This window comes from Rhodococcus sp. T9N (genome assembly GCF_024436645.1).
Taxonomy (GTDB): Bacteria; Actinomycetota; Actinomycetes; order Mycobacteriales; family Mycobacteriaceae; genus Rhodococcus_F; species Rhodococcus_F qingshengii.
On sequence record NZ_JAMSKS010000024.1, the window covers coordinates 1 to 86,429 of the forward strand.

Consider the following 86,429-nt stretch of genomic DNA (forward strand, 5'->3'; position numbering starts at 1 on the left):
TTCAACGATCCGAGGAGTCGACCCATCGGGGTACGAGCTCCCGCAACAATCACAGTGGTCGTGTCGGTCATGCCAGTTCAACTTTCAGTTCGGTGCCGGTTGCGGCGACTACGTCTTCGACGCTGACATCGGGGGCGAGTTCACGCAGGACGAGTGGACCTTCTTCGCTCACGTCGATGACGGCGAGGTTGGTGATGATCCGATTCACCACGCCCTGGCCGGTCAGGGGCAGGGTGCACGCGTCGACGATCTTGGGGTTGCCGTCGCGGTCGTTGTGCTCCATGACGACGATGACACGCCGGGCACCGTGGACGAGGTCCATTGCGCCGCCCATGCCCTTGACCATCTTGCCGGGGACCATCCAGTTTGCGAGGTCACCCGTCTTCGACACCTGCATACCGCCGAGGACTGCGGTGTCGATGTGGCCGCCGCGGATCATCCCGAACGAGAGGGCCGAATCAAAATATGCCGCACCGGGGTTGACGGTCACGGTCTCTTTGCCGGCGTTGATGAGGTCAGGATCGACGTTGTCCTCGGTGGGATACGGTCCGGTGCCGAGAATTCCGTTCTCCGAGTGCAGGACCACACGAACGTCCGAGCCCAGGTATCCGGGAATCAGTGTGGGAAGGCCGATTCCGAGATTGACGTACTCCCCGTCGATCATCTCTGCAGCCGCCCGCGCTGCCATCTGCTGGCGCGTCCAACCCGTCACTGTCACTGGTGCGGTCATCGTGAGGTTCCTTCCGAAGCGCTGACGGTTCGCTTTTCGATTCGCTTGTTCTGAGGGCCGGTGTGGACTACGCGCTGGACGAAGACCCCAGGTAGATGCACCGATGCCGGGTCGATTTCACCGGGCTCGACCAGACGTTCCACCTGCGCGATGGTGACCCGTCCCGCCATCGCGGCGAGCGGGTTGAAGTTCATCGCGGTCTTGTCGAACACGAGGTTGCCGTCGGTGTCTCCGAGAACAGCGTGCACGAGTGCGTAGTCGGCGTTGATCGCCTCTTCCATTACGTAACGCTTGGTTCCGAAGACGCGAGTCTCCTTCGGAGGCGATGCAATAGCGATCGAGCCGTCGGCGTCGTAGCGCCATGGCATTCCGCCGTCGGAGATGGGGCTACCCACTCCGGCCGGTGTGAAGAATGCGGGGATTCCGGTTCCGCCGGCGCGCAGACGCTCGGCGAGCGTTCCCTGCGGCGTCAGTTCCACTTCGAGTTCGCCGGCCAGGTACTGCCGGGCGAACTCCTTGTTCTCGCCGACGTACGACGCGGTCACTCGTCGGATACGGCCGGCGCTCAGCAAGATTCCGAGACCGTGATCGTCGACGCCGCAGTTGTTGGAGAACACCTCGAGGTGGGTTGCACTCGTAGCTGCGATCGCGTCGATCAACACGTCGGGGATGCCGCACAAGCCGAATCCGCCGACGGCCAGCGTTGCGCCGTCGACGATGTCGGCGACCGCCTCCGCTGCGGACTCGTACACCTTTGCTGTCATGTTCTCTCCCTGCCAAGCGTTCATTGAGTAGACACTCACTCACTTCGATATCCAGTGAACTATCTCCAGTTCACAGGTTCAAGGAATCTCGAACATCAACCGAGAACTGATCGACTACTGATCGTCTGAAGGAATTTCGTTCATTGAATGGACGCTAGGATGGCTGCATGCCAACTCACGGGCAATCGCCGGCCGTGGTCGCGCGGGTGGCTGCACTTCTGCGAGCCCTCGGCGCGTCCGAACCAACGGGCACTTCCACCACGGAATTGGGCAAGGTCACCGGCCTCGCTCGGCCCACTGCGCACCGACTGCTCACGTCCCTGGCTGCCGAAGGACTGGTCGACCGTGACGCACGAACCGGTCGGTGGTCTCTCGGCCCGGAGTTGTACCTCCTGGGGGCGGCGGCCGGAAATCGGTACGACATCACCGACCGGGCTCGCGACGTCGTCGACGAACTTGCCCGGGTCACGGGGGAGAGCGCCTTCCTGTCGGCACGCCGAGGTGACGAGACCGTCTGCATCCTGAGTCAGGAAGGCAGTTTTCCACTGCGATCTCACGTGCTGCACGAGGGGAAGCGATTCCCGTTGGGGGTCGCGTCGGCGGGGCTTGCCATCTTGAGCCATCTACCGACGCGGGACGTCGACGACTATTTCGCCCGAGTGAATCTGGAATCGGAATGGGGTGAGATCCACAGTGAGGCATCACTCCGTGAGCGAATCGAGTCGACGCGTGTCACCGGGTACGCGGTCAATCCAGCCCTCATCGTCGAGGGAAGCTGGGGGATGGGTGCCGCGGTGTTCGATCGCAACGGTCGCCCGGCCTGGGCGCTGAGCCTGACCGGAGTGGAAACACGCTTCCGGCCCGCGCGTCATGCCGAGTTGGGAACGCTACTCCTCGAGTATGCTCATACGTTGTCGAACCGACTGAAAACACATGCAGTGAACTAGCTTTCGATAAACACGCTTTAGGCAGGAGCGTTCTTTACCTTCGTGCGCACGTGTGCCTTCTCGCCTTGCGGGCCGAACAGGTGCAAGATCTCCACCACCTGTTCATCGGCAGGCCCGAACCAATGGGGCTCGGCAGTGTCGAACTCCGCGACTTCCCCGGGGTGCAGGACAACCTCGTTCGCCCCCAGGATGAGACGCAGATCCCCGGCGAGGACGTAGAGCCATTCGTAGCCGGCGTGGGTGACGAGCTTCGGTGGACGCGGCCCGATCACCTGCTTGAAGACCTGCACTCGGCCGGGATAGCGCGTCAACGGAACGACGGCACTGCCGTTCTTGCGTCGGCTCGGGGTGAGATGGACCCGAGGATCGCCCGTAGCGGGGGCGCCGACGAGTTGGTCCAGCGCGACCCGGTGCGCTCGGGCAAGCGGCAACAGCAGATCGAGGGTGGGACGACGCTTACCCGATTCGAGGCGTGAGAGTGCGCTGACGGAGATGCCGGTGGCTTCGGACAGGCCCTCGAGGGTCAATCCGCGATCGCGTCGGAGCGTGCGCAGTCTCGGTCCGATATCGGTGATCAACTGCTCGAATTCAGCATCCATGCCGTCCATCTTTGCAGTTTCCGCAAAATTTCTACCGGCTTCGGACGCTGGAGAGCAACGATCCTTTCGACAGTCGAGTACGGCAGAGCACTTCGAGAGATGGAGTCCGACCATGAAACCTTCGAGCGGGATCGAACCGCAAGTGATCGGACTCGATGCAGGGCGGCGATGGGGCATCCTGGCGATCTGCTGCACGAGCCTGTTCGTCGTCGGGTTGGACACCACCATCGTCAACGTGGCCCTGCCGACGATCGGTGAGGGATTTCGCGTCGGAACCCGTGGTCTGGAATGGGTCGTCAACGCATACACACTCGTCCTGGCGAGCTTGCTGATCTCGTCCGGAGCAGTGGCCGATCGTTTCGGCAGGAGACGAGTCTTTCAGATCGGGCTCGTCGTCTTCGGGGTGGCGTCGATTGCCTGCGCGCTCGCTCCGTCCGTCGAGATGTTGATCGCGGCGCGGATCGTCCAAGGCGTCGGCGGGTCGATGCTCAGTCCGGTTGCCTTGGCGATCGTCGTCAACGTGATGACCGACCCGAAGGAGCGGGCCAAGGCAATCGGGGTGTGGGCCGCGGTCTTCGGCCTGAGTATGGCGGCAGGGCCGATCGTCGGCGGCGTGCTCATCGAAAGTTTCGGCTGGCGATCGGTTTTCTGGATCAACGTGCCGGTGATCTTGGCCGTGCTCGTCTTGACTGCTGTGTTTGTTCCGGAGTCCCGAGCGCAGCAGTCGCGACGACTCGATCTTCCCGGTCAGTTGCTACTGGTGATTCTTGTCGGCGGGGCGGTTGCCCTTCTGATCGAGGGTCCGCGAATCGGATGGTTCTCTGCCGCGGCGACGGCAGGGTATGTCGTTGTTGCTGCAGCGTTGGCCGCATTCATCCGCGTCGAATCACGCAAGCGCGAGCCACTGATGGATCTCGCACTCTTCCGCCGCAGACCGTTCTCGTCGGCTGTGGTCGGCGCTGTCGTGGTGTTCGTGGCGTTGAACGCGACGCTACTGCTCGGCACGTTCTACTTGCAGCACTCCCGCGGTATGAGTCCGGCCCTGGCCGGCGCGATCACCCTCCCGATGGCTGTTGCGGCAACGGTCTGCGCGCCGTTGTCCGGAATACTCGTCGGACGCTTCGGCCCGCGGCGACCGCTGCTGATCGCCGGTAGTTTCACGACGCTCGGTGGACTGTGCCTGGTCTCGCTCGACAACAACACGGCGATTCCGATGCTCTTGGCCGCTTACCTGTTCCTCGGTATCGGATTCGGGTTCTCGAATGCCCCGATCACCAACACCGCCGTCAACGGGTTGCCGAGATCGCAGGCGGGGCTTGCTGGTGGAATAACCTCCAGTGCACGCCAATTCGGTGCTGCTCTCGGTGTTGCGCTGGCCGGTGGCATTATCGGCGGCAGTGCACCGGTAGATGTCGCACAGGCATCGAGGCTGGGATGGATCCTGGTTGCCGGATGTGGGATCGCGGTCCTGGTGATTGCACTCGCATCCCGGAATTCCGAGGAACTCCCCGGCTGATCACCTCGCGTGTTCGTGGGAGCTTCACCCTGCGCGGGTGATTCCAAGCGCGTGCCCAACCGATACAGATGATGGGGTATCAGATCGTCGTATCCGAGCGGGGAGTGCCATGTGCCAGACACCTAAGGACGCAACACCGGCCACAGTCACGGCGAATCGCGAGGCAGTCGCACGGTATGCCATGGACGACCGGCAGGATTTTGCCGACGCGGATCGAGGGTTGATCGCTCCGTTGCCGGGCAAGGTTGTCGCCGATGACGGGCATACGGTCTTCGATCCTGATGCGATGGCATACCTCGGTGACGATGTTGCCGCGCCGGAGACAGTCAATCCGAGCCTGTGGCGTCAAGGACAACTGATGCGCCGAGGTGGTCTGTATCAGGTGACGGATCGCCTTTACCAGGTACGGAACAACGACCTGGCAAATTTGACGGTTGTCGAAGGTGGCGAGGGACTGATCGTCATCGACTGTATGGCGGGGGTCGAATCGGCGCGCCAGGGTATGAAGATGATTCGTGAGCACGTCAGCGACAAGCCAGTTTCGGCGATCATCTACACGCACACCCACATCGACCACTACGGCGGAGTCAAAGGGATCGTCGATCTGGACGACGTGACGTCCGGGCGAGTTCCGATCATCGCACCGGGCACGATCGCGTCGTTCGACAAGTTCGCGATCGGGGAAAACGTCGTCGCCGGAAATGCCATGGCGAGACGGTCCTTCTACGCCTTCGGTGGATTGCTCGATCTCGATGCCAAAGGGATGGTTACCTGCGGCATCGGCACGATCAGCACGAAAGGTCCACTTGTCTCGTATATTTCCCCCACTGACAGCATCACGGAGACCGGAACGAAGCGTGAGATAGCCGGTCTGGAATTCGAGTTCCTCTACGCGCCGGATACCGAGGCCCCGGAGGAAATGCACATCTGGATCCCCGAACTCGCCGCGCTGACCTGTGCGGAGAACGCCAATCATTCGCTCCACAACATCCAGACCTTAAGAGGTGCGCGCACTCGCGACGCTCGGAACTTCGCGCGGTATCTGGACGAGACTCTCGAACGGTGGGGAGACGACGCGGCTGTTCACTACGGACCGCACACGTGGCCGGTGTGGGGTAACGAGAACCTGGTGCCGTTCATCGAATCGCAAAGGGACACTTACAAGTACATTCACGACCAGGCACTCCGTCTCGCGAACAAGGGGTACACGCCGCTCGAAGCTGCCGAGGTGATCGAACTACCGGACGAACTCGGGCGCAAGTGGTACAACCGCGGATATCACGGCACTCTGCACCACGACGTTCGCGCCGTGTACACCAAGGAACTGGGAATGTGGGACGGCGATCCGGTGTCGCTTCATCCTCATCCGCCGGTCGAATCGGCGAAGAGGTTCGTCGATCTCCTTGGCGCGCAGAAGATCCTGGACGAGGGTAAGCGGGCATTCGACGCCGCGGACTACCGATGGGCGGCAGAGATCCTGCACAAGTTGGTGTTCGCGCAACCGGAGAACGCCGAAGCGAGGAACCTGCAAGCCGACGTCTACGAGCAGATGGGCTATCAAGCCGAAGGGCCGCAGTGGCGTGGGATCTATCTCTCGGCCGCGTTGGAACTACGCGAGGGCGCCCAGCCTGCCCCGTACGTCACGGCAAGTCAGGACAGTGTCCTCGCGATGCCCATCGACATCCTCTTCGACTTCGTTGCAATACATCTCATCGGCGACAAGGCCACCGACGCGGAACTGCGGATCGATTTCGTGTTCACCGATCGCGGCGACGAGGCATGGACTGCGTGGGTCAAGCGCGGTGTCCTCAATGCACGTAAGGGTGCGTCACCGAACACGCAACTGACGGTCTCGGGCCCGAAGGTGGCGCTCGTGGGAGCGCTTCTGCAACCGGGCGCGGCCGCCGAACTGGCCAAGGCCGGGCAGATTTCGCTCGACGGAGACGAATCAGCGCTCGAGACGCTGGGAGGGTTGCTCGATACCTTCGATCCCAGTTTCAATATCGTCACGCCGTAACGAAGGGATAGCTTTCGATGTGTACACGCTTGGTCTACTTGGGGCCCAACGACACTGTGATCACTGCTCGATCGATGGATTGGAAGGTCGACCTCGGAACAAACCTCTGGGCATTCCCGCGCGGCATGACCAGAGAGGGCTGTGCAGGTCCGAACTCGATACAGTGGACGTCGAAATACGGAAGTGTTGTCGCGACGGCCTACGACATGTGCACGACCGACGGGGTCAACGAGGCTGGGCTGTCTGCCAATCTCTTGTGGTTGGTCGAGTCCGAGTACCCGACGTATGACGGTTCGACCCCGGGATTGTCGATCGCGGCGTGGGCGCAATACGTCCTGGATCGCTTTGCGACAGTTCAGGAAGCGGTCGAAGTACTCGCGTCGGAACCGTTCACGGTAGTGACCGCTGCCGTTCCCGGCGAAGACCGCCTCGCAACGCTGCACATGTCGCTCTCGGACGCCGGGGGAGACAGCGCGATCATCGAGTACGTCGGTGGACGCCCGACGATTCATCACAGCCGTGAGTACCAGGTGATGACCAATTCGCCGATCTTCGATCAGCAACTCGCCGTCAACGAGTACTGGAAGCAGATCAACGGGACCGTCATGCTGCCCGGAACAAACCGTGCCGCTGACAGATTCGCTCGGGCGTCGTTCTATGTCGATGCGATACCGCAGACGGACGATCCGCGGGCGGCGTTGGCATCCACCTTCAGTGTTATTCGGAATGTGTCGGTGCCCCTGGGTATTTCGACTCCCGATGAGCCCAACATTTCATCGACCCGTTGGCGCACCGTCGTCGATCACAAACGCACGCTCTATTTCTTCGAGTCGGCGATGACGCCCAATACCTTCTGGGTGGACGTGGCGTCGATGGATCTCGCGGAAGGGACACCCGTCCGAAGGCTCGGACTCGGACCGAACGAGAGCACCGTCTATTCCGGTGACTCCACTGACCAGTTCGAACGGGCGGAGGCATTCACGTTCGCGGGAGCATAAGGCTTCGGGGCGTAGTAAAAATCCAATCGTGAAACTTCTTGACATTTCTACTCCGTTCAGATGAAACTTTGTTGCATATTCGGGTTTCGTCAACGGAGGACGGCATGGGCATCACAGTGCAGACACGGAACGATGGTGCGCAGCTCAAACGGCGCAGGGCGCTCGTCGCCGGCTCCGTCGGAAATTTCATCGAGTGGTACGAGTTCGGTGTGTACGGGTTCTTCGCGACAATCATCGCGTCGAACTTCTTCAGCGCCGACGGTTCCGGCGACCTCGAAAGCCTGATCAAGACGTATGCGTCGTTTGCGTTGGCGTTTTTCTTCCGCCCAGTGGGGGCCGCGCTGTTCGGTCGACTCGGTGACCGCATCGGCCGACGTCCCACCCTGGTGATCGTTCTTCTGCTGATGTCGGCTGCGACGACCCTGATCGGTGTGCTCCCCACCTACGAGAGCGTCGGAATTCTGGCACCGCTTCTCTTGACGGTCCTTCGAATTCTGCAGGGATTGTCGGCCGGTGGTGAGTTCGGCGGTGCGGTGTCGGTGATGACCGAGTTCGCTCCGCCCGGACGACGTGGGCTGTACGGCTCGTGGCAGTCGTTCACCGTCGCACTCGGACTGCTCGCCGGTGCGGGTATCGCAGCACTCCTCGCCACTGTCCTCGACCCGTCACAGCTCGGTGACTGGGGCTGGCGTATCCCGTTCCTCCTTGCACTGCCGATGGGGCTGGTTGCCCTGTGGCTCAGGCTCCGGCTCGAAGAAACGCCGTCGTTCGAGCGTGCTCGATCAGTCCAGTCCGAACCGACAGCTGATGCGCCGGCGCCGGTAGTGCAGCCGACTGTCGGAGAGACGGCCAGGGCGATTCTGCTCGGAATCGGGCGGTTGATGGGGTGGTCTGCTGCCGGTTACACGTTCCTCGTCGTGATGCCGACTTATCTTCAGAGTTCGCTCAACGCGACTTTTCATCAGGCACTTGTTGCTTCCGTGCTCGCCAATGCGGGCTTCGCAGTGACGATTCCGCTTGCGGGTGGACTCAGCGATCGCATCGGACGACGCGCGGTCATGCTCACCGGCACCGTGATAATTCTGGTCTTGGCTCTGCCGCTGCTCAACGTCCTGCAGAACGAGCAGACGTCTTTGACAGCCAAGGGATTTGCAGTGTTTGCCGCCGGCGCCGCAGTGGGACTTGTTGCCGGACCCGGACCCGCCATGCTCTCCGAGATGTTCCCCACCTCGGTTCGGTACACCGGATTGGGACTCGCATACTCCCTGTCCAACGCGGTCTTTTCGGGCTGCGCCGGTTTGATCATCACGTGGCTGATCAAGGAAACTTCCAATCTCGATATTCCGGCCTACTTCGTGATGGCAACGTGCGCCGTCAGCGCGATCGCCTTGAGTACCTTGCGAGGGAATGCCCACAAGCGGGCACTCGTCGACTGACCGCAGTTCTTCCGAATGCCGAAACGATGCGAGTAAGGGATATTTCATGAGAGTCATCGGTCTGATGTCCGGTACTTCGTACGACGCTATCGATGCTGCCGCAGCAGACATCCGGATCGACGGGGACACTCTTGTGCTCACCCCACTGGGCATGGTCAGCGAACCGTATTCCGGTGAGTTGCGGGCTGCGGTGGCGGCTGCGGTACCGCCGGCGTCCACCACTGTCGGTCAGATCTGCCAACTCGACACCGAGATCGGACAGGCATTTGCGGCCGTGGCTGCGCGGGCGAACGAGGAACTGTGCGGTGGCAGTGCGGAATTGATCTCCTCACATGGTCAGACGATGTTCCACTGGGTCGAAGGAGCGCAAGTAAAGGGCACTCTTCAGCTCGGGCAGCCGGCCTGGATAGCCGAGAAGACCGGATGCACGGTCGTGTCGGACCTGCGCTCTCGCGACGTGGCGACGGGTGGTCAGGGTGCACCACTGGTCAGTGCGTTCGACGTATTGTGGCTCAACGGAAGAACTTCGGGTTCCGTCGCGCTCAATCTCGGTGGCATCGCGAACGTCACTGCTCCGGGAGGCGCTCCGACATCGACGGCAGATGGTGCCGCAGTACCGATTGCCTTCGACACCGGCCCCGCAAATGCGTTGATCGACGCTGCGGTAAGCGAATTCACCGCGGGGGAGCAGTGGTTCGATCTCGGAGGTGCTCTGGGCGCAGCCGGCACACCGAACGTCGATCTGCTCGCACAACTACTGAGCGAACCGTATTACGCGCAGCCCGCTCCCAAGAGCACAGGCAAGGAATTGTTCCATCGGGACTACCTACTCGCCGCACTGCGGGGCTACGAATCCTTGTCTCTGGCCGACATCGTCGCGACACTGACTGCACTGACCGCCCGGACCGTCGCCGATTCCGTCAAAGCGCTGGCGGCTACCGAAGTGGTGGTGTCAGGCGGTGGCACCAAGAACCCGACGTTGATGGCGATGCTCCGTGACGAACTGGGCGACATCGCGCTTGTCTCTTCGGACGAGCTCGGCGTCACTTCCGACATCAAGGAAGCATTGGCTTTCGCGGTTCTCGGCTATCTCACCGCACACGGATTGCCTGGAAGCATTGCTTCGTGCACCGGTGCGCGTCACGCCAGTGTGCTCGGATCTCTGACGCCAGGAAGCCGTGGGCTGCCTAGAATCACATCGGTGCCGTCAGCTCCGAAAACGATGCGAATCGAGGCGTTATGACTTTGGACCGGAGTGCTCCGGCGTCCGTCGACCTGCTTGCTCGTATTCGTGCATCACTGAGTAGCCTCTCGCCTGCCGAGCTGCGGATCGCCGAAATCATCGAAGCCGACCCCAGTCTGGCCTCCACCCTGACGGTCAACGACCTCGCCGAACGAGCGTCGACAAGCACGGCGACAGTGGTCCGCACAGCCAAACGACTCGGTTTCGAGGGTTATCCACAGCTTCGTCTCGCGCTGGCGGCGATCAGCGGGTCCGGTACAGAGAACACGATTCCGCTCGGTGTGGACATCGTTGCTGCCGACTCGGCCGGTGAGGTGATGGCCAAGCTCGCCGAGTTCGAATCCGAACAACTCAAGGGCACGGCGCAATTGACAGATCCTGCTGCGCTCGAAGAAGTTGTGTCCCGGATTCGATCCGCCCGCCGCGTCGAGGTCTACGGCATCGGCGCCTCTGGCATCGTCGCGCAAGACCTCACGTTGAAGCTCTCTCGCATCGACGTCAACTGCCGGGTTCATCTCGACCGAGACGCGGCCATGGTCAGCGCCAGCTTGCTCGGACCGGACGACATCGCAGTGGGGATCTCACATTCGGGTGAGACTTCGGATGTCGTGGAACCACTTGCCCTTGCGCGTCGAACCGGGGCGTCGACGGCTGCGATCACCGGAGGGGTACGATCGACGCTCGCCGTGCAGTCACATCACGTTCTGCTCACTGCCGGTAGAGAATTCGGTTTCCGATCGGCTGCGATGGCAAGCCGCACCGGTCAGCTGTTGGTAGTCGACACAATTTTTGCGATGGTGGCGCACTCGCTGCCCAGCGCACTCTCTGCTCTGCAACGAAGCCATGATGCCATTGCTTCGAAGCGGCACTGACGAGGAGTCGTCGCTGTGAGTACTGACGAGGAGTCGTCGCTGTGAGTACTGACGAGGAGTCGTCGCTGTGAGTACTGACGAGGAGTCGTCGTAATGAATATCGATCGAGGAGGACTCGCCACAATGCAATTGGAAATGCTCTCCACCGAGAGACCCAACCCTCTGACCCGCGATCTCGATGTCATGTCGGTGTCGGGTCTGCTGACGGTGATGAATCAACAGGACGCAATCGTGGCCGGCGCGGTGGCAGCGGTACTACCCGCCATCGAAGCCGCAGTCGACTTGATCGTCGCGGCCCGAGCACAAGGTGGTCGACTGATCTACCTGGGAGCGGGGACAAGTGGGCGTCTGGGAGTTCTCGACGCAGTGGAATGCCCTCCGACGTTCGGGACCGATCCGGGCGAGGTGATCGGCATCATCGCCGGTGGCCCAGGAGCGTTTCTGAACGCCGTCGAGGGGGCAGAGGACGATCCGCGAGCGGCTGGGGTCGATCTCGACGCAATCTCGTTGAACGCCAACGACGTCGTGGTGGGTCTGGCTGCCAGCGGTCGTACCCCCTACGTCATCGGGGGACTCGATCACGCCCGCGAACTCGGCGCTGCAACAGTGGCAGTCTCGTGCAACCGGAACGCGGCAATGAGTTCTCACGCCGGCGTGGCCATCGAAGTGGAGACCGGCCCCGAGATCCTCACCGGATCGACGAGGCTCAAGGCCGGAACTGCGCAGAAGATGGTGTGCAACATGCTCTCCACGGCGAGTATGGTTCGCTCCGGGAAGGCATTCCACAATCTGATGGTCGATCTTCGGCCGACCAATGCCAAGCTTGTCGATCGTGCGAACCGGATCGTCGCGGCAGCCACCGGAGTCGATACCGAGATCGCTGCGGAGACCATCGACGATGCCGATGGTCATGTGAAGGCAGCGGTCGTCATGTTGTTGGCCGAATGCGACTTCGCCGAAGCAACCGAACTGTTGGACCGCGCTTCGGGTTCGGTACGTGAGGCCATCGTCGGAGCCGGCAAGAGCAGTGAGGAAGTCTGAATGGAAATCGTCATAGTTCCCAGTCCTGAGGACGGCGGGCGAATCGCTGCCGATATCGTGTGCGGCGCAATCGAAAACGGAGCGCGGACGCTCGGCCTCGCGACCGGATCGTCACCGCTGCACACGTATCGAGAGCTGATCAAGAGGCATCGAGAATCGGGAGTGTCGTTCGCGGCGATGAGCGCGTATCTTCTCGACGAGTATGTAGGTCTCACGTCCGATCAGCCGCAGTCCTACGCGCACACCATCCGCACGGAACTCGTGGATCACCTCGACATCGACAATGCGCGAGTGTTCAGCCCCGACGGCGGGGCCGCGGATCCCAGTGACGCTGCCCGGCGTTACGACGCTGCCATCGCCGAAAACGGTCCCATCGACGTGCAGATCCTCGGCATCGGCCTGAACGGACACATCGGTTTCAACGAGCCCTCCTCCTCGCTTGCATCGCGCACCCGAGTGAAGACCTTGACCGAGAGGACCCGCGCCGACAATGCACGGTTCTTCGCAGACCCAGCCGACGTACCGCATCATGTGATCACGCAAGGGCTCGGAACCATCAGTGATGCAAGGCATCTCGTCCTGATCGCGGACGGCGCCCGCAAAGCGCCCGCCGTCCGGGCCGCGGTCGAAGGTCCGGTCTCGGCATTCTGCCCGGCGTCGGTGCTGCAGCTGCATCCACACGTGACCGTCATAGTCGACGAGGCAGCTGCCGGCGAACTCCAACTAGCGGACTTCTACCGCTACACAACCGAGCACAAGCCTGCAGAGCAAGGTTACTGAAAAGCGGGCTGCTGAAAGCGGACTTGATCTCCAGCGCAGTTGAGGTCCTAGCCTCGGGGGATGATCAACGCCAGAGGTCCAGCGGTATCCCCGCCTGCGGCGCCCCGATTCTTCTCACCACCGCTCAGTGTCGCGATCGTCGGAGCGGGGCCGGCGGGAATCCACGCCGCCGGCGCTCTCGCCGAACTTGCGCCCGGCACCAAGACAGACGTGTTCGAGCGTCTACCGACGCCGTACGGACTGGTGCGCTACGGTCTCGCACCAGGGCACCCCGAGTCCGAAAAGTTCGCCCATTCTCTGCACACCACGCTGGTCGCCAGTGAGTTCCGGCTGTTCTGCAACGTGGAGATCGGAAAGGACCTTTCCGTCGATGACCTACGTTCGTCCTACGATGCCGTGATCATTGCAACCGGTGCGCCGCGGGATGCACCTCTCGACATTCTCGGCGTCGAGCTTCCAGGTTCTTTCGGTGGCGCCGAGTTTGTCGGTTGGTACAACGATCACCCGGACAGCTCGCCGCAGTGGCCGCTGAACGCGGAATCGGTCGCAGTGATCGGAGGTGGCAACGTCGCACTCGACGTCACCCGTGTGCTCCTCGCCGAGGCGCAATCGCTGCAGGCCACGGACGTCTCCGACCAAGTTCGGGAAGGGATCGCCGGCAGTCGAGTTCGCGAAGTACACATCTTTGTCCGGCGCGGACCAGCCGACGCTCGCTTCTCCCCGAACGAGTTGCGCGCTCTCGGTGAACTACCCGGCGTAGATGTTGTCGTCGATTCTGTCGATGTCGTACCGGACCAGCATGTCGAGCGGATGACCAAACAGTTGGCGCACACCCGACTGACAGTCGAGACACTCCGTGGTTTCGCGGACGCTGCTTCTGCCGATCGGACTTCCCGGCGCCGAGTTCACCTGCACTTCTACCGACAGCCGGCGCAGATTCTCGGCAGCGGGAAAGTCGAAGCACTCCGCGTCGAGCGGACAGACCCGGACGGATATGGTCACGTCACCGCTTCGGGTATCTGTACCGACTATCCGGTTCAAGCTGTGTACCGGGCAATCGGATTTCTCGGGACGCCACTTGCCGGGGTGCCTTTCGATCACCGACGCGGCAGTGTTGCGCACCAGGGCGGCGCAGCGGTCGACGAGAGCGGCTCGCCGATCGCAGGTTTGTTCGTGACGGGCTGGATGAAGCGAGGTGCCGCCGGGCTGATCGGTGCGGCTCGGCCTGATGCACGCCAAACCGTCGAAACCTTGCTGCGACAGTTGGATTCGGCATACGAGCGTCGAGCCGGCCACGGCCGGATCGCGGAGGTCCTCGGGGCCGGCAGAGTGGTGCCCGTCGATTGGGATGGATGGCTTCGCATCGATGCCGCCGAACGTGCCCTCGGTGTGCAGCATGGGCGTGATCGGATCAAAATCAAAGAGCGCGACGAACTCGTTCGCATCGGCACGGAGTCGGCAGCCACGCCGAATAGATTCGCTGGGGTCTGGAGTACCACCGGGGTTACGCTGAAGTGAGTCACTCCGATTCATTGTGATCGAGGTGCGGAACAGAAGTGTCATGAATGAACGTGGTGCGCAGGCCAGTGACGCGACAATCGCGAGCGGGCCCCTGACCGAACGGGGCACCGTCACCGAGTTGCGCCCCTCAACGCTGCCGGTGATGCGTGACGGCCAGAACGGTGCAGACGGCCTCGGCCGCCTTGTGGCGGATTGGGAGGAGGGACGAACCCCGTCCGACCTGAGCGACTATCTGCCTGATCCAGCCAAGATTCGTCGGGCGGCGCTGATCGAACTGGTCGGAATCGACATGGAGTACCGCTGGCTGAAAAATGATTGCCCGAAACGGCTCACGGATTACTGTGCCGAGTATCCCGAATTACTCGAAGAACCATTACCGGCCGAGCTCCTGTACGAGGAGTTCCGGCTGCGCAAGCAGGGTGGGGAGGACGTCGCAGCAGCCGAGTACCTCAGCGAGTTTCCCTTGCAGGCAGAGAGTTTCGAGCAGATGTTCGACCGTGATTCGATGGCCGGTCGCGAAGACGTGATGATGTTGGGACTGTCGGGTTTCGACGAGTTCGAAATCGGGCAGCACCTGGACGATTTCGAGCTGGTGTTGGAACTCGGGCACGGCGCATTCGCCCGAGTGTTCCTCGCTCGGCAACTCTCGATGCAGCGGTGGGTTGCGTTGAAAATCTCGCGCAACGTCGGAGTCGAGCCTCAGACTCTCGCCCAGCTCGACCATCCCAACATCGTCCGGGTCTTCGATCAACGGTTGCTCGAGGAACGCGCACTGCGAGTCCTGTTCATGGAATACGTGCCGGGTGGGACCCTGCTCGACGTGGTCAAACTTGTCCGCGTGACACCGCAGGCGCAGCGGTCCGGACAACTACTTCTCGACGCCATCGACAAGACCCTGGCGAAGAAGGGAGAGATGAAGCCCAGCGAGACGAGCCTGAGGAGCGAGATCGCTGCGATGTCGTGGCCGGAGACCGTGGCCTGGATGGGGATGCGACTGGCCGATGCCCTCGAGTATGCGCGTGAGCACGGCGTATTACATCGGGACATCAAGCCGGCGAATGTCCTGCTCAGCGTCGAAGGCATCCCCAAGCTCGCCGACTTCAACGTCAGCTCGAGTGAGGAGGTCTCGACCGAGGACGCTGCATGTTTTGTCGGAGGCTCGCTTGCCTACATGTCTCCGGAGCAATTGGAGGCCTGTGCGGTGGGGGCGCCTGGCACACTCGACACCCGTAGCGACATCTATGCACTGGGCGTGATGTTGTGGGAACTCCTCACCGGGAGTAGGCCTTTCACGGACGACGGTACGGGGGAGAGCCCACCGTCGCCCAAGAAGGCGCTCGAGGCCCGCCGGCGCGGGGTGGATCCCGCAGCCGAGGCACGGCTACCGGACGACTGTCCGCCGGCGCTGCGCCGAGTTCTGGTCAAGTCTCTCTCGCCGGAGAGAGACGGAAGGTGGTCTGGCGGCCGAAAGTTGGCTCGTCAGTTCGCACTGTGTCTGGACCGGTCTGCTCGCAATCTTGTGGACCCACCGGAAGGGAGTCCACGTTCGACGTTGTGGAAGTGGGCGCTGCCGATAGTGCTTGCCGCGATCGGAATTCCGAATCTTCTTGCGGCGGGCTACAACTACTACTACAACAAGATGCTGATCATCTCGGGTCTCTCGCCGCAGGCTCAGCAGCATCTCGAGCAGGTTCATCTGGTCATCGGGGTGGCTGCGTTCTCTCTCGGTGCCGCAGCGATCCTGTATTGGTGTCGGCTTGCACTCACCGTGCCTCACGGACTGCGCAACGGTCAGACGTACAGCGCGGAGGTCTTGAACAAAGCGCGTACCGCGACGCTGAATGTCGGACATCGCGCGGTGGTGATCGCATTCGGGCTGTGGGTTCTGGCCGGTATCGCATATCCGGTCGCATTGCAGATTGCCGCCGGCGGAATTCCGCAGCGAGCCTACGTGCACCTGATGTCGTCGCTGGCGGTGTGCGGCGCCGTCGCAGTCGCGTATCCGTTCTTCATCCTGACGTACTACTCGGTTCGATGTCTGTATCCGATCTTGTTGTCGCACGGCGAGTTACGAAGCGACGACGGACGCGATATTCGCTCACTGGGTCGGAGCAGCACGCGTTACCTCGCAGTTGCGGCGTCGGTTCCCTTGGTGGGAATCGCGGGGCTCAGTTTTGTCGGTTCGGGTGCCGGTGAGGAACTCAACGCAACAGTCCGTGCGCTGTGTTTGGGCGGGATCGCCGGATTCATCGTTGTGTATCAACTGTTTCGACGGATCGAAAGTGACCTCCGAGCACTGCTGCGCGTCGTGTCTCTCGAGGTGTCGGCGTCTCCGTAAGTGCCGAACAACCGTATTCGAGTCGGCCTATGTGGAAGTGCTCTTGCGTGGTCGGCTGCGACGAACTGCTTTGGTGCGAGGCGGAGACTTCTCTTCCGATTCTTCCTGAGGGTCGTCGCGCCAGTGAATCTCGATTTCTATCTCGACTTCGTTGCCGTCGACTTCGATCTCGAGTTCCCACCGAACCTGTTCCGGAACACTGATTTCGATCGAGTCCCCACCCGACCCCAGCTCCACTTCCGATCCACTGGCGAGGGCTTGGCCGAGGGCGATGAGTCGGTCGGCGACTTCCTGCCGTGAGAGTTCTGACTTCCTCTTGATCTCCAGTTTGGGCACGAGCACTCCTGACCTCGGCGGATTCTCCCTTTCACGGTAGTTGGACGAAGGGGAGATTGTCGGAGTTTGTGGAACCACACAGCAGGACGCGTCGACGCACAACAAACCTGAAGGCGGTGTGGGGACGCCAGAAACAGCGAGGAATCCGGCTCACTTCCCGCACGGACGAATCGGTCGGGAGGGCCCTGTCAGCGATGATTTTCGCGAAAGTCTGGGTTCAGTCCAGAAGATTGCGCAATAGTGGAAAGGTGCCTTCGACGCCGGATTATGCAGCCCAACTGCGTAACGCTGAGCTTCGCGTGACTCGTCCCAGAGTCACGGTGCTCGAGGTTGTGCATGCACGCCCACACGCAGCCACCGAGACTGTCTTCGATGCTGTGCGGGCTGTTCTGCCGGGGGTGTCGCGGCAGGCGGTCTACGACGTGTTGCACGCTCTCACCGACGCCGGGCTGATCAGGCGGATCCAACCGTCCGGATCGGTGGCGCTGTACGAGTCACGCGTCGGCGACAACCATCATCACGTCGTCTGCCGGTCCTGTGGGGTCGTTGCAGATGTCGACTGCGCAGTCGGAGAGGCACCGTGTTTGACGCCGTCGGCGCACAACGGTTTCGTTCTCGACGAAGCCGAGGTCATTTACTGGGGCCTGTGTCCCGACTGCTCGACAACTCAGAGTTTGCGATCACAAACGTGATCGAAGTCCGTTCTACTCGCTCATGGAGGGATTACCGTGTCCGATAGTTGCCCGGTTGCTCACGACGGAAACACCGAGAGCACCAGCGAAAGTGAAAACCCCGCAATCCCGTCTCCGACGCCTACCGGGAATCGTCCGAGAACAAACAGCGACTGGTGGCCGAATCAGCCGGATCTCTCTGTCTTGCATTCACATTCGTCGAAGTCGAATCCGATGGGTGCCGACTTCGATTACGCCCAGGAATTCGCCAAGCTCGATGTCGAGGCGCTAAAGCGCGACGTCATCGCGTTGATGACGGCGTCGCAGGATTGGTGGCCGGCCGACTACGGGCACTACGGCGGACTCTTCGTGCGTATGAGCTGGCATGCTGCCGGCACCTATCGCATTGCAGACGGCCGCGGCGGTGGCGGCCAAGGTGCTCAGCGTTTCGCCCCGCTCAACAGTTGGCCGGACAACGCCAGCCTCGACAAGGCGCGGCGCCTGCTCTGGCCCGTGAAGCAGAAGTACGGAAAGCAGGTTTCCTGGGCCGACCTGCTGGTGTTTGCGGGCAACTGCGCCCTGGAGTCGATGGGGTTCAAGACCTTCGGCTTCGGATTCGGCCGAGAAGACATCTGGGAGCCCGAGGAGATCTACTGGGGTCCCGAGGACACCTGGCTCGGCGACGAGCGTTACAGCGGAGACCGTGAGCTGTCTGGACCGCTCGGAGCCGTGCAGATGGGCCTGATCTACGTCAATCCCGAAGGACCCAACGGGCAACCGGATCCGGTAGCGGCCGCCCGCGACATCCGAGAAACGTTCGCCCGCATGGCGATGAACGACGTGGAGACAGCTGCGCTGATCGCCGGCGGTCACACCTTCGGCAAGACGCACGGAGCCGGACCGGCCGACCTCGTCGGACCGGAACCGGAAGGTGCTCCCATCGAGCAGCAGGGACTGGGCTGGAAGAGTGCCTTCGGCACGGGGGTGGGTAAGGACGCGATCACCAGTGGTCTCGAAGTCGTGTGGACTCCCACTCCGACGAAGTGGGACAACACCTTCTTGGAGATTCTGTACGGCTACGACTGGGAGCTGACCAAGAGTCCGGCGGGTGCGTGGCAGTGGATTCCGAAGGACGGCGCGGGGGCGGGCACCATCCCGGATCCGTTCGATTCGTCGGCCGGACGCACCCCGACGATGCTGACGACCGACCTGTCCCTACGCCTGGATCCGACGTACGAGAAGATCACCCGGCGCTGGCTCGATCATCCGGAAGAATTCGCCGAAGAGTTCGCCAAGGCTTGGTACAAGCTCCTTCACCGTGACATGGGACCGGTCACGCGCTACCTGGGACCTTGGGTTCCCGAGCCGCAGCTGTGGCAGGACCCGGTTCCCTCGGCCGATGATCAACTGATCGGGGACGCAGACATCGCGATCCTCAAGAGTCGACTTCTCGACTCCGGGCTGTCCATTTCGCAGTTGGTATCGACGGCGTGGGCGTCTGCCGCGAGCTTCCGCAGCACGGACATGCGCGGCGGCGCCAACGGTGCGCGAATCCGACTGGAGCCGCAGAAGAATTGGGAAGTCAACGAGCCCGCAGCTCTCTCCGCGGTGCTTCAGACTCTCGAGCGGGTTCAGCAGGACTTCAACCAGGCTGGAGGAGCCAAGGTTTCTCTCGCCGACCTGATCGTTCTGGGTGGTACAGCGGCCGTCGAACAGGCTGCGAAGAACGCCGGACAGGACATCACGGTCTCGTTCACGCCGGGCCGAACGGATGCAACGCAGGAGCAGACAGACGTCGACTCGTTCGAGGTACTCGAACCCCGGGCCGACGGATTCCGGAACTACCTCAAGGGAGGCGAGAAGATTCCGGCAGAGATTCTGTTGGTCGACCGCGCGTACATGCTGTCGCTGACCCCGCCCGAGGTGACAGTGCTGGTCGGCGGACTTCGCGCGCTGAACGCGAACTTCGGCAATACCCGTCACGGGGTGTTCACCGATCGTCGCGAGACGTTGACCAACGATTTCTTCGTCAACCTTCTCGACATGGGTACCGAGTGGAAGCCGTCGAAGACGGACGAAAACGTCTACGACGGCGTTGATCGCGTGACGGGCGATCCGAAGTACACGGCAACTGCGGTCGATCTCGTTTTCGGATCGAATTCGCAACTGCGTGCACTCGCCGAGGTGTACGCCAGCGCAGACGCCAAGCAGAAGTTCGCCGAGGACTTCGCCGCAGCCTGGACCAAGGTGATGGACCTCGACCGGTTCGACGTGAACTGATCCAGCAGATCGTCGACGACGCCCCGCGAGCTTGTTCTCGCGGGGCGCCGTCATTTCACGCGCACGATAGCGTGGTCGTGTGGCCGATCAATTTGCGCTGGTACCAGCGGTGTACGTGATGTTCTGTCGAAGCAACCCTGTACAACGGCGCGAGGTGCTGCTGCAATTGCGCGAGGGCACGGGATTCATGGACGGATACTGGGCTCACGCTGCTGCGGGCCACGTCGAACTGGGGGAGTCGGCGATCGACGCTGCCGTTCGGGAGGCTGCGGAAGAACTTGGTGTCGAGTTGCTTTTCTCGGAACTGAAGCCGCTGACCGTCTTGCATCGCCGCCACGCGGACGGGAGCGAACCGGTGGATCATCGAGTGGACTTCTTCTACGAATGCCGCACGTGGTCGGGTGAACCACGCCGGATGGAGCCGTTGAAATCTGCAGATCTGCGGTGGTGGCCGGTTGACGAACTCCCGGAGAAGTTGGTCGACCACGAGCGTTTCGTAATCGAAGCCCATCACTCCGGTCAGCTCGCACCCATCCACAGCTACGGCTTCTGACCGGGTGAGGATCTGATTCAGGCTTCGCTGGCAACGATGACCGGGCAGTGTGCTTTTCGAATCATCGCACTGCTCGTGGTGCCGAGAGCGGTGTCGTCGAACGAGCCTCGCCCACGCCGACCCACGACGAGAAGGCGTGCCTCGGTGGAGAGTTGTTCAAGAATGGCAACCGAGGGGCCGTCGAACTCGATCTGACGGATCGCGACGCCAGGGTAGAGCGTGGCCCAACCCGACAGTTGCCACGTCAGCGGCGTCGAGTGCTGGGGCGAGTGCCCGGATGCGACGTCTCGACGCAGTTCGGCCTCTGGCGGCGCTGCGTGCACGACGACCAGTTCGGTGTTCGCTGCCTCTGCTTCCTTGAAGGCGATGGCCAGAGCGCTTTCGCTGTAGGCGCTTCCGTCCAAACCGACGACAACCGGCAAGGCTGCCGTAGCGCTGCTTTCACGCGGTGTTCCGACTCTTGCGAACGAACATGTCGGTCCAGGTGCGGCGGGATCGTCCTGTGTTGCGACGATCAAGGCGGCCTCAGCTGTCAGCGCGGTGAGAATTGCGGTGTTCTCCCCGGAGATCAGATCGGTCCGGATCCGAAGATCTGGCGACACCGACTCGGCGATCTGAATGGCCTCCATGAACAGGCCGGTCGGCGATGCCGAGGTGTTCAGATCGGCGCTCGGAGCTACGAAAACGATTCGCATCCAGAGACCGTGGCGATGTGCGAACTCAGCCGCCCACGTGATCACGTCGGGGCGCAGCGGGGATCCGTCGATGCACACGACCACCGCTCCGTCTGCGGACCACTCCGAGGTGATGAGGTCAGTCGATAGTTCGGGCTTCATCGTGAACTCCTCGAGCTGTGTCTGTTGAATGCGAACTAGCTTGCAGGACAGTGCCGAACAGCAATCCTGCGACGACTATCGAGCACGCGGCAGTCGTCAGGGGCAACCACACGAGCGTCGTGACAGCGAACATGAGCGCGAGCAACGGGGCGAGGAGATGGCCGGGTTTCGCTCGGCGTTCGTGTTGCTGCTTTTCTGCCCAGGCTCGGTGCTTCGTGCCGTCATTCATGTTGTTTCACCTCAGTTCTCACGTCGGAAACCGACTTGTGACCAAGCAGTCCGACATGCGCCTCGTCGCGCATTCTTTCGACCATGTGGGGGTAGTGCAGTTCGAATGCCGGCCGCTCACTGCGGATTCGGGGGAGTTCGGTGAAGTTGTGTCGCGGTGGTGGGCAGGACGTCGCCCATTCGAGCGAGTTTCCGAAGCCCCAAGGATCGTCGACGGTCACAATTCGGCCGTACCGGTAGCTCTTGAAAACGTTCCAGATGAACGGAATCGTCGAGGCTCCGAGCACAAACGCGCCGATGGTCGAGATCGTGTTGAGAAGAGTGAAATTGTCCGACGGGAGGTAGTCCGCGTACCGCCGAGGCATGCCCTGGGCGCCGAGCCAATGCTGGACGAGAAATGTCGCGTGAAAGCCGATCAGGGTCAACCAGAAATGGATCTTGGCGAGCTTCTCGTCCAACATCCGGCCGGTCATTTTCGGGAACCAGAAGTAGATTCCGGCGTATGTCGCGAACGCGATTGTTCCGAAGAGGACGTAATGGAAATGCGCGACAACAAAGTACGAGTCGGTGACATGAAAGTCCAAGGGCGGGCTGGCAAGGATGACGCCGGAGAGTCCGCCGAACAGGAATGTGACCAGGAAGCCGACGGAGAACAGCATGGGCGATTCGAAAGTCAACTGCCCCTTCCACATGGTGCCGATCCAGTTGAAGAACTTGACTCCGGTGGGAACTGCGATCAGGAAGGTCATGAACGAGAAGTAGGGGAGGAGAACGGCGCCGGTTGCGTACATGTGGTGCGCCCACACAGCGATCGACAGTGCAGCAATTCCCAATGTTGCGTAGACCAATCCGGTGTATCCGAAGATCGGCTTGCGGCTGAAGACGGGGAAGATCTCCGAGACTATGCCGAAGAACGGCAGCGCCAGAATGTAGACCTCGGGATGGCCGAAGAACCAGAACAGGTGCTGCCACAACATGACTCCACCGGTGGCGGGGTCGAACAGGTGCGCTCCCAGGTGCCGGTCCACCCACAGTCCGATCAAGGCAGCAGCGAGCAGCGGAAAAACGAGGAGGATCAGCATGCTGGCGACCAGCGCATTCCACGTGAAGATCGGCATGCGGAACATCGTCATACCCGGGGCGCGCAGGCAGACGATCGTCGAAACGATGTTGACTGCGCCGAGGATGGTGCCGACGCCGCCGAGAGCGAGACCGATGATCCACAGGTCGGCGCCCATGCCGGGGGAGTGGAGTTCGCTGGTGAGCGGTACGTAGGCGGTCCAGCCGAAATCTGCCGCACCACCAGGTGTTACGAATCCGGCGGACGCGATCAGGCCGCCGAAGAGATAGAGCCAGTAGCTGAAGGCGTTGAGTCGCGGGAAACACACGTCCGGCGACCCGATCTGCAGTGGCATGAGGTAGTTGGCGAATCCGAAGAACACCGGGGTCGCGTACAGCAGGAGCATGATCGTGCCGTGCATGGTGAACAACTGGTTGTACTGCTCGTTGGACAGGAATTGCATTCCCGGAACGGTCAATTCCATGCGCATGAGTAGTGCCATCAGTCCGCCGATCAAGAAGAAGGCAAACGATGTCACGATGTACATCAGACCGATCATCTTGTGATCGGTGGTCCTGAGGATCTCGACCAGTTTCGAACCCTTCGGAGCGGTTCGGGGAATTGCATCGGCGGGGGAATCGACCTCACCGACCGGCCGGGGCGCGAGATCAACCACGACGGCCGCCTACGCACATCGACGTGACGAAAGACCGAGAATGCCTGGGACTGTGGAACATAACGCAATGATCGTGGCGACCGGGAACTCGGACGAGGGGAAAAGGTCCCTAGGATCGGAACAGAGGCATGGCGTAGATCACGTGGTCCGGTACGGTCGAGAGAGTTGTCTTCACGAGCCGAAAGAAAGCGAGATGGTCATGGCATGTCGTATCAGTGAACTGGTGCTCGGTTGCCGGGAACCCGAGGTGCTGGGCCGGTTCTGGTGCGAGGTCCTGGACTTCGTCGTGCTCGATCGAATGGACGACGGTTCGTTGGAGATCGGCCCACGCGAAGGGTTCGGCGGTCCGCAGCCGACGATCATCCTCAGTCGCAGAGACGAACCGGAGAAGGGCAAGCCCCGCCTGCATATCGACGTCAACGCCACCGATCGCGATCAGGAGGCCGAACTGGAACGCCTGTTGAGTCTTGGTGCGCGGCCGGCCGACATCGGCCAGACAGGACACGAACAATGGCATGTCCTGGCCGATCCGGAAGGTAACGAGTTCTGCCTGCTCAAGGCCCAACTGGATCCGCTCTGACCCTCAACGATGCTGGATCGGCAACGGACTTCGCCTGGGGCTCAGCGGAACACGCCACACCAGTTCGGTGACACCGTTCTCGCTGGTGATGTTGCTCGAGCCTCCGCACTGACGAGCGCGGGTCGCCAGGTTGTCGAGACCGTGGATTCTGGTTGCCTGGTCGATTCCCACACCGTCGTCGACGATGCTGATGACAAGCTCCTCGGTGGCCCGGATGGTGACGTCGATGGCATCGGCATGTGCATGCCGCAGAGCGTTGCTCAAGCCCTCGCGCACAACGGCTTCGGCATGCGGGGCAAGTCGAGACGGGACGGAACTGTCGATGGTTCCCTCGAAAGTGACGCTGGGAGTGATCGACGAGTGGCCGGACAGACCGTTGACGGCATCGAGTAGTCGCCGCCGCAGGCTTGTGGGAGTAGACATCTCGCTCGTATGGAGGTCGAAGACTGCGGTGCGGATTTCACGGACTGTTCGATCGAGTTGATCGACAGAGGTGTCCAATACGGTTCGAACGGTGTCCTCGTCGCCTGGACGTTGCAGCACCCCCTGCAAACTCAACCCGGTGGCGAACAGCTGTTGGATGACGTGGTCATGGAGATCCCGCGCGATTCGGTCGCGATCTTCGAGGACGTCGACCAGTCTTTCTTTCCGTTGCTGTTCTGCGAATTCGACAGTGACAGAAGCGATGTCTGCCATCGCCGTCAGTTGCTCGATCTCGTCCACTCCCCACGGGCGGTTGCTGCGGCGTGACGCGAAGAGAACACCGCCGCCGAACGAGGTCCCGGAGAGGGGGAGTGCGACCACTGATTCGTCGCCGGAAACATTCAGTGCCGGAACGGAACTGCCATGTGGTGCAGAGATCGGCCGCCGGCTCCGCGCAGCGTCGTCGATCACGGTCCCGGACAGATCGACGGCTGATCCGGTCGCGGGGACAGGCTGGGAATCAGCAGCATCGGCGACGTGGACTACCGGCTCTCTGCCGAGGTCGTAGCGAACGACGCACACAAGATTTCCATCCGTGAGGTGCCGCGTCGTCCGAACCAGTTCCGCCAGCGTCTCGTCGCGGGATCCGCCGCTGAGCAGACGTGCATTGACGGCGGCGACGGCCTTGAGCCAGGCTTCTCGCGTCCGGGATTCCTCGAACAGACGCGCATTGTCGATGGCGATGCTCGCAGCATTTGCCAGAATCTGGAGTACAGCCTCGTCGCGGTCGTCGAATGCAGTCCGTTCCGAGCTGTCCGCGAGGTAGATGCTGCCGAACACCTCGCCCCTGACGAAGATCGGAACACCGAGAAACGTGTCCATCGGCGGGTGATTGGTCGGAAACCCTGCCGAGGACGGATGCGAGGAGATTCGGTCGGTTCGAACCGGGCACGGTTCTCGAACGACCAGGCCCAGCAGGCCGTGTCCTTCGGGAAGATGCCCGATCTTGGCAACCTGCCCCTGAGTCAAACCGGAGTGGATGAATCGGGACAAGCGTCCGTCGGGGGATTTCACGCCGAGCGCGCCGTAGTCCGCTTCGAGGAGATGTCGCGCGACGTCGACTATCTGTTGCAGGGTTTCGTCGAGCTGGAGTGTGGACCCGACGGTCAACACGGCACTGAGCAGTTTGGGAATTGCAGTCGGGTTGAGAGCAGTCAGCTCTGCGCTTCCGGCGATGTCGCCGAAAAGGCTGAGCATGAGCGCGTCGCGGCTACCTGGCATGGTGCGTGCCCGTGGTGGCGGAGAAGGGCGAGCCGGACGGCGTCAGCAGGTGAGTGGTCGCCTGGCCCGAAGGATCCGGGTGCGAAGTGCGCGCACGAAGCTTTGTCGCCAGAACTGCGGCCTGCGTTCGACGTTCGAGACCCAGTTTCTCGAGGATGCGTGAGACGTAGTTCTTGACCGTTTTCTCCGAGAGTTCTGCGTGCGAGCTGATCTCTCGATTGCTCAGTCCCTTGCCGATCAACTCGAAGATCAAGAGCTCCTGATCGGTCAACAGGGCTGCCGCAGTACCCGACTCCTGTTCGGACCGGATGCGCCGGACCAAACCGATCACCGCCTGGGTGTTCAACAGCGACTTGCCGGTAGCAACCGTGCGGATCGCCGACACCAGGTCGTGGCCGCGGATGTTCTTGAGGACGAATCCTCGTGCGCCGGCGATCAGGGCGTCGAGCAGTGCGTCGTCGTCGGAGTACGACGTGAGCATCAAAGTGGCGGCGCTCGGGTAGGTCGACGCCAGTTCTCGGCACAGTTCCACACCGTTGCCGTCGGGAAGTCTGACGTCCATGACAACCACGTCGGGTCGGCATTCGGGTATTCCGGCCGAGGCTTCGCGAACACACGACGCCTCGCCAACAACGTTGAATCCCGGTACCTGATTCAACAGGTCTGCCAATCCACGACGGACGATCTCGTGGTCGTCGACCAGATAGATGCCGATCGTCACGGTGGTCACCTCTTCCAGCTCACGCCTGCCGTCGATGTTACCGGACGGTAATGTCCCGACAGGATCGGGTTGTCCGACCGATGGTCGACAAAAAACCCGCGTCGAAGGGTGCGAGACCGAGTCTCGATTGCACAGAGTCAAAGGTCCCGACCGTCACGAGATCTGAATCACCCAGATCTCGTGAGGCGGTGGGTGTGAGCTGAATGTGATTGCACCGGTGACTGTTCGATCCGCTCAGTCGACGGGAGCGAGTTCGACGGAGACGTAGACACCCTTGCCTTTTCGGTGTGCGAGTGCCTCGCCGGGGCGATCGATACCGTCCAGTTGGAGAACGATCGGACCTTGTTCCGGGTAGAAATTGCGCCACCAACTCTTCTTGTCCGGCATGGCAACGCCGATCGTCACATGGTCGCCTTTTCGTTTGTAGGACACGGGCGCGCTGAAGGTGCGACCGGACTTGCGTCCGACGTAGGTGATGACGGTCATGGAACGGCCCAGTAGTTTGCCTACGATCGGAGCGCCGATCAGTGGTTGGACCACTACGTTCACGGCGGCGGATACACGTTGGAAAGTGTTCACGAGAAGCCCTTTCACGACGAATGCTGCACGAATTCGAATCCTGCACGGAAATGGTGCGTGCAGTAGTTCTATCCTGCTCGACCGGGATTGTCGCGTGGGCAGAAATTGGTACAAACCGGTGTGCCGAAGCGAGTAGCGTGGGGTACGTCGAGGGTCATTCGAATATGCGCGGTCAAGCCATGTCGTCCTCGACGCCAACCCGGTCTGTGGTCGAACGGCCGAGAACTGGAGCGCCTGTATGGCGTCGAACCCGTCCGATGTGTCGAATGCACGAGGGCAATCCGAGTCGACTGACGAGGATCAGAAAACACCGTCGATCTGCCCGGCGTGTCAGCACAGTATGGAATCCCACGATCCGCTCGGGGTTCGCTTCTGCGCAGTGACAGCCGACCGCGGTCTCGATCGAAAGTGCATCTGCGCTGCAGATCGCGAGGAGATGCAGCACTATTCGCGCTACTGAGGTGCATCCTGCATCCCAATCGGAGACGCACCGACCTGTAGTCGCCGACAGTGCTGGATGCCCCGAACCCGCCCTCGTCTATCGACGATCAGCACGTGGTGGTGATGTGTGCGTAGTGCACTTTTACCTGTACGACGTGCAGGGCTGCAATGTGTAGGTGCGCTGCCCGCCGCGCTCAGAGGTGACCGGATAGACCGCCGGTCGCGGTGTGTGCTCGCTTCGCCGAACGACTACCTGCTCCAACGCTGCCGTGCTTACTCGATCAGATCCACCTCCCAATTCGTTCGTTGAATCTGTGTATCGACCTCGCGAATCTCGCGGGCGAGGTCGTCCGCGATTGCCCGAAGTTCGGTGACGGGGACTGCCGCGACATAGACCAATTCTGATCGGAGTTGACGACCGTAACCTCGCTCTTCGCGCCCGGACGCGGCGTCCGCAGCGGCATTGACTGCAGAGTGTCTCAGACGCAGCACATCTCGATGGGCGAGTGCATCTGTGACAGTGCCGTTTCCGAGGATCGCCTGCGCATTGGTTCGATTGATCGCGCGCATCAACCGTTCGAGTTCGCTCAGAGTTGACGTCAGCACTTCGAGAAGGACGGCGGCGTCTTCGGCGGGAACTTCTCCCTCCTGGTGGCGTGCATTGTCGACGATCCGCTCGCGCAAGTGCGCAACCTTGCGAGTGGTGTCACTTCGTAGCGCCAGTGCCTCTGCCAGTTTCATGGATGAAGCTCCTGCTCTGACCTGAATCGGGAACTCCAAGCTAGCACTCGATTGACAACCTGGGTCGGATTCCATTGTCTTGCTGCGTTCTTCCCAGTTCAGCATTCGAATCATCTTGGAGACAGCTGGTGCTGCGTGTCCTTCGATGAAGCGATGCAGCCGGTGGAGCACGCTGCGCACGGTCTCGGGTCGACGGGGCGGGCGAGGCATACGATGGTCCGCCGTCGATCTCGCGGTTCAGACTGAAATAGTCGCCCCGCGACGAGTTAGAGTGCGCCTTTCCTATTTGTTCGTCTTCGGGAGGCCAGGGGGATTGACCAGCGACTTGTCGACTGCCTCGTTGGTGATCTTCCATCGCTCGAGAACTTGCTCGTATGTGCCGTTTTCGATGAGATGATCTATCGCCTCGCTGATCGGTTGTACCAAGCCGTTGTCTTTCTTGACCAGTACACCGATCTGGCCCAACGCGGCCTCACCGGCTCCGGAGAACTGACCGATCACTTCGTTCTCGCCAGTCTGTGCAGCGTGAAACTGCGATGACGGGTTGGGGCCGAAGTAAGCGTCGATTCGACCGGAAGACAGCGGCAGGTAGTAGTCAGTGGTCTTCTGGTACACGGTGATTTCAGCGGGAGCACGCCCAGCTGCGAGGTTGTCCTCATTCCACTTCACCAGCAACGCCTCCTGATTGGTGGCAGCGCCGACTCCGATCTTCAGTCCGGCGATGTCTTCCGGCTTCTCGAGTGAGAGATTCCTGTCCTTTCTGACCTCGAACGCGAGAGTGTCGAGGCGGTACGTCGCGAAGTCGTATTTCTCTTTGCGCTCTTCGGTGACCGTCACGTTGGAGATGAACGCATCTGCGTCTCCCGAATCGATCCGCACCGAATTCTGCGCCCAATCCGCGACCTGAAGGTCGATTTTCAGCCCGAGCACCTCTGCAATCAAATACGCGAAGTCGGTCTCGGAACCGATGACAGTCTTGTCGTCGTCGGCATAGAAGCGCAACGGTGGAGCGGTTCCAGCGTTGCCGGTGATTCGGATCGTGCCCCGGTCGCGGAACTCCTGAGGGACCTTCGCTGCGATCGAATCAACCTTGTCGGTGCTGATGCGGTTCTGCTCGGCCGACAAGTTGATACTGGATGTTGTTGCACCGGAGTGTTGCCCGGTCGATTCTTCATCTGGGCTTCCGCAAGCGGTACCCAGGAGAGTAACTGTGGCCAGGGTAGAGATCAGAAGCGTTGCGGTGCGAGGACGGGTGAACATCGGGTTCCTTCCGGGAAGAGGGTTTGTCGAAGCAGGTTGTCGAGATCACGAAGTGTGGGCTAGCTCTTCCACGCATCCACGAAGTCCACCGAGTAGAGATCGGCTTGGATGCGCAGGTCGTGAACCGCGGGAGTCGTCGCGTAGATCAGCGAAGAGGCGTGCAACGGGATCGCCAGTGCCTGATCGGCAATCAGTTCCTGAATCTCCTTCAACACTCCGTTTCTCGCATCGACGTCTACGGTCTGAGATTGTTTGACCAGCAATGCATTCAGCTCCGGAGTCGAGGCGATGCCTTTGGTCGAGCCGAGAGTGGGACTGAACACCAGCAGTACGTCACCGTCGGCGCGCAAGCTCTGGAAGTAGATCGATTCCCATGTGCCGTCGGTTCTCGCGGCGTTGTCCTCGGCAGTCGAGCGAGGTTGCAAGTTCACTGCAACTCCGATGTCGCGCAGCTGAGATTGGATCAGTTCGAACTGCGATTGGGGGAGGTGGTTGCGGTAGGCCAATTCGACGGTCAGTTTCTCACCGTCCTTGGTTCGGAATCCGTCACCGCCGACTGTCCATCCACTGGCGTCCAGCAGTGACTTCGCACCCGACGGGTCATAGGTGTACTCGGACGACAGATCGGTGTAACCGGGCGCTTTCACCGACAAGATGCTTCGCGCTTTCTCGTCACTCGGTGTGTAGGTGGTGTCGATGATCTGCTGGGTATCGATGCCCTTCACCAAAGCACGCCGCACGTTCAGGTCCGCAAGTACCGGCGCGAACGTGGGGTTGAGCAAGAGCGAGTCGTTGATGCCGGCAGCAAGGGACGGGATGACAGTGAGTCCGGCGCCTTCTGCCCGGTCGACGTCTGTGCTCGGAATGTCGATCGCGGCGTCCAGTTGTCCTGACGTCAAACCGCCGATTCGCACCGAGGATTCGGGGACCACCAAAAAGGTGATCGAATCCAGATAGGCCTCTCCCTTGTTCTTGTTGAGTGAGGATCCCCAGTGGTACCCGTCCCGACGAGCGAGTACGACCTTCGCGTTGGTCTCCAGTTCTTTCTGTACGAACGGGCCGGAAGCGATAACGCCCTGGGCGCAGCGTTCTTCGGGCGTCTTCTTCAACGATTCCGGTGCGATGATGGCGAGCGTGTCGGAGCGGGCGGCTTGAAGGAAGCCCGCTGACGGTTCCGAGAAATTGAGTGCGACAGTGGAAGCGTCGAGTACCTCCGCTCCAGTGAAGTTTGCGAGATGTGACTTCGCAGTGGTCGCGAAGCCACTGTCTCCCAGTCTCTTCTGGCTTTCGAAGTTGTCCGCGACAACCTGCGCATCCAGACGCTCGCCGTTGCTGAAGGTCACGCCGTCCCGCAGAGCGAAGACGAATCGTCGACCGTCGTTCTGGACCTCCCAGGACGTCGCCAACCAAGGCACTATCTCCCCGGTCTCGAGGTTCTGGTCGACGAGTTTGTCGTAGAGTGGATGGAATGCCGTAGCAGTTTGACCGTTCAGGGTCTTGTCGATGCACGGTGGAAACGTATTGATCGCAAAGGTCAGATCGCCCCCTGACACGGGCTCGGAGTCGGCGCTCGCAGCTGGCGTTGCAGTGCTGCAGCCGGTTGCAACTGCAAGCGTCGACGCCAGGATGGCGACTCGGATCGGTATGGATGAAAGCCGCGACGTCGTCATGGGCTGAGTTCCGTTCATCGTGGGGAAGTGCGAGTGGTGTCGAAGATGTGGGACCGCAGGGTCGTTCCGGTGTATTCGCGCCGGAACACGCCCCGATCTTGCAGAAGTGGCACGACGGAACTCGCGAAGTCGTCGAGCCCCCTGGGGAAGTGGGTAGCGGTCAGGATGAAACCGTCAGCTGCTCCCGATTCGAAGAGGTGCGTCAACTCGTCCGCCACTTCTTGCGGCGAGCCGACAATCTCGGGAGTGAGATCATTGCGCGCGAACAACTCTGCGGTTTCGGCGATGGTGAGATTTCGGGATTCGATCAGGCGTGCCAATCGACGCGAGGGGCCACTACCGCGGTTGAGAACTTCGGCGATCGGAGTGGACGGATCGAACTGCGACAAGTCTAGTCCTGCGGAGTGGGAGACCCACTCGATTGCCGCATCCGGATGGATCAAGGATCGCAGGTACTCCTGCCGTTCCTTCGCGATGCTCGTCGTCTCGCCGACTATCGGTTGCACAGCGGCGACGAGGCGCACCGAATCAGGGTCGCGTCCGGCCTCTTCCGCGTAGCCGCGAATTGCCTTGCGCTTCGCTCGAAGATCTTCCTCCAACGGGTCGATCGCAAAGACCAGATCTGCCCACCGCCCACCGAATTCGCGCCCTCTCACAGATTCACCTGCCTGGATGAAGACCGGGCGGCCCTGAGGTGATTGTGGCAAGGTGAGTGGACCCTGCACCGACAAGTATTTGCCCTTGTAGTCGGCCGCGTGAATCTTGCTTGTGTCTGCGTAGATTCCGCTGTCGCGATCGGCCGATACGGCGTCGCCGTCCCACGACGACCAGAGTGCGGTGGTTGCTTCGAGAACTTCGTCGCCGCGCTCGTACAGTTCTTCTCTCGGAAGCCGATCGACTTCGGGAAAGTTGTCGTTAGCCGGACCGGGTGCCGTCATCACGATGTTCCAGGCCGCGCGCCCACCGCTGAGTATGTCGAGGCTGCCCAGAGTTCTCGCCAGGTTGTACGGGCTGTTGAAGCTTGCCGAAAGGGTTACGCCGAGACCGATACGATTTGTTGCGCCGGCCACCACTGCAGCCAACTGCGTCGGATCATGTTGAAAGCCGGTCAGCAGACCGTATTTGGTGTGGCCGTCGACGTAGTGCACACGCTCAGGTATCAGTATCAGGTCGAATTTTGCTCGTTCCGCTGCTTGCGCGTATCGCTCGTAGAGCGCTCTGTCCTCGAAGGCATTCTCCGAGTACGAATGCCGCCACATTCCGGCACTGTGCATACTCGGAAAGACCATGTAGGCGCCGAGGATCATCTGTCGTGTCATCGCTGGTCCGGATTCCTTGGTGTGTGATGGATGTCAGTGGAGACGGGTCGTTCGGGGTCGGCGCTCCACCCCGACCACGACGCGACGTAGACCGCGGAGCTGATGCCGACCGCTGCAAGCGCCAGTGCGTTGTGCGACGCGGCAACTCCGCCGCCGCAATAGGACACGACGGTGGCACCACGCTCTATTCCGAACTGGTGGAAGTATTCTCGTAACTCGCGGTCGGGAAGTAGGAATCCGTTGTCGTCGAGTAGGTCAGTTGCCGGCGCTGAGATAGATCCGGGGATGTGGCCGGCGCGGAAAGCGCTCGATCCTCGGGCGTCGAGCAATCTGCCGGCCGATGCCGCGCGCAGGGCGTCTTCTGCGTCGGCGAGTGTCGTGCTAGTGGTGGAAGGTGGTACGGGAATCGAATCGTTTGTCGATATGCGTTTCCGGGCTGTAACCCATCCGGACGATCCGCCGTCCAAGTACCGCACTGAACGTCCTGCCCAGCGAAGCGTGAACCACGCGCGCGCCGCAAGCAGGGGGCTGTCCGAACTGTAGACCACGATGTGAGCATCGGCGGATACTTTCAGATCGTTCAGTGTTCTTCCGAATGCGTCGAGGTCTGGCAGCGGTCGATTCCCGTCAGTCCCGCCGCCACTGCTTTGAAAGTCGTTGATCGACAATGTGATGGACTGCGGTGCAGTAATGATTCCGGCTCCGCCCTCGCTGTTGTCTCGTACCACGTTGACGACGACGAGCGTCCGATCGGAACGAATGAGTTCGCGGAGTTCGGTTGCGGAAACAATGACTGCGCGACGCTCGATTCTCCCTGCTTCTGACATGAAAGATATTGTGTAACAATTGCTTCAGTCAAGAAAGAGATAAGATCGTGGCAATCTTTACTCATGGCGCCACGGCTGCCAGCACTTGTCCGGCATCGATGACATCTCCCACCGTTACTGTCACCGCCGAGACGATTCCGGGTGAGGAAGCACGAAGGGCAGTCTCCATCTTCATTGCTTCTACGACCGCGACGACATCACCTTCCGACACCCGCGTTCCAGTCTGCAGCACTGCCAGCACGGTTCCCGGCATCTTCGATGTGATCTCTCCGTCGCTGAGATCGGAATCCTTTGCTGTATAGACTTTCTCGTCCACCTTCACGGTCCAGCCACCAACGCACACCCATGTACCGGTGCCGACTCCGAGGCGCCCAGCGGTGGTTGTCAAACCATCGGCGACCAGGCTGAGTGTCACTTCGTCGGTTCCACCCCTGACGACCACCGAAATGTTCCGGCCGTCGGCGGCGACAATCCAGTGGTTGCTTCGTTGTGAGATGACGGTTGTCGGCACGACGCGGCCGTCGGCAATGAGTTCGCGTCCGATCGGGTCGGATCCCACCTTGCGCAATGTCTCTCGATGTAGTCCGTGGGGGCCGGTCCATGACGACCCGGTGACCGGCGTTTGTTCCTCGACGGAAGTCCACACCATCGCAACAGCAGCGGCGGTGGCCTGGAGCTCTGCAGAATCCGGGATCAACCGAGTGAGGTGCTCGTCGACGAAGGAAGTGTGAATGTCATCCGCGCGCACAGCCGGTGTCGCCAAGAGAAGTCGGAGGAAACCGATATTCGAGGTTCCACCGAAGTAACTCGAGTCGGCCAAAGCTCGGTCCAATGATTCCAGTGCGGTTGACCGCGTCGGACCGCTTGCTATGACCTTTGCGATCATCGGATCGTAGAACGGCGGAATGCTGCCGGCACCCTCGAAAGCACTGTCGATGCGAACCCTCGACGGCCAGGCTATGTCCACGGAATGTGAAGGTGCGGGCCGAAACCCGTTCGACGGATCCTCGGCGTAGATTCTGGCTTGCACCGCGAAACCCCGCAGCGCGATATGGCGCTGCTGTAACGGCAAACGGGCGCCGAGGGCGATGTCGAGTTGCAGTTCGACGAGATCGACGCCGGTCACTTCCTCGGTGACCGTGTGTTCGACTTGTAGGCGCGTGTTGACTTCGAGAAAGTAGTAGCGGTTTTCGGCGTCAACCAGAAATTCGACGGTTGCCGCATTCACGTAGCCGACGCCTCCGAGTAGTCGCAGAGCGTCGTGCTGCATGGCTCCCAGGACCGATTCGGGGACAGAACTTGCCGGTGCCTGCTCGATGATCTTCTGGTTCCGACGCTGTAGGGAGCATTCACGGGTGAAGAAGTGAACTCCTGTACCGAAGGAATCGAAGAGGACCTGAACTTCGATGTGACGCGGACGCTCCACCAGCGTTTCGATCATCAGGTCGCCGCGGCCGAAGTTCCTTTCGTTCAAACCGATTGCAGAGGTGATGACCTCTCGTGCGTCATCACCCGGATGTAGTCGAACCATCCCCTTGCCGCCGCCCCCGAACACCGGTTTCAGCAGCACCGGCACGTCGAGAGATCGAACGTGACCGAGGACGGTATCGGGATCGGCGCTTGCCTCGCCCCACGCGGTGAGAGTCGGGATGCCGGCGTCAGCGGCGGCCTTCTTCGCTCTTGCCTTGTCTCCGAGTAGAGCGATGGATTCAGCGGCCGGACCGACGAATGTCAGACCTGCAGCGACGACGGCTTCAGCGAAATCGGAGTCTTCGGAGAGGAATCCGTAACCCGGGTGCACGGCATCGCAATCCGCGGCCAGCGCGGCCGCAATGATTTGATCCGAATCGGTGTAGGACTCCGAGGGGATGTCTCCGTCCAGAAGCACGGTGTGATCGGCGAGGCGATGCCACTGTGCGTGTGAATCGACGGGGGAGGAGATCGTCACTACCGACATGCCGAGACGACGGGCCGTGCGCGCGATGCGCGTGACGATTTCACCCCGATTGGCGATGAGAAGTCGAGTCATGTTCTCACATCCTGAAGACGCCGAAGCGCGTTGTTCCGTGATTGCGGGGAAGCATGGACAGCGCGAGTGAAACCCAGGATCGCGTGTCGACCGGGTCGACGATCGCGTCAACCCATAGCCTGGATGCGACGTACACCGACTCGCCCTGCCGGTCGTAGCCTTCGCGTATCGGCCGTTTGATTTCCTCGATTTCCTCTTCCGTGAGCGGAGTTCCGCGTGTGCGCGCAGATTCGATCTTCATCAATGCCATCACCGACGCTGCTTGCTCGGAACCGACCACGGTGGTCTTCGCGTTCGGCCACACGGCCATGAAGTCAGGACCTATCGAGCGTCCGCACATCGCGAGGTTTCCCGCCCCGTAGCTTCCGCCGATGACGATGCTGAGCTTGGGAACCCTGGCGCAGGCGACGGCATTGACCAGTTTCGCGCCGTGTTTGGCGATACCTTCCGCCTCGTACTGCTTCCCGACCATGAATCCGTTGACGTTGTGCAGGAACAACAATGGGATGTCTCGTTGTGAGCACAGTTCGACGAAGTTCGCGGCCTTGAGGGAGTCCTCCGAAAAGAGCACACCGTCGTTCATGATGACCCCGACGGTGTACCCCTCGATGTGGCCGGTCCCGCAGACGATGGTTCGGCCGTAATTCGCTCGGTACTCGACTAATTCGCTGGCATCGAGCAGGTGGGCCAGAACGTCGCGCGCGACGATCGGGGTTTTCGAGGAAGCCGGGATCACCGTGTCGAGCTGCTCGGGGGAGTGAAGAGGTGGTCGCGGAGATCGTGACGGCGCCCGTACCTCCCGTCGATCACCGCGGGCGACGATGTCGGCGATCATGCTCAGAGCCTCGATGTCGTCGTTGGCGATGTGATCGACGACGCCGCTGATCACCCCGTGCACGTCGGCGCCGCCGAGCTCTTGCGGTTCGACGTCGACACCGGTTGCAGCCTTGACCAACTGAGGGCCGCCCAGATAGACGGTGCCGGTACCGCGGACGATGACGGTCTCGTCGCACATCGCTGGGATGTATGCACCTCCAGCCGTGCAGGAACCCATGACTGCTGCGATCTGAACGATGCCGTCTGCCGACATTTCGGCGATGTTCTTGAACATCTCGCCGAAATGGTGCTCGTCGGGGAAGATCTCGTCCTGCATCGGAAGGAAAACACCTCCGGAATCGACGAGATAGACACACGGCAGCCTCAGCCGACGAGCGACGGATTGCAATCGCAGTTGCTTCTTGACGGTCAGCGGGTAGTAGGTGCCGCCCTTGACGGTGGCGTCGTTCGCGAAGACGGCGCAGAGTGAGCCGCGGATGAGCCCTACGCCCGTGACCAGACCAGCCGACGGGAGTTGCTCGTCGTACACCTCGAATCCGGCCAGTTGTCCGATCTCGAAGAACGGGGACTGCACGTCGAGAAGAGCATCGATGCGTTCGCGAGCGGGCAATTTGCCGCGAGCCCGGTGCTTGGCGACCGACCGCTCGGGTGCCCCGTGAACGGACAAGTGTTGCGCGTCCGCAACTCGCTCGCGAATTTCCTTGTATGCCAGTAAGTTTTGCTCGCGGGTACCGGGGTCGAGTTGTGCGGTGCGTTCAATGACGGGCATGGGACGTACCTACTGTCGGTTCGGAGGAAGCTGTGCGGAGGGAGAATACGAGCGCAGTCGCTGCTGCAGTGATCAGTGCGACGATTGCCGACCACACGCGCTCATCGGATGCGAGAGGTCCGACTACAGAGGCGATGCCGGCAATTCCCTGCTGTACGAGTCCGCAGTACGCGACGGCGATGGCTCCGCCTTCAGCAAAATGCGTCACTGCTGATGCTGCCGAGTTCGGGAAGAGAAGCGATTGCCCAAATGTCAGTGCGATGTATCCGAGCAGGAAGACCGCGAGCAACGGCGTGGAACCGAGTGGGGGATACCAGCAGAGCATGAGGACGAGGCCGGCAAGCAGCATGCACAGCGCACCTCGACGCATCAACTTCTCTGAACCGACGGTTGTGGCCCTTCGATTGACGTAAAGCGCGCCGCTGAAGTAGGCGGTTCCGTAGAGGATTCCGAAGGCTCCGAATGCCCACGGTTGCAAGTCGAATCGATCGCTGAACAGGAAGGGGCTCGATTGCTGCACAAGGACTATCGCGCCGAAACCCAGGCCCCCCGCAATGGCTGGTTTGTAGAACTGGGGTGTCAGGACTATGGCATTCCACCGAACAACGCGTTCGTTGTTGTCGCGGACTGTGGTGTTCTCGGTCCTCAGTGCCACCGCAGCGAGTGCTGCTCCGAGTACTCCGAGCACGCCGAAGCCGGTTCGCCACGAGGTGAACGACGCAAGAGCGCCGCCGATCAGTTGGCCACCGCCCAGTGCCACCACAAATGCCATCGACAACAGCGACAAGCGGCTAGCCAACTCCGAACCGGTGAACTTGTCCTTCACCATCATTCGCACGATGATGGCCGCACCTCCTGCTCCGATGCCTTGAACGATCCGGCCGATCAGTAGTACGGCGGCGCTCTGGACCAAAGCCAATGCAATGCAGGCGATCACGAACAATACCAAGCTGGACAACAGTGCCGTCCTGCGTCCGAGTCGATCTGCCAACCGCCCCCACACGACCACCGGAAGTGCGGCACTGATCACGAAGAGTGTCACCGACCACTTCACCACGGAATCTTCGATGCCCAGATCCGTCGCGATCTTCGGCAGTGAAGGGAGGTAGATGGTCGTGGCCATTTGTGCTGTCAACACGACGGCACAAGCCAGCGGTGTCACTGCGACAGTGCGGTCGTCGCTCATTCCGTGACACTTCGTAGGACGTCGGCGAAGCGCTCGATCGTTGCATGTGGAAGGTCCGCCCGAAGCATCAGTCTCAGCCCGGCTTTGCCCCGGCCGATGACAGGGAAGAAGACCGCCGATGTGTAGAAACCGCTAGCCAGCAGTTTCTGTGCTGCGGTGATGGTTTGTTCTTCCTCGTGGAGCGTGACGAAGCGGATCGGGAGTCCATCGCCCGATGCCGGCGTGTCGACGAGCGAATCGAACAGTTCGACAACCGTGCGGAGTTGCCGCTGCCGCTTGTCGACCTCTCCGCTGCGGTGGAGCTCCACGGACGCCGCAATAGCACCCAGCCCGGCTACGTTCACACGCTGCGACCACGTCAGCGGGCCGCCGTAGCGAAGTGCGAGATCACGATTTCGACTGCCCCCGTTCCGACCGAGTGCGATCGCACCGCCGGAAGCACCGAATCCCTTGTTCAGTGATGTCAGCAAGAATGTTCGATCATTGAGGCTGCCGATGAGATCCAGGACCGCGCCACGCCCGTTGTGTCCGATGACCGAGGTGCTGTGCGCCTCGTCGAGAACGAGAATCAGTCCGTATTTGGCCTGTAATGCAAACAGTTCGTTCAGGGGCGCCTTCCCGCCTGTGCTGTAGACGGTGTCCGCCACGTATGCCACCTGAGAATTTGTTCGGCAAAGACTTTCGAGTTCATCGACGTCGTCGTGCCGAATGGTCACGATCGTCGTTTCGTCGGCGACGCTCGCCTTCATGGCATTGAGGCAGAAGTGTGCGTTCTTGTCGAACACCATGAGGGGAGGTTCACCGCCGGTGAGCAACCCGGACGCAACGAGGGGGAGCAAACTCCACGCAGCGTTTGCGGCGGATCCGAGGGTGAGCACATGTGCGTCAAGCAGTTCGCTCAACGCGGCCTCTGTGTCGTCGAGAAGGCTGGAGTGGACTCTCATCCGCGAGATGGAACTGTTCAACGTTCGTTCGCGCTCGAGAGCGGCGATCGCACCCGAACGAATTCGGTCGTCGGTGTCGAGCCCCAGATACGAGTACGTGGAGAAGTTCTCGAATTCGTATCCTTGGATCGTCCGGTGTTCGAAACCTGCGACGCGATCGGCGGTGATATCGGCCAGACCCTCACTGACTGCGCGATCCCAGAATGGGTTGCTCAAATCAGCAGCACGCCTGAGGTTGGAGTACAGATTCCTATCTTTCAAGCTCTCGGCAACCGTCATTTCGCGGCTGGTCCCTTCACTGGATTCGATAGCGGAATTACTGCGTTGATGCACTGAGATGCATCATCGTCAGTTGACATCGCTCATTGAGAACGAAAGACAATTCGATGTCAAGCATTACGGAATCGAGACGCCGAGAAAAAGGAAGAAACCCTATGGTTTGGAACTAGTTGAATCTGTAACTTAAGGCGTTGTTGCAGTTCAGAGACGGTGATGATTTATCACGATTTCCCGTGATAAATCGGATAATGCCGTGAGTCACAGACTTGTGTGCACTTCCGCGTGATGTTCGAAGAATATTATGATCCGCATGCGTCAAAGGGTTGGCACGGAAGCGATAAGGCTTCTGTCTCATATTTTTCGAGGATCTCGTGGAGGTTCGGCAATCAGGCGATCCTGTATCTGGAATCGATTTTCTTCTTAATGAATTTCAAAACGTGTTAGGTCCGCTTATCGAATTCTTTACTCGGAGTATGGATGATCCGGCAATGATTCATCCTCGTCGCGACCACTTGCCGCGCAGAAGCATCAGTGCGGTAAGGGTGAGGCCCCATCCGATCGTGGACAGTGCGACGCCCACGCCTGCCTGTCCGGTGACATCAGTACTGGCGTCGATACTGAATGCTGTGGTGAATCCCGCAGCCGTGCCGGCAGCTGCAGTCAGGCCGCCTGCCTTCATCCATCGCGAGCAATGTGCGGAAACGAAACACGCGAGGATCACCGTTAATCCGCAGGCAAACACCTGCCAGGGAGGAAACTGCGTCGGGGCAGGCAGGCCGGGGCCGCGGAATCCGCCTTTGTAGTCGGCTGACCAGCTGAGCCAGCCCACACAAGACAGAAGGCCCAGCGCAAAGGCCAACAGGCCGGTACGCCACAGTCCGAGTGGGCCCGATCCCGTGCGCCCGGCGTCGAGGGCGGTCGTGGAGTGCTCCACGCCAGTTCGTTCCGAACGCCAGATTGTCCAGATGATGCTTGCGCCGATAGTTGTGGGTACGCCGACGAAGATGAATGCAATCCAGAGAAACTGCGGCCAGGAAAACTCGAGATCGACAGTCATGATCGGAGTATGCGCGAACTTCGAATCCTGTGCGCCCATCTACCGATCTGGCGAGTTGCGGGTCAGCCTTCCTCGACCTTCTCCACATGTGTACTTGCCGGGTCCAGGTCGATATTCCGTGCGTTGATCAGTCGAAGCCTGGGCACCGGATCGCCCGTGGTGTCGTCGATCAAGATCGAGTGTGGCTCACCGTCATCGAAGGCGTGGCGCTCTCCCCATTGCCGCAGGCTCGTGATCACGATGAACAGATCCATACCGCGTCCGGTCAGGATGTACTCGTTGCGGGTCCCTTGTTCGTTCGGTCGGACTTCGAAAATTCCTTGCTCGACAAGGGTTTTCAGCCTGTCCGTCAAGATATTCTTTGCGATGCGCAGGTTTCGCTGAAACTGACTGAACCTCGACGACCCGTCGAAGGCGTCTCGCACGATCAACAGCGACCATCTGTCGCCGATGATGTCGGCCGCTCGGGCCGTCGGGCAGTGCGGGTCCGTCCATTGTGTGCGATCAGGCATCGGGTTCCTCATTGGTTGCGTTTTGAAACTGTATTGACATAGTCTTCAAATGGTATCAAAACGCAACCAAATTGAGGTGGAAGTGACTGCACGTCAATCTGTCGAGAACGCACGGGACAAGTTCAAAATGCCTCGTGGACTTCGCCTGTTGCTCGCGGTGCTCTGCGGTGTCTCGGTAGCCAATATCTACTACGCACAGCCGCTCCTCGGGCAAATCGGCTCGGATCTTTCCATTCCTCCGGCCGGCCTCGGTTTCGTAGTCGCACTCGCCCAACTCGGTTATGTGGTGGGGTTGATCGTGTTGGTGCCATTGAGCGATCTCGTGAATCGAAAGAAATTGATCGCAATCCAGATCGTCGCTGCTGCAACGGGAACGATGCTTGTTGCTCTGGCCACCACGAATCTGCAGCTGTTGATCGGGATGGCGGTCGCAGGCACGTTCTCGGTAGTTGTTCAAGTCATGGTTGCCTATGCTGCGGCAATCAGTGACCCGGACGAGCGGGGGGCAAACATCGGTGTCATCACCAGCGGCGTTGTCGTCGGCATCATCCTCGCTCGGACTGTCGCCGGCGCAGTTGCGGATCTGGCAGGCTGGCGGGCGGTCTACGCGGGATCCACTTTCATTTCGGTACTGGTCGCGGCCGTCGCGCTGACGATGCTGCCGAAAGATCTTCGTTCGCAACCCGATAGGCGTTCGTACGTGCGTGCAATGGGGTCTGTCGTGACGTTGACGCTTACGAACCGACTGTTTCGCACCCGGGCCCTGATCGCCTTGTTCCTTTTCGCGTCCTTTGGTGCTTTGTGGAGCGGAATGGCCCTGCCGTTGAGTGAGGAACCATGGCGGTTGTCGACCACACAGATCGGGCTCTTCGGAATCGCAGGATTGGTCGGAGCATTGGGCGCGGTCGGTGCCGGTCGGTGGGCCGATCAAGGCAAAGCGCAACGCGTCACCGGGGCGTCGTTGGTCGTTCTCTTGCTGTCGTGGGTATTCAACGCGCAGGCGACGCACTCGCTGGTGTTGCTCGTAGTCGGTGTTGTTGCGTTGGACTTTGCCGTGCAGGCTGTTCACGTCACGAGCCAGAATCTGATCGTCGCGAACACACCGGAATCGTCCGGGCAGATCATCGGTAGTTACATGGTGTTCTATTCGTTGGGCAGCGCGGCTGGGGCGGTTTCCACCACTATGGTTTTCGACGCGGCAGGGTGGGGCGCTGCAAGTATTCTCGGCGGCGCCTACGCGTTTGCAGCCTTGATCGCATGGACGATCGATCGATTGCGGACCCGCAACACTCTAGGGAGTTGGGAGCCACGTCCTGGCCGCGACGACCAAGGCGTTCACACCGATGGTCAGGGTCGGCTCGATCACGGGAGCGTAGTGCGGAGAGTGGTTCGACGGCACGGTTCGCAAAGCCGGATCGGTCATGTCACCTGTCGTGAACAGTGAAGGGTCGGTACCGCCCAACAACCAGTACGACAGTGGCGCACCGGCACTGGTCGCGAGAATGCCGACGTCTTCACTACCTGCTCCTGCGCCGGGATCGAGAATCTTGTTCGTCCCCAACCATTCGGCAAACGCATCAAGTGTCTTGTCCAGCGCCGCCGGGTCATTGACGACGATCGGAAAGTGCTCCGTCTCGGTGATGGTCGGTGGGGTGGGAGCGCCGGCGGTGGCCGCTTCGCCCTGGACGATGCGGTCGACGCTATCCAGGATGCGCTGACGCACAACTGCGTCGTAGCTGCGGATGTTGAGTTGCAGTTCTGCTTCGCCGGGAATGACGTTGGCGGCATCTCCAGCATGGATGGAGCCGACGGTGAGGACAGCTGTTGCAGTGCTCGGGACCTCGCGTGAGATGACAGTTTGCAAACGCAACACGGTTTCGGCCGCCATGACCACGGGATCGACCGAGTTCTCCGGCATAGATCCGTGGGCGCCCTTTCCGACCAGTCTCACACGAAGTGAGTCCGATCCCGCATACGAGGGGCCGGCGTGCCCGGCGATCGTGCCTGCCGGTAGCGGCGATACGTGTTGGCCGAGAACGATGTCGGGCTTCGGGAATCGCTCGAACAGTCCGTCGTCGACCATGGCTTGCGCACCCGCGCCAAGTTCCTCCGCCGGTTGGAAGACGAGGACAAGAGTGCCGGACCAGGTCGTCGTGTCCTGCGAGAGGATCCGGGCTGCACCGAGTAAGCAGGTCGTATGCAGGTCATGGCCGCACGCGTGGCTGAGCGAGACGGTCTTCCCCTGGTCGTCGGTCGTTGTCACGGTGCTGGCGTAGTCCAATCCGGTTTCTTCCCGAACCGGGAGGGCGTCCATGTCCGCACGCAGCAGCGCTGTGGGGCCCGCTCCGTTCTTCAGGACTCCGACGACTCCGGTTGTCCCGACACCGGTGGTGGTGTCGAATCCAAGTGCTGTTAGATGTCTTTCCACCAGACTGGATGTTCGTTGCTCGTGAAACCCCAGTTCCGGATGGCTGTGGAGGTCCTTGTACAGGTCGATCAAATCCAGATCCACGGAGATCGTTTCGTGCACTGACGAGGTCATGAGTGTCCTCTCGGTAGCGTCTTTTCAGGCTAACCGGGATGACGGGTCGGTAAACAGGACCTTAGGTCCCACGGTGCCGGTGATGCGGAGTTCTGGTGCTACGGCACGTAGAACGATGTGACACCTGGGGTGATGATGGATCCGGCCACGGACAGCACGGCAACAGCGACTTGACCGGTCCCGGTCTGCACGATCGCCTCTGCTGGGACTCCGTTGAGGCCGTCCGAGAGCCGAGCGGAGCCGGAGGCCCCGGTCGAAAGGTTCAGCCAGCGCATTTCGGACGAGAGCAGGCATCCCCACCGGCCTTCCTTGCCTCCGGTGATCGTCACCGTGCCGGGTTGTTCACCGACGACAGCTACGCAGCGGACGGCCGGCGCGTCGAAGCTGCCGTTCGGGTTGCCGTACGGCGCAGGGTTGACCTGGAATGGAATGGTCACCGCGGCGGATGCGAGCGCCACCGACGTCAGAGTAGAAGCGATCACGACGGATGTGCAGACGCTCAGTCGGCGAACGAGATTCATCACGGAGGCCTCCAGCCATGTCCAGGTGATTTACTTGTCTTCCCCGACGTAACGTCTTGGTCGCAGCTTCCCTTCTTGCATCGCCGCATTGAAGACGACAGCCTCACCATATCCGGTTGCACTGGAGAATTCAGGTACTCGTCGCTATTCGCTACATGTGGCGGCCTCAGATGCCGTCCGTCGAACCGCCTCTGCCGTCGTCGAAGCACGTACTACGGCAACCGGTGTTCCGGCTGCGGGATCGAAACTCCAGTCCTGCCGATAGGACTGGAGTAGATCTGGATCTGTGATCATCGCACCTGGCGACAATCGCTGGGCGAGCGTGTTCAAAGCGTCGACATTGACCATGATCTGGTTTCAGCGTTCCGCTCCGAGATGTGAAACTCATTGTGTCCAAGGCATGTCCGTGGACCTGAGAGTTGAAAGTCAGTATCTCGAGTGCGGTTGAGATCCACCGAATATGGCGTACGTCATATGTTGCTGAGGTCGGTCAGTACCTGATCGAAGGCGCCGGTACGTCCAGGTGTGACTACCTTCTGAAACAGTGTCAGGACACATTCGTCAAGGGCGTCCGTTGCCGTGAGGGTTCTTCTGGCGACGGTACTTCTACCCGACCATCGGCCACGTTCCATGTGTGCCAATGCGATTCCGTCACGCCGGGCTGTTGCCTTTCGGCCCGATGAATGAACGAAGAGGTATGTTCTGCCCGCGATATCGACTTCGCACAGCTTGTTCTTGCGGCGCATGGCCTTGGGCTTCTGGTCGATCAGGGTCCCGATCGTTCCGTCGGACAATCGAAGTGATGCAGGTCGGCCTTTGCGGAATGTGAGCCTGGATCGATCCTGCTCGGCTGTTGACGATTTCCTCTTCCGCCCGCCGGCAACGCTCTCCGATCCGTCGTCGGATGCGGGAATCAGTTCGCCTTGAACGTTCCCCGACGGATCGAATATCGATACGGCCGAACCACCTTCGGCAAGGTTGACGAACCAGCCGGTCTCTGTAGGGGTGTTCCATTTCATGTAGATGATTATTCTTCATCAGTGCCGAGGAACATCAGCCGATAGTCCGAGACGAGGATCGCGGTCAGGATTCGACAGTCACCTCGACGACGCCATCGTCGCCGTTGAAGCGAACCGCCGGCCAGTACCCGTCCATGAAATGCAAACCGCACGAGTCTGTCAGACGTTGACAATCGCTTCGACGGCCAGACGGTGAAGAGCCTGGTGATGCTCGAAGGCGTGGCGTAGGCGGGGAAGCATGCCGCGTACAAGGGCGCCGAGCGTTTCGTCGACGATGCCGAAGCTGGGATTTGTCCTCACGTGAGCAGCGTAGACATCGAAGAAGGCAAGCCGCGATTCTGCTGGGGCGGGCACAACGCCCGACCCGTGGCAGGAGCCGTTCTTCGCCAATCCACTCGCAATGTCCCGCTGACTGGGCATCCGGAACCTTCTGCGCCGCGACTGCCTTAGCGTTCTACGTCGATAACCACGTGAAGGGATTTGTTCAATGGCGAAGAATCAGGCACCCCCCGCGACACAAGCCAAGGACATCGTTGTCGATCTACTGGTGATCGGGTCCGGTACCGGCATGGCTGCCGCCCTCACCGCGAACGAGCTCGGCTTGTCCACGCTGATCGTGGAGAAGACGCAGTACGTTGGCGGTTCGACGGCGCGGTCCGGTGGAGCGTTCTGGATGCCTGCCAACCCGATCTTGGCGAAAGCCGGTGCGGGCGACACCGTTGAGCGCGCGAAGACATACGTGCGGTCGGTGGTCGGTGATACTGCCCCTGCCCAACGTGGGGAGGCATTCGTCGACAACGGTGCGGCCACCGTCGACATGCTTTACCGCACGACGCCCATGAAGTTCTTCTGGGCCAAGGAATACTCCGATTACCACCCCGAACTGCCGGGAGGTAGCGCCGCCGGACGTACCTGCGAGTGCCTGCCGTTCGACGCGTCGGTACTCGGCGCGGAACGCGGTCGCCTGCGGCCCGGTTTGATGGAAGCCGGACTGCCGATGCCGGTGACAGGTGCGGACTACAAGTGGATGAACCTGATGGTGAAGAAGCCGAGCAAGGCTTTCCCTCGCATCATCCGCCGCCTGGCGCAGGGCGTTTACGGCAAGTACGTACTCAAGCGTGAATACATCGCAGGCGGTCAGGCGCTCGCCGCCGGCCTGTTCGCAGGTGTGGTCCAGGCCGGTATCCCGGTGTGGACGGAAACGTCGTTGGTTCGGCTCATCACCGAAGATGGCCGCGTAACGGGTGCAGTTGTGGTGCAAGACGGTCGTGAAGTGACGGTGACCGCTCGGCGTGGTGTCGTTCTGGCAGCCGGAGGGTTCGACCACAACATGGAGTGGCGCCACAAGTACCAGTCGGAGAGCCTCGGTGAGCACGAGAGCCTGGGCGCAGAGGGCAACACCGGCGAAGCGATCGAGGCAGCACAAGAGCTCGGCGCAGGTATCGGATCGATGGATCAGTCGTGGTGGTTCCCCGCGGTGGCAAGCATCAAGGGCCGCCCGCCGATGGTGATGCTCGCAGAGCGTGCGCTGCCAGGCTCGTTCATCGTCGACCAGACCGGTCGTCGATTCGTGAACGAGGCGACGGACTACATGTCGTTCGGCCAGCGCGTGCTCGAACGGGAAAAGGCCGGAGATCCGGCCGAGTCGATGTGGTTTGTTTTCGACCAGGAGTACCGCAACAGCTACGTGTTCGCAGGCGGTATCTTCCCTCGTCAGCCGCTTCCGCAGGCATTCTTCGACTCCGGCATCGCGCACAAGGCGAGCAGTCCGGTCGAGCTTGCCCGCAAGGTCGGTCTTCCCGAGGAGGCTTTTGCCGAGTCCTTCGAGAAGTTCAACGAGGCCGCTGCTGCCGGTAGCGATGCGGAATTTGGTCGCGGCGGAAGTGCATACGATCGGTACTACGGCGACCCGACAGTGTCCCCGAACCCGAACCTGAGGAAGCTCGACACGAGTGCCCTCTACGCGGTGAAGATGACGCTCAGCGACCTCGGCACCTGCGGCGGTGTGCAGGCGGACGAGCATGCACGCGTGCTTCGTGAGGACGGCAGCGTGATCGACGGCCTGTATGCGATCGGCAATACTGCGGCCAACGCATTCGGTCACACCTACCCGGGCGCCGGTGCAACGATCGGCCAGGGGCTGGTTTACGGATACATTGCCGCTCACCACGCAGCCGAGAAAGTAGCTTCGACTCAGCAGTAGATCCACTAGGCAACAACTCGCCGAACGGGAGATCAGCACGCGTTTCCGATGCCGGGAACGTGCACTGGTCTCCCGTTCGGCTTGTAGGAGCAATGCCGCCTGTATGTCCCATCTCGGTAACGCTGACGCGCCAGGTGACCAAGACGCCGTATCGTCTCCAGAAGTGACATGGGGCACTGGCGATTGTTCGACCAGATGCCATCCACCGAAGGCGCGCCTGATATCGACCGGTCGGGTCGAATGCGCAAAAACAGGTATGTACCCAGGTAATTCAACCGTGGTGTGGAGCGTCGTGAAGCGACAGCGTATGAGGTGATTCCTCATCCGCAACGCAAGGATCTCCATGTTCCACCCCCTTTCCGACCATCCGGGTAGACACCCACCCTGTCGATCTTCGAACGAGAAGCCTTCGGTTTGTTCCGGCATTCGTAGTCCTCGATCAACGATCGATTCAGGCACTGCCTCGATGTAGAACCCGTATCTCCTGTGCTGTCACCAGGAGATACAGACCTGCGGGTCTATGCGCGCGCTCGCGTTCGAGAGCGGTCACCGTACCTCTCTCCATGGCGCGATCCGAACATTTCACTCCAACGGAGTCTTGGTGCGATACACCAAGTAGCTCAGCACGTATTGAGTGCTGTCTGCGGGTAGAGCCTGCACCTGCTCCGAGCACATCAGTCAAGGAAAACATGAGTAAGCACAGAAAACACAAGCCTTCCAGCACAAAACGATTCATCGCCGTAACTGCGGGACTGGGCGCCCTTGTGGGGGCCGGAGCAGTAGCCAATGCAGGTACCGCCGGTGCGCAGGGCTGGTCGGCGAGTTGCAATTGGGAGTGGCCGGTGAGCGGATCACTTTCGCAGGGTTACCACGCGGGACATGACGGAGTCGACTTCGCTGTCAACGTCGGCACCGCGCTCCACGCGCCCACATCGGGCACGATTTCTGTTGCCGGACCCAATGATCCGGGTGGATATGGAACGTACATCCAGTTGGAAGCGGACAGTGGCGAGCAGATTCAGATGGGCCACCTCTCCGAAACATGGGTCGGTGTGGGGCAACACGTCGAGGTAGGCGACGAGATCGGGGCAACGGGTAACACCGGTAGCTCCACCGGTCCACATCTGCATCTCCGCATTCACAGTGGAGGCGCCGTCGATCCCATGTCCTTCCTGAGTTCGATCGGGGCGTGCGATACCGGGTCGAGTATTGTTCCCGCGCCCGCGCCCGCGCCCGCGCCGGCACAGGACGTAGCACCCGAATTTGCACCGGAACCGGCGCCTGCTCCCGTTGTCTACTCTGAGGCATCCGAATCTGTACCGGTAGAAAGCATTCCGGAGTCGGAGACTCCAGCGTCCGGCTCAAAGGTAGTCGTTGCAGCCGGTGATACATTGTTCGACCTCGCGACAGAACGAGGTCTCACCTGGCAGCAGGTGTGGGACATGAATCCGCAGATCGTCAATCCCGATCAGATCCTTGTGGGCGACGTGATCAACTTGTGAGAGTGGATAATTCGATACTGATCCGGAGATGAGTCAACGGCTCGTACACGACCGGTTTCAGTACCCCAGTTGACTCCGAGTTCCACTTCGTGCGCGTGAGCGCTGCAGCCGGGCCGTGCATTTCACGGTCCGGCTGTTTTGCGCGCTCCGAGAAGTGATTCCTACCGAAGTACTGATGTGTGGTGATTCGCTTCTCGGACAGCCACGGCCAATCGCTGGGGATCTTGCCGATACTATTGAGCCCGTGAACCGGTCCGCGATCACCTCTTTACGTCGACGTTGGTCAGATGAGGGTGTCGATAATTTACGGGCGCAGCTGCTCGATCAGTCGCGGATCGTCAAGCCTCCCCACACTCTCGTCTCCCCACGGGCGGAGACCGATGACGGGCTGATCGATGTGCGTGGCCTGACAGCGGGTAGCGCTGGATTGGACATTCGGTATCTCACGTTGGAACGGATTGATCTGAGTTTCGCTCGGGGTTCGATCTCCGTCTTCGAATCCGAATTATTCGACTGCCGTTTCGATTTCGTGGCACTGACCGGACAGCCCCGTTTCAATCGCCGACTCGAACGGTGCAGTTTCCGGGGTGCTGCGCTCTCGCGTGTGGCGCTCGGACCGAGGGTCGTCGATTGCGATTTCACTGGAGCCAAAGCACGCGGGCTCCGCTCCGTGCCCAATACTGTGTTCGAACGATGCGCATTCGACGACACAGACCTGACTGGTGCGCAGTTCGCCGATACCTCATTCGTGGAGTGCACTTTCGGCGGCGCACGATTCTCGGCGGCCACGAGTTTTGTGCGGTGTTCCTTCACCCGGACCGCTGTCGAGTTCTCCGAAGCGCAAGTGTCGCGAACAACGTGTGACGGCACCGCGATTCCGGATCAATGGGAAGGTGAGGCCGATTCAGCAGTCGCACTGGAGCGGTATGCCGGTCGATATGCCCGAGCACTTGGCGTGGGGGACACAGAGGGTATGGCCCTCGATCCTGAAATGGATGATTCGTAAAGGGGGCAGATCGATGACTCGCGGGGTCACGTTCAGGACAGTATTCGGTGGACCGTCGGTGCCGCTTGACTTCATCGAGGAGTTGACTCGGCTCAGACACCGGCTGAGGGGCATCGCGATGCAGTACGACTTCGATCTGTTTGTTGTCGTTGGTGGCGACATCTCCGTGGTGACCGATCCGACCGGGATCCGGCTTCCGCGTGTGTTTCTGGGCAGGCGTACCGCTACGGCGCAGGTACAGATGAACACTGACGACGTGATGGGGGTGTCCGACCCGCGTGCATTTCTGTACACGACGATCCATGCGGCACTGACGGAACTGATCACGCGTGTCTCAGACCGCGACAACGACTTCGATGCGGACGGGGAGCGAGCGAAGATCGAGTTCTTGATCCTCGATGACAATGGCGAGCGCGAATCAAAGCTGTGATGGCAAATGACAAATGCTGCGCTCCCGAATTCGTCAGGCTGTTGTCACTCTCTGGCATCAAACACTGCGGTGACCACTTCACAGAAAATCGCCGGGTGCCGGCAATGGACGAACCTCACTATGAGTTCTGCGGTGCGCGGTAGCGGTGACAAGTAGGTAGCGTTCAGCTGCGGCGTAGTCGGTGATCGATGTTCCGTCGGGCCCGGGGGTTTGAGTGATCAGGTCGAGGTATCGGCGGCGATAGAGGTATGCGTCGGGCTGGGTCAACAGGTACTCCGCGGCAGCGACGACGTCCAGGCTCGGTGCGGCTCGTCTGAGCCGGGTGCGCGCCGGCTGGTACGCAGCTCTGGCGTGTTTGGTCGGCCCGGTGGCCGTGTAGTGCCCGTCGCTGTGGTCGTCGTCTCGGGCATTGTCATTCATATCGTCGCCTTGGTGTGAATGAGCTCGACGTTGCCGTTGTAGTAGCCGAGGACACGGTGATCCATCATCCGCCGCCACAGTGGTGGTACGGCAGCGCAGACGATCATCACCGCGTATCCGGCAGGGAGTTGCGGAGCGGTTGGAGCGCTGCGCAGAGATTGGTAGCGCAGACGCGGATTCGCGTGATGGTCACTGTGTCGTTGTAATTGGTACAGGAACAAATTGGACAAGAGATGATCACTGTTCCAACTGTCTTCGGGCCGGGCTTTGACAAAGCTGCCGTCTTGTCTTCGCGCACGGAGCAATCCGTAGTGTTCGAGGTAGTTTGCGGCCTCGAGGAACGTGATCCCGGCCAAGGCTTGCAGGAGTAGCCAGGGCAGTATCTGCCACCCGAATAAGGTGATCAACGTCCCGAACAGTGCGGCGCTCAGCGACCATGCCTGCACGATGTTGTTTCGAGGCGACAGTGCGGGTGAACCCTGCCGGCGCAGGCGTGCTGATTCGATCCGCCAGCCCGATTTCAGACCTCCGAATACGCTGCGGGGCAAGAATATCCAGAACGATTCCCCGAAACGAGCACTGGCGGGATCGCGCGGCGTCGCAACGTTGACGTGGTGACCGTGATTGTGCTCGATGTAGAAGTGCCCGTAGAACGATTGAGCGAGCACAATTTTCGCCAACCGCCGCTCGAGGCGGCTGCTCTTGTGGCCTAGTTCGTGTGCGGCATTGATACCGACGCCTGCAACGACGCCGACGGTCATCGCCAGTGCGATCTTCTCTCCGGTTGCCATCGGGGCGTACGCCCAACACCATGCGGCGAAGACGAGGCCAGCGTATTGAAGTGGCACGAACAGGTAGGTACACCATCGGTAGTAGCGGTCGTCCTGCAATGCCGCGATCACGTTGTCCGGTGGGCTGCGGCCATCTGCGCCGACTGCGATGTCGACGATCGGGATGACGAGAATCAGGATCCAGGCACCGGTCGCCCAGAACAGGCCGAGGTGCAAATATTCGACCAGCAGCCAGGACAGGAAGGGACTCAGCGGGATCAGCAATCCCAACGGCCACCAGTAACGCTTCCGATCCCGCCATGCAGGAGCGTCGACACCTGCTTCGGCGCTCGCTCGAATGTCGTCGGTGTCTGTCATCGAAACTTCTCGAGCACGGGAAAGTGGAATACGGTCATTGCTCTCCAACGGTTCGTGCGGACTTTCGAAGTGGTGTGCTGCGGCGTCTCAGGCGGTTAGGCCAGGTCTGCGAATGCGATGATGTTGTCGTTGTAACTGCGTGCGGTTTCGTCGAAGGATCCACCGCACGTGATGATCCGGAGTCCGGGGTGGTCGATGTCGCCATATACGACGTCGGTGGGAAAGTCCTCTTTGGGGAAGTGTTCGACACTGGTAGCGGTGAACACTGCGCGACTTCCGTCTTCGCGGGTGACGATGATGTCGGCTCCTGTTTCGAGATTCCGCAGATCGAAGAAGACCCCGTCGGTGCCTTGCCAGTCGACGTGGCCGGCGATGATTGCCGGTCCGACCTCACCGGGTGCGGGAGCGCCGGTGTACCACCCTGCGTCCTTCCCATCCGGTGGGACCTCGAGTGCTCCATCGGTATCGAGTCCGAGATCGATGATGTCGGTGTCGACGCCGATGGACGGGATTTCGAGGCGCGCGGGGAGGTGTTCAGCAGTTACCGGCGCCCTTTCGGGCAGTGCAGAGTCAGTGGCGCGTGGCGCGGATGTGGTGTCTTGTCGAGGCGACGAGTGTGGTTGTGAATTTCCGCTGTCGGATTGTCCACCGGCGCATCCGACCACCGTTACGAGTACTGAAACAGTAAGGGCGAGAGCCGTGATGGCTCGGCGAGTTCGCGGAGCCATCACGGAGTTTTCGTCTTTCATCTATCGACTTGTCCGACGGATGACGAGGGCCGACATAGCCACGACGCTGAAGAAGCCGACGAGCAGGGCGATCCACCCTCCACTGGACTGTCCGCCGCGTTGGGATTGTGTGCTTCCGTCACCGGTGTCGACCGACCCTCGTGGTACCTGCTGCACCTGAGGGGCTCGAACATTCGGGGATTCCGGGCCTACCGGTTGAGTGGTCGGGGTACCCGTTCGAGAAGCTGACGTCGTCGGCACCCGAGACGGGACGGTTACCGTCCCGGGAACGGTGGGAGGTATTCCCGGCAGTGGTGGGAGACCGGGAATCTCGGGTATGGACGGAATGTTTCGGCTGGTCGTGATGATCGGCGGTACGTCCACAGTGGTTGTAGTCGTGCCGTTCGGCCCTGGTGTGGTGGTCGTCGCTTCCACCGGTGTACCAGTCGTGGTTGTAGTCACCTCCGGCGGGACGACCGTCGTGGTTGTAGTCACCACCGGCGGGACCACAGTCGTGGTGGTAGTCGTCGCGGTGTCAGGCGGGACCGTAGTCGTCGTAGTGGTCGGGGTCGTAGTCGTGACAGGAGGCGCACAGGTCGGGATCGTAACGGTGTTCGTATCGAGAGTGACCGCGCCATTGATCGCCAACAGTCGACCCTCGACGGTTGCCTCGGTTGTGGCAGTAATGTCTGTCAGCGCCAACAGGTTTCCTCGGAAGACGGAGTTGGTGCCCAGGGTGGCGGAACTTCCAACCTGCCAGAAAACATTGCACGCCTGCGTTCCGTTGATCAGTGCAACGGTGCTGGACGACGATGTGATCAGCGTTGATCCCGCTTGGAAGACGAAGACTGCATCGGGGTCACCTTGCGCGTCGAGGGTGACGGTTCCCGACAGTGCGATCGACGAACCGGAGTTGTAGACACCCGAAACCAGTGTCCGACCGGTCAAGTCGGCTCCCGTCGGTTGTGTGGGTCCCTGACCGGCAAGAGTGTTGTAGGCAGTCAACACGTCGGGTTTCGCTCCCTGCGATACCGCGTCGCCACCATGATTGGTGCCGGTAATCGTCAGGTCCGATACACCGGTGATGGTTGGCGTCGGATACGTGCCGATATCGCCGCCGAGGGTTGTCGGTCCGGTGTTGGTGATTCCTGCTCCGGCAAGGACTGCAAAGGGCTCAGCGGTGCCGAGTCCGACAGCAGTCGCTTCCGCGCCGGCAGTGCCGGCCGGCAAGACGAGAATGCCGACGGAGAAGACGGAAATCGTTGCAATACCCGAGAATTGAAAGAACCGCGAGCGTCGTGTTGCGGTGGGTGCTGTCATGTTCTGTTCATCTTCGATCCTTTGAAGAAGGGACTCATGCGACGAAAGTGAGTCCGTACGTCCGCGCCGGCTCCGGCGCCGGGACGTATCGATGAGCGCCCACGTAAATCCGGACATTCCGGGTATACGATGTGTGTATACGTTGTATATATCAGGCGTCTTCGAACAGTAAACCAGCCGTGCGGTTCTGTCAATGCGTAGGCATACGATGTATGTTCTGTGAATGACCGGACACTCGCCAGATCGCACTAAGGGTTTGATTCCCGCCGCGGACCGCGAGGAGCCTCTCACCAGGGCGCTCGTACTCTCGACGGCGTTGGCGATCATCGACGAGGAAGGTGCCGACGGCCTCTCCATGCGCCGACTGGGCAAAGCGCTCGACAGAAATCCGATGACTCTCTACAGGTACGCGGCCAACAAGGCGGCCCTGCTGGACGGGGTCGTCGAGACCGTGCTCGAACAACTGGTCGTCGACCCGTCCGATCGCGACTGGAGAGGGCAGCTGCACGCGGTTGCGTACGGGTATCGCCGCCTCGCGCTCGCGCACCCCAACGTGGTTCCTTTGCTGGTCACTCGGCCGCTGTCCACCCCGCTCGGATTGCGTCCTCCCGGGACGTTGCGCTACGTCGAAGCGATTCTCGAACTGCTGATACGGGCCGGTTTCACTCCTGAAGACGCATTACACATCTACCGAGCAGTGTTCGGCTTCCTCAACGGGCACATTCTCAACGAGCTTCAGGAAATAGTCGAAAATCCCGAGGAGACGGACGATCTCTTGCGGCTCGGTCTGCATCGGCTTGCGCTTGCCGAGTTTCCGAGACTGCGGTCGATGGCTACGATCATGGCTCACTACGACGGGCAGGACGAACTCGAGCGCGGTCTGGCAATCCTTCTGGAGGGTCTGGCGACGGCATCTCCTCCGACGAGGGTTGAGGGCTGACCACTTTCAGTTTGGGTATAGACATGAGACGACCTCGACGGCCACACAATTCAGGGGACCGACGAGGTCGGTAAGCGTCAGCGCAGTCACTGACGTCTACATTTCAACCGTACGAGTCACGGTTGGCAGGTGGCGGCGAGCTTCGTCCTTGTTGTGTGAGTGTTTCGTCCTGCTTCGCCCATTTCGGGCGGTTCCTGACCTGCTGCAGATGATGGCTCTTCGGTTCGGCCGGAATGCTTCATCGAGCTGAACGTGTGTAGAGCGCCTGTAAATGTCTTCCGTCCGCCTCGGTGGACGGACGGAAGGCATCAATTCATTTGTGGGTGACCGTATTCGGCGAACACGGTCTGGTTTTGTCAGGGTTGAAATTCTTCGTTGGTGGGGTTCTCGGGCGGGGTGGCCGCGAGGATGCGCTTCCACCAGCCTTGCCGCTGCGGGTCTTCGTTCCAGACGACCGGTTCAGCCAGAGCTGCGGCGGGGGCCATGATTGGCGCGGGCATAGTGGACCTCCTGGATGAAAGGCTCTCGTACAGTCGATTTCGTGCCAAGCCGTTCAGGTCAGGCTTCGATCTGTCCTTGGGTTTTCACCTCGGAGTTTGCGGTGCGGGACGGCGGTCCCGACGAGATTTCGATCCGCCGCGGTTTCGCCTTCTCTGCGATCGGCAAGGTCACGGTCAACACGCCGTTGTCGTATGAGGCGACGATCCGTTCGGAATCGATGTCCTCACTGATGGACAGCTGCCTTCTGTATGTTCCTGTGAAACGCTCACCGGCCAGCCACGTCACTCCCTCTTCGGAAATGGCGCTGCGGTGCGCGGTCAGGGTGAGGGTCGAGCCGTCTACCTGTACGTCCACTGATCCTGGGTCGACGCCGGGAAGATCGGCGTGAAGGACGTAGTGGTCATCGATCTTGTAGAGGTCCATCGGCATGAAGCGTGGACTTCGGCTGCTGCCGGTTCCGGTGGCAAGCAGGGACTTGGTGATCGCGTCGATGTCGGTGAAAGGATCGAAACGAAGCACAGCAACACACCTCCCGTATCGTCTAAGAAAGGTCACCGTCACCTCGACGGCGACCGAACTTACTGTGCGAGAACATGATAACCAGCCAAACTGGCACTCTGCAACCTTGAGTGCCAGATTTTTTCGGTGAACTTCGGTCCGATTTTCGGAAGTATCCGAAATGGCGCGATCAGTTCGCCAGGGATGTCAGAGGGTCCGGCGAAACACCTTGTCTTCGTCGACTGTGACGGCACCGGATGCGATGAGTCGTTCGAGGTGTAGCTGAGCTGTCCGTCGTTCGACGGCGTCGACGTACGGTGCCGATACGTGGGGGCGGTAGACGAGTCGATGAGCGACTATGTCTTCCAAGAGTTTTGGTTCGCCGAGGAATTGGATGAGACGGTCTTCGCGGCTCAGTAATTTGTCGCGGTATGCGGACAACCGGCGACGGAACTCGTCGCTGCCCTCGACCACGCCCTTCTGATGGAATGTTCCGTACCAGCGTGCGTCGATCGTTGCGACGTGGTCGATGGAGTCGAGGAAGTCGTTGACGCTGCTACCCAGGTCGCCGTACATCGGGCCGAAGGAGGTGAGGTCGATGTCGGCGACGTAGAAGAAGCCGTCGGGTTCAACGAGGACCCCGCAGTGTCCGCGGGTGTGCCCTGGCAAATGAATGACTGTCGCAGTGCGGTCGCCGAGGTCGAAGACGTGGCCGCCCGCGATCCCCGACACGTTCTCGTGGGTCGGGGGTATGCCGTATTGCGTAGCAATCGACTGCTGGACCTCGACTCGTTCGTTCGGAGGAAGGCCGTAATTGGTGAGCATCGTGTCGAGGGATGCGACTGCGGGTGCGTCGAGATGGTGCGCATAGGCCGGGGTGTCGAAATGGCGTAGTCCGGCGATGTGGTCCTCGTGCCCGTGGCTGACGAATACGAGGTCTGCGCCGACGGGGTCGCGGTCGAGGGAGAGCGAAGGGTCGATGACGAGCGTGCTTTCAGATCCGTGCACTACCACGGTGTTCCCGTAGGGGACGGCACCACCGTTCTCAGGAACCAGTACCGAGACCTTGCCGAATTCTGCAGGTGTGAACATCTTTCGCCTTCCTCGTGACGATCGTGTCGTGACGACACCGGCTTGCAGGCTCGAATCAGTGGAGATGTTGTCGAGACGTCTCGACAGTATCCGTTGCCCAAGCGGCGAGGTGCATCGGATAGTGGCAGTAGATCCAGTCAGTGTGCAGTGCCGGCTATTTCGTCGAGAGTCCGTTCGACGGCTCGGGCGATCTTGCTTGCAGGTGGGAGATGCTCGGCATCGGCCTGGATTCCGATCCAGAATGTGTCGTTGTAGGACGCTGCGGTGAAGCCGACGCGGACATTGCCCGCCAACGGGCCCAGAGGCCAGAGTTCGACTAGCGCTGCCCCGTCGAGCGTGAGCGGGCCGCGCGGTCCATGGACGTTGGACACGACTGCACCGATCATGTGCTGCCGCTTTGCGAGCTTGTCGAAAATGCCGGCGATACGCGGTGACCGAAAGGTTGTTCCCGCAGCGCGTGCGGAAGGTTTGGCCGCAGCGGTTTGCTTCGCGACGATCGCGACTGTGCGTTGTGGGTCGGTTTCACGAAGTGGAAGGTCGATGATCATGAACCCGACGGCATTGCGTGCGCTACCGATCGCTGTGACTGCGACGGGTACCGATACCGCAATCGACTTGGGGATGGGCTCGCCGCATTCTTGGAGGATGAATCGTAGTCCGCCGCCCACCGCAACGAGATAGGCATCGTTCAAAGTGCCTCCCGCTTGCTGCGCGGCATGCTCGATCAGCGAGGTGCGGACGTTGACGGACGAGATCGATCTCGTGGGACCAATGGCGCCCAGTAACACCCGTGATCGGATTGGCCGGTGCAGGAAAGTACCGATTCGAAATCGGAGGAGGTCGAGGGAACCGGCGGCCTTCGGAGGGATGTTCGGCACGGGAGCGCCCGGGTCGGTACTTTTCGAATCAGGTGAGGCGAACAAGCGCTCGAAAAGGTCGCTGGCTCTGGCGCCGTCGAGAACCGCGTGATGCACTCGGATCACAATGCCGCACAGACCCGGTCGAGCTGCAGGAACGAAGGCGATGTGCCACAACGGTCGGGTGGTGTCGAGGGGTTGCATCACGAGTCGACCACAGACGGATTCGAAGTCGGGTTCTGTAGGCCCGCGTTCGTCAAGCGAGAGATGGAGGTCGAAGTCGATGTCGTTTTCCGTCCACCACCATGACCCGTTCCGCATGATCGGTCGCTGCCGCAGTAACGGCTCCTGCGCGATGTGAGCGGCGAGGGTGCGGTGAAGTCGCATTAGATCAGGTCGACCGTCTCGATCGACGAAGCCACCAGGAGCGAGCAGTCCGGCAATAGTGACCAGGTAGGGCTGGACGTGCACACCGAGCTGGAAGCTCGCAGCGTCGACGGGTGATATCGGCACGTCGGGTGTGGTGTCGACCATCTGCTGAGCCTAATCGAGGCGACACGGTGGACGGCGATGGTTTCGGCTAGCGGATCACCAAGTCGTGGTCGGTGGCGCTGAGCGTGATCGCGGCAATGGGGTTTCCGCGCATCCAGTCCTGCACGAACGCGTCCAGAGCGGGGTTCGATGCCCGATCCGCGTACGCGTCCGACGGGATCTCGATTGCCCCGACGAGGTGGCGCGGATCGGCATCGAGGCCGGATGCGCGGGGAGCCATCCGTAGTCCGTCGGCGGTGTGCAGGACGACCGGAAGAACCGTGCCATCCGGTGCAGTCACGGTCGCGGTCCGCGTGGTGGCGACCGGGTCGAGATGGTCCACGTCCAGTCGGTATCCGGACGGTTGTGCGTGCTGGCCGATCGCGTCGAGCAGACGCGGATCCACCACAGAGTACGGAAACCCGATGTCGATCAGAGCCTGACCGTCGATGGCACCGTCGCGGGCGGGCAGGGTCGTGGACAAGTGCCAGGGGGCAGCGGGGGACAGGGTATCCGTCGACCGGTCTGTCGGCGCGTTTTCGATCAGTGTGCCGAGGAGGGACGCGCCGGTCGGCGTGAACTCCCAGGCATCCCCGACGAGATCCTTGTGCCAGAAGCCGGATTCGGCGCCGCGGAGACCCTCGACGCGCAACTCCCGCCGGTTCGGGCCGGGACCGAGTGAGTGCACACTGATCGCGGATGTGACTTCACCGGGAATTTTGGGCTGGTGCACCCAGTCTGGGGCCGGAAGTCGGATCGCGGCGGTGCTGCGGTCGAGTGTTTCGGCCACGAGGTTGGGTGCCGACGGCTTGTCCGACTGATCTTCCCAGCTGTAGCGGAAGAAGATCGAGTCCGATCCCGAAGAATCGAAATCAAATGTGCGGGTGTATATGTCGCCGTACTTGTTCATCACGAAAGTGGTTGATCCGGCCGCCGACAGCGAGTCCGCCTGGAATCGCCCGCCGAGCGGGCCGCCGATCTCGTAGCTGTCGTCGTTGGGCAGCCACGGGTCCGCGTAGGTTATCCGGCTGCCGTCCCCGGTCAACGTGGGGATCATCGTCATCTTGGCGAGTCCGACGAAGTGAATCCGTCCTGCGACGTCGGTGAAAGTTTGGTTGTCCCAAGGCGACGAGACGCTCAGTGCCCACCCGTTCGGGTGGTCTCCGGGGAGTTGTCGGCCGGGACCGCTCCACAGCGGTGCGCCCCATGCCGAGGTCCAATTCCACACCAGCGGATCCTGGGATGCGTTGTCCATCGTGTAGATCCAGCCGTTGTCGTCGACCGCGACGAGTTCGTCGTCGTCCAGTGATATCCCGACCAGTCGTCCACGCAGGCACTCGGGCATCGGCACGAAACGCCACGGTTGAGCCGTTGATGCGCCTGTCTCTCGCGGCCGAGCGAGTAAGTCGTGGTCGACTAGCGCGAAGTCCCAGAAACGATTGAATTGCGTAGTTGGCGTGCGGATCTGGACCGAGCTGGGGGCGGTTGAACCGGTGAATGTCGGTAGGTTTGCCAACCCGACTCGACCTCCACTGGAGGGCGCACCTGGTGGCAGTTGGGCGGTTCCGAATGATATGCAACTGGCCGGCCCAGGTTCGGTGGGCGCGGCAGCGGCGAGGGGAGTGGACCACAGGAGGGCGGCGGAGAGTAGGACGCCGACGCTCAGCAGTCGCGGTCGGTGCGGGTGCGAAACTCCACTCGCGGTCTCGTTCACCGTCCGATTGTCGCATGATCGGCACGTTGAATCTGCGAATTGTGAGGTTTGTCCATCTGTGTCGGTTGCGGCGAGAGTGCCGATCGCTGCGTTGGTTGTTGTGAGTGGAACGAGAGTGCGTGTACTGCAAAGGTATTCGCCGTGTAGCTGAGTTTGCCATGACCTGCAGATACGGTGGGGTGATGAGAAGGCCGAAGTCGCTGGGTGAATGGTTGGTAGCTGACCCTCCGGAGTCGTCCAAGCCACCGGGGCCGATTCTTTTGGCATTCACCGTTGTTCCGCTCATTGCGTTGGTCTGCCGGCATTACGGTTGGTGGCCTTCGCCGTTCGGGGAGTACAGATGGTTGGATCCCTTCCTCGTCAGCGCCGCGGCTCTGCTCATCTTGATCGTGGTCGGTCTGGTGTGGGCGATCCGCACCCTCTATGCCCTTGGCCAGGACCGGCGGTGGTCGTGGTGGATTCTGTCCTCCCCGATCGCCGTCATCGCTGCAGTAGCTCTGGTGTTGTTGATGCCGCCGGCAACTTTCCTCGACAAGAGCGGAGAGTTCGAGACCATCGCGATTGGTCTTTTGGAGCAGCCTGAATCGACCGTGGAAGAGCTCGAGATCGGCCAGTTCGATATCAGTAGTGCCCATGTCGTGCGGCCGGATGAGGTCTACTTCATCGACAACGACAGCATGTTCATCACCTCGAGTGGGTGGGTGTACTCGCCCAGCGGCCCACCATCGGGGTTCGATGATTTCTCCGCAACTCACCTCGGCGGACCTTGGTACGAGTTCACGGCGGTATGGCGTGACTGATAAATCGAGTGGCCTGTAACGCAGGCCTGTAGCTACCATCGCGGTGTGGATACGTACACGGTGACGCCCCATGGGCGTGAGGGGGTTGTCGGCGTCGTCTTCGCCGGCGACAGATAGCGCATTTCGGACCCGACAGCACTTGGTGCTGATCGGGCCATGAGCTGTACCCACCTTCACCGAGCCACGATTGGTATACACCCATGATCATTTTGACCGATACATCTATTCGTTCCAGCCTCGTCAACGCGAGTCGTAAGGAGAAGTCCGATCTCACCCTGCCGGACGGCTTCGGCACCATCGACTTCGACGCTCTCGACTACCTGGGCTGGCGAGATCCGAAAATGGGCCGACGCGCCTACGCGATCGTCCCGACACTCGACGGGGAGACCATCGGAGTCTTGCTCGTTCAAGCCGAGGCCACTCCGCGATCGCGCGCCCAGTGCTCCTGGTGCCGCGACACGCGACTCCCCAACGAGGTCGTCTTCTACGGCGCCAAGTTGGCCGGGCCCGCCGGTCGACGTGGCAGCACGGTCGGAACACTGATCTGCCGAGACTTCCAGTGCTCGTCCAATGTTCGTAACGACCCCCCGCTCCCGTATGCCGGCTACGATGCCGCCGCTGCGCGCCAGAACCGGAAAGATGAACTGGTGCTGCGGGCTTCGAGTTTTGTCGAGCGGGTGGCTCGGCAGTAGAGCGGACCAAATCGGGGACGAGATAGCACCCTGTTGCGACGTTCGTCCCCCTTTCCTGACTCAGGGAGGGGGACGAGCTGTCTAGACGGGTTTGATCCGACGAGCACTTCGAGACGACGCGACATGTGGCGTCGCACATGATTGCGCGGTCACGGCGTTGCTCGACGCAACGTCGCCCAGGCTCCGGCGATGCACGCGATGGCAAGGGCCAGAGGGAGTAGTGCCATCGGTACCACTCGGGGAGTATCGACAAACCACGAACCGATCGCCGGCCACCACTCAGCCCAGGTGATCGCGATCGCTGACAAGCCGAGCAAGCCGAAAAGCCCGGTGAGGGAGGCGAGTAGACCGGTGATCCTCCACCGCTGGTAGATAGCACCTGCCAGCATTGCGATCGAACTGGTCAGCAGCAGCGTCGCGAACAGTGCGAGCAACTGTACGGCGGTGTTGTCGGTGAAATAGCGTGCGATGCCGAACATGCGCATGTGCACACCCCAGCCGTTGGTGGCGGACTCCAGCACGGACAGCAGTTGCAGCGCGATTGCGAAGACTGCGGACTGTGCCAGCGCCATAACCGTGGTGGCAGTGAAGAACTCGCGGCGAGTCACGCTCAGTCCGAGCGCGAATGGGAACGTCTGCGTCATCGACTGGAGGTAGAACGCCAGCACGAAACCGTAGACCGAGAACACACTGCCGGTGAATCCTTCACCCTCCTCGTTCCCGACGATCGCGTAGATAGTGAAGCTGATCAGGAACGAGATCAACAGGATGCCCACCGGCCAGGCGATCAGCAACGGCCACGCGACCGTGTGCAGTTGTAGGACGGCACCGATCCTGGACCGAGCGGGCGTCTTCGGGACCGTCCGTGGCTCTGTCGTTGCGATACTCATACGGTGATCTCCTTGCGCTGCGTCGAAGTCGCGATGACAAGTTCCTGCAAAGATGCCGGTTCCACTTGGACTCCTGCCTCCCGCAGTCGGTTTCGCTCGGTCTCTGTCACATCGGCCTGCAACATGATTCGGCTGTGGGCGCCCAGTGTCTCCCGGCGCAGGACCCCGCCGGACGCAGCAACGGCATCCACCGCATCAATGGGACCGGATACCAGCACGGCGCGACCTCGCAGTGCGTCCGCGTCCTCGTCGACGACAATCCGGCCGCTGTCTACGACAATCACGTGCTCGAGCAGATTGGCTACCTCGTCGATCAGGTGAGTCGAAAGCACCACAGTGCGAGGATGTTCGGCGTAGTCCGCAAGCAGGCGATCGTAGAACAGTTGGCGTGCAACGGCATCGAGACCGAGATACGGCTCGTCGAAAAGCGTCAGGGGCGCGCGGGAGGCGAGTCCGATGATCACCCCCAATGCCGACCGCATGCCGCGTGAAAGCTTCTTCACCTTGCGACAGAGGGGAAGTTGGAAGTCGTCGAGCAGTGTCTCGGCGAACGCGTGGTCCCAATTCGGGAGTAGATGGCCGGCGGCGACGAGTACGTGCTTGACCTTGAGGTCTTCGGGGTACGTCTGGCTTTCCTTGACGAAGCACACGTTTGCCAGGACGTCGGCATTCTCGAAAGGGGCGGCCCCGAAAACTTCGACGTCGCCGCTGGTGTGCAGGTCCTGCCCGGTCAGTATCTGCATGATCGTCGTCTTGCCTGCGCCGTTACGGCCGAGTAGGCCGTAGATCTTGTTGCGGCTGATCTCGAACGAGACGTCCGCGAGCGCGTCGACATCCCCGTACTTTCTGTCCACGGAGCGCATCGAGGCGACAAGTTCAGTTTCGTCGAAACGCCTGACTCGGGGCTCGGTCGTTGTCGTGCTTGCGTTCATCGGTCCGCCTTCCTGTCGTCCAGCATGGATTTGAGTTCGCCGAGGGAAATCTGGAGCCGGTCGGCCTCCGCGACCAGCGGCTCGATGTACTGGCGCGCGAACGCTTCTCGGCGTCTGAACCTGAGTGCGTCGCGGGCACCGACCGTGACGAACATTCCGATTCCCCGTTTCTTGTAGAGGATCCCCTCGCCTACGAGCTGATTGAGGCCCTTGGCTGCCGTCGCCGGATTGATTCGGTGGAACGCCGCCAGTTCGTTGGTTGAGGGCACCTGCCCGTCTTCCGGCAGGGAGCCGTCGATGATCGAGCCTTCGATCTGCTCGGCGATCTGCTGGAACAGTGGTCGTCCGTCGTCGATCACGATGATCGATGCCCGATGTTCACTGGTTCATTACTCATGTAATGAACCATAGAACGTCGTGGGGCATGTTGGCAATGAGATCGCGGAATCTGGCACCGATGACTTGGGTCTCCGAGCGCTGCCTATCGGGACATTCATCGCAGAGGCTGATGGAACAGCTTGGATGCAGACCAGCTACGACTTCCAGATCCCGGGGCGTTGCGCACAGGCATTGAGCTTCTGCGGAACCATGGAACCGCCGATCTAGGTGGTCGACCACGGGACGGGGCACCTTCGGGTGGCCGGTAGTTATTGCCTCAATGAATTCGGCCACCTCATCGAAGACGGCAACTATGTCGCGGGGGTCATTCTGCATGGACGTTGTAGATGGGAGTTCGCTATGCGTTGACGCAAACACCAGTCAGCATCGGCAGTTCGCCACCCAACGTGAAGCCGGCGAAACCAGAAGCCGCGGCTTCGGGGCGTAACCCGCAGTCGTAGAACAGAAGCCGGACCGCACGCCGCGGTCGGGCCCCTTTTCGTCAACCCAAAGACGGAGTCGTATCCACCGCAAGTAGGGACTTAGCGCCCCGTTTTGGTGTTTCTGTACTGATTTGCAATCCCGATACGTACGCTTCCGGCCAGGGAATCGGACACTCGACCAGCAGGGGTATCTATGCCGAATGTGACAGTGAAATTCGGGGGTTCAGACCCGGAAACAGCAGACCTCGCACGCCGGGCACTGCAACCAGTACTAGACAGCATCTACCGCACATACCGCAGGAAACCGCTCCCATTCGTCGAAGCCGCACTTAGACGCGCAGGTCGAGGAAGCTTCTCACAAGCAGGAATTGAGCGATTCGCCGACTACATTTCAAGAGGAGACCGACCGATTCTCACCACATAGCGGCCGCTCGTGATCGGGCCGAAGACCGAAGCGCTTCCACCGGCTACCTGTTCGACGACCTAAATTGGTCAGTGCCAACTAGGTACAGGTCCATCGTGGTCAACATCAACATCAAGAGACAGCGCCCGCCCGCGTCCGAGATCGGTAGCTTGCCTCACCGTGGCAAGGGCACTCGAGCCAGCAGACGTATTCGATCAAACGGAGCTGAGAAGGCTGATTCAGCAGATGCACATTAATCGACCTCTGTGTGAATTCTGCTCACGGTGCGCACTCGCGTGATCAAACCAGTCGGCGCTGTGACATTCGGTTGCTGATCCTATTCGGGGCGGCCTCGACCGACTATTTGGGACCTGTCAAACATACGCTCCCCTTCCTGGCCAGGTAGGGGAGCTTATGTTTGTGACCACCGCACGATCCACGCATCTTCTGATATGCAGGTTTCAGGCAGAGCTGAAAATGTCATCCACATGCGGTCGGCCGATCTTCTCTACAAGTCGGGAGCGGTTAGTGGCCCTGCGCCTTCTAATGAGAGGGGGATCGTGGAACCGTTCGCCATCGCCACGATCACGTTGACGATAGCAAAGAGGACATTATCCATTTGAATTCACCTCCTCGCTCCGTCTAGGGCCCGGCAGTATTCGCTACTGCATACAGGGCAGATGTCCTGCTATCGAAATTGAGACCTGCAATGTAAGCGGCGAGCCTGGACCGAATGAGGTGACTGTCCTGATATATCCGAGGCCATTCGAGGAGTTGTAGTCCACCAACCAAGATCCACCAGAAGCACCTGCGCCAAAGTTGCCCGGTTTGGCAGTTGCGTGAGAAGCCGTAGTTCCGAACGTCATAACCAGGGAAGACGCTGCGATGCTTGCGGGGAATGAGGTTTCGACTCTGGACACTTACGGCCTTCTATCGAATTGGGGCCAGTCTGCCGGTTTCTAAAGATCTTCGGGAAGGTAGCGCGACGCTAATGTGACGGTCCTCGAAACTGGGGTATTTTTTCGAGCTTTATCCGGCTCTCCGGATTCGGAGTGTATGAGTTGATCCACGGATGATCCGAGCAGGCACAAGATGTAGGTTGGTGAGGGTTTAAATGTGCAGACCGATGGCGTGCGTTGGGACTTACGGTCAGCGCTGTCCGGTACTGAGGAAGAATACGTACTTGATGCTTTTCGAAGGTGATTTTTTGACGCACTTGGGTCCTTTCACAGCTGTGATTGTGAGAAGACCTGCATTCGTGCGTGAGTTGTGGTCCTCGGCGTATGGGTGCGCTACGGCAGATCGTTTTTGCAATATTCAACTGACAAGCTGCGCGGAGTCCGAGCGGAGACAGTTTCCAAACCCATTTGTTGGTAGTCGCGCTCGAATCACTGATGGACGGCAAACGAACCGAGGTACCGGCGACCATCGGCTTCGAGGTCGACAGCACTCTCCTGACAGTGCGCGCAATGGACACCGATTCAGGCCGGGGGACGACCAGTCGGACTGCATCGATGAACTGCAGAATTCCGAGACGCGGTCCTCTAGCACCCCCATTTTCGTTGGATTCACATTGACTGATCACTGAATGGAGGGGGTTGTGTACCTGCCGTGTACCTGTCACAGGATTGGGTCCCAAACAAGCGAAGTTCGACTGCCCCAAAAGGGCTCTGAACTGCGGAGAATCTGTGGAGCCGATGACGGGAATCGAACCCGCGTATTCAGCTTGGGAAGCTGATGTTCTACCATTGAACTACATCGGCGTCGCAGCCGACCGGACGTGTTTTCACCGCCGATCAACGTGCTTTCCGAACATTATCAGACGAGCTTTCAAGCGGCGGTGTCCCCGGGCGCCATTGATCAACACAGGCGTGTCGAAGTCGGCGCCTTCGGTAAATGATTTGCCCAAAATTTTTGCGCAGGAACACCTTTCGGGATGGAGAACTTGAGATAGGTGGGGCTGGGCTCTCCCGTGGGAGTCCAGAACCCGCGCATCGTGTTCGGTAACCACAGTGTGATCGCCCCGGCGATGGGCCGGCACTGCCCGCAGAACCGGTAACCTCTACCTGTGCTGCTCTCCGATCGTGACATCCGTGCCGAAATCTCCGTTGGACGTCTGGGTATCGACCCTTTCGACGATTCCATGGTGCAACCGTCGAGCGTCGACGTGCGCCTCGACGGTCTTTTTCGGGTTTTCAACAACACGCGGTACACGCACATCGACCCGGCACTGCGCCAGGACGAGCTGACCAGCCTGGTCGAACCGGCAGAGGGCGAGCCGTTTGTACTGCATCCCGGCGAGTTCGTTCTCGGTTCGACTCTCGAAGTGTGCTCACTGCCGAACGACCTGGCCGGCCGTCTCGAAGGTAAGTCGAGCCTCGGGCGCCTGGGCCTTTTGACGCACTCCACCGCCGGTTTCATCGACCCGGGTTTCAGCGGCCACATCACACTGGAGCTGTCCAACGTCGCAAACCTGCCGATCACGCTCTGGCCGGGAATGAAGATCGGACAGCTCTGCCTGCTCAAGCTCTCGAGCGCTGCAGAGTTCCCCTACGGAAGCTCCGAAGCCGGATCCAAATACCAGGGCCAGCGCGGCCCGACACCGTCGAAGGCGTACCTGAACTTCAACCGCGGCTGAACGAACGAACTTCGGGGGGAGTCGCATGATCGGAATTTTCTACGGTCTGGTTTTCATGAACTTGTTGTTCGTGACCAGCACCGTGTGTTTGATGAAGCCGTCCAAAGCCAGTGTTGTTGTGACCGTCTGTGCAGGGGTGGCGTGGCTGTTCTTCAATGGACCGCTGGAAGGTCAGGTCTTGTGGTCGTTGAACAGAGAACACGGTCTGACGGTCTCGGATCTGATGTCGCTTGTTGCCTTCGGCATCGCCGCTCGTGGTTGGAATCAGGTTCGCAAAGCCCGTGAAACCGTCGGCGCAGATCGTTTCTGACCTGCGCGCTCAACTGGATTGACCGCCACGATTCGGACAGATGTTTCGACCTGGAGCACAACAGTCGTCGAATCGGGCACAATTACTGGTTATGTGGTGGATTGTCGGAGGCGTACTACTCGTATGGGTCGTGTGTTCCATTCCGATTGCCATCCTGGTGGGGCGGGGTATCGCGCGTCGGGACCGCGCGGAATTCGACGGGCGAAATCAACAGTGGGCCGACGAGGTTGTCAGGTCGATCGAGAAGCAATCGGAGCAGGACAATGCCGATCGGCGTAAGCCACCACTGATCAGCTGACCAGCTGGACTTTTCCGGAGGTGAGTGGGCATGGAACTTCCACCCGATACTCCCGACGACGTCGTGGCCGCGGCCGCAGCAGGGCCCAGGGTTCCTCAGTTCGATTCAACAATCGGGATTCCGGTAGTTCCACCGGGTGGCGATGCTCCCCACCGGTTGGTGGTCATCGGGGATTCGCTGTCGCAGGGATTCCAGAGCGGGGCAATCTTCAATACTGATCTGTCGTATCCGGCGATCATTGCTCACCAGCTGGGCCGGCTCGATCAGTTCCGCTTTCCCCGTTACGGCGGCCCGGGCGGGCTTCCGCTCAACATCGAACTGTTGCTCCGAACCCTCGAGGAGCGGTTCGGCCCGCGGCTCGACCTCTGGGAGGTTCCGCTCGCACTCTTTGCTGCGCGCGCGTTCATGGATCAGGTAGAGGACTACTGGGAACGCGGACCGGGCAGCGAAGCGCCGACATTCTCGACAATCAACCACAACCTCTCGGTGTACGGGTGGGATCTTCGTGACGCTCTGACCAAGACGGCGCAGGGCTGCGAGGATGCTCTTCACCAACCGCACGACGATTTGATCAGCCAGATCGTCGAGAACAACGGCGAGCGCGCCGCACTGCGAGTTCTGCCGCGAGGCTCCGACGCCGAGAAGCGTATGACCGCGTTCGACGCAGCAGCGGAGTTGGGCAAGGAAGGCATCGAAACTCTGATCGTCTTCCTCGGTGCCAACAACGCGCTCCGCACCGTCACCGAACTTCGAGTCGAGTGGAGCGGCAACAACTTCCGTGATCCGGGCGGCAAGCGCGACTACACGGTGTGGCGGCCTGAGCACTTCGCGTCGGAGTACGCCGAGGTGCTGGCCGCGATCCGCAAGATCAACGCCCAGCACGTCATCCTCTGCACCGTCCCACACGTGACCATCGCACCGATCGCCCACGGGCTCGGGGGGAAGATCGAAATCGGATCCCGCTACTTCCCGTACTACGCACGACCGTGGGTGCGCGACACCGACTTCGACCCACAACGCGATCAGCACATCACCGGCGCGCAGGCGTGGGCCGTCGACACCGCAATCGACATGTACAACGACGGAATCGAGCAAGCCGTCGCGAATGCCCGTCGGGTGGGGAAGGACTGGTACCTCTGCGATATTGCCGGGTTGCTCGAGCGCGTGGCCTCACGGCGCTACGTCACCGACGTCAATGCGCGGCCGTCATGGTGGACGCCGTACCCCCTTCCCAAGGCGCTGACCGACTTGCAACCCGTGCCGGACTCGCTGTTCCTCTCCGCCGACGGTCGCGGCGGCCGCGCTTCGGGCGGCCTCTTCTCGCTCGACGGCGTTCATCCCACGACAGTCGCGTACGGGGTGATGGCGCAAGAACTGGCGAACATCATGGTCACGGCAGGGGTCCAGTTCGACCGCGCTCAGATCGATTTCGACCGACTCGTCCGACGCGACACCTTGGTGCGCACTCCGCCGCAGAATCTCGATTCCACGCTCGGCGTCATCGGCTGGGCCGACGAGCATCTCGGCTTTGCCAAACGTGTGTTCGGCCTCTGACTTTCAGCTTGCCTTCGACATCGTCGGTGCAACGATGCGTTCCGCGTACTCCCGCAACAGCACGACCAGGTCTACGTCGTCGACGGAAAGTCTGCCGGTCGGACCTATCGCAGCCAAGGCACCGACGACACACCTTTCCGCGTCGTGGATCGGGACGGCGACGGCGGAGCGTCCGACACGAATCTCGTCGACCTCACGGGCGGCCTCACCGCGCCGGATCCGAGAGAGTTCGAGTTCCAACTGGTCGCCGTCGGTGATGGTGTGTGCGGTGACCTTTCGCAGTGGGGCCTCGGCCAATTCGGGTCGGTTGGCGAGGAGCAGCTTCCCGATAGCCGACGCGTGAACGGCTGTGACCAGTGTCCGTTCACCACTGAGTTCGTGGTCGGGATCGCGATCGACGAGCCGAATTCTGTTTTCTGCAAACGACGCGAGGTAGACGCCGAACCGTACCTGCTCGCGGAGTTCTTCGAGGAGCACCGAATTGTCGATGGGTGTGGGTTCGGCGGCAGCCCCGGCTAATTCACGGGTGCGTCGGCCTAGTGCGAAGCCGGAGAGGTCGGCGATCCGAACCAGGTAACCGTCGGCGACAAGGATGTTGAGTAACCGATACGCAGTGGCAGGTGGGATGTCGGCCAGGGCGGCAATGTCCTTGGCGGTGGCTCCCGATCCGAGCCTGGCCGCCGACTCGAGGAGGGCAAGGGCGCGCTGAACCGCTCGGGGTTCGTGCCCACCGAGGTCGCGTGGTCGGCCCACCATCAGCGGGCGCCGGCAGTCGGCTCGCCCACCAGCACGATGTTTCCGGCTGCGTCGGTGGCGAACACCCCAGCTCCTGGTAGTACGTCCTCGGTTTCGGGACTGTCGAAAGCTCCGACGTGCAGCAGACTTTTGGGGCTTCGGCGTCGCAGGTAGAACTGCCAGAGTGTGCCCGAAGTCAGGATCACGAGCACGGCGATCGGTGCAACGTACGCGTGGTCGATCGTGTTGGCATAAACCAGGTAACCGAGGACTATCGCTCCGGCACCACTGCCACACGACGCGGCCGCGAGAACGCCGGGAGTGTGCTCGCCGATCCGTGTCAGGAAGACAACGGATGCGATAGCCGTCAGTGCATAGGCCACGATGACGGCGCCGCGAACAGTCAGTCGAACGTCGTCGAAGATTTCTCCGCGCCCGAGAACGGCAAAGGTTCCGCCGCCCAGCAGGACGGTGCAGACCACGGTAGTCAATGCGAAGTAGGGCGTACGGAAGGCACTGTGAACCGAGGCGAACCGGCGGGGGAGTAGGCGCTCGACACCGAACGAATAGACCAGGCGTGACGCAGCATTGGACGACGCCATCGACGACGCCAGCCACGAGCACCCCAGACCGACGTTGAGCGCGATCACGACACCGGGGCTCACGCCCGTCGCCGTTCCGTGGAGATAGGCGTTGACGAGGGTGTCACTGCGCCCGGACCAAGCGGCCCAGCCCGCGAAGATGAAGAGCGATCCACAGATGATCGGAGTGAGAAGGACTGTGCGGGTGACGGTTACCAGCGGACGACGGGCCTCGGGGCCGAAGAAGGCCGCGCTCTCGAATCCGGCGAGAGCGAACACGGCAGCCAGGGCGGTGAGTAACAACCCGTGGCCGGAGGTGGGTGGAACGATCTGTGCTTGTTGACTTCCGGAACCGCCCAGGATCATGAGCCCGACGATGAACAGAAGTGAACAGCTTTCGACGACGAGGATCGCGAGCGCGGCAAATCTGACACTTCGCACGAGAGCGCCGAGAATCAGCAAGGCTATCCCCAGATAGAGCGCGATGACGTGAAAAGTCTTGTCCACGTGCATACCCGCGAAGCCGAGCAATGCGATTGCGGCCTGTCCGCCGTGATAGAGCGTCATCACCGCGCTGCCGACGTACTTGACCAGCATGGCGATGCCGGTGGTCAATGCTGCCCGGGTGCCCAGGCCACGAAAGACGAAGCTGTGCAGTCCGCCCGACGCAGCCATTCGGCGAGTGAACTGCGAAACGCAGAAGGCTATGAGCGTCACCAGCACGGTGGCGGAGATGATGGTGATCATCCCGCTCAACAATCGGCCGTGTGTCAGCATGGTGACGGGCAGAACCACCATCGACACAGCGGGAGCAGTGGTTGCCACCGACTGGGCCAGCACTTCGGCGCCCGAGAGTTGCCGACGGCCCAACGCCCGCAGCGGTGATCGCGCCGGGGGCTGCTTCTCGCGCGTGGTGAAGGACCGCGCGATGGCTTCGGTGAGAGCGGACATGTCGCGTCACGCTAGTCCGGTTCTGTAACGCCGATATTGCGGGCATGCTTCCGCTGATCGCACTCGGGTGAGAGAGCAAGATGCGAACGCTCGCACGTTTCTCACTCGGTCCCCACCGACTGTTTCCTGCGCGTCAAGTTCCGGACCCAACGCTCCTGAAGTCTGTGTTCAACACCAACCACCCGGGTCACCGGGAGCACACTGGGGAGCTCGAATGCCATACACACGTAGATCTTTCATGCGCAGCCTGGGAATCACCGGCGGCGCGGGCCTGGCGCTCGGTGCTATGTCGTCCATCGGCCTGGCGCCGGCAGTGGCGTCGACGCCGAGGCGATTTCAGGCACCTGCTGCGGGTGACCTGATCGGAAAGGTCAAGGGAAATCACTCCGTCGTGATCCTCGGCGGCGGACCGTCCGGGCTGTGCTCTGCCTACGAACTGCAGAAGGCCGGATACAAGGTCACCGTCCTCGAAGCACGCAACCGCCCGGGTGGTCGGGTGTGGTCGATCCGCAACGGCACCGAAGAAACCGACCTGAACGGTGAGACACAGACCTGTTCGTTCTCCGAGGGGCACTTCTACAACCTCGGTGCGACGCGTATTCCGCAAAATCACAACACCATCGACTACTGCCGCGAACTGGGCGTCGAACTGCAGATGTTCGGAAACCAGAACGCGAACACCTTCGTCAACTACACCGGCAACAAGCCGCTGGCGAATCAGTCGATCACCTACCGAGCAGCCAAAGCCGACACCTACGGATACATGTCCGAGCTGCTGCAGAAGGCCACCAATCAGGGCGCTCTCGACCAGGTCTTGAGCAAGGAAGACAAAGAAGCACTCTCGTCCTTCCTCACCGACTTCGGCGATCTCTCCAGCGACGGCCGCTACGTCGGATCCTCGCGTCGAGGGCACTCCGCGGAGCCGGGCGCCGGCCTCAACTTCGGAACCGAGATCGAACCATTCGGGATGAGCGATGTCATCCAGGGCGGCATCGGGCGTGCATTCTCCTTCGAGTTCGGTTACGACCAGGCCATGACGATGATGACCCCCGTCGGTGGCATGGACCGGATCTACTACAAGTTCCAGGACGCGATCGGGATGGACAACATCGAGTTCGGCGCCGAGGTCAGCGGCATGAAGAACGTGCCGGAAGGCGTCACCGTCGACTACGTCGTCGACGGCAAATCCAAGTCGATCACCGCCGACTACGCAATCTGCACGATCCCACCGCACTTGATCAAGCGGCTGAACAACAACCTGCCCTCCGATATCCTGCTCGCGCTGGATGCCGCCAAGCCGTCGTCGTCGGGCAAGCTCGGTATCGAGTACTCGCGTCGGTGGTGGGAGACCGAGGACCGCATCTACGGTGGCGCGTCCAACACCGACCGCGACATCTCCCAGATCATGTTCCCCTACGATCACTACAACTCCGACCGCGGCGTCGTCGTCGCGTACTACAGCTCGGGTAAGCGTCAACAGGCTTTCGAATCGCTCACCCACCGTCAGCGGCTGGCAAAGGCCATCGCCGAAGGCGCAGAAATCCACGGCGACAAATACACTCGCGACATCTCGTCGTCCTTCTCCGGAAGCTGGCGTCGCACCAAGTATTCGGAATCCGCCTGGGCATCATGGGCCGGCGCGGGAGATTCCCACGGCGGCATGGCAACTCCCGAGTACACCAAGCTGCTCGAACCCGTCGACCGGATCTACTTCGCCGGCGATCACCTCTCCAACGCCATCGCCTGGCAGCACGGGGCCTTCACGTCCGCGCAGGACGTCGTGACCCACCTGCATCAGCGTGTTGCGCAAACTGCCTGACGTGCTTCGTTTCCCATCACTTTTTCTGGAGGTCTAATCATGAAATCTCGCAGCACCAAGGTCCTTGCAGCGGCATTCGCCGCCACCACGCTACTGGGCTTCGCCACTGCCTGCTCGTCTGACGAGGCGGACGCCGAGACCACATCGAGTTCGTTCGTCTCGAAATCGATTCTCGAAGCGGGGCAGGCAAACCCGATGATCGCTCAGGGCGTCGCGATCGGCGGCGACACCGCAATCTACAAGACCAGCGGCATCGGTCCGTCGGCAGGAAACAAGGCGGCGCCGGAAGGTTCGCCGGAGTCGTACATCGACGGTCAGTTCTCCGGCGGTGTTCTGCCGACCGGTGTCACCGTCACCGAGGCGCAGGGCATCAATGTACTCAAGAAGATCCGCGACAACCTCGAAGCTCAGGGATTGAGTCTCGAAGACGTCGTGACGATGCGCGTCTTCCTCGACAACGCGCCGGGATCGGACAAGGCCGACTACACAGGATGGAATCGCGCGTACCGGCAGTTCTTCGCCAACACCAATCTCGACACGGGTGACACCGAGTTGGTGCCGATGGGCACGGCCGAGCCGATCGCTCCGATCGAGCGAAACAGCGCCCGGCCCACCCGATTCGCCCTCGAGGTTGCCGGACTGCCCGTTGCCGGTTGGCTCGTCGAGGTAGAGGTCGATGCGGTGTACCCCGACGGCAAGGAACCCGCCTGATGGGCGCGCTCAGCCCGACTCACTGGGCGATCGTCGCAGTAGTGCTCGTGGTGCTGTTCGGTTCGAAGAAGCTGCCCGACGCGGCCCGGGGCCTCGGCAGGTCGATGCGGATCCTGAAGTCCGAAGTCGGTGAACTGCAGTCGGATACGGACCTCGCGTTGGAGCAGCGAGACTGACCCCCGTGCGCGGTTGAGGAGCCCCCACACTCCTCAACCGCGCACAGGTCTACTAGATCAGACCTTCGGAACGAGCTACCGACGGTGGTGACGGCGGACCCTTCACGAAGACATCGATCAGCACGTCCTCGTCCTGGTACGACGCGAACTGCGCCAACCCCGGCGTCTGGCGCACAGCCGAATGAACAGCGTCACCGTTTTGCGGATACTCCGGCACGACGTGACGCCAATGGGCGCACAGCAGCGTTCCGCCAGGCTCGAGATGCTCGACGACCTGCAGCATTGCCTCGATGAGCTTTTCGAAGGTCAGGTAGTAGCCGACTTCGCTGATGACGACGAGGTCGAAGGTTTCTTCGGACCAGTCGTCACCCAAGGCCCAGAGCCGAAATTCGGCGTCATGTCCGGTAAGCCTCGCACGAGCGCTCTCGAGTGCGGTCGGGACGATGTCGGTGGCGAGAACGCTGTCGCAGCGCTCGGACAACTTCTCGGTGAGAACCCCGATCGAGCACCCCGGTTCGAATGCGCGACGGTATCGAGGTTTCGGGAGCATAGCGACACTGAGTGCGTACTTCCGCTGCTCGTACCAGCGGGATTCGAAATCCCATGGGTCGGACTGTGCGGCATACATCTTGGCGAAGTAATCCGCGGGGAGTTCACGATCGCTCATACGAACACCGTCTCGTACGGCCTCAGTAATCGTTCCATCGCGTGGCGGGGGAGGATGGGCGCATCCGCGGGATGATCGGAAAGCGGAGCGATCTGTGAAGTGAACTCATTGGTGGCAGCAGATTTCGCAGCCTGAACGTCGGAGGGCAAGGTCACCTTTCGTGCTCTTTCCCACGGGACTGCCGCATGATCCGGCGCGGCCCAATGCCACGCCCAGATGGGATACTCGATCAATCGCGATCCAGTGTCCGCGCACGCCCTCGCCGCCGCGTCTCCGGTGGCTTCGTGGTCCGGGTGGCCGTCCCCGCGCCACGTGGAGGCGCACCAGGTATCCGCCGAGGAATCACCGAGAATCGAGCTGAGGCGGTCGGTCAACTCCTGTCGGTTCTCGCCGATCTTTCCGTCCGGGATGCTCAATCGAACCGGTGTGGGAATTCCGAGGACACGCGCTGCCCGATCCGACTCGGACCGTCGACGGCGTTCCATCTCGGGCTGAGTCACGGTCGGTGAATCGGGATGCGAAGCTCCGCCGTCGGTGACAGATACGACCTGAACACTGATGCCGGAAAGTATTGCCAGAAGAGCGGTTCCGCCCAGACCGAGTATTTCGTCGTCGGGATGGGGAGCGACGATGATCAATCGTGAGCATCCGGTGAGATCCAGTTCCGGAAAACTTCTTCCCCACTCCCGCCATGTCGATTCGGGAGTACCGCCGTCGTCGACAGGTTTCTGCGCGAACAATTTCGAGTTCACCACGGCCGTTTCCCCTTGGCTGCAATCCGGCCCAGCTCGGCGAGATCCTTCTCGGCGTGACTCTGCCGCAAGTAGACGGTGAGATCGGCTACCCGTGCGGCGTGCGCGGCGTCCATGCAGAGCGGTGCGGCGCCGAGAGCGCGTCCCACCCGATCCAGGGTCTCGGTAGCGGCGCGCTCGACAATTGCGCGTACACGGAGTGCCCGATGCATGGCCTCGGCATTTTCGTCGAAGGGATCCGCATCGATCTCGGCCGCCGCGACTGCGAGCGCGTTGCGCGCTGCGGCGAGCGCTGCATCGACCGCACCGAGGTGTGCGAGTACGTAGGGGTCTTCGCTGCTTGCAGCCTTGTCGTACAACGGATCAGCGACGCCGCAGGCGCCGCCGTACCAGCATGCAGCCACGCCGATCGCGCCGTGCCAGAACCCCGGGCGGCTCAGGTAGTCGCCTGCCGTCCCGACCGGTATGGCCGGAACCATGTCGAAGTCGACCGCGCTGGAGTCGCTTTCGGCCATACCGACGGCCTTCCACGAATCGGGAACGGGATGCACCCCAGGTAGTCCGAGCTCGACCGCGAAGAGGGAGGGGACACCGTCGACCAAGGCGGTGATCAGTGCATGCGTGCAGGTGTTGGCGCCGGAACACCACAACTTGCGACCGGTGAGCGTCCAGATCCCCACATGCTCAGACGCATTCACCACAGGTTGGGGTGGCTCGGCCGCCCACACTCCCCACAGCTGCCCGGGTTCGGGATCCGGTCCGTCGAGTTCGGTGAGTATCGCGACGGCATCGGTGTGAGCCTCAGCCATCCGGCCGAGAACCACATTCTCCCGTGTGAGCTCTGCCAGGGAGGTCCACCGTGCGGCCGTCGCGCCGCCGCCGGGCAGCGGCAAGTACAGTCCACCTGCGTCCAGGAGTGTGTGTAGTCGTTTCATCGTGCCAGCTCCGCTTCTTCGTTATCGGCGGTCGTACCACCCAGGTTACGGATATGTCCGGCAAAGCCGCCCGGAGTTCGGCCGTCGAGACGCGCAGACGTGGTGACCGCAATGTCCTCTGCCCACGCGATACAGGCACCGGCCTCGCTCAACCGCCGGACGAGATCGACATCCTCGTCTTCTTCGAGATCGCAGAATCCTCCGACGTCCCAGTACATATCGGCGCGGACACCGAGGTTGGCACCGTGGACGTGACCGTGTCGACCATAGGGATGTGCGTGGTACATACGTTCGTACCGTTCGCGAACGGAGTGCGGATGGCCTTCCCAGTCTGCGATGCGAACGGTGCCCGCGACGACGTCCGCAGTACGCGCATACTCCAATTGGCGCGCAATCCAGGTGGGGCCGACCACCGAATCGGCATCGGTCGTGGCGAACCACGCTGAGGCCCCCAAATCCGAGCCGAACGCAGAGAAACCCGTCGCTCGCGAACGGCCGACGTTCTGATGCTCGACGCGGAGTACTTCCACCCCGTCGGGGATGACCCCCGCGGTTCCGTCCGAACAGTTGTCGAGGACGGCAACCACTCGGACGGGGACAACGCAAGCCGACGCCGCTGTTGCGAGTGCACGAAGGCAATTGGGGAGGTCTTCGGCTTCGTTGTGGGCGGGAACTACGACAAGAACCTGGTCGATTGGCACAGTGACGATCCTTTCCTCACCCTGGTACGGTCGGGTCTTCTTTCGTCCCGGTTCTCAACAGATAACCACATTTCGGACGGGTGCCGCCGCGCGACCGCCAGCAGCCGTGCAGGTCGAAAACTGTTTCGGTGAAACATCTCTGGATACGTTTGAGAGATGTGCCGGCGGGGTACAAGACGGGGTTTTGCGACTGTGCTTTCGGGTGCAAAACGGGGTTTTGCACCGAAGAATCTTCAGAACCGGCGGTGGCGCACCGAATCGACGAGCATCCGGGCCACCTCGTGCAGTTTCACGTTGGTGTGCTGCGATTGCTGAACGAGTCGGCTGAATGCTTCGTCGGCGTCGATGCCGTGGATGGCGATCAGCACGCCCTTGGCTTGTTCGATCTCGGCACGAGATTCCATGGCGCAGTGCAACTGTTCGATGTGCTCGTGTGCCTGACGCCAGCGTCGTGAATCTGCGATCGCCGCGCCCGCACCGGCGGTGAACAATTTCATCAACTCTTCGTCGAAGGGCTTGAACTCTGTCGAGGCGAATCCGTAGACGTTGAACGCGCCGAGAAGTTCGGTGCTTCCTTCGCCCATGGTGAGCGGCACGGACAAGTAGGACCGGACACCCTGTTTCCGGGCCTCGGCGGTGAATTCCGGCCATTTGTCGTCGTGATCACCCACCTTCGACCGAACCGACGACATGGTGCGCGCGGCGTCAACGCACGGACCACGATCGGCGGAATGCTGGGCATCGTCTATCGCGGAAAGGTAGTCCGCGGTAGATGCAGCAGTTCGTGGGCCATCGGCGGACAGCACCGTCACGCTGACAGCATCGGCATCCGGCAGCGCTTTGACCGCCGTCTCGGCCAGACGTTGGAGCATGGAGTCGAGATGCGCGTCCGTGTTCAGAGTGGACCGGAGTCCGGCAATCGCTTCGGCGAGGGTGTCGAGCGAATCTGCTGCGGAAGCAAACGCCGCGGCTCCCTGTGGGGTGTCCGCATTGCCTGTCATGATTCAGGTCTACTCCGCAAATTGCGGCGATGTAACCGTTCCAGGCGGTCTTTGCTTCGATGTTGCATGAAATCCGAGGTTCCTGGGTAGCCGCACGCAGCGATGTGCGATGTCGCCTGAAAAAGAGGAGCCGATGATGATCCTGCGTTTACCTGGTGTGTATCCACCGCAACACGACACGTCGTTACTGGCGGATGCGCTGCTGTTCGAGCGCCTCACCGCTCGCAGTCGGGTGCTGGATCTGTGCACGGGGACCGGCGCCCTCGCTGTCGCGGCATCCGCGGCAGGCGCAGGCCACGTCGTCGCGGTCGACATATCTCGCCGCGCGTGTGCCAATGCTCGTCTCAACGGGATCCTCAACGGAACCTCGATCGACTCCCGTCGTGGCGACCTCACCGAGGCGGTGCACGGCGAACTCTTCGATCTGGTGATCTCCAACCCGCCGTACGTCCCTGCTCTTGCAGATGATCTCCCTACCGCTGGAATCGAACGTGCTTGGGACGCAGGAAAGGACGGACGCGCCCTCATCGACAGGATCGCAGCCACCGTTCACGAGGTGCTCGTCCCGGGCGGCACACTGCTTCTCCTGCAATCGGTGCTGTGTGGGGTCGACAAGACCGAGGCGATACTCGAAGAACACGGTATGGCCGTAGAGATTTCAGCCCGGAAGTACGTTCCCTTCGGGCCCGTGATGCGCGAGAGGCGCACCATGCTCGAGGCACGAGGGTTGATCACCACCGGTCAGGAAATCGAACAACTCGTGATCATTCGCGCAACGAAGTCTTGCCCTTCTCCCAACTCGATGTGAGGTGATCGCCGAGAAGATCGTCGAACGCCAGGCACGCTGCGGCGCCGAACAAGATGTCATCAGTGCGGTGCGGCTGCGAAGAAGCGAGACCGCCGGCAAGATCCCGAACGGCGATCTGTTCGTGAACGGAATCCGCTTCCACGTGCTCGTCGTAGAACAGTGTCGCGCCCGAACCGAATCCGAGTCGGCGCAGTCCTGCGCTGTATCGTTTGCTCGGCAGCGCAGACGTGGTCTCGACAGCGCACAGGTGCCCGACCAGCGTTCCGAGATGGCGGCGATGAAAACCGAAGAGCGAGAGAGCATTCAACGACGCCAACATTACCGCGGGAACAGAATCGATGTAGTGGCCGTAGCGGTCCGAAAGACCTACAGCCCGCATGGTGTCGGCAAAAAGACGCGAATGCATTCGCTCTGCGCGACCGCCTCCGTACTCGTCGCTCTGCACTTCGACGAGGGCGGCCTTGACGGCACCGGAGAGACGCGAAATTCCGAGGGTGTGCACATCCGCCTCGCGGAGCTGATTGAGCGAACGGTGAATCAGCACCTCCGAGAACTGATCGATCGTTGCATCTTTCGCCATGAAGGACGCAAGACCTGGGCCTGCACTGGGGGCGGTCATCGACCAGAGGTCGGCCACGACGTCGCCAGACGACTCCACTGTCCCCACGAGTTGCGCGATGGCGGACTCGAAACGCTCTTCGAGCCGAGACCGCACCGCGAGCAGGTCCGGATTCCACTCCCATTTGTCCGAGACGTTCTCGATTCCCTGCAAATGAAGCTCGTAGAGGAGCGTCAGGGTCAGCTGAGCGTCGTCGTCACGAAGAATGTCGTAGGTGAGGTCGGTGGACTGTGCATCCTCGTACGCGTCAGCGGCAGCCGTAATCTCCCTCGGATCGGCCGAGGAGCGCAGAATGGAAACGAGAGTGGCGCTCAGTGGGCCGCGGGCCTGTGGAACAGGCATGGAAGTGGGCACGCCAGTGGCCGAATCGAGAACTGAAGAGGACATATGACCGCGTTTCCCGAATCGTCATCTGCCGAAACACCGAGTGTTCCCGGTAACAACACCACCATAACCGCCTGCACGGACGGCCCGCTGCTGGTGCGTGGTGACTTCGAGTTGCTCCGTGACGACGGAACCCCGATAGAGAACAAGCGCTCTACGGTTGCATTGTGTCGATGTGGGCGGACCGGCATCGCGCCGTTCTGCGACAGCTCCCACAAGAAGAAGCGGGCGCGAGCGACGTAACCGGTGCCAATTGGGAACAAGCCCGACCCGTGAACCAAGACGACCCGGAAACCAAGAAAAGGCTGGATGCCGGCACCATGCGGTGCAGCGTCCAGCCTTTTCAGTCTGAAGTCAGACTGGGATCGAACTCAGATGGCGCGAACGTTCTGAGCCTGGGGGCCCTTCTGGCCCTGTCCGATCTCGAACTCGACCTTCTGGCCCTCGTCGAGGGACTTGTAGCCGCTGCCCTGGATCTCCGAGTAGTGAACGAACACATCCGGTCCGCCACCTTCCTGCTCGATGAATCCGAAGCCCTTTTCACCGTTGAACCACTTGACACTGCCCTGAGCCATAACCAAATTCTCCTGGATCCATCGAGCCGAGCCCTCCCATCGAGAGTCCGGTCTCACACCTGATCCTGCCATGCTCTTCTTTTTCTGTCTCCAATTACATGCATGGCGAGTTGCAGTATTTGACGGCTTTGTCCCGTTCCGGGACCACGTCGGAAGCAGGTGATTGTTCAACTATGCGCGTTTACCTGCTGTGATGTATTCGTCCCTTCGATGCAGCGCGAAATGACAACACCTGTGTTAAATCTGGATTCGCGGCGCAGAATGCCACCCCGATACCGAGGAGGGGACCAAATACCCAACTCGATCGGGGTCGAGATCAGTCCGAATCGTCGGGTTTGGTGTGCCCGTCGAACGTCACATGGATGTTCTCGTGGGGAACCGCGCGTTGTGCTTTTGCTTGATCGGCGAAGGTGCGCCGATCGCCTTCGATGAGTTCGGTGTTGTCGGTGAACGGAGCCAACAACGCCCGCGGATGGAGTTTGTCGACTCGCACGACGTTGATTTCCGCACACATGACGATCGAGGCTGCAGCGAGGAACAAGAAGGCCAACAAACCCAGAACGATGGCAAAGACGCCATTGGTGGTGGAGGCACCCCGCACCACAGAGGTCACATAGAGGGCACCGAAGGACTGAAGTGCTTGCCAGAGAACAGCAGCGGCGATCGCTCCAGGTGCCACATCGGCTACCGAGAGCGGGCGGGCGCAGGTGAGCCGGAAAGCGACGATGAAGATGCCCGCATTCAAGACGACTACCGCAAGGGTCAGTAGGAAGCTGAACGAACCGCCCAGATGAAGCGCACCGCCGATGTTGGAGACAGCGGTGGTCCCCAAGATCGCGAGACCGATCGTGCCGAGGAGTAGTAGCCCTTGGAGACGCCCGCGGATGGGATCCGGTCGCATGTTTCGGGGCACCGACCACACCGTGTTCATCGCGTTCTGGCAAGCCAGAGCGACACCGAGGCCACCGTAGAGACCACCGACGATTCCGATCACCAGACCCGTGACACCGCCGCCGATCTGTTGCGCATTGCCCAGGTCGTCACCGATCACCGGAAACTGATGCAGCGCGGAGTCCAAGATCTGTTGCTGAAGCTCAGGGTTGCCCGACAGCACGAAGCCGAGAATGGTCGAGAGCAACAGAAGAAGAGGAAAGAGCGAGACGAAGCCGTAGTAAGCGATCAGCGCGGCTAGATAAACACCTTGATCGTCGAGGAACTTGTAGAGGACCGCTATCGGGAACCCCAGGGCCGGATGCTTCTGTTGCAAGGCATCGAGGCGCTTGGCGATTGTCATTCTCGGTCTCTCTCAGCTCGTCGGACAGCCCGACGAACCTTAGTCGCTGCGAGCGCCCGGCGCTCGACGCCGGTGCAGCCGTCGCGTCAGGAGGCTTCGAGTGACTTCTCTGCTTCGTCGAGCGCGCGCATTGCTCCCTCGACAGAGTTGGTGACCGGGAATTCCTCTTCCGCCCGCGCCGCGCGAAGCAAGCGTCGAAGCGGGTGTGACCCGATCGCGGCCCACTGGAAGTCGTTGGCTCGCGAACGGGAGTTCAGCTCGGCGAACAGTTCGAGGCAGACCGCACCGACGAACAGTGAGTTGGACAAGTCCAGAATGACGCGAGACCACTCCGCAGCGTACGAGTTGAGAAGTTCTCGTAGTGCTGGGGCGGAGAGTTTGTCGAGGTCGACCTCGACCTGGATCAGGACTGTCGAGGGCGCTATCCGCCAGGCCGCGAAACCATGCGTTTCCACGATCGGCCCCAATTGTGTTGAGGGATCGATGGAATCGATCGGTGTGTGGTCGAGTTCATTCAGATTCATGGCAGATCCGGTCTGTGTGCTTTCATCGAAAGGCTGACGACCGATCTGGCGGCGCGGAAAGTTAATGCGTCCAGGCGTGGAAAGCTTTAGAGCTCAATGGAAATGAACAGTACAGATGTGCGCAGGAAATGCTCACCTGATCCAGAGCCTTGATGCGAACCGAGCGCCAGTGGCTTCAACCCCGGCTGTATTCTCAACCTCGGTACCGTTCAGTGTAGCTCGAGGGCGTGAATCGGTCCAGGTGAGAGGTCGAATATTAAGCGGTGCAATGTTTTTGGCTCGACGCTTCGGTATGGTGGAAGATCAGCGTCACCGGACGAAGGGAATCAGATGAACGACCGCGATGCACTCACGGCCATCTCGACCAAGCTCGACACACTGATCGGCGCGGAGACCAACGGTTTGCGGGACGAGGTTCCGCCCGGTTCCAGTGTGCAGCGCACCGAGCAGGACGGCGAGCACGGCCGGTGGGGGCACGATTACCGCCTCGCCAACAAGTATCTCGAGGCCCTCGACATCGGCCAGCCCGGTCTCATCGATCGAGACGAGCTGGAACGTCTTGCACAGGAATACATCTGATCCTCGAGACGTACCTTCAGAAGATTTCACCCATCTCGGTGCGTAGCTGCTTCAGTGACTGAGTGAGGATTCTGGATACATGCATCTGAGAGATGCCGACCTTTTCGGCAATCTGGGATTGGGTGAGATGGCCGAAGAATCTGAGAACGACGATCGTGCGCTCGCGCTCCGGTAGTGCCAGGAGCGCGGGCCGCAGGGTTTCGTGATTGTCGATCCGACTGATCGCTTCGTCGTACTGTCCCAAAGTGTCTATCAGAGTCAGACCACTCCCGTCGCCGGCGGACGCGGTGTCGAGCGGTGTGGTTCGGTACGAATTACCGGCGGTCAAACCTTGTTCGACCTCGTCCGGTTCGATGTCGAGTTCCTTGGCGAGTTCCGCGACTGTCGGTGCACGGCCGAGCGTCTGGGACAAAGTCGTGAGCGCCCGGTTGAGGGCAAGGTGCCGTTCCTGAAGGCTACGAGGCACTCGCACGGACCAGCCGTGATCGCGAAAATGCTTGCGAACCTCACCCATGACGGTCGGGACCGCGAACGAGAGGAAATCCGATCCTTTGTCGACGTCGAATCGCTGCACGGCCTGTATGAGCCCGACGCGAGCAACTTGCTCCAAGTCCTCGAAAGGCTGGCCACGCCCCTGGTATCGGCGAGCGACGTGTGTGGCCAGGGGTAGGCACAGTTCGATGATCGAGGTGGTTATTTTTTCTCGGCTGGGATCATTCGGCGGAAGCGAGGCCATCGAGACGAACAGTTCGACAGCTGTTTCGTACTGGTCCTTCTTGTCCGGTGGGACAGCGGTCACGCACGCTCCTGGGGCAAGCCCTTTTCAAGCGTCATCGTCAGGGTGATGTGACCGTCCGCGTCGATTTCCGACTGTTCCAGGCGGACGGAATCGACCAGCGCTTCGAGAACGAACCATCCGAAGCTGTGCGACTTGTCGGGTATCTCGGAGTGCGCGATCACGGACACGACAGTCCGAAGTGTGCGGCCGACGGTGTCGAATCGGCAGGTCAAGTCGCTGGACGGTATCGCGTGGCCGATGAGGATGCTCGCGACTTCGTCCATCGCCAGAGCAAGGTCGGCTGTTCCGTCGACATCGAGTCCGGTGTTGTTGGCAACCGTTCGGGTGATTCCGCGCAGAGTGGGAAGTTGAGAGTACGACGCGCGGACGCGGAGCGAGGCGATGGAGTCGTGAGTTAGTTCGGTTTCGGTCGGACTCGACAGAGGGATCAAGGGGCTTCCTGTAGGTAGATGTGGCGTAATTCCGGCGGACCGAGGCAAGGACCGGTACCGGCCGTGCGTGCCAGCCATCTCTACCCCGGAAGTATTCATGGCCTTGGATTACCCTTCGCCCGGCGAACTAACCCTCTTTACCCGAACTAGAGGATGAATTGTGAGACACATCACCTGTGGTGCGGACGTACCGAATCCTCATCTTTCATTTTCGCGTCGTTCGGGTACAGCCGCTTCATGGACACCCATTCGGACAGACAGATCCCCGTACACATACGACCGGAAGGTGTCACTGATGACGAGGTGAAGGCGGCAGGAGTGCTGTCGAACGCCCTTGAAACGGTGGAACGGGCACGCGGTGCTCTGTACGACTTCCATCAGCTGATAGGGCATGCCGATCTGATGCTCGACGAGGTCGTCGAGCTACTGCGATCCAGCGGCAACGACGACCTGGCCGATCAGGTCGAGGGCGAGTTGATGGGCCGGAACGTGGTCGAGGGGCGCTGGACTTTCCAGTTGGTCGAAGAGTTCGACGAGAACTACTGGTCGTTTTTTCGTGAATGCGAGAAAGTGGTGCGCGACAAGCTGGCAGGCGGAGTGCCGCACCTCTTCGAAGCCGAGATGAAGGAGCGACGCCGCACGCACGGTTTGCGGCACCACGAGGCCAGGCCCTGAGGTTCCTGTCTACTCTCGTGAGCTCGTCGCGGCACTGATCAGTGGTTCAGTTCGAGCTTTGCGCAACGATTCTCGCTCGGTCGCCGTCATGCCGCCCCAGATACCGTGGGGTTCCCCGGTCTGGATGGCGTGCACCAGGCATCTCTGCACGACAGGGCATCTGGCGCACACCAGCTTCGCCGAACTCTCGCGCTTCGCTCGCCTGGAGCCGCGCTCGTTCGTGTCGTCGTAGAACAGAGCGGGGTCGGTGTCGCGGCAGGTGCCGGACAGTTGCCAATCCCACTCGTCGGCAAGGGGCCTGGGAGATGTGTAGGAGCGCATGAACATGGACGTTCCCTTCGCTGCGTGACGAACTCGACTCGGATCGCGGATCCAGGTCGGGTGTTAAGGCAAAGCTCGGTCCCGCCGGCCTGAACCGGCGGGACCTTCGAGGCTCCTCCCTCGAGGGGGAAGATTTCGGGGGTACCTCTGGTCGGTCATTACCCAGCCGTACAACTTTTGAATCCCGGTCGTCAGGAATTCTTTTGATCCACGGCACGTCGTTCTGCTGCGGCGACAAGACCACCGGCGATGTCGCGCACCTTGACGTTCCATTCCTGCGACATCTGGACCAGAAAGTCGAAGGCTTGGTCGGCCGAGCACTCACGCTCGGCCATCAGTAATCCCTTGGCCTGCTCGATCAAGGGCCGAGAATCCAAAGCTCTTCTCAGTTCGTCATTTTCCGCGCGAAGGCGGGTGAGGACGTCTGACGCCGAACTGGACTGCTGAGCCAGCGGTCGTTGAACCTCGTATACACGATGAAGCACACCGATGACTCTGCCGTCATCATCGGTGACGGCGGAATTCACCGTATTCCAATATCGGGTGACAAACATCCCGCTCCCGCGCTCGTCGCGCACGTCGTAACGCTGAGTCGGCAGTGTGTCCCGAGTTCGGGACCGCATCGTGCGCTCGAATGACGCTGTCAACGAGAAGATTCCATCGGCAAACGAGTCGTCGGGATTGTCGGGGAAGGCTTCGAACACTTCCACTCGGTGCAATTGATCGAGGCTGCGACCGGATACGGCAAGGTATTCGTCGTTTGCGCCCTGGATACGAAAATCGCTGTCCACGAGCAGAAGAGAAGAACTGCTTGCCGCAAATCGATCGCTACGAACGATCGAGCGGAGAGTGCTCGAACTCATGATTGTGTCGTTTCTGTCCTGTCTTCGACGGTTGCGGCCCCTGATATTTCAGAAGTAGTTGATCGCGAGAACTCCAAGGGCGGTGCCTGCCAGGATCGATCCGAACAACAAACGCTGCTGCAACACGAACATCTGATACTCGCGACGTGTTTGTGTCGAGGTGCCGCGCGAGTCCGCAGACATGCTCTTGCCCTTTCCTGTTGTGGGGAGTGGGGGGTGGGGGGGCCCCCCCCCAGGCCGCAAACCCGCCGGGGGGGAGTGTGGATTCGGGCCCGGGTGGGGGGGTCGGGGGCGCGGGGGGCGGCGGGGGGGAGGGGGGGG

Annotated in this window: 87 protein-coding genes, 1 tRNA gene and 1 pseudogene; 35 read left to right on the forward strand and 54 right to left on the reverse strand. The window is 61.0% G+C overall.

Annotated elements, in window-relative coordinates:
• Nucleotides 1–67: 67 nt before the first annotated feature.
• Complete coding sequence (locus M1L53_RS28130; protein ID WP_007726396.1) at nucleotides 68–730, reverse strand: 3-oxoacid CoA-transferase subunit B; 663 nt, start codon at nucleotides 728–730, stop codon at nucleotides 68–70.
• Nucleotides 727–1,494: a CoA transferase subunit A gene (locus M1L53_RS28135; protein ID WP_179090791.1), complete on the reverse strand. Its 768-nt coding sequence runs from the start codon at nucleotides 1,492–1,494 to the stop codon at nucleotides 727–729. The genes M1L53_RS28130 and M1L53_RS28135 overlap by 4 nt, the downstream gene beginning before the upstream one ends.
• Nucleotides 1,495–1,661: 167 nt before the next feature.
• Here M1L53_RS28135 and M1L53_RS28140 point away from each other — a divergent pair, with 167 nt between their 5' ends.
• Nucleotides 1,662–2,441 (forward strand): IclR family transcriptional regulator, encoded by a 780-nt coding sequence (locus M1L53_RS28140; protein WP_042452404.1) that lies wholly within the window; start codon nucleotides 1,662–1,664, stop codon nucleotides 2,439–2,441.
• 17 nt (nucleotides 2,442–2,458) lie between these two features.
• Here M1L53_RS28140 and M1L53_RS28145 read toward each other — a convergent pair whose 3' ends face one another.
• Nucleotides 2,459–3,040, reverse strand: coding sequence for a helix-turn-helix domain-containing protein (locus M1L53_RS28145; RefSeq protein WP_042453490.1), 582 nt, complete (start codon nucleotides 3,038–3,040; stop codon nucleotides 2,459–2,461).
• 112 nt (nucleotides 3,041–3,152) lie between these two features.
• On the opposite strand from M1L53_RS28145, the gene M1L53_RS28150 reads away from it, so the two are divergent.
• The 10 genes from M1L53_RS28150 (at nucleotide 3,153) to M1L53_RS28195 (ending at nucleotide 16,802) form a co-directional block, all read left to right on the forward strand.
• The gene (locus M1L53_RS28150; RefSeq protein ID WP_042452402.1) at nucleotides 3,153–4,556 is read left to right on the forward strand and encodes an MFS transporter; all 1,404 of its coding nucleotides are present in this window, start codon (nucleotides 3,153–3,155) and stop codon (nucleotides 4,554–4,556) included.
• 109 nt (nucleotides 4,557–4,665) lie between these two features.
• Nucleotides 4,666–6,573 carry an alkyl/aryl-sulfatase gene (locus M1L53_RS28155; RefSeq protein ID WP_054187594.1) on the forward strand — a complete coding sequence of 636 codons (1,908 nt, stop codon included), beginning with the start codon at nucleotides 4,666–4,668 and terminating at the stop codon, nucleotides 6,571–6,573.
• A gap of 17 nt (nucleotides 6,574–6,590) precedes the next feature.
• On the forward strand, nucleotides 6,591–7,571 hold the full coding sequence (locus M1L53_RS28160) for a linear amide C-N hydrolase (RefSeq protein ID WP_042452399.1): 981 nt from the start codon (nucleotides 6,591–6,593) through the stop codon (nucleotides 7,569–7,571).
• Between the two features lie 104 nt (nucleotides 7,572–7,675).
• Nucleotides 7,676–9,007, forward strand: a complete 1,332-nt coding sequence (locus M1L53_RS28165; RefSeq protein ID WP_054187593.1) for an MFS transporter — start codon at nucleotides 7,676–7,678, stop codon at nucleotides 9,005–9,007.
• A gap of 46 nt (nucleotides 9,008–9,053) precedes the next feature.
• Nucleotides 9,054–10,250, forward strand: a complete 1,197-nt coding sequence (locus M1L53_RS28170; protein WP_042452394.1) for an anhydro-N-acetylmuramic acid kinase — start codon at nucleotides 9,054–9,056, stop codon at nucleotides 10,248–10,250.
• Nucleotides 10,247–11,122 (forward strand): MurR/RpiR family transcriptional regulator, encoded by an 876-nt coding sequence (locus M1L53_RS28175; protein ID WP_047269009.1) that lies wholly within the window; start codon nucleotides 10,247–10,249, stop codon nucleotides 11,120–11,122. Before M1L53_RS28170 ends, M1L53_RS28175 begins: the two co-directional genes overlap by 4 nt.
• A gap of 123 nt (nucleotides 11,123–11,245) precedes the next feature.
• Nucleotides 11,246–12,163 (forward strand): N-acetylmuramic acid 6-phosphate etherase, encoded by a 918-nt coding sequence (murQ, locus tag M1L53_RS28180; RefSeq protein WP_047269010.1) that lies wholly within the window; start codon nucleotides 11,246–11,248, stop codon nucleotides 12,161–12,163.
• Nucleotides 12,164–12,943, forward strand: a complete 780-nt coding sequence (gene nagB / locus M1L53_RS28185) for a glucosamine-6-phosphate deaminase (protein WP_003941456.1) — start codon at nucleotides 12,164–12,166, stop codon at nucleotides 12,941–12,943.
• Nucleotides 12,944–13,003: 60 nt separating this feature from the next.
• Nucleotides 13,004–14,461, forward strand: a complete 1,458-nt coding sequence (locus tag M1L53_RS28190) for an FAD-dependent oxidoreductase (protein WP_054187592.1) — start codon at nucleotides 13,004–13,006, stop codon at nucleotides 14,459–14,461.
• Between the two features lie 43 nt (nucleotides 14,462–14,504).
• Entirely contained in the window at nucleotides 14,505–16,802 is a 2,298-nt protein-coding gene (locus M1L53_RS28195) for a serine/threonine-protein kinase (RefSeq protein WP_054187591.1), read from the forward strand.
• 27 nt (nucleotides 16,803–16,829) lie between these two features.
• Here M1L53_RS28195 and M1L53_RS28200 read toward each other — a convergent pair whose 3' ends face one another.
• Nucleotides 16,830–17,138, reverse strand: a complete 309-nt coding sequence (locus M1L53_RS28200) for an amphi-Trp domain-containing protein (RefSeq protein WP_037129603.1) — start codon at nucleotides 17,136–17,138, stop codon at nucleotides 16,830–16,832.
• Between the two features lie 248 nt (nucleotides 17,139–17,386).
• On the opposite strand from M1L53_RS28200, the gene M1L53_RS28205 reads away from it, so the two are divergent.
• The 3 genes from M1L53_RS28205 (at nucleotide 17,387) to M1L53_RS28215 (ending at nucleotide 20,642) form a co-directional block, all read left to right on the forward strand.
• On the forward strand, nucleotides 17,387–17,830 hold the full coding sequence (locus M1L53_RS28205; protein ID WP_037129600.1) for a Fur family transcriptional regulator: 444 nt from the start codon (nucleotides 17,387–17,389) through the stop codon (nucleotides 17,828–17,830).
• 36 nt (nucleotides 17,831–17,866) lie between these two features.
• Nucleotides 17,867–20,089, forward strand: a complete 2,223-nt coding sequence (gene katG / locus M1L53_RS28210) for a catalase/peroxidase HPI (protein WP_054187590.1) — start codon at nucleotides 17,867–17,869, stop codon at nucleotides 20,087–20,089.
• Nucleotides 20,090–20,168: 79 nt separating this feature from the next.
• On the forward strand, nucleotides 20,169–20,642 hold the full coding sequence (locus M1L53_RS28215) for an NUDIX domain-containing protein (RefSeq protein ID WP_054187589.1): 474 nt from the start codon (nucleotides 20,169–20,171) through the stop codon (nucleotides 20,640–20,642).
• A gap of 17 nt (nucleotides 20,643–20,659) precedes the next feature.
• Here M1L53_RS28215 and M1L53_RS28220 read toward each other — a convergent pair whose 3' ends face one another.
• Genes M1L53_RS28220 through ctaD form a run of 3 tightly spaced genes read right to left on the reverse strand, consistent with a single transcriptional unit; the run spans nucleotide 20,660 to nucleotide 23,442 of the window.
• The gene (locus tag M1L53_RS28220) at nucleotides 20,660–21,478 is read right to left on the reverse strand and encodes a universal stress protein (protein WP_003941457.1); all 819 of its coding nucleotides are present in this window, start codon (nucleotides 21,476–21,478) and stop codon (nucleotides 20,660–20,662) included.
• On the reverse strand, nucleotides 21,456–21,707 hold the full coding sequence (locus tag M1L53_RS28225) for a hypothetical protein (protein ID WP_054187588.1): 252 nt from the start codon (nucleotides 21,705–21,707) through the stop codon (nucleotides 21,456–21,458). Before M1L53_RS28225 ends, M1L53_RS28220 begins: the two co-directional genes overlap by 23 nt.
• Nucleotides 21,700–23,442 carry a cytochrome c oxidase subunit I gene (ctaD, locus tag M1L53_RS28230; protein ID WP_007726434.1) on the reverse strand — a complete coding sequence of 581 codons (1,743 nt, stop codon included), beginning with the start codon at nucleotides 23,440–23,442 and terminating at the stop codon, nucleotides 21,700–21,702. Before ctaD ends, M1L53_RS28225 begins: the two co-directional genes overlap by 8 nt.
• A 199-nt stretch (nucleotides 23,443–23,641) precedes the next feature.
• On the opposite strand from ctaD, the gene M1L53_RS28235 reads away from it, so the two are divergent.
• A complete protein-coding gene (locus tag M1L53_RS28235) occupies nucleotides 23,642–24,022 on the forward strand; it encodes a VOC family protein (protein ID WP_007726436.1) in 381 nt (126 codons plus the stop codon).
• Between the two features lie 3 nt (nucleotides 24,023–24,025).
• On the opposite strand, the gene M1L53_RS28240 is transcribed toward M1L53_RS28235, so the two are convergent.
• From M1L53_RS28240 to M1L53_RS28250, 3 genes are all read right to left on the reverse strand, one after another.
• A complete protein-coding gene (locus M1L53_RS28240; RefSeq protein WP_042452382.1) occupies nucleotides 24,026–25,726 on the reverse strand; it encodes a GAF domain-containing protein in 1,701 nt (566 codons plus the stop codon).
• A complete protein-coding gene (locus M1L53_RS28245) occupies nucleotides 25,716–26,447 on the reverse strand; it encodes a response regulator transcription factor (protein WP_054187603.1) in 732 nt (243 codons plus the stop codon). Before M1L53_RS28245 ends, M1L53_RS28240 begins: the two co-directional genes overlap by 11 nt.
• A 234-nt stretch (nucleotides 26,448–26,681) precedes the next feature.
• A complete protein-coding gene (locus tag M1L53_RS28250) occupies nucleotides 26,682–27,026 on the reverse strand; it encodes a nitroreductase/quinone reductase family protein (RefSeq protein WP_037129595.1) in 345 nt (114 codons plus the stop codon).
• 238 nt (nucleotides 27,027–27,264) lie between these two features.
• Here M1L53_RS28250 and M1L53_RS28255 point away from each other — a divergent pair, with 238 nt between their 5' ends.
• Entirely contained in the window at nucleotides 27,265–27,486 is a 222-nt protein-coding gene (locus tag M1L53_RS28255; protein ID WP_003941442.1) for an RGCVC family protein, read from the forward strand.
• 254 nt (nucleotides 27,487–27,740) lie between these two features.
• On the opposite strand, the gene M1L53_RS28260 is transcribed toward M1L53_RS28255, so the two are convergent.
• From M1L53_RS28260 to M1L53_RS28310, 11 genes are all read right to left on the reverse strand, one after another.
• Nucleotides 27,741–28,208: a DIP1984 family protein gene (locus M1L53_RS28260; protein WP_054187602.1), complete on the reverse strand. Its 468-nt coding sequence runs from the start codon at nucleotides 28,206–28,208 to the stop codon at nucleotides 27,741–27,743.
• 282 nt (nucleotides 28,209–28,490) lie between these two features.
• Entirely contained in the window at nucleotides 28,491–29,468 is a 978-nt protein-coding gene (locus M1L53_RS28265) for an ABC transporter substrate-binding protein (protein WP_007726443.1), read from the reverse strand.
• A gap of 59 nt (nucleotides 29,469–29,527) precedes the next feature.
• The gene (locus M1L53_RS28270; protein ID WP_198165730.1) at nucleotides 29,528–31,138 is read right to left on the reverse strand and encodes an ABC transporter substrate-binding protein; all 1,611 of its coding nucleotides are present in this window, start codon (nucleotides 31,136–31,138) and stop codon (nucleotides 29,528–29,530) included.
• Nucleotides 31,139–31,152: 14 nt separating this feature from the next.
• Nucleotides 31,153–32,457 (reverse strand): NtaA/DmoA family FMN-dependent monooxygenase, encoded by a 1,305-nt coding sequence (locus M1L53_RS28275; RefSeq protein WP_007726446.1) that lies wholly within the window; start codon nucleotides 32,455–32,457, stop codon nucleotides 31,153–31,155.
• On the reverse strand, nucleotides 32,454–33,284 hold the full coding sequence (locus M1L53_RS28280; protein WP_054187586.1) for a sulfurtransferase: 831 nt from the start codon (nucleotides 33,282–33,284) through the stop codon (nucleotides 32,454–32,456). The genes M1L53_RS28275 and M1L53_RS28280 overlap by 4 nt, the downstream gene beginning before the upstream one ends.
• 61 nt (nucleotides 33,285–33,345) lie before the next feature.
• The gene (locus M1L53_RS28285) at nucleotides 33,346–35,313 is read right to left on the reverse strand and encodes a biotin carboxylase N-terminal domain-containing protein (protein WP_054187585.1); all 1,968 of its coding nucleotides are present in this window, start codon (nucleotides 35,311–35,313) and stop codon (nucleotides 33,346–33,348) included.
• 4 nt (nucleotides 35,314–35,317) lie between these two features.
• Nucleotides 35,318–36,919: a carboxyl transferase domain-containing protein gene (locus M1L53_RS28290; RefSeq protein WP_054187584.1), complete on the reverse strand. Its 1,602-nt coding sequence runs from the start codon at nucleotides 36,917–36,919 to the stop codon at nucleotides 35,318–35,320.
• On the reverse strand, nucleotides 36,906–38,105 hold the full coding sequence (locus M1L53_RS28295; RefSeq protein WP_054187583.1) for an MFS transporter: 1,200 nt from the start codon (nucleotides 38,103–38,105) through the stop codon (nucleotides 36,906–36,908). The genes M1L53_RS28290 and M1L53_RS28295 overlap by 14 nt, the downstream gene beginning before the upstream one ends.
• The gene (locus tag M1L53_RS28300; RefSeq protein ID WP_007726454.1) at nucleotides 38,102–39,328 is read right to left on the reverse strand and encodes an aminotransferase class I/II-fold pyridoxal phosphate-dependent enzyme; all 1,227 of its coding nucleotides are present in this window, start codon (nucleotides 39,326–39,328) and stop codon (nucleotides 38,102–38,104) included. Before M1L53_RS28300 ends, M1L53_RS28295 begins: the two co-directional genes overlap by 4 nt.
• 493 nt (nucleotides 39,329–39,821) lie before the next feature.
• A complete protein-coding gene (locus tag M1L53_RS28305) occupies nucleotides 39,822–40,424 on the reverse strand; it encodes a hypothetical protein (protein WP_083471179.1) in 603 nt (200 codons plus the stop codon).
• A 23-nt stretch (nucleotides 40,425–40,447) separates the two neighbouring features.
• Nucleotides 40,448–40,897 carry a helix-turn-helix domain-containing protein gene (locus tag M1L53_RS28310; protein WP_003943700.1) on the reverse strand — a complete coding sequence of 150 codons (450 nt, stop codon included), beginning with the start codon at nucleotides 40,895–40,897 and terminating at the stop codon, nucleotides 40,448–40,450.
• Between the two features lie 127 nt (nucleotides 40,898–41,024).
• Between M1L53_RS28310 and M1L53_RS28315 the strand changes: the two are divergent.
• Nucleotides 41,025–42,122: pseudogene (locus tag M1L53_RS28315) on the forward strand (MFS transporter); the annotation flags it as partial.
• A gap of 66 nt (nucleotides 42,123–42,188) precedes the next feature.
• Here the strand turns inward: M1L53_RS28315 and M1L53_RS28320 are convergent.
• From M1L53_RS28320 to M1L53_RS28335, 4 genes are all read right to left on the reverse strand, one after another.
• A complete protein-coding gene (locus M1L53_RS28320) occupies nucleotides 42,189–43,439 on the reverse strand; it encodes an amidohydrolase (RefSeq protein ID WP_054187581.1) in 1,251 nt (416 codons plus the stop codon).
• Between the two features lie 98 nt (nucleotides 43,440–43,537).
• Nucleotides 43,538–43,960: a hypothetical protein gene (locus M1L53_RS28325; RefSeq protein WP_054187580.1), complete on the reverse strand. Its 423-nt coding sequence runs from the start codon at nucleotides 43,958–43,960 to the stop codon at nucleotides 43,538–43,540.
• 470 nt (nucleotides 43,961–44,430) lie between these two features.
• Nucleotides 44,431–44,979: a hypothetical protein gene (locus M1L53_RS28330; protein ID WP_003943619.1), complete on the reverse strand. Its 549-nt coding sequence runs from the start codon at nucleotides 44,977–44,979 to the stop codon at nucleotides 44,431–44,433.
• A gap of 159 nt (nucleotides 44,980–45,138) precedes the next feature.
• Nucleotides 45,139–45,279, reverse strand: a complete 141-nt coding sequence (locus M1L53_RS28335; protein ID WP_156519461.1) for a hypothetical protein — start codon at nucleotides 45,277–45,279, stop codon at nucleotides 45,139–45,141.
• 187 nt (nucleotides 45,280–45,466) lie between these two features.
• Between M1L53_RS28335 and M1L53_RS28340 the strand changes: the two genes are divergently transcribed.
• From M1L53_RS28340 to M1L53_RS28355, 4 genes are all read left to right on the forward strand, one after another.
• Entirely contained in the window at nucleotides 45,467–47,182 is a 1,716-nt protein-coding gene (locus M1L53_RS28340) for a 3-ketosteroid-delta-1-dehydrogenase (RefSeq protein ID WP_003943733.1), read from the forward strand.
• A gap of 689 nt (nucleotides 47,183–47,871) precedes the next feature.
• Complete coding sequence (locus tag M1L53_RS28345) at nucleotides 47,872–48,684, forward strand: peptidoglycan DD-metalloendopeptidase family protein (protein ID WP_232319028.1); 813 nt, start codon at nucleotides 47,872–47,874, stop codon at nucleotides 48,682–48,684.
• 244 nt (nucleotides 48,685–48,928) lie between these two features.
• On the forward strand, nucleotides 48,929–49,690 hold the full coding sequence (locus tag M1L53_RS28350; protein ID WP_054187578.1) for a pentapeptide repeat-containing protein: 762 nt from the start codon (nucleotides 48,929–48,931) through the stop codon (nucleotides 49,688–49,690).
• 13 nt (nucleotides 49,691–49,703) lie between these two features.
• Entirely contained in the window at nucleotides 49,704–50,120 is a 417-nt protein-coding gene (locus tag M1L53_RS28355) for a hypothetical protein (protein WP_054187577.1), read from the forward strand.
• A gap of 78 nt (nucleotides 50,121–50,198) precedes the next feature.
• On the opposite strand, the gene M1L53_RS28360 is transcribed toward M1L53_RS28355, so the two are convergent.
• From M1L53_RS28360 to M1L53_RS28375, 4 genes are all read right to left on the reverse strand, one after another.
• Nucleotides 50,199–50,540, reverse strand: coding sequence for a hypothetical protein (locus tag M1L53_RS28360; protein WP_003943650.1), 342 nt, complete (start codon nucleotides 50,538–50,540; stop codon nucleotides 50,199–50,201).
• Entirely contained in the window at nucleotides 50,537–51,688 is a 1,152-nt protein-coding gene (locus M1L53_RS28365) for an alkane 1-monooxygenase (RefSeq protein ID WP_054187600.1), read from the reverse strand. Before M1L53_RS28365 ends, M1L53_RS28360 begins: the two co-directional genes overlap by 4 nt.
• Before the next feature lie 95 nt (nucleotides 51,689–51,783).
• Nucleotides 51,784–52,437: a class F sortase gene (locus M1L53_RS28370; protein ID WP_054187576.1), complete on the reverse strand. Its 654-nt coding sequence runs from the start codon at nucleotides 52,435–52,437 to the stop codon at nucleotides 51,784–51,786.
• Nucleotides 52,438–53,736, reverse strand: a complete 1,299-nt coding sequence (locus M1L53_RS28375; RefSeq protein WP_054187575.1) for an ice-binding family protein — start codon at nucleotides 53,734–53,736, stop codon at nucleotides 52,438–52,440.
• 223 nt (nucleotides 53,737–53,959) lie between these two features.
• Between M1L53_RS28375 and M1L53_RS28380 the strand changes: the two genes are divergently transcribed.
• Entirely contained in the window at nucleotides 53,960–54,676 is a 717-nt protein-coding gene (locus tag M1L53_RS28380) for a TetR/AcrR family transcriptional regulator C-terminal domain-containing protein (RefSeq protein WP_042452349.1), read from the forward strand.
• 356 nt (nucleotides 54,677–55,032) lie between these two features.
• On the opposite strand, the gene M1L53_RS28385 is transcribed toward M1L53_RS28380, so the two are convergent.
• From M1L53_RS28385 to M1L53_RS28405, 5 genes are all read right to left on the reverse strand, one after another.
• The gene (locus M1L53_RS28385) at nucleotides 55,033–55,176 is read right to left on the reverse strand and encodes a hypothetical protein (RefSeq protein ID WP_165639161.1); all 144 of its coding nucleotides are present in this window, start codon (nucleotides 55,174–55,176) and stop codon (nucleotides 55,033–55,035) included.
• Nucleotides 55,177–55,234: 58 nt separating this feature from the next.
• Entirely contained in the window at nucleotides 55,235–55,696 is a 462-nt protein-coding gene (locus tag M1L53_RS28390; protein ID WP_007726499.1) for an Hsp20/alpha crystallin family protein, read from the reverse strand.
• Between the two features lie 186 nt (nucleotides 55,697–55,882).
• The gene (locus M1L53_RS28395) at nucleotides 55,883–56,767 is read right to left on the reverse strand and encodes an MBL fold metallo-hydrolase (protein ID WP_042452347.1); all 885 of its coding nucleotides are present in this window, start codon (nucleotides 56,765–56,767) and stop codon (nucleotides 55,883–55,885) included.
• 137 nt (nucleotides 56,768–56,904) lie between these two features.
• Nucleotides 56,905–58,158 (reverse strand): wax ester/triacylglycerol synthase domain-containing protein, encoded by a 1,254-nt coding sequence (locus M1L53_RS28400; RefSeq protein ID WP_054187574.1) that lies wholly within the window; start codon nucleotides 58,156–58,158, stop codon nucleotides 56,905–56,907.
• A 46-nt stretch (nucleotides 58,159–58,204) separates the two neighbouring features.
• Nucleotides 58,205–59,500, reverse strand: a complete 1,296-nt coding sequence (locus tag M1L53_RS28405) for a hypothetical protein (protein WP_198165733.1) — start codon at nucleotides 59,498–59,500, stop codon at nucleotides 58,205–58,207.
• A gap of 551 nt (nucleotides 59,501–60,051) precedes the next feature.
• Here M1L53_RS28405 and M1L53_RS28410 point away from each other — a divergent pair.
• Together M1L53_RS28410 and M1L53_RS28415 are read left to right on the forward strand one after the other, a co-directional pair.
• Nucleotides 60,052–60,669: a hypothetical protein gene (locus M1L53_RS28410; protein ID WP_007726510.1), complete on the forward strand. Its 618-nt coding sequence runs from the start codon at nucleotides 60,052–60,054 to the stop codon at nucleotides 60,667–60,669.
• Between the two features lie 200 nt (nucleotides 60,670–60,869).
• Nucleotides 60,870–61,361 carry an FBP domain-containing protein gene (locus M1L53_RS28415; protein ID WP_007726512.1) on the forward strand — a complete coding sequence of 164 codons (492 nt, stop codon included), beginning with the start codon at nucleotides 60,870–60,872 and terminating at the stop codon, nucleotides 61,359–61,361.
• A 149-nt stretch (nucleotides 61,362–61,510) separates the two neighbouring features.
• On the opposite strand, the gene M1L53_RS28420 is transcribed toward M1L53_RS28415, so the two are convergent.
• From M1L53_RS28420 to M1L53_RS28435, 4 genes are all read right to left on the reverse strand, one after another.
• Nucleotides 61,511–62,251: a hypothetical protein gene (locus M1L53_RS28420; RefSeq protein ID WP_054187573.1), complete on the reverse strand. Its 741-nt coding sequence runs from the start codon at nucleotides 62,249–62,251 to the stop codon at nucleotides 61,511–61,513.
• A complete protein-coding gene (locus M1L53_RS28425) occupies nucleotides 62,248–63,183 on the reverse strand; it encodes an ABC transporter ATP-binding protein (RefSeq protein ID WP_054187572.1) in 936 nt (311 codons plus the stop codon). The genes M1L53_RS28420 and M1L53_RS28425 overlap by 4 nt, the downstream gene beginning before the upstream one ends.
• Nucleotides 63,180–63,542: a GntR family transcriptional regulator gene (locus M1L53_RS28430; protein ID WP_007726518.1), complete on the reverse strand. Its 363-nt coding sequence runs from the start codon at nucleotides 63,540–63,542 to the stop codon at nucleotides 63,180–63,182. The genes M1L53_RS28425 and M1L53_RS28430 overlap by 4 nt, the downstream gene beginning before the upstream one ends.
• 2,554 nt (nucleotides 63,543–66,096) lie before the next feature.
• Nucleotides 66,097–66,170 (reverse strand) — tRNA-Gly (locus tag M1L53_RS28435).
• A gap of 305 nt (nucleotides 66,171–66,475) precedes the next feature.
• Here M1L53_RS28435 and dcd point away from each other — a divergent pair.
• The 4 genes from dcd to M1L53_RS28455 all read left to right on the forward strand — a co-directional run bounded on the left by dcd (nucleotide 66,476) and on the right by M1L53_RS28455 (nucleotide 69,207).
• On the forward strand, nucleotides 66,476–67,045 hold the full coding sequence (dcd, locus tag M1L53_RS28440) for a dCTP deaminase (protein WP_003943702.1): 570 nt from the start codon (nucleotides 66,476–66,478) through the stop codon (nucleotides 67,043–67,045).
• Nucleotides 67,046–67,070: 25 nt separating this feature from the next.
• The gene (locus M1L53_RS28445) at nucleotides 67,071–67,355 is read left to right on the forward strand and encodes a hypothetical protein (RefSeq protein WP_054187570.1); all 285 of its coding nucleotides are present in this window, start codon (nucleotides 67,071–67,073) and stop codon (nucleotides 67,353–67,355) included.
• A 91-nt stretch (nucleotides 67,356–67,446) separates the two neighbouring features.
• Entirely contained in the window at nucleotides 67,447–67,653 is a 207-nt protein-coding gene (locus tag M1L53_RS28450) for a hypothetical protein (protein WP_007726530.1), read from the forward strand.
• Between the two features lie 30 nt (nucleotides 67,654–67,683).
• Nucleotides 67,684–69,207: a hypothetical protein gene (locus tag M1L53_RS28455; RefSeq protein WP_054187569.1), complete on the forward strand. Its 1,524-nt coding sequence runs from the start codon at nucleotides 67,684–67,686 to the stop codon at nucleotides 69,205–69,207.
• A gap of 3 nt (nucleotides 69,208–69,210) precedes the next feature.
• On the opposite strand, the gene M1L53_RS28460 is transcribed toward M1L53_RS28455, so the two are convergent.
• Both M1L53_RS28460 and M1L53_RS28465 read right to left on the reverse strand, forming a co-directional pair.
• The gene (locus M1L53_RS28460; protein WP_042926394.1) at nucleotides 69,211–69,963 is read right to left on the reverse strand and encodes an IclR family transcriptional regulator; all 753 of its coding nucleotides are present in this window, start codon (nucleotides 69,961–69,963) and stop codon (nucleotides 69,211–69,213) included.
• The gene (locus tag M1L53_RS28465; protein WP_054187568.1) at nucleotides 69,963–71,474 is read right to left on the reverse strand and encodes an APC family permease; all 1,512 of its coding nucleotides are present in this window, start codon (nucleotides 71,472–71,474) and stop codon (nucleotides 69,963–69,965) included. Before M1L53_RS28465 ends, M1L53_RS28460 begins: the two co-directional genes overlap by 1 nt.
• Nucleotides 71,475–71,712: 238 nt before the next feature.
• Between M1L53_RS28465 and M1L53_RS28470 the strand changes: the two genes are divergently transcribed.
• Genes M1L53_RS28470 through tatA form a run of 3 tightly spaced genes read left to right on the forward strand, consistent with a single transcriptional unit; the run spans nucleotide 71,713 to nucleotide 74,180 of the window.
• Nucleotides 71,713–73,293, forward strand: a complete 1,581-nt coding sequence (locus M1L53_RS28470; protein WP_007726538.1) for an FAD-dependent oxidoreductase — start codon at nucleotides 71,713–71,715, stop codon at nucleotides 73,291–73,293.
• 39 nt (nucleotides 73,294–73,332) lie between these two features.
• Complete coding sequence (locus M1L53_RS28475) at nucleotides 73,333–74,004, forward strand: Rid family hydrolase (RefSeq protein ID WP_007726540.1); 672 nt, start codon at nucleotides 73,333–73,335, stop codon at nucleotides 74,002–74,004.
• Nucleotides 74,004–74,180 (forward strand): Sec-independent protein translocase subunit TatA, encoded by a 177-nt coding sequence (tatA, locus tag M1L53_RS28480; RefSeq protein WP_003943732.1) that lies wholly within the window; start codon nucleotides 74,004–74,006, stop codon nucleotides 74,178–74,180. The genes M1L53_RS28475 and tatA overlap by 1 nt, the downstream gene beginning before the upstream one ends.
• Nucleotides 74,181–74,232: 52 nt before the next feature.
• Here tatA and M1L53_RS28485 read toward each other — a convergent pair whose 3' ends face one another.
• The 5 genes from M1L53_RS28485 to M1L53_RS28505 all read right to left on the reverse strand — a co-directional run bounded on the left by M1L53_RS28485 (nucleotide 74,233) and on the right by M1L53_RS28505 (nucleotide 78,236).
• A complete protein-coding gene (locus M1L53_RS28485) occupies nucleotides 74,233–74,847 on the reverse strand; it encodes a class I SAM-dependent methyltransferase (protein ID WP_007726541.1) in 615 nt (204 codons plus the stop codon).
• Nucleotides 74,844–75,602, reverse strand: a complete 759-nt coding sequence (locus M1L53_RS28490; RefSeq protein WP_003943643.1) for a PIG-L deacetylase family protein — start codon at nucleotides 75,600–75,602, stop codon at nucleotides 74,844–74,846. The genes M1L53_RS28485 and M1L53_RS28490 overlap by 4 nt, the downstream gene beginning before the upstream one ends.
• Complete coding sequence (locus M1L53_RS28495) at nucleotides 75,596–76,534, reverse strand: acyl-CoA dehydrogenase (protein ID WP_047269036.1); 939 nt, start codon at nucleotides 76,532–76,534, stop codon at nucleotides 75,596–75,598. Before M1L53_RS28495 ends, M1L53_RS28490 begins: the two co-directional genes overlap by 7 nt.
• The gene (locus M1L53_RS28500; protein WP_042452319.1) at nucleotides 76,531–77,235 is read right to left on the reverse strand and encodes a glycosyltransferase family 2 protein; all 705 of its coding nucleotides are present in this window, start codon (nucleotides 77,233–77,235) and stop codon (nucleotides 76,531–76,533) included. The genes M1L53_RS28495 and M1L53_RS28500 overlap by 4 nt, the downstream gene beginning before the upstream one ends.
• Nucleotides 77,236–77,468: 233 nt before the next feature.
• On the reverse strand, nucleotides 77,469–78,236 hold the full coding sequence (locus M1L53_RS28505; RefSeq protein WP_003943624.1) for a GAF and ANTAR domain-containing protein: 768 nt from the start codon (nucleotides 78,234–78,236) through the stop codon (nucleotides 77,469–77,471).
• Nucleotides 78,237–78,345: 109 nt separating this feature from the next.
• Here M1L53_RS28505 and M1L53_RS28510 point away from each other — a divergent pair, with 109 nt between their 5' ends.
• On the forward strand, nucleotides 78,346–79,044 hold the full coding sequence (locus M1L53_RS28510) for a HemK2/MTQ2 family protein methyltransferase (protein WP_037131016.1): 699 nt from the start codon (nucleotides 78,346–78,348) through the stop codon (nucleotides 79,042–79,044).
• On the opposite strand, the gene M1L53_RS28515 is transcribed toward M1L53_RS28510, so the two are convergent.
• Nucleotides 79,001–80,050, reverse strand: coding sequence for an iron-containing redox enzyme family protein (locus M1L53_RS28515; protein ID WP_054187567.1), 1,050 nt, complete (start codon nucleotides 80,048–80,050; stop codon nucleotides 79,001–79,003). The two genes, M1L53_RS28510 and M1L53_RS28515, sit on opposite strands and share 44 nt — an antisense overlap.
• On the opposite strand from M1L53_RS28515, the gene M1L53_RS28520 reads away from it, so the two are divergent.
• Nucleotides 80,051–80,290, forward strand: coding sequence for a CDGSH iron-sulfur domain-containing protein (locus tag M1L53_RS28520; RefSeq protein ID WP_003943717.1), 240 nt, complete (start codon nucleotides 80,051–80,053; stop codon nucleotides 80,288–80,290).
• A gap of 128 nt (nucleotides 80,291–80,418) precedes the next feature.
• Here M1L53_RS28520 and M1L53_RS28525 read toward each other — a convergent pair whose 3' ends face one another.
• The 3 genes from M1L53_RS28525 to M1L53_RS28535 form a co-directional block, all read right to left on the reverse strand.
• Nucleotides 80,419–80,622, reverse strand: coding sequence for a cold-shock protein (locus M1L53_RS28525; RefSeq protein ID WP_003943666.1), 204 nt, complete (start codon nucleotides 80,620–80,622; stop codon nucleotides 80,419–80,421).
• A gap of 316 nt (nucleotides 80,623–80,938) precedes the next feature.
• Nucleotides 80,939–81,916, reverse strand: coding sequence for a YihY/virulence factor BrkB family protein (locus M1L53_RS28530; protein ID WP_003943713.1), 978 nt, complete (start codon nucleotides 81,914–81,916; stop codon nucleotides 80,939–80,941).
• 86 nt (nucleotides 81,917–82,002) lie between these two features.
• A complete protein-coding gene (locus tag M1L53_RS28535; protein ID WP_054187566.1) occupies nucleotides 82,003–82,440 on the reverse strand; it encodes an STAS domain-containing protein in 438 nt (145 codons plus the stop codon).
• Nucleotides 82,441–82,770: 330 nt separating this feature from the next.
• Between M1L53_RS28535 and M1L53_RS28540 the strand changes: the two genes are divergently transcribed.
• Nucleotides 82,771–83,019 (forward strand): hypothetical protein, encoded by a 249-nt coding sequence (locus M1L53_RS28540; RefSeq protein WP_003943680.1) that lies wholly within the window; start codon nucleotides 82,771–82,773, stop codon nucleotides 83,017–83,019.
• A 16-nt stretch (nucleotides 83,020–83,035) separates the two neighbouring features.
• On the opposite strand, the gene M1L53_RS28545 is transcribed toward M1L53_RS28540, so the two are convergent.
• Nucleotides 83,036–83,818, reverse strand: coding sequence for a SigB/SigF/SigG family RNA polymerase sigma factor (locus tag M1L53_RS28545; RefSeq protein WP_003943639.1), 783 nt, complete (start codon nucleotides 83,816–83,818; stop codon nucleotides 83,036–83,038).
• Nucleotides 83,815–84,249, reverse strand: coding sequence for an anti-sigma factor (locus tag M1L53_RS28550; RefSeq protein ID WP_003943620.1), 435 nt, complete (start codon nucleotides 84,247–84,249; stop codon nucleotides 83,815–83,817). Before M1L53_RS28550 ends, M1L53_RS28545 begins: the two co-directional genes overlap by 4 nt.
• A gap of 237 nt (nucleotides 84,250–84,486) precedes the next feature.
• Here M1L53_RS28550 and M1L53_RS28555 point away from each other — a divergent pair, with 237 nt between their 5' ends.
• The gene (locus M1L53_RS28555) at nucleotides 84,487–84,924 is read left to right on the forward strand and encodes a hypothetical protein (protein WP_039972685.1); all 438 of its coding nucleotides are present in this window, start codon (nucleotides 84,487–84,489) and stop codon (nucleotides 84,922–84,924) included.
• Nucleotides 84,925–84,933: 9 nt separating this feature from the next.
• Here the strand turns inward: M1L53_RS28555 and M1L53_RS28560 are convergent, their stop codons facing one another.
• From M1L53_RS28560 to M1L53_RS28570, 3 genes are all read right to left on the reverse strand, one after another.
• Nucleotides 84,934–85,251, reverse strand: coding sequence for a WhiB family transcriptional regulator (locus M1L53_RS28560; protein ID WP_003943622.1), 318 nt, complete (start codon nucleotides 85,249–85,251; stop codon nucleotides 84,934–84,936).
• A 185-nt stretch (nucleotides 85,252–85,436) separates the two neighbouring features.
• Nucleotides 85,437–86,108, reverse strand: coding sequence for an ANTAR domain-containing protein (locus M1L53_RS28565; protein WP_007726556.1), 672 nt, complete (start codon nucleotides 86,106–86,108; stop codon nucleotides 85,437–85,439).
• Nucleotides 86,109–86,156: 48 nt separating this feature from the next.
• The gene (locus tag M1L53_RS28570; protein WP_256718224.1) at nucleotides 86,157–86,291 is read right to left on the reverse strand and encodes a hypothetical protein; all 135 of its coding nucleotides are present in this window, start codon (nucleotides 86,289–86,291) and stop codon (nucleotides 86,157–86,159) included.
• Nucleotides 86,292–86,429: the final 138 nt, after the last annotated feature.

What these genes read in the sequence shown, in the direction of transcription:
- M1L53_RS28130 (WP_007726396.1), bottom strand. Translation starts at nt 730, where the DNA reads ATGACCGCACCAGTGACAGTGACGGGTTGGACGCGCCAGCAGATGGCA.
- M1L53_RS28135 (WP_179090791.1), bottom strand. Translation starts at nt 1,494, where the DNA reads ATGACAGCAAAGGTGTACGAGTCCGCAGCGGAGGCGGTCGCCGACATC.
- M1L53_RS28140 (WP_042452404.1), top strand. Translation starts at nt 1,662, where the DNA reads ATGCCAACTCACGGGCAATCGCCGGCCGTGGTCGCGCGGGTGGCTGCA.
- M1L53_RS28145 (WP_042453490.1), bottom strand. Translation starts at nt 3,040, where the DNA reads ATGGATGCTGAATTCGAGCAGTTGATCACCGATATCGGACCGAGACTG.
- M1L53_RS28150 (WP_042452402.1), top strand. Translation starts at nt 3,153, where the DNA reads ATGAAACCTTCGAGCGGGATCGAACCGCAAGTGATCGGACTCGATGCA.
- M1L53_RS28155 (WP_054187594.1), top strand. Translation starts at nt 4,666, where the DNA reads ATGTGCCAGACACCTAAGGACGCAACACCGGCCACAGTCACGGCGAAT.
- M1L53_RS28160 (WP_042452399.1), top strand. Translation starts at nt 6,591, where the DNA reads ATGTGTACACGCTTGGTCTACTTGGGGCCCAACGACACTGTGATCACT.
- M1L53_RS28165 (WP_054187593.1), top strand. Translation starts at nt 7,676, where the DNA reads ATGGGCATCACAGTGCAGACACGGAACGATGGTGCGCAGCTCAAACGG.
- M1L53_RS28170 (WP_042452394.1), top strand. Translation starts at nt 9,054, where the DNA reads ATGAGAGTCATCGGTCTGATGTCCGGTACTTCGTACGACGCTATCGAT.
- M1L53_RS28175 (WP_047269009.1), top strand. Translation starts at nt 10,247, where the DNA reads ATGACTTTGGACCGGAGTGCTCCGGCGTCCGTCGACCTGCTTGCTCGT.
- murQ (WP_047269010.1), top strand. Translation starts at nt 11,246, where the DNA reads ATGCAATTGGAAATGCTCTCCACCGAGAGACCCAACCCTCTGACCCGC.
- nagB (WP_003941456.1), top strand. Translation starts at nt 12,164, where the DNA reads ATGGAAATCGTCATAGTTCCCAGTCCTGAGGACGGCGGGCGAATCGCT.
- M1L53_RS28190 (WP_054187592.1), top strand. Translation starts at nt 13,004, where the DNA reads ATGATCAACGCCAGAGGTCCAGCGGTATCCCCGCCTGCGGCGCCCCGA.
- M1L53_RS28195 (WP_054187591.1), top strand. Translation starts at nt 14,505, where the DNA reads ATGAATGAACGTGGTGCGCAGGCCAGTGACGCGACAATCGCGAGCGGG.
- M1L53_RS28220 (WP_003941457.1), bottom strand. Translation starts at nt 21,478, where the DNA reads ATGAAGCCCGAACTATCGACTGACCTCATCACCTCGGAGTGGTCCGCA.
- M1L53_RS28225 (WP_054187588.1), bottom strand. Translation starts at nt 21,707, where the DNA reads ATGAATGACGGCACGAAGCACCGAGCCTGGGCAGAAAAGCAGCAACAC.
- M1L53_RS28235 (WP_007726436.1), top strand. Translation starts at nt 23,642, where the DNA reads ATGGCATGTCGTATCAGTGAACTGGTGCTCGGTTGCCGGGAACCCGAG.
- M1L53_RS28240 (WP_042452382.1), bottom strand. Translation starts at nt 25,726, where the DNA reads ATGCCAGGTAGCCGCGACGCGCTCATGCTCAGCCTTTTCGGCGACATC.
- M1L53_RS28255 (WP_003941442.1), top strand. Translation starts at nt 27,265, where the DNA reads ATGGCGTCGAACCCGTCCGATGTGTCGAATGCACGAGGGCAATCCGAG.
- M1L53_RS28260 (WP_054187602.1), bottom strand. Translation starts at nt 28,208, where the DNA reads ATGAAACTGGCAGAGGCACTGGCGCTACGAAGTGACACCACTCGCAAG.
- M1L53_RS28265 (WP_007726443.1), bottom strand. Translation starts at nt 29,468, where the DNA reads ATGTTCACCCGTCCTCGCACCGCAACGCTTCTGATCTCTACCCTGGCC.
- M1L53_RS28270 (WP_198165730.1), bottom strand. Translation starts at nt 31,138, where the DNA reads ATGACGACGTCGCGGCTTTCATCCATACCGATCCGAGTCGCCATCCTG.
- M1L53_RS28275 (WP_007726446.1), bottom strand. Translation starts at nt 32,457, where the DNA reads ATGACACGACAGATGATCCTCGGCGCCTACATGGTCTTTCCGAGTATG.
- M1L53_RS28280 (WP_054187586.1), bottom strand. Translation starts at nt 33,284, where the DNA reads ATGTCAGAAGCAGGGAGAATCGAGCGTCGCGCAGTCATTGTTTCCGCA.
- M1L53_RS28285 (WP_054187585.1), bottom strand. Translation starts at nt 35,313, where the DNA reads ATGACTCGACTTCTCATCGCCAATCGGGGTGAAATCGTCACGCGCATC.
- M1L53_RS28290 (WP_054187584.1), bottom strand. Translation starts at nt 36,919, where the DNA reads ATGCCCGTCATTGAACGCACCGCACAACTCGACCCCGGTACCCGCGAG.
- M1L53_RS28295 (WP_054187583.1), bottom strand. Translation starts at nt 38,105, where the DNA reads ATGAGCGACGACCGCACTGTCGCAGTGACACCGCTGGCTTGTGCCGTC.
- M1L53_RS28300 (WP_007726454.1), bottom strand. Translation starts at nt 39,328, where the DNA reads ATGACGGTTGCCGAGAGCTTGAAAGATAGGAATCTGTACTCCAACCTC.
- M1L53_RS28305 (WP_083471179.1), bottom strand. Translation starts at nt 40,424, where the DNA reads ATGGGCGCACAGGATTCGAAGTTCGCGCATACTCCGATCATGACTGTC.
- M1L53_RS28310 (WP_003943700.1), bottom strand. Translation starts at nt 40,897, where the DNA reads ATGCCTGATCGCACACAATGGACGGACCCGCACTGCCCGACGGCCCGA.
- M1L53_RS28320 (WP_054187581.1), bottom strand. Translation starts at nt 43,439, where the DNA reads ATGACCTCGTCAGTGCACGAAACGATCTCCGTGGATCTGGATTTGATC.
- M1L53_RS28325 (WP_054187580.1), bottom strand. Translation starts at nt 43,960, where the DNA reads ATGAATCTCGTTCGCCGACTGAGCGTCTGCACATCCGTCGTGATCGCT.
- M1L53_RS28330 (WP_003943619.1), bottom strand. Translation starts at nt 44,979, where the DNA reads ATGAAATGGAACACCCCTACAGAGACCGGCTGGTTCGTCAACCTTGCC.
- M1L53_RS28340 (WP_003943733.1), top strand. Translation starts at nt 45,467, where the DNA reads ATGGCGAAGAATCAGGCACCCCCCGCGACACAAGCCAAGGACATCGTT.
- M1L53_RS28345 (WP_232319028.1), top strand. Translation starts at nt 47,872, where the DNA reads ATGAGTAAGCACAGAAAACACAAGCCTTCCAGCACAAAACGATTCATC.
- M1L53_RS28355 (WP_054187577.1), top strand. Translation starts at nt 49,704, where the DNA reads ATGACTCGCGGGGTCACGTTCAGGACAGTATTCGGTGGACCGTCGGTG.
- M1L53_RS28360 (WP_003943650.1), bottom strand. Translation starts at nt 50,540, where the DNA reads ATGAATGACAATGCCCGAGACGACGACCACAGCGACGGGCACTACACG.
- M1L53_RS28365 (WP_054187600.1), bottom strand. Translation starts at nt 51,688, where the DNA reads ATGACAGACACCGACGACATTCGAGCGAGCGCCGAAGCAGGTGTCGAC.
- M1L53_RS28370 (WP_054187576.1), bottom strand. Translation starts at nt 52,437, where the DNA reads ATGAAAGACGAAAACTCCGTGATGGCTCCGCGAACTCGCCGAGCCATC.
- M1L53_RS28375 (WP_054187575.1), bottom strand. Translation starts at nt 53,736, where the DNA reads ATGACAGCACCCACCGCAACACGACGCTCGCGGTTCTTTCAATTCTCG.
- M1L53_RS28380 (WP_042452349.1), top strand. Translation starts at nt 53,960, where the DNA reads ATGACCGGACACTCGCCAGATCGCACTAAGGGTTTGATTCCCGCCGCG.
- M1L53_RS28385 (WP_165639161.1), bottom strand. Translation starts at nt 55,176, where the DNA reads ATGCCCGCGCCAATCATGGCCCCCGCCGCAGCTCTGGCTGAACCGGTC.
- M1L53_RS28395 (WP_042452347.1), bottom strand. Translation starts at nt 56,767, where the DNA reads ATGTTCACACCTGCAGAATTCGGCAAGGTCTCGGTACTGGTTCCTGAG.
- M1L53_RS28400 (WP_054187574.1), bottom strand. Translation starts at nt 58,158, where the DNA reads ATGGTCGACACCACACCCGACGTGCCGATATCACCCGTCGACGCTGCG.
- M1L53_RS28405 (WP_198165733.1), bottom strand. Translation starts at nt 59,500, where the DNA reads ATGCCCGAGTGCCTGCGTGGACGACTGGTCGGGATATCACTGGACGAC.
- M1L53_RS28410 (WP_007726510.1), top strand. Translation starts at nt 60,052, where the DNA reads ATGAGAAGGCCGAAGTCGCTGGGTGAATGGTTGGTAGCTGACCCTCCG.
- M1L53_RS28415 (WP_007726512.1), top strand. Translation starts at nt 60,870, where the DNA reads ATGATCATTTTGACCGATACATCTATTCGTTCCAGCCTCGTCAACGCG.
- M1L53_RS28420 (WP_054187573.1), bottom strand. Translation starts at nt 62,251, where the DNA reads ATGAGTATCGCAACGACAGAGCCACGGACGGTCCCGAAGACGCCCGCT.
- M1L53_RS28425 (WP_054187572.1), bottom strand. Translation starts at nt 63,183, where the DNA reads ATGAACGCAAGCACGACAACGACCGAGCCCCGAGTCAGGCGTTTCGAC.
- M1L53_RS28445 (WP_054187570.1), top strand. Translation starts at nt 67,071, where the DNA reads ATGATCGGAATTTTCTACGGTCTGGTTTTCATGAACTTGTTGTTCGTG.
- M1L53_RS28450 (WP_007726530.1), top strand. Translation starts at nt 67,447, where the DNA reads ATGTGGTGGATTGTCGGAGGCGTACTACTCGTATGGGTCGTGTGTTCC.
- M1L53_RS28455 (WP_054187569.1), top strand. Translation starts at nt 67,684, where the DNA reads ATGGAACTTCCACCCGATACTCCCGACGACGTCGTGGCCGCGGCCGCA.
- M1L53_RS28460 (WP_042926394.1), bottom strand. Translation starts at nt 69,963, where the DNA reads ATGGTGGGCCGACCACGCGACCTCGGTGGGCACGAACCCCGAGCGGTT.
- M1L53_RS28465 (WP_054187568.1), bottom strand. Translation starts at nt 71,474, where the DNA reads ATGTCCGCTCTCACCGAAGCCATCGCGCGGTCCTTCACCACGCGCGAG.
- M1L53_RS28470 (WP_007726538.1), top strand. Translation starts at nt 71,713, where the DNA reads ATGCGCAGCCTGGGAATCACCGGCGGCGCGGGCCTGGCGCTCGGTGCT.
- M1L53_RS28475 (WP_007726540.1), top strand. Translation starts at nt 73,333, where the DNA reads ATGAAATCTCGCAGCACCAAGGTCCTTGCAGCGGCATTCGCCGCCACC.
- tatA (WP_003943732.1), top strand. Translation starts at nt 74,004, where the DNA reads ATGGGCGCGCTCAGCCCGACTCACTGGGCGATCGTCGCAGTAGTGCTC.
- M1L53_RS28485 (WP_007726541.1), bottom strand. Translation starts at nt 74,847, where the DNA reads ATGAGCGATCGTGAACTCCCCGCGGATTACTTCGCCAAGATGTATGCC.
- M1L53_RS28495 (WP_047269036.1), bottom strand. Translation starts at nt 76,534, where the DNA reads ATGAAACGACTACACACACTCCTGGACGCAGGTGGACTGTACTTGCCG.
- M1L53_RS28505 (WP_003943624.1), bottom strand. Translation starts at nt 78,236, where the DNA reads ATGACAGGCAATGCGGACACCCCACAGGGAGCCGCGGCGTTTGCTTCC.
- M1L53_RS28510 (WP_037131016.1), top strand. Translation starts at nt 78,346, where the DNA reads ATGTCGCCTGAAAAAGAGGAGCCGATGATGATCCTGCGTTTACCTGGT.
- M1L53_RS28515 (WP_054187567.1), bottom strand. Translation starts at nt 80,050, where the DNA reads ATGTCCTCTTCAGTTCTCGATTCGGCCACTGGCGTGCCCACTTCCATG.
- M1L53_RS28520 (WP_003943717.1), top strand. Translation starts at nt 80,051, where the DNA reads ATGACCGCGTTTCCCGAATCGTCATCTGCCGAAACACCGAGTGTTCCC.
- M1L53_RS28525 (WP_003943666.1), bottom strand. Translation starts at nt 80,622, where the DNA reads ATGGCTCAGGGCAGTGTCAAGTGGTTCAACGGTGAAAAGGGCTTCGGA.
- M1L53_RS28530 (WP_003943713.1), bottom strand. Translation starts at nt 81,916, where the DNA reads ATGACAATCGCCAAGCGCCTCGATGCCTTGCAACAGAAGCATCCGGCC.
- M1L53_RS28535 (WP_054187566.1), bottom strand. Translation starts at nt 82,440, where the DNA reads ATGAATCTGAATGAACTCGACCACACACCGATCGATTCCATCGATCCC.
- M1L53_RS28540 (WP_003943680.1), top strand. Translation starts at nt 82,771, where the DNA reads ATGAACGACCGCGATGCACTCACGGCCATCTCGACCAAGCTCGACACA.
- M1L53_RS28555 (WP_039972685.1), top strand. Translation starts at nt 84,487, where the DNA reads ATGGACACCCATTCGGACAGACAGATCCCCGTACACATACGACCGGAA.
- M1L53_RS28560 (WP_003943622.1), bottom strand. Translation starts at nt 85,251, where the DNA reads ATGTTCATGCGCTCCTACACATCTCCCAGGCCCCTTGCCGACGAGTGG.
- M1L53_RS28565 (WP_007726556.1), bottom strand. Translation starts at nt 86,108, where the DNA reads ATGAGTTCGAGCACTCTCCGCTCGATCGTTCGTAGCGATCGATTTGCG.
- M1L53_RS28570 (WP_256718224.1), bottom strand. Translation starts at nt 86,291, where the DNA reads ATGTCTGCGGACTCGCGCGGCACCTCGACACAAACACGTCGCGAGTAT.